Here is a 110,973-nt window from a genome sequence, read left to right on the forward strand (position 1 = left end):
GCCCGGTTACATTCCGAACCCGGAAGCTAAGCCTTACAGCGCCGATGGTACTGCAGGGGGGACCCTGTGGGAGAGTAGGACGCCGCCGAACAATTATTGAGAAAACCCCGCACCTTTCCGGTGCGGGGTTTTCTGCGTTTACAGTGACTCCATGCGCTACGACCTCGTCATCTTCGACAACGACGGCGTCCTCGTCGACAGTGAGCCCATCTCCAACCGGCTCCTGGCCGCCTATCTGACCGAGCTGGGGCATCCGACGTCGTACGAGGACTCCATCCGGGACTACATGGGGTCGGCGATGCACCGGGTGCATGACCTGGTGCTGGAGCGGACGGGACGACGGCTCCCGGACGACTTCGACGACGTCTTCCATGGGCGGGTGTTCGCCGCCTTCGAGCGGGAGTTGGAGGCGATGCCCGGGGCCGTCGACGTGCTGGGGAAGCTCGCGGCGGACGGGGTGCCGTACTGCGTGGCGTCCTCCGGGAGCCATGAGCGGATTCGGGTGGGGCATCGGAAGACCGGGCTGGACCGGTGGTTCGGGGAGGAGCAGATCTTCAGCTCCGAGGACGTGGGGCGGGGGAAGCCGGCGCCGGATCTGTTCCTGTACGCGGCCGAGCGGATGGGTGTCGCGCCGGAGCGGTGTGTGGTCGTCGAGGACAGTCCGCTGGGGGTGCGGGCGGCTGTCGCGGCCGGGATGGACGTCTACGGGTTCACCGCCATGACGCCGGCCGCCAAGCTCGCCAGGGCCACCCAACTGTTCAGCGACATGTGTGAGTTGGCAGGGCTGCTCGGCTGACAAATGTCATGCCGAGCCCTGGACGATCGTTTCTACTGCCGCGGGGGTGCCCTCCGCGAAGGTAGAGGGCATGACGACGAAGACGAGCAACACCGAGAAGGCGAACAAGCAGAGCACCTTCGGGCCGCTGATCGTGGACGTGGCGGTGCCCGTCGGGTCGTACTACCTCTTCAAGGACGCCTTCGGGGTCGGCACCTTCGCCGCACTGGCGCTGAGCAGTGTGGTGCCGGCCGTGCGGACCGTGTGGAGCGCAGTCAGGGAGCGGAGGGCGAACTCGCTCGCCGCGCTCATCCTGGTGGTGAACGTGGTGTCCTTGGCGCTGAGTTTCCTCTCGGGCGACCCGCGGCTGATGCTCGCCAAGGACAGCGGGGTCAGCAGCGTGATCGGGATCGCCGTCCTGGTGTCGGTGGCGATGGGTCGGCCGATGATGACCGAGGGGTTCAAGCCCTTCCTGACGCGCGGGGACGCGGCGAGGGAGGCCGCCTGGGAGCGGCTGGCGGTCGGGTCGGCGGCGTTCCGGCGGCTGGAGCGGGTGTTCTCGGTGGTGTGGGGCGTGGCCCTGCTCGCTGAGTGCGCCGTGCGGATCGTCGGGGCGTACACGGTGCCCGTCGACACCATGGTCTGGCTCGGGTCGGTCATCCTCGCGGGCACGATCACGCTGGCCCTCTTCGTCAGCCGTAAGGTCGCCGCCGAGCCGATGGCGCGGATGGTCACCGCCGAGGTGGCCGCCGCCGACACCGCCGAGGTTCCCGAGGTCGCTGTCGCCGCCTGAAGGCACCGAAGGTAAAGGTGAAGGAAATTCATCTTTGGCTTGATCTACCCACAGGTAGCCAGGGGCCCTACGCTCGCCGCCATGACAGATGTCTTGCGGCGCGGTAGGGCCTCTTTGGCGTTGAGCTTCTTCGCCCAGGGCGCCACCTTCGCCCTTCTGGTGACCCGCATCCCGGCCATCCAGGACCGGTACGGCGTCTCCGACGCGCTGCTGCCCGCCTTCCTGGCCGCCGTGCCCATCCTGGCCGGCGTCGGAAGCGTGACGACCGAGCAGCTGGTGAAGCGAATACGGCCCAGCGTGCTGCTGCGCTGTCTGCAGCCGGTGGTGATGCTGGCGCTGGTCGGTGTCGGGTCGGGGGACCAGCTGGCCGAGCTTGGGATCGCGCTGGCCGCCTTCGGGCTGGCCGTGGGCGGGCTGGACGCCTCGATGAACATGCTCGGGGTGAGCCTGCAGCGGTCGTACCGGCGCAGCATCATGCTCAGCTTCCATGCCGCGTTCAGTCTGGGCGGCATCGTGGGGGCCTCGCTGGCCTGGGTGGGGGCGCACTGGCATCTCGCGCTGTGGGTGTCGTATCTGCCGGTCGTCGCGGTGCTGCTGCCGGTCGTGCTGATCGGGAGCCGGTGGTATGTCGACGCCGATCCCGTGGCCGTGTTGGCGGAGGAGCGGAGCCAGGGGCAGTCGGTCGTCTTCAAGCTGCTGCTGCCGCTGTGTCTGGTGATGACCTTCGCGTACATCGGGGACTCGACCGTCTCCAACTGGAGCGCCAAGTACCTGAAGGACGTGCTCGGCAGTTCGGAGCAGCTCTCGACGGTGCCGTACAACGTGTACATGGTGACCACGCTGGTGGGGCGGTCGCTGGGGGACCTGGGGGTACGGCGGTTCGGGGCCGTGGCGGTCGTGCGGCTGGGGGCGGTGGTGGCCGCGGGCGGGTTCGCCGTGGTGGCTCTGGCGCCCGGGCCGTGGGTCGGGATGCTGGGGTTCACTCTGCTGGGGCTCGGGCTGTGTGTGCTGGTGCCGCAGACCTTCGCGGCCGCCGGGCGGTTGTTCCCCGGGGCGTCCGACGCGGCCGTGGCGCGGCTGAATGTGTTCAACTACGTCGGCTTTCTGATCGGGTCGCCGCTCGTGGGGGCGCTGGGGGACGCGTGGAGCTACCGCTGGGCGATGCTCGTGCCGATGGTGTTGGTGCTGGTGACCCTGGTCTACGCCCGCTCGTTCGCTCCCGCGTCGGACCGATACGGTGGCGGGCATGAGCGGCCGCGCACAGCTGATGTGGGACGAGGCAGTAACGGGCTATGACTTCGGTCCGGACCATCCGATGGACCCGGTCCGGCTCGCCCTGACCCGGCGGCTTGTCGACGCCTTCGGGCTCGACAAGGACGTCCATGTGGCGGCTGCCAAGCCCGCCGGGGAGTCGACCCTGCGGCTCGTCCACCGGGAGGACTACATCGCGGCCGTGAAGGCGGCCTCGGCGGATCCGGGGGCCGCGGACGGGGCGTACGGGCTCGGGACGATGGACGATCCCGCCTTCGCCGGGATGCACGAGGTGTCGGCGATGATCGCCGGACAGTCGGTGGGGGCGGCGGAGGCCGTGTGGCGGGGTGAGGCGCTGCACGCCGTGAACTTCGCGGGCGGGCTGCACCACGCGATGCCGGGCGGTGCGTCCGGGTTCTGCATCTACAACGACGCCTCGCTCGCGATCGCGCGGCTGCTGGAGCTGGGGGCCGAGCGGATCGCCTACGTCGACGTGGACGTGCATCACGGGGACGGCGTGCAGGCGGCCTTCTGGGAGGATCCGCGGGTTCTGACGATCTCCCTGCACGAGCATCCGCGGACGCTGTTCCCGCAGACCGGGTGGCCGGAGGAGACGGGCGCGGACTCGGCGGAGGGGTCGGCGGTCAACGTCGCGCTGCCGGCGGGGACCGGGGACGCGGGGTGGCTGCGGGCTTTTCACGCGGTGGTGCCGGAGCTGATCGCGGACTTCCGGCCGCAGGTGCTGGTGAGCCAGCACGGTGCCGACACGCACTTCGAGGATCCGCTCGCGCATCTCGCCGTCTCCCTGGACGCGCAGCGGGCCGTGCAGGTGGCCTGTCACGATCTGGCGCACGAGTACGCCGACGGGCGGTGGGTCGCGCTGGGCGGTGGCGGTTATGCCGTGGTCGAGGTCGTGCCGCGGTCGTGGACGCATCTCGTGGGGATCGCGGCGGGGCGGCCGGTGGAGCCGGAGGCGATGATCCCGGAGGGCTGGCGGCAGGAAGTCTTCGCGCGGACCCGGCAGTTGGCGCCGGCGCGGATGACGGACGGGCGGTGGCCGGTGTCCTTCGCGGGCTGGGACCAGGGGTACGACCCCGCCGACCGCCTGGACCAGGCGGTGCTGGCGACCCGGCGGGCGGTGTTCCCGCTGCGGGGGCTGCTGGCGTAGCCGGCCCGGGGAACGGCCGTGCCGCGTACGGCCCGTTACGCCAACTGTGGGGTGTTTGGCTGTTCGTGTGGTCCGGGCCGTGGCCGTCCGTCACCATCGCTGACGTGTTGAGCACCGAGGCCCTGCGAGCCCATCTGCTGGCCGCTCGTCTCGCCGGGGCCGTCGCCACCTCGCGGGAGGAGAGTCTGCGCAGTTATCGGCTCTTCGCCGCGCGGGATCCCCGGGTGCTGATCGGTCTCGATCCCGAAGGGAGGTGGCGGGAGCGGGATGTGATCGGTTTGATGGCGGACAAGTGTGGGGTTTCTGGCGATCCTGGCCATGTTTCCGGTCATGATGTGATCGATCCCGAACGGACACTGGTCGCTCTGGACGCGTTCGCCGGGCGTCTGGCCGTGGTGGCCCAGCGTGGCGCTCCCGTGCTGCTCGGCACCGGACACCCGCACCGGCTGCTCGGTTTCTACGCAGCCTTGGCGGACGCGCTGTCGGCGGCGGGATGTGACGTCCTCACACCGGCGCATGGTCGCCGTGTCGACATAACGACCCGGTTCGGTCTACGTACGTACAACCTTGAGTACGTACGAGGTGTCGCGCTCGTCCGGCAACCCGGTGCCGCTCGACCCGGTTGTGCGACCGGCGCACACACGCACTCACCGCTCCCGGTTCGACTGGCGCTGGCGGCGGCCGCGGAGGGCGGCGGGCCGCTGCCCGAGCTCGTCGTCGGAGACCACGGCTGGGTCTGCGGGGCAGGTCAGCTGGGGTTCGAGGCCATCGGTCTCGCCGATACGGACGACCCCGCGCTGTTCGTGGGGGAGGCCGAGGGGCGCGTGTCCGTCGTCGTTCCACTTGATGACGCCGTGCGGTCCGCTTACTACCGGCCGCTGACCCGCTACGTACTCAATCGAGCGTGTCTGTCACAGTAGGCCTGCGATGGGTGCACCTCTTCCCCACTCGCATCACCCGCCCCTACATTGGGGAGTGAGCACGCAGCGACGAAGAGTCACCGGAAGGGGAAGCCGGTGGCCGTCGAGTGCGGAAGGTTCAGGTGTGTCATGGCTGCTGAGCAGAGGCCTCTGAGCGAGGTTCAGTTCCTTACCGTGGCGGAGGTCGCCTCGGTGATGCGAGTGTCGAAGATGACCGTGTACCGGCTGGTGCACAGCGGTCATCTGCCCGCGATCAGGGTGGGGCGGTCCTTCCGCGTCCCCGAGAACGCGGTTCACGAGTACCTCCGCGAGAGTTACGTGGGGGTGGAAACCGCCTGACGACGTGGCTTCGGGGAGATCCTCAGGGCACTTCGGGATCTCCCCCGGCAACCTCGATTACGACCTCAGCGCTCGGACCGGTAGGCTAGCCCCTCGTAGGTCGTGTGGGCCCATGGCGCCCAAACACCGAGTGATGAGAAGTGAGCGAGGGTAGTCGTGGGCTCTGTTATCAAGAAGCGGCGCAAGCGGATGGCCAAGAAGAAGCACCGCAAGCTGCTCAAGCGCACGCGCGTTCAGCGTCGCAACAAGAAGTAAGCGGCGCCGTAGAGCGTGTTCTGTGGCCCCCCACCAGACTGGGTGGGGGGCCACACGCATATGCGCTCCCGGCGTGTCGGTGCCTACGCACGCGATTCACATGGCTTGCTCTGTTCGTACGTCTGTGGATGTCGTTACTTCGTGCATTGGGCGGTCATCACAGCGCAACATCGACCCGCTAAGTTGGCCGCACACGGGGAACGCGGCAGGCTACGACTACCGGACGGTCTGGAAGGAAGGCGCTGATCTTGGGCAAGGTCGTGCTCGTGACCGGAGTGGCCCGCAGGCTCGGGGGCCGGTTCGTACGACGGATTCAGCGTGACCCGCAGGTGGACCGGGTCATCGCCGTGGACGCGGTCCCTCCCGAGCACCATCTCGGGGGTGCCGACTTCATCCAGGCCGACATCCGGCAGCCCGGTATCGCGCGGGTCCTCGCGGAGACCGCCGCCGACACGGTCGTACACCTGGACGTGACGGCGATGGCGCTGGGCAGTGGCAGCCGGACCACGGTCAAGGAGACCAACGTCATCGGCACCATGCAGCTGCTGGGTGCCTGCCAGAAGTCGCCGACGGTGAAGCGGCTGGTGGTGAAGTCCAGTACGAACGTCTACGGCTCCGCGTCGCGCGACCCGGCCGTGTTCACCGAGACGACCCCGCCCAAGTCGCTGCCCTCCGGCGGGTTCGCGAAGGACGCGGTCGAGGTCGAGGGGTATGTGCGCGGATTCGCGCGGCGGCGGCCGGATGTGGCGGTGGCCGTGCTGCGGTTCGCCAACATCCTGGGGCCGGCCGCGGACACCCCGCTCGCCTCGTATTTCTCGCTGCCCGTGCTGCCGACCGTGTTCGGCTACGACCCGCGGCTGCAGTTCGTCCACGAGGACGACGTGATGGAGGTGCTGCGGATCGCCTCGCACGAGCCGGAGCGCGGCACGCTCAACAGCGGCACCTTCAACATCGCCGGTGACGGCGTGCTGCTGCTGTCGCAGTGCTCACGGCGGCTCGGCAAGCCCACCGTGCCCCTGCTGCTGCCCGCCGTCACCTGGGCCGGCTCGCTGGTGCGTACGCTGGGAATGACGGACTTCTCGCCCGAGCAGATCCGGCTGCTGACGCACGGCCGGGTCGTGGCGACGGACCAGATGCGAGAGACGCTCGGCTTCAGGCCGAAGTACACGACCGCGGAGACGTTCGCGGACTTCGCCCGCAGTCACGGACCCGGACTGCTGCCGCCGGAGGCCCTCGCTGGGGCCGTCGACCGGATCGCCGCACTGCCCGTCCTGGGCGGTGGCCACCCCCCGACGCAGAGCGCCAACTGAGGAGCGCATCAACGATGGCGGACGCCAAGGTCATTCCGTTCGACGACGACCGGTCCCGCGGGGGCGCCGTGCAGCGGCCGACGCGGCGCCGGGGCGCGGGGAGCAGGCGCAAGAACGCGGATTCCGCGCTGGTCGGTGAGGTCCAGCCCCTGCCGGGCAGGGGTCCGGCGCAGGATGATGTTCCCGTGACGCGTGAGGAACAGCCGGCCGAGAAGCCGCGGGACGACGGTGGCCTCGAGCGCCGGATCGCCGGGGGGCTGGACTTCCTGCGCCGGCGCCTCACCGGCGACTACGAGGTCGACGACTTCGGGTACGACGAGGAGCTGACCGACCAGGTCCTGATGTCCCTGCTGCGCCCGGTGTACGAGAAATACTTCCGGGTCGAGGTGAAGGGCGTCGAGAACATCCCGGCCGAGGGCGGTGCGCTGATCGTCGCCAACCATTCCGGGACGCTGCCGCTGGACGGTCTGATGATGCAGGTCGCCGTCCACGACCACCACCCCGCCGGCCGGCATCTGCGCCTGCTGGCCGCGGACCTCGTCTTCGTGCTGCCGGTGGTCAACGAACTGGCCCGCAAGCTCGGCCACACCCTGGCCTGCGCGGAGGACGCGGAACGGCTGCTCGGGCAGGGCGAGTTGGTCGGGGTCATGCCGGAGGGCTTCAAGGGCATCGGCAAGCCCTTCAGCGAGCGCTACAAGCTGCAGCGCTTCGGCCGCGGCGGCTTCGTCTCCACGGCCCTGCGCAGGGGCACACCGATCATCCCGTGCTCGATCGTCGGCGCGGAGGAGATCTACCCGATGATCGGCAACGCGAAGACCCTGGCGCGCCTGCTCGGCTTCCCGTACTTTCCGTTGACGCCGACCTTCCCGTGGCTGGGTCCCCTGGGTGCCATTCCGCTCCCGACCAAGTGGACGATCCAGTTCGGCGAGCCGATCCTGACGGACGGCTATCCGCCGGAGGCCGCCGAGGACCCGATGCTGATGTTCAACCTGACGGACCAGGTCAGGGAACAGATCCAGCACACCTTGTACAAGCTGTTGGTGCAGCGGCGGTCTGTCTTCTTCTGAGGCGAGTGGCGGTTGGGAGGGACGACGGACGGAGTCCGGCGCGGCCGTGCGAAGCCCGCGGAGCGGTGCGAGTGCGGCGGACAAGAGGGGCCAAGCTGTTGGTGCAGCGGCGGTCTGTTTTCTTCTAGGGGTACGACAGTGGGGGCGCCCCTCCTGGAAGGGGCGCCCCCACTGTCGTACCGGCTAGGAGTTTGTTTCCTCGCCGTTGATGCCCAGGCCGGGGAGGATGCCTGGGAGGAGGGGTGGGATGGTGACGTCCGGGTTGGTCGTGGGGGACTTGGTCTCGGACGGGGAGGCGCTGCCGCTGGACTTGGGCGGGTCGAGCAGGCCGCCCGTGTTGCCGCCTAGCAGGCCGTCGTTGCCGGTGGACGCCGACTTGCTGGGGCCGCTGGAGTGGCCGGTCTCGGAGGTGCCGTCGCCGCCCGTGCCGGGTGCCGTCGAGCCGTGGCCGGAGCCGGACGTGCCCGTCGACGCCGTACCCGAGCCGTGCCGGCCGCTGTCGCCGCCCTGGGCCGGGGGCTGGGGGAGCAGCGACTGCAGCGGGGCGACCTCTTCGTCTATGGCGGCGAACACCGACGACACCTGCTCACTGACGTCCCCGAGCTGGACCGGGAGCTTGTCGCGCAGGGCGCCCCAGGCCTCGCGGTGGGAGCGGGAGAAGACGGAGAGGGCCTGGATGGGCCCCAGCTGGTGCGGATCGCGCTCGTACGCCTCGTGCAGCAGGCGGTGGCCCTCGCTCGCGTCGTGCGTCATGCCCGACAGGGTGCGCCGGATCTCGCCCAGGGACTCGTGGTCGAGATGGCCGCCGCGGCCCCGGTCGAGCAGCCGACGGGCCTCGTTGAACCGGGTGGAGGCCAGGTCGAGATAGGCCTGGCCCTGCTCGTCGGCGCCGTCGGTGAGGTAGTTGAGCTTGAAGTCCTCGATGCCGCGCTTGAGGCCGTAGAGCGAGTCACCGGGCAGCGCGTCCGAGCTGGCGGCGGCGACCCCGCCGAAGGCTCCCGCGGCGACACCGACACTGAGCCCGCCCGCGGCGAGCCCCTTGGTCAGCCGGGATCGCGGACGCAGCTTGCCCAGCCCACTCGCCCGGTGCGAGCCTCCGGCTCGGTGGGAGCGCTGCTCGGGCACCGCAGCATCCGCCGCCTCGCCACCCGCGCCCTCCTGCAGCATGGCCTCGAACGCGGCCACCAGCCGGGCCCGCTGGACGACCTTGACCTCGGGGTCCAGCTCCGGCTTGGGCAGCTCGCCGAGGTCGACCACCAGGGCCAACAGCTCGGCCTGATCGGTCCGCTCCGCCACCAGTGGGGGCGATTCGGACTGCTCGGCCGCCGTGTCCCGGTCGGGCTGCTCGTCCAGGGCCTGGGCGAAGGCGTTCGCCCGCCGGTGCGCCGATACGTTCGCGATCACTGGCGGCACCTCCTCTCGTCATGACGGTCGACTCCCCAGGGGGTCCTGAGGGTTGCACGCCCCGACGACATCCACACGATCGGGCGATCGAAGTCGGCCGGGGAGTGACCACAGGGAGCCTGCATCCCGCACAACGAGCGGCGCGGCACTTGGGTTACGGACGGCGGATGAACGGATCGAGGAGTCAACGGACTTTCACTGTGGGCGAGTTGGGCGTCACTGAGGGTGCCGGTACCGGTGCCGGCTCAGCGGGCGTCGTCCGGCAGAAGACGGGCGAGGGTGCGGACGGCCCGGTACTGGAGCGTCTTGATCGCGCCCTCGTTCTTGCCCATCACGCGCGCGGTCTCGGCGACGGACAGGCCCTGCAGGAAGCGGAGTGTGACGCACTCCTGCTGCTGCGGGTTCAGCCGGCGCACGGCGTCCAGCAGCGCGGCGTTCGACAGGGACTCCAGGACGGAGTCCTCGGGCGAGCGCTCGACCTCGTTGGCGTCGAGCATCTCGCCGGTGGTGACCTCCAGCCGGAAGCGGCTGGACTTGAAGTGGTCGGCCACCAGGTTGCGGGCGATCGTGACCAGCCAGGCGCCGAAGTCGCGGCCCTGCCAGGTGAACGTGCCGATGCGACGCAGGGCGCGCAGGAACGTCTCGCTGGTGAGGTCCTCGGCGGTGGCCTTTCCGCCGACGCGGTAATAGATGTACCGGTAGACGGTGTCGCTGTACTGGTCGTAGAGGCGTCCGAAGGCGTCGGCCTCGCCGGCCTGGGCGCGCTCGACCAGGTCCATCATCCGCGCGCTGTCGCTGTCCGCGGCCGGACGGCGGACGGTGGTGGTACCGGCCGTACGACCGCGTCTGCCGACGGCGGCGCCGCCGTCGGCGAGCGCGTAGCACGGGCCGACGGGGGTGGTGGCTACGGCGAGAGCGGGGACGGCGTACGCGGTGGGGACGAAGTCGCGCAGCAGCCGTTGGACCGTTGCGCGCAGCGTAGCCAGGCCCGAGGCGTCAACCCCGACGTGTGAGGACACGGGACTCCCAGAGGCAGAGCTTCCATCACGTGCAGTGCGGGACCGTTCACCCGTCGTAGCGACGGAGGGGTACCGGTTTGCGTCTGAGGAGAATAACGCTTCGTGCAGGCGCTGCTACACCGAGTTGCTCAAATCATCGATTACGTCGCTTCTGTAACCGAATGACGCCCTGTCAAGTGCCGGAGAGTGACCGGTTGTTGATCGGAAGGGACCGGGTTGGGGGTGGGATCAGGGCGTGTTGTGGCTGTGCGCCGACAAGAGGACTGTCGGCACATGCAGCGGGGTACGCCTTGTGTTTTGGGTGCGCGTCCGTTGTGGTTGCTCGCGCCCACGCGGCGGAGCCGCACATCGATACAGACCCGCGCCCCTGAAGCGCCCCTGCGGGGCGCTCAGCGGCGGCGTCGGCTGATGGCGATCGCGGCTGCAGTGCCGCCTGCCACCGCGCCCACTCCGGCCGCCGCCGGGATGCCGACCTTCGCGGCCTTCCTGCCCGTCCTGTAGTCCCGCAGGCGCCAGTCGAGGTTTCGGGCGTGTTTGCGGAGCTTGGTGTCCGGGTTGATGGCGTAGGGGTGGCCCACCAGGGACAGCATGGGGATGTCGTTGTGGCTGTCGCTGTAGGCGGCGCAGCGGGAGAGGTCGAGGCCCTCCGCCGCGGCCAGGGCGCGGACCGCCTCCGCCTTCGCGGGGCCGTGCAGGGGCTCGCCGACCAGCTTGCCCGTGTAGACGCCGTCGACCGACTCGGCGACCGTGCCGAGGGCGCCGGTGAGGCCGAGACGGCGGGCGATCACCGTGGCGATCTCCACCGGGGCCGCTGTGACCAACCACACCTTCTGGCCGGCGTCCAGGTGGGCCTGGGCGAGGGCGCGGGTGCCCGGCCAGATGCGCTCGGCCATGTACTCGTCGTAGATCTCCTCGCCGATCGACTGCAGTTCGGCGACGCGGTGGCCCTTGACGATGGACAGCGCGGAGTCGCGGGCCTCCTGCATGTGCTCGGGGTCCTCGACGCCGGCGAGGCGGAACCAGGCCTGCTGCCAGGCGAACCGGGCGAGGTCGCGGGTCTCGAAGAACTTCCGCTTGTACAGGCCGCGGCCGAAGTGGAAGAGGGCAGCACCTTGCATCACGGTGTTGTCCAGGTCGAAGAACGCGGCAGCCTTGTCGTCGCCGAGGACCGGGAACTCCGGTTCCTCATGGGGGACGTCCTGCGAGGACTTGCGCGCGGCCTCCGCCGAGGCCTCGCCTGCCAACACGCTCCGCGCCGTGGCGGAGCGCCTACGGGGAGTGAGCCATCCGAGAGCGGCCATGCCCGTGAGCATAGCCATTCTGTTGGATGGTTCCGGAGTCGAGAGGTTTGGAGGCTGTGAACACTGCACGACCGTGTCGTTAAACAGGCGGGACAATGGCCGACATGGCTTCCATCTTCCGGCGTAAGCCCGCTCCGCATGAGCGGTTGGTCACTCTCATCGGCAAGCCCGACTGCCATCTGTGCGAGGACGCGCAGCTCGTCGTGGAGAAGGTGTGCGGCGAACTCGGCGTGCCCTGGGAGCAGAAGGACATCACCCGGGACCGGGCTCTGTACGACGAGTACTGGGAACAGATCCCGGTCGTGCTCGTCGACGGGAAGCAGCACACGTTCTGGCGTGTCGACGAGGGCCGGTTGCGCCGGGAACTGACTGATTAGTACAAGACGGCCCGGACGTCGCTTAGGATCGACGGAGATCTGGTCTCGGGGGCGGGATTCGCGAGGAGAGTGTCGGTTTTGCCCCCTGGGATGCGCCTGGGACGTATGTGCGTGACCCCGGTCACGTTGCCCGGGCAAATCGGACACCATCTTTGTGCACGCGTTCACAAAGACATAGCCTGCATTCGACGGGGCGGTCCAGGAACGTGTGACCGCCTGCAGCCCCGCTCTACCCGCAGGAGCACCGTGGCAACTGGCCGAACTCACCGACCGGCGACCCGTAGCCGAGGGATTCCCGAGGCCACCGTCGCCAGGCTTCCGCTGTACCTCCGAGCCCTGACCGCACTGTCGGAGCGCTCGGTACCCACGGTCTCCTCCGAGGAGCTCGCGGCCGCGGCGGGGGTCAACTCCGCCAAGCTCCGCAAGGACTTCTCATACCTGGGCTCGTACGGCACCCGCGGTGTCGGCTATGACGTCGAGTACCTCGTCTACCAGATCTCCCGCGAGCTGGGGCTCACCCAGGACTGGCCGGTCGTCATCGTCGGCATCGGTAACCTCGGCGCCGCCCTGGCCAACTACGGCGGGTTCGCCTCCCGTGGCTTCCGGGTCGCCGCGCTGATCGACGCCGATCCGGCGATGGCCGGCAAGCCGGTCGCCGGGATCCCCGTGCAGCACACCGATGACCTGGAGAAGATCATCGAGGACAACGGCGTGTCGATCGGTGTGATCGCCACTCCCGCCGGTGCCGCCCAGCAGGTCTGCGACCGGCTCGTGGCCGCCGGGGTCACCTCCATCCTGAACTTCGCGCCGACCGTGCTGTCCGTGCCGGACGGCGTCGACGTGCGCAAGGTCGACCTCTCGATCGAGCTGCAGATCCTCGCCTTCCACGAGCAGCGCAAGGCCGTGGAGGAGGGCGCGGCGGCCGACGGTTCGCACCCGGCCGCCGCTCCGCGCGAGGAGTCCGCCGAGCAGGGACCCGACGGGGACGTACCCGCCGTGATGCCGGCATGAGTCTCCTCGTCGTCGGGCTGAGCCATCGCAGCGCCCCGGTCAGCGTGCTGGAGCGGGCCACGCTGGGGATGGACGCCCAGGTCAAGCTGTTGCAGGACACGGTCGCCGCGGAGCCGGCGAGCGAGGCGGCGGTGCTTGCCACGTGCAACCGGATCGAGTTGTACGCGGACGTGGACAAGTTCCACGCGGGGGTCGCCGAGCTGTCGACGCTGCTGGCGCAGCACAGCGGGGTGGGGCTCGATGAGCTGACGCCCTATCTGTACGTGCACTACGAGGACCGTGCCGTCCACCATCTGTTCTCCGTGGCCTGCGGGCTGGACTCGATGGTCGTCGGTGAGGGGCAGATCCTCGGGCAGATAAAGGACTCGCTGGCCAAGGCGCAGGATCTGCACACCGCCGGGCGACTGCTCAACGATCTGTTCCAGCAGGCGTTGCGGGTCGGGAAGCGGGCGCACTCCGAGACGGGGATCGACCGGGCCGGGCAGTCGCTCGTGACCTTCGGTCTGGAGCAGCTGGCCGCCGGTGCGGATGTGCAGGCGTGGGCCCGGGGGAAGAAGGCGCTGGTCATCGGGGCCGGGTCGATGTCGTCGCTGGCGGCGGCGACGTTGGCGCGGGCCGGGGTCGGTGAGGTGGTGATCGCGAACCGTACGGCTGATCGGGCCGAGCGGCTTGCGGAGATCCTCTCCGACGGGGGTGACGCGGGGGTTGCGGCTCGGGCGGTGTCGATGGAATCGGTGCCGGGTGAGCTGACACGTGCCGATGTTGTGGTGTCTTGTACGGGGGCCACTGGTCTGGTGCTGTCGGCTGAGGCGGTTGCCGCGGCGGTTTCTGGACGCGGTGTTCTGGACGTGCCGGATGCGGTAGCTGGCCGGGAGGACGTCGCGCGACTCGGCGCTGGCGAGGTGCCGCCCCGCTTTGGGTCGGGAGCCGCCCTAGGCGGCACGAATGCCCGCAGCTTGAGCGGCGAGGGCGACGGCGCCGACGCGACTGCCCGCGGCCTGGGCGGTGGCGATGAGAGCTGTCCGCTTGATCTGGCCCCTATACCGGCCGTCGCCGACTTCTCCGTGATCGGGGAAGGGGCCGTGGCCGGGATGGCTGCTGCTGAGCTTGAGCAGCATGCTGCCTGGGTGGACAACGCGCCTCGGCCGCAGACGGGCGGGGCCGGTGCCTCGTTCGATCCCGCGCAGGACGCCGACGCCATCGTCGCGCTGGCCGCGCTCGCCGCCACCGTCGGACGGATCCCGGAGCGGCGTAAGCCCGAACCCGTGGTCGGGCCGCCGCGGCCCGCGCCCGTGCTGTTCCTGCTGGACCTGGCCATGCCCCGGGACATCGACGCGGCCGTGCACCGGCTGGGCGGGGTGCGGCTGGTGGACATCGAGTCGCTGGCCGAGGCGTCCGCGGACGCGCCCATGGCGGCCGACGTCGACCAGGTGCGGCGGATCGTCGCCGACGAGGTCGCCGCCTTCGGGGCGGCGCTCAGGGCGGCCCACATCACACCGACCGTGGTGGCGCTGCGGACCATGGCCGCCGATGTCGTCGCGAACGAGATCGCGCGGCTCGAGGGGCGGCTGCCGGAGCTGGACGACAAGCACCGCGCGGAGATCACGCAGACAGTGAAGCGTGTCGTCGACAAGCTGCTGCACGCGCCGACCGTACGGGTCAAGCAACTCGCGGCTGAGCCGGGCGGGGCTGGGTACGCGGACGCGTTGCGCACCCTCTTCGACCTGGACCAGGAGACGGTCGCGGCCGTCTCCCGCGCCGAGCGCGCCGACGACGAACCCGAGAACAGCAAGGACCGAGGGCCGGCATGAGTGACAGGACACTGAGACTGGGGACCAGGCGGAGCAGACTCGCCATGGCCCAGTCCGGGCAGGTGGCGGAGGCCGTGAGCCGGGTGACCGGCCGGCCCGTCGAGCTGGTCGAGATCACCACGTACGGCGACACCTCCCGCGAGCACCTCGCGCAGATCGGCGGCACCGGCGTGTTCGTCACGGCGCTGCGCGACGCGCTGCTGCGGGGGGAGGTCGACTTCGCGGTTCATTCGCTCAAAGACCTGCCGACCGCGCAGCCCGAGGACCTGGTCCTGGCCGCCGTACCGGAACGCGAGGACCCGAGGGACGTCATCGTCGCCCGGGACGCGCTGAAGTTCACCGACCTGCCCCGCGGGGCGCGGATCGGAACGGGTTCGCCGCGGCGGATGGCCCAGCTGAACGCGTACGCGCGCGGGCACGGGCTCGACATAGAGACCGTGCCGATCCGGGGGAACGTCGACACCCGGATCCGGTACGTGCACGACGGTGAGCTGGACGCCGTCGTCCTGGCCGCCGCCGGCCTGAGCCGGATAGGCCGGATCGACGAGGTCACCGACTTCCTGTCGATAGACACGGTTCTGCCCGCCCCCGGCCAGGGGGCCCTGGCGATCGAATGCGCCGCGGACCACGCGGACCTGATCGCCGCGCTCGGCGAACTCGACGACCCGTTCACCCGGGCCGCCGTGACCGCCGAACGGTCACTGCTCGCCGCCCTGGAGGCCGGCTGCAGCGCCCCTGTGGGCGCGCTGGCCGACCTTCTGGCCGACGGGCAGATTGTCAAGGAAATGCGCCTGCGAGGCGTCGTCGGCACGACCGACGGCGTCCGTACGGTGCAGCTGTCCACCACCGGTCCCGTGCCCGAGACATACGACCAGGCAACGGCGCTCGGCCGTGAGCTCGCGGCCGAGATGCTTGCCCAGGGCGCGGCCGGTCTGATGGGGGAGCGAGCACAGTGAGCCCCACCACCCTTCCCACCGGCCTCGATCACGGGCACGTCACCTTCCTGGGTGCCGGACCCGGGGATCCGGGACTGCTGACTCTGCGCGCCGTTGAGGCGCTGGCGAACGCGGACGTCCTCGTCGCCGAGCACGACGTGCTCGACGTGGTGCGCCAGCACGCCCGGCAGGGCGTCGCCGAGGTGCACACGGACGGGGGTCCTTCGTCGGACCCTGTTCCGGGCACGGGCACACCTCAGCTGGCGGTCGTTGACGGCACGTCAACAACCGTTGGGGCCCCCGCGGTACGGGATGCCGCATATCTTGTCATGGAGGCCGCGCGGGGCGGCAGGCGGGTCGTCCGTGCGGTGTCCGGGGACCCCGGTCTGGACGCCTACGCCGCCGGGGAGATGCTGGCGTGCGTCCGTGAGGGCGTTCCGTTCGAGGTCGTGCCGGGTGTCGCCGCGGCCGTCGGCGTGCCCGCGTACGCCGGTGTGCCGCTGCGGGACGCCGAGGGCGCCGACGTGCGGTTCGTGGACGCGCGTACGGCCTCCGACCGGTGCTGGACGGAGGTGGGCGCCTCGGACGGCACGGTCGTCGTCTCCACGACGCTCGACTCGGTCGGCGCGGCGGCGGGCGAGCTGGTGTCGGCCGGCCGTAAGCCGGACACCCCGATTACCGTCACGGTCGCCGGTACGACCACTCGGCAGCGGACCTGGACCGCGACGCTCGGCACGGTCGCGCAGACGCTGAAGCAGGCGAAGGTGCTGCCCTCGCCGGACGGCGGCCGGCCGGTGATAGCCGTGGTCGGTGAGCGTTCCGCCGCCGCCCAGCGCGACCAGCTGTCCTGGTTCGAGAACAAGCCGCTGTTCGGCTGGAAGGTTCTCGTGCCGCGGACGAAGGAGCAGGCGGCGTCGCTCTCCGACCAGCTGCGGTCCTACGGGGCCGTGCCGCACGAGGTCCCGACGATCGCCGTCGAGCCGCCGCGCACGCCCCAGCAGATGGAGCGGGCCGTGAAGGGGCTCGTGACCGGGCGCTACGAGTGGATCGCGTTCACCTCGGTGAACGCCGTCCGAGCCGTGCGGGAGAAGTTCGAGGAGTACGGGCTCGACGCCCGGGCCTTCGCGGGGATCAAGGTCGCCGCGGTGGGCGAGCAGACGGCGAAGGCGCTGGTCGCCTTCGGTGTGAAGCCGGACCTGGTGCCGAGCGGGGAGCAGTCCGCGGCCGGTCTGCTGGAGGACTGGCCGCCCTACGACCCGGTCTTCGACCCGATCGACCGGGTGTTCCTGCCGCGCGCCGACATCGCCACCGAGACCCTGGTCGCCGGGCTGATCGAGCTGGGCTGGGAGGTCGACGACGTCACCGCGTACCGGACCGTGCGGGCCTCGCCGCCGCCGGCGGAGACGCGGGAGGCGATCAAGGGCGGCGGTTTCGACGCCGTTCTGTTCACGTCGTCCTCGACCGTGCGGAACCTCGTGGGCATCGCGGGCAAGCCGCACAACGTGACGGTGATCGCCTGTATCGGCCCGGCCACCGCGAAGACCGCCGAGGAGCACGGGCTGCGGGTGGACGTCATGGCCCCGGAGCCGTCCGTGCACAAGCTGGCGGAGGCGCTCGCCGACTACGGCCTACGCCGCCGTACCGCCGCGCTGGAGGCCGGGGACCCGGTGACCCGGCCGAGCGAGCGACGGCCGGGGGCCCGGCGACGCCGGACGACCTGAGGAGTCGGTGGAGCGTCCCGTGCGTCGCGTGCGGGGCGCTCCGCCCGTTTCCGGTGCAGCGGGTGGGCGCTCGACACGGCGTCGGCAAAGGTGCTCCCGGGGCGGGCGTAGCGTAGAGGGCATGTCGAAGTACGGATCGTTTCCCGGTACCCGACCCCGTCGGCTGCGGACCACTCCCGTGATGCGGCGCATGGTCGCCGAGACGCGGCTGCACCCGGCCGACTTCATCCTCCCCGCCTTCGTGCGGGAGGGTGTGAGCGAGCCCGTGCCGATCGCCGCGATGCCCGGTGTCGTCCAGCACACGCGGGACAGCCTGAAGAAGGCGGCCGCGGAGGCGGTGGAGGCCGGGATCTCCGGGATCATGCTGTTCGGGGTGCCGGAGGAGTCGAAGAAGGACGCCATCGGGACGCCGGGCACCGACCCGGACGGGATCCTGCAGGTCGCGATCCGCGATGTGCGGGCCGAGGTCGGCGACGAGCTGTTGGTCATGTCCGACCTGTGCCTCGACGAGACGACCGACCACGGGCACTGCGGTGTGCTCGACGAGCAGGGACGCGTCGACAACGACGCGACGCTGGAGCGGTACGCCGAGATGGCCCAGGTGCAGGCCGACGCCGGCGCTCATGTCGTGGGCCCCAGCGGCATGATGGACGGGCAGATCGGGGTCATCCGGGACGCGCTCGACCAGATCGGCCGCGAGGACGTGGCCGTCCTCGCCTACACCGTCAAGTACGCCTCCGCCTTCTACGGCCCCTTCCGCGAGGCCGTCGGCTCCTCGCTCCAGGGTGACCGCAAGACGTACCAGCAGGACCCGGCCAACATCGGTGACGCGCTGCGGGAGCTGGCCCTGGACCTGGAGGAGGGGGCCGACATGGTGATGGTCAAGCCCGCGGGCCCCTACCTCGACATCGTCGCGCGGGTCGCCGACAGCGTGGACGTGCCGGTGGCCGCCTACCAGATCTCCGGCGAGTACTCGATGATCGAGGCCGCCGCCGAGAAGGGCTGGATCGACCGCGACCGGGCGATCCTGGAGGCCCTCACCGGCATCAAGCGGGCCGGTGCGCGGAACATCCTGACGTACTGGGCGACCGAGGTGGCGCAAAAGTTGCGCTGAATCGGCAACGGTACGGAACAGATCAGGCCTCGAATCGGCCACCGACCTGCATCGGAACGCCTTCGGTTCGGCAACGGAAGCAACTCGACCGCGTGAACTCGCGTTGCCCGGCGGGCGATTCACCGTGGCTGGTGATGGATCTTGGGTGGATCTGTCCGTATTTGCGGACACCTGTGCGGCAGCCATGGGGCAGCCACGGGAAATGGTGGGCTCGCCATGGGGAATTGACGAGTTCTCGTCAGCATCCCTACCTTCTGCGCTTGGCCTGATCCGTTCCGGATGGTCCGAACGTCGATCCCTGGGGGACGCACCATGAGCTGGTTTCTCGAAGTGCTGAAGAAGTACGCGGTGTTCAGCGGGCGCGCGCGCCGCAAGGAGTACTGGATGTACACCTTGTTCGTCGGCATCATCTACGTGGTGCTGAGCGTGCTGTCCGTCGCGACGAAGTCGTCCGCGTTCTCGATCCTCCTGGTCATCTTCTGGCTCGCCATCCTGCTCCCCAGCCTGGGTGTCGGTGTCCGCCGGCTGCACGACACCGGCCGCTCCGGCTGGTGGCTGCTGTTCGGGATCGTCCCGCTCGTCGGCGGCATCACGCTGCTGGTCTTCACCTGCCTGGACAGCGAGCCGGGTCCGAACAAGTACGGCCCGAACCCGAAGGAGGCGCCGGTCTACGCCGGCTGATCTCCTCAGCGACCTCCGAGGCCGCCCGGCTCTCCGCCGGGCGGCCTCGTCGTGTGCGGGGGGCCGGGGGCGCGCAGGGACCGGGCGTGACTGGTCGCCGGGCCCTCGTCCTTGAGACCCGTGCCGTCCTGGCATCCCGTCAGGCCGAGCGCGACGAGCGCGGCGAGGAGCAGGGCGGTGAGCGAGCGGCGGATGGCGGGCATGGTCGTGGGGGCCTTCTGTGGGATGGCTGGGGTGCGGGCCTCAGCCTGAGTGATGATCGCCCGCCGGCGCCACAGTCCGCCCGGGATTCGGGACGCCGAGGCGGCGGGATGGTCTCTGACCAGCAGGGATGTCATTTCCCGCAGGGGGTTCGTGGGACGGCTCGCGGGTGCCGGAACGGCCGGATCGCCGGTCGGGCACCATCAAGTCCGGCCGGGAGTTAGGTTGTTGGCGACTGGTCGCGGTCGCCCGTACGACCGCCTCGACTCCCCAGGAGACACCCGTGTCCGGTGACGCACTGAGCCAAGACCCCGCCCTGCTGCGCGGCAGGATCGACACCACCAAGGCGCACCCGGCCCGGGTCTACGACGTCTTCCTCGGCGGCAAGGACAACTACCCGGTCGACCGCGCCGCGGCCGCCGCCGGACTCGCCGCCAACCCGCGCGGCTACCTCGACGTACGGCACAACCGCGACTTCCTGCGCCGCGCGGTGAACACGCTCGCCCAGGACGACGGCATCCGTCAGTTCCTCGACATCGGCACCGGCCTGCCCACCGCGGAGAACGTCCACCAGATCGCCCAGCGGATCATCCCCGACTCCCGGGTGGTGTACGTCGACAACGACCCGGTGGTGCTCACCCACGCCCGTGCCCTGCTCACCAGCGGGCCCGAGGGCCGTACGGACTACGTCGACGCCGACTTCAACAACCCGGCGCACATCCTCGAACAGGCCGCGAAGACGCTTGACTTCGACCAGCCGATCGCGCTCTGCCTGGTGGCGATCCTGCACTTCGTCAAGGACGCGGATGCCTATCCGATCGTGCGCGAGCTCGTGGAGGCGCTGCCCGCCGGGAGCCGGCTGGTGCTCAGCCACCTCACCGAGGACCTCAACCCCGAGAACATCCGGGCGGTCCAGCGCACGTACACCGAGCGGGGGTTCACCTTCGTGCTGCGGTCGAAGGCCGAGGTCGAGCGGTTCTTCACGGAGAACTCCCTCGACATCGCCGAGCCCAGGGTCGTCCCCGTCCACCGCTGGCGGGCCGACCACGCGGCCCCGGTCCCGGAGCAGCCCGAGGCCTCCTACCTGGAGACCCTCGACGCGATCGAGAAGGTCCGGTACGCCGACATCAACGACGTGACGGACGCCGACATCAACGTGTACGCGGGGATCGGCCGCAAGGCCTGAGAGGCGGCTGTGTCCGCATCCCGGAAATCTCGTTGTAGGCGGCACGCACATCCCTAGGCTGCGGGCACGAACCGTCGTCCCGCAGCCGCCAGGAGCCGTGCCCATGACCGTCGTGCCCGCCCTCGCCCCCGTCCCGCCGCTCGCCGCGCGCGCCCGGTCCGTCGGCGGTTCGCCGGTCCGGGACATCCTCGCCGTCACCGCGCGCCCCGAGGTGATCAACTTCGCGGGCGGGCTGCCGGCGCCCGAGCTGTTCGACGTGGAGGGCATCGCGGAGGCCTTCCGCGCGGTCCTCGCCGAGTCGCCCGCGCGGGCCCTGCAGTACTCGACGACGGAGGGCGAACCGGCCCTGCGGGAGGCGCTGGCCGCCCGTACGTCCGCGCGGGGACTGGCGACGGCGGCCGACGACGTCCTCGTCACCACCGGCTCCCAGCAGGCACTCTCCCTGCTGGCGACCGCCCTGCTGGAACCCGGCGACACGGTCCTCGTCGAAAGCCCCTGCTATCTGGCCGCGCTCCAGGCCTTCGCCTTCGCGGGAGCCCGGATCGTGCCCGTCCCGTGCGACGCGGACGGAGTGGACCCCGGGGCTCTGGAGGACCTGGTGGTCCGGGAGCGGCCGAAGCTCCTCTACACCGTGCCCACCTTCGAGAACCCGACCGGCCGCACCATGCCGGCCGCCCGCCGGGCCGCCGTCGCCGGGGTCGCGGCCCGGTGCGGGCTGTGGATCGTCGAGGACGACCCGTACGGCGAGCTCCGCTTCGAGGGCGAGCGGGTCCCGTGGATCGCCGCCTGCGCGGGGGCCGGGGACCGGGCGGTCCTGCTCGGCTCCTTCTCCAAGGTCATGGCGCCGGGCCTGCGGCTGGGCTGGCTGCGGGCCCCCGCCGAACTGCGGCGGGCCTGCGCGGTCGCCAAGCAGGCGGCCGACCTGCACACCCCGACCGTCAACCAGCTCGCCGCGGCCCGCTACCTGGCGGACCGGGACCTCGACGCGCACGTCGCCCGGGTCGCGGACGCCTACCGCGAGCGGCGGGACGCGATGCCGGCGGGACTGCCGGACGCCCTGCCGGAGGGCTCGGCCTGGGAACGCCCCGAGGGCGGCATGTTCCTCTGGGCCCGCCTCCCGGAGTCGTACGACACCACGGCCCTGCTGCCGGAGGTGGTGCGCCACGACGTGGCCTACGTCCCCGGGGCACCCTTCTACGCCGGCGCCCCGGACCGCTCGACCCTGCGGCTGTGCTTCGTGACCCAGACGCCGACGGAGATCGCGGAGGGGCTTCGGCGGCTGGGGAGGGCGCTGAGGAACCAGGACCGGACCTGATCCAGGCCTAGGGCGAAAGGCAGGGTCGGGGTCCGACTCCCGGAGGACGGACGCGGTGGCTGGGGGTGTCTACGGTGAGGGCATGTCCGACACAGTGGAGTTCGTGGAGTCCGACCTTGACGTGTACCTCGGGCGGATCGGCTGGGAGGGGCCGCGGCGGGCCGACGCCGAAACCCTCCGGGGGGTGCATCTGGCGCACATGCGGGGCATCCCCTTCGAGAACCTGGACGCCCTGCGCCGTACGGCTCCCTCGCTGGCGCCCGCCGACCTGATGGCCAAGCTGGTGCGGGGGCGGCGCGGCGGCTACTGCTACGAGCACAACACGCTGCTGGCGGGGGTCCTGGAGGCCCTCGGGTTCGGAGTGACGCGGCTGACGGCACGGGTCGTGGTGGGTGCCGACCGCATCGAGAGCCGCCCGCGCACCCATATGGTCCTGCTGGTCGAGGTACCGGGCGAGCCGCTGCCGTATCTCGCCGACGTCGGCTTCGGGGCGCTCGGCGCGCTGCTGGAACCGGTGCCGCTGGTCGCCGGCACCGAGTTCCGGGACGCCGGGCGGCGGCACCGGCTGGTGACCGTGCCGCACCCGGGGCCGCTGGAGCTGTGGGTGCTGCAGGCCTACGGCGACGAGAAGGGCGGTGTCGCCTCGGACGGGCCCTGGCAGGCGCAGTACGCGTTCACGCTGGAGCCGTTCGAGCGGGCCGACTTCGAGGTCATCAACTGGCACGTCGCCACGAACCCGCGCTCGCCGTTCACCCAGCGGCTGTATGTGCAGAGCGTCGACGCCGAGCGCCATCTCCTGCTGCACGGACGGGTGTTGACGCAGACACGGTCCGACGGGTCGGTACAGGAGCGGGAGTTGGCGGACGAGGACGAGGTCAGGCGGCTGCTGGAAGGGGAGTTCGGGGTCGTGGCGCCAGAGGGGATGGCCTTGTTGCCGTGACGCCCGGTCAGTCCCACCAGAAGTGCCACACCTGCCGGTTGACGAGCTGGTTCTCGGCGTATGCCGTCAGCGTGGTGTCGCTGCCCTGCCAGATGTTGTCCGGGCAGAAGGCGAAGTGCTCGGCGGCCAGGGCTTCCGCCTCGGCGAGCGTGGTCGGCGGGGTGGCCACGGACGCCAGCAGGTGGTCGAAGCCGAGGGCGATGACGCGTATGCCGAAGCGGTCCTCCCAGGAGCGCAGGACGGAGCAGAGGCGGCCGGTGTCGTCCTCGTGGTTCGCCGGGCCCATCCAGCCGATCGCCGCGGGGATGTCGGCGCTGCGCCGAGCCGGCACGAGGGCGAGCCGGGGGTCCTTGAGCGGACCTCCGTCGAGCAGGGAATCCACGAGGTCCGAGGCGGTGGCGTCGGGGTCCTGAGCGGTCCCGGGTGGGGCGTCGGCGAGGCCCGGCCAGTCGGCGTCCTCCTCCGCGCACTCCTCCCAGAACTCGGTCAGCACCTCTTCGGCGTCGTGGTCCCCGGGGTAGGACATCTCGGCAGGCGCCAACTCCCACTCCGAGGGCCCGTCTTGGTCACCGCCCACGTCGACGAGGACCGGAAGCAGACCGACAGCCGGTGCCGTGAGGCGGAGAGCGGCCCAACTCTGTGCCGTCGCCTGTTCCTCCGCCAGCCACAACAGGGGTTCGTGCCAGGGGCCTTCGGTCGTCTCGTCGACCAGTCGGCCCGCGGGCAGCTCCAAGCCGAGGGACGTGAGCCTCGGAAGGGGATTCGGAAGTGTCGCCATGTCGGTGACTGTAGAGGGAGGCACTGACACCACACTCCCCGCCACTTTCAACCTATAGCTCATGGGGGGCCTTGCGGCAAGGCCCCCCTCGTGGCGCACAATCGCAGGCCGAAGCCGAGAAGCCGGGTAAATGGGGGATTCAGGAAGTGTCTGTGTCTTTGTCCGCGTTCGACCTTTCCGACAACCTCACCGCCAAAACCGACCCCGCGCTGATCGCCCGCGACGAGCAGCAGTTCGCGGACATCGCGGCGAGCCTGGAGCAGGCGATCGCCGAGGTGTCCGAACGCCTCGACGCCGAGCTCAAGGCGCCCGGCGGCATCGGCCAGGCCGCCATGGACCGCGACATCGAGGTGCACCGGCTGAACGGACGGCTGCGCACCCTGCGCCGCTTCGGTCTCGACCTGTGCCTCGGGCGCATGGTCGAGGCCGACAACCCCGAGCAGCCCGTCTACATCGGCCGTCTCGGGCTCACCGACAACGACGGCCGCCGCCTGCTGACCGACTGGCGCTCCCCGGCCGCCGAGCCCTTCTTCGCGGCCACCCACGCCAACCCGATGGGCCTGGTCAGCCGCCGCCGCTACCGCTGGACCGACGGGCGGATCAGCGACTACTGGGACGAGGTTTTCACCCCCGACCAGCTGGAGCACAACGTCGCGCTCGACGACCAGTCCGCCTTCATCGCCAGCCTCGGCACCAACCGCTCCGAGCGCATGCGGGACGTGCTGGCCACCATCCAGGCCGACCAGGACGCCATCATCCGCGCGGGCTCCCGGGGCGCGCTCGTCGTCGACGGGGGTCCCGGCACCGGCAAGACCGTCGTCGCCCTGCACCGCACCGCCCACCTCCTCTACTCCGACCCCCGCCTCGGTCAGCGGCGCGGCGGCGTGCTGTTCGTCGGCCCGCACCGGCCGTATCTGGCGTACGTGTCCGACGTGCTGCCCAGCCTCGGCGAGGAGGGCGTGCAGACCTGCGTCCTGCGGGACCTCGTCACCGAGGGGGAGGCGGCGGGCGTGGAGCGCGATCCGGAGGTGGCCCGGCTGAAGGCCACCGCGGACCTGGTGAAGGCGGTCGAGAAGGCCGTCCGGTTCTACGAGGAGCCGCCCACCGAGGGCATGACGGTCACCGTCGACCGGGTCGGCATCCCTCTCACCGCCGCCGACTGGTCCGAGGCCTTCGACGCCCCGGAGCCCGGCACCCCGCACAACGAGGGCCGCGACCAGGTCTGGGAGAGGCTGGTCGAGATCCTGATGGACAAGTACGACGGCGACGTGCCCCCTGACCTGTTCCGCAGGGCGCTGCGCCGGAACGAGGAGCTGAACGCGGCACTCGGCCGCGCCTGGCCGTTGATCGAGGCGGCCGACCTGGTCGGGGACCTGTGGTCGGTGCCCGCCTATCTACGCTTGTGCGCTCCCTGGCTCGACCGGGACGACGTACGACGGCTCCAGCGCGCCGAGCCGCAGGCCTGGACGGTGTCGGACCTGCCGGTCCTGGACGCGGCCCGGCAACGGCTCGGCGATCCCGAGGCATCCCGGCGCAGGCGCCGGCACGAGGCCGAGGTCGCCGCCGAACGCGCCTACCGGGCCCAGGTCACCGAGAACCTGCTGCGGACCGACGACGACTGGCAGCGCATGCTGATGACCATGCTGAAGGGGCAGGACCTGCAGAACTCCCTGGTCCCCCTGGACGCGCCGCCCGCCGCCGAACCGGACCTGCTCGCGGGCCCGTTCGCGCACATCGTCGTCGACGAGGCGCAGGAACTCACCGACGCGGAGTGGCAGATGCTGCTCTCACGCTGTCCGTCCCGCAGCTTCACCATCGTCGGCGACCGCGCCCAGGCCCGGCACGGCTTCACCGAGTCGTGGCGGGAGCGCCTCGAACGGGTCGGACTCGACCGCGTCGAACTGGCCTCCCTGACCGTCAACTACCGCACCCCGCAGGAGATCATGGCGGAGGCCGAGCCGGTCATCCGGGCCGCGCTCCCCGACGCCAACGTGCCGACCTCCATCCGCAGCGGCGGAGTCCCGGTCACGCACGGCCCGGCCACCGACCTGGACGCGGTCGTGGACCGCTGGCTCGCCGAGCACGCCGACGGCATCGCCTGCGTCATCGGGGCCCCCGCCTATCGCCCACCGAACCCCCGGGTCCGCTCACTCACCCCGGAACTGTCCAAGGGGCTCGAATTCGACCTGGTCGTCCTGGTCGACCCGGAGAGCTTCGGGGACGGCATCGAGGGCGCGGTCGACCACTATGTGGCGATGACCCGGGCGACCCAACGGCTCGTGGTGCTCAGCAGCACCCGCTCGCGGTGAAGGCGGCCCAGGCGGCGGGGGTGACCTGAAGGGTGGGGCCGGTGTCTGCGGGGTTCTTGGAGTCGCGGATGTGGACGGTGTGGGGGGCGAGGGCGACTTCGATGCATTCGCCGCCCTCGCTGCCGCTGTAGGTCGACTTGAACCACTGAAGTGCCTCGGTGCTCATTGCTCTCCTAGCAGACGGTCCAGCAGGCCCCTCGACTCCAGCGGGGACAGGGCCTGTGCTCGCAGCATCGCATACTTGCGCGCGAGGATGGACACCTCATCTGCGTCGGAAACCCACTGGCTGCCGCGTTGGCCCTCGATGTAGGCCAACTGCTGATGGTCGGGGGTCTCCAGCAGGACGAAGGGGCCGTCGAGCCCGGCGTGCGATGGACCGCTCATGGGCAGGAACTGGAGCGAAACGCAAGGGAGTTCGGCGCAATTGCGCAGTTGGCGGAGCTGCTCCCCGCGCACCTCCGCTCCTCCGATCGCCAGGTGCAGCACCGGCTCCCAGACGACGAAGCTGAGCGTTGGCGGGTTCTTGCGGTGCAGGATCTCCTGTCGTTCGATACGTGCCGCAGCCTTCGTCTCGATCTCCTGCTCGTCGTAGGCCGGAACACGCTCCCGCAGTACCGCCTCCGCGTAGGCCCGCGTCTGGAGAAGGCCGGGCAGCACCTGGTTGGCATGAAGGGACAACGCGATCGCCTCCCGCTCATGCTCCATGTACAGCTCCGCCCACATCGGAAACTGGTCGATGTCCGGGAGGTTGGCCACGCCGGCCGACAACGTGCCCTTGGTCTGGAGGGTCTCGTCGAGCACGGCGGCCAGGTCCGGCTTCAGCGCCCGCCTGCCCTGCTCGATCGAGGCGATGGTCTCCTCGTCCACCCGGACCGCTGCGGCGAGGGAGCTCTGGGTGAGGCCCGCGGCGCGACGCGCGGCGCCCAGTTGCTTGCCCAGCATCTTCATGGACGTGAGGTTCTTCGGCCGCGGTGGCCTCCTGGCGCTCATGCAGGACTCCCTCCCCCTCGGGACGCGTACGTCACCGGGTGCGAGCCCGTACAAAAAATCTGTACGGGTTTACGGAGTGATCAACAGTAGTCACTCTGCGCAACTCTCGTCCTGTGAATGACACGATCCAACTCCCCACCCTGCGCGAGCGGTTCTTCCGCCGGGAGCGCCGATCCGTGCAGGCCGCGCGGAGGTTCACGGCGGAGACACTCACCGGCTGGGGCCTCGCCGGGACGGACCGCGCCGACGACGTACTGCTCTGCGTGAGCGAACTGGTCACCAACGCCCTGCTGCACGGCGTACCGCCCGGCCGCCACTCACGGCTGCTCCTGCGCTACGACGGCCGGGTGCTGGGCGTCGAGGTGCACGACAGCGGCCCCGGCGAGCCCCGCGTCGTGGAGAGCGGGGACACCGGGGCCGAAGGCGGGCGCGGACTGCTGCTGGTCGCGGCCCTGAGCGACCAGTGGGGCGTCCGGGACCGCGAGTTGGGCAAGGCCGTGTGGTGCGAGTTCGAAATCAGAGACGCTCGGGCGTCCTGATGCCGAGCAGCGCCATGCCCTGGTGGAGGGTGCGGGCCGTCATGTCGCACAGGAACAGACGGTTCTCGACCTGCGCCGGGGTGTCGGCCTTGAGGACCGGGCACTTGTCGTAGAACGACGTGTACAGCGAAGCCAGCTGGTACAGGTACGCCGCCAGCTTGTGCGGGGCGTACTCCGCGGCCGCCTCGAAGACCGTGTCGCCGAACGCGTCCAGGTGCAGGCCCAACGCCCGCTCCGCCGGGGCGAGTTCGAGCTCCGGGTGGGCGGCCGGCTTCGTGTCGCCCGCCTTGCGCAGGATCGACTGGATACGGGCGTACGCGTACTGGAGGTAGACGCTCGTGTCGCCGTTCAGCGACACCATCTGGTCCAGGTCGAACTTGTAGTCCCGGTTGGGGGACGTCGACAGGTCGGCGTACTTCACCGCGCCGATGCCGACCTGCGCGGCACGCTCCTGGATCTCGTCCTCGGTGAGGTCCTGGGCCTTCTCCCGGACGACCTCCGCCGCCCGCTGGACCGCCTCGTCCAGCAGGTCCTCCAGCCGTACGGTCTCGCCCTCACGCGTCTTGAACGGCTTGCCGTCCGCGCCGAGCACCGTGCCGTAGCCCATGTTGTGCGCGGTCACGGAGTCGGTCAGCCAGCCCGCACGCCTCGCCGCCTCGAAGACCATCTTGAAGTGCAGCGACTGCCGTACGTCCACGACGTAGAGGAGCGAGGTGGCGTGCAGGTCGTTGACCCGGTTGCGGATCGCCGTCAGGTCGGAGGCGGCGTAACCGAAGCCGCCGTCCGCCTTCTGCACGATCAGCGGCACCGGCTGGTCGTCCTTGCCCCGGATGTCGTCGAAGAACACGACGAGCGCGCCCTCGGAGCGCACCGCGACACCCATCTCCTCCAGGAGCCGGGCGGTCTCGGGCATGCCCTCGTTGTACGCGGACTCGCCGACGATCTCCTCGTCCCGGATCCGCATGTCGAGCTTCTCGAAGACCGAGTAGAAGTAGACCTTCGACTCGTCCACGAACTGCTGCCACAGCTCGAGGGTCTCCTTGTCGCCGGACTGCAGGGCGACGACCCGCTTGCGCGCCCGCTCCTTGAACTCCTCGTCGGAGTCGAAGACCGCGCGCGAGGCCTTGTAGACACGGTTGAGGTTCGACATGGCCTGCTCGCCGTCGACGTCGGCCGCGGGGGCCAGCTCGCCGGGGTTCTCGAACAGGTACTGGATGAGCATGCCGAACTGGGTGCCCCAGTCGCCGATGTGGTGCCGGCCGATCGTCTTCTCGCCGGTGAAGTCGAGCATGCCCCGCAGGGCGTCGCCGATGACCGCGGAGCGGAGGTGACCGACGTGCATCTCCTTCGCCACGTTCGGCTGGGCGTAGTCGATGACCGTGATGCCCGCGTTCTCCTTGAGGGGCACCCCGAGGCGGTCGCCGTCCGCGTACCGGGCGGCGAGGTTCTCGGTGATCGCCCGGTCCGCGATGGTGAGGTTCAGGAAGCCGGGCCCGGAGACCTCGACGTCCTTGATCAGTTCGTCGCCGGTGACGATCCGTCCGACGACCTCGGTCGCCAGCTCCCGCGGGTTGGCCTTGGCCTTCTTGGCGAGGGCGAGGATGCCGTTCGCCTGGAAGTCCGCCCGGTCACTGCGTCGCAGCAGCGGCTCCGCGACGGCCTCCGGCAGGGTGGCCGAGAGGGCGTTCGTGAGCTGCTGGTTGACGAGATCGGTGAGCGACGTGACCGAGGCCATGGGGTGGGAGCCGTTCTCCTCGTGGATTGACAGACGGAGCCAGTATCCCATGGGGGGCAAAGGGATTTTCGCGGCCGCGGGCCGGTGGGGGCTGGTCGCGCAGTTCCCCGCGCCCCTTGCAGGCGGCTGCGCCGCCTAAACTAGGGGCGCAGCTGATTGACCGTACTGGCTGCCCCGGAGAAAGAAGGACGTGCCGATCGTGGCTCAGAGCACCGAGACCACCGACTGGGTCTCCCGTTTCGCGGATGAGGTCATCGAGGAGTCGGAGCGTCGGGCCCCCGGCAAACCCGTGGTCGTCGCCTCCGGGCTGTCGCCGTCCGGACCGATCCACCTCGGCAACCTGCGCGAGGTCATGACCCCGCACCTCGTCGCCGACGAGATCCGGCGGCGCGGACACCAGGTGCGCCACCTCATCTCCTGGGACGACTACGACCGCTACCGCAAGGTGCCGGAAGGGATCCCCGGGGTCGACAAGGAGGCCTGGGCCGAGCACATCGGCAAGCCGCTGACGTCCGTCCCCGCGCCGAAGGGTTCCCCGTTCCCGAACTGGGCCGAGCACTTCAAGGCCGCGATGATCGAGTCGCTGGCCCAGCTCGGCGTGGAGTTCGACGGGATCAGCCAGACCGCCCAGTACACCTCCGGCGTCTACCGGGACCAGATCCTGCACGCGGTGGCGCACCGGGCCGAGATCGACGCGATCCTCGACCAGTACCGCACCAAGAAGGCCCCGGCCAAGCAGTCCCAGAAGCCGGTCGACGAGGCCGAGCTGGAGGCCGCCGAGGGCTCCGGCGCGGCCGGCGAGGACGACGGCTCCGCCTCCGGCTCCGTCGGCTACTTCCCGTACAAGCCCTACTGCGGCAACTGCGAGAAGGACCTCACCACCGTCACCTCCTACGACGACGACACCACCGAGCTGACCTACTCCTGCACCTCCTGCGGCTTCTCCGAGACCGTCCGGCTGGAGGAGTTCAACCGCGGCAAGCTGGTCTGGAAGGTCGACTGGCCGATGCGCTGGGCCTACGAGGGCGTCGTCTTCGAGCCGTCCGGCGTGGACCACTCGTCCCCGGGGTCCTCCTTCCAGGTCGGCGGGCAGATCGTCGGGATCTTCGGCGGCAAGCAGCCCATCGGACCCATGTACGCCTTCGTCGGCATCAGCGGCATGGCGAAGATGTCCTCCTCGCGGGGCGGTGTGCCGACGCCCGCCGACGCCCTGAAGATCATGGAGCCGCAGATCCTGCGCTGGCTCTACGCCCGCCGCCGGCCCAACCAGTCCTTCAAGATCGCCTTCGACCAGGAGATCCAGCGGCTCTACGACGAGTGGGACAAGCTCGACGCCAAGGTCGCCGACGGCTCCGCCCTGCCGGGGGACGTCGCCGCGCACGCCCGCGCGGTGGGCACGGCCGCCGGTGAGCTGCCGTCGACGCCGCGACCGCTGCCGTACCGCACGCTCGCCTCGGTCGCCGACATCACCGCCGGGCACGAGGACCAGGCGCTCAGGATCCTCTCCGAGCTCGACCCGGAGAACCCGCTCGCGTCGCTGGACGAGGCGCGGCCGCGGTACGACCGGGCCGAGGCCTGGATCAACACCCAGGTCCCCGCCGACCAGCGCACCATCGTGCGGGACGAGCCGGACGCCGAGCTGCTGAAGTCCCTCGACGAGGCCTCCCAGCAGTCGCTGCGGCTGCTGCTCGACGGACTGGAGTCGCACTGGTCGCTGGACGGCCTGACGCACCTCGTCTACGGCGTCCCCAAGGTGCAGGCCGGGTTCGCGGCCGACGCCACGCCCAAGGAGCTGCCGGCCGAGATCAAGACGGCCCAGCGGACGTTCTTCGCGCTGCTGTACCACCTGCTGGTCGGGCGCGACACGGGACCGCGCCTGCCCACGCTGCTGCTGGCGGTGGGACAGGACCGGGTACGGCGCCTGCTCGGCGAGTAGGCGGCACGAGAACACGAGAAAGGGGCCCTCTGCCGAGGGCCCCTTTTCCTGTGCCTGTTCGTCCTGTGCCTGAGCCGGTCAGGCGATGTGGTCTTCCTGCAGTTCCGCGGTGTGCCGGTTGGTGAAGCGGTTGACCATGCGCTCGGCCTCGCGCTGCGGGAGCGTGGTGCCGTAGGTCGCCTCCACGTCGTCCCTGAACTGGCCCGAGGTGGGGTAGCTGCCGTCTATCGACTTCTTGAAGACCAGGTAGTAGTCCTCCTCGGTCGGCTCCGGCGGCCCGCCTCCCTCACCCAGCTCCCGGGTACGGCCGGGGCTCACCGGTATGGGAAAGCTCCCGGTCTCCTCCGGGGAGGGTTCCCCCTGGTACTGCTGCTCGTCCTGGTACTGCTGCTCCTGCTGGTACTGCTCGGCCAGTTGCTGTTCCTGGTACCACTGGGCGTACTGCTCCGGGTCGTACGTCGGGTCGTAGTCGCCGTGGTACTCGATCTGCTGGGGGTGCCGGGCGTGCAGCCAGGGACTCACCTCCGGCTCGGGTGCCTCGGGCACGTAGCCGTACTGCTCCGTCGGCCGTGGTGCGGGCGCCGCCTCCACCGCGCGGTTCACCGGTGGCGCGGTGACCTCCTGCGGGGGCGCCGGGGGCAGGAGGACCGGCTCTATGCCAGCCGCTGCCAGGCCCGCCGGGGCCGTCTCCGCCAGGGGGACGCCGTAGCGGGCCAGCCGCAGCGGCATCAGGGACTCCACCGGAGCCTTGCGGCGCCAGGCGCGGCCGAACCTCGAGTGCAGCCGGGCCCGGTAGACGAGACGTTCCTGTTCCAGCTTGATGACCTGCTCGTAGGAGCGCAGCTCCCACAGCTTCATCCGCCGCCACAGCAGGAAGGTCGGGACCGGGGACAGCAGCCAGCGGGTGAGCCGCACGCCCTCCATGTGCTTGTCGGCCGTGATGTCCGCTATGCGGCCGATCGCGTGCCGGGCCGCCTCCACCGCGACGATGAACAGGATCGGGATCACGCCGTGCATGCCCACGCCCAGCGGGTCCGGCCAGGCCGCCGCGCCGTTGAAGGCGATCGTGGCCGCCGTCAGCAGCCACGCCGTCTGCCGCAGCAGCGGGAAGGGGATGCGGATCCAGGTCAGGAGGAGGTCCAGGGCGAGCAGGACACAGATACCGGCGTCGATGCCGATCGGGAACACGTACGCGAAGTTCCCGAAGCCCTTCTTGATGGCCAACTCGCGGACGGCCGCGTACGAACCGGCGAAGCCGATGCCGGCGATGATCACGGCGCCGGTCACGACCACGCCGATGAGAACGCGGTGCATCCGAGTCAGCTGCAGTGGCGCGGCCACCCGTACTCCCCTCCCCTTGCGTGTTGTTGCGCGCAACAGGGTGGCACATGTGTGCGGCGGTCGTATTGCCGGACGGGAGGAGCCCGGCCGTCACAGGGGGCCGGGCTCCGTCAAAATGCGGTACTGAGCTGCGATTTGCCGTCCAGATGTGACGGTCAGCTCTTCTTCGACGCTGAGGAGGAAGGGGAGCTCGACGGGGACGCTGAGGACTTCCCCGCCTTCGACGCCGACGCCGACGGCGCCGCGGACTTCGAAGGCGACGGCTTCGCCGTGCCCGAACCCGAGTCGCCGCCGGAACCGCCGCCCTGGCCGCCGTCGCCGTTGGCCGCCGCCACCGAGGCCACCGCCTCCTTGGCCGCCTGCTGCGCCAGCTTGCTCAGATCGTCGGCGTTCGGCGTCTTGTCACCGGCCAGACCCGCGCCGTTGTAGTCGAGGGTGACGACCACGTTCTCCACCCGCGCCACGACCGTCTGCTGCTTGAAGGCGCCCTCCTTCTTCTTCAGGTCGTAGCGCACCGCCGTCGCCTCGTCGCCCGTCCCGGCGACCGCCTGCGACTTGACGTTCTTCGCGCCCGCCACCGACTGGGCGTCCCTGAGCTGCTTCTCGTAGTACACGTGCGCCAGCTGGTTGCCCTCACCGCGCGCCGCGTCCGAGTCGAAACGCAGCAGCGACACGTTCAGCCAGCGGAACTGCGAGCCCTTCACACCGTTGTTGGCCAGACTGCTCCACGAGCAACTCGCCCGCGTGCCCGCCTCGTCCGAAGCGCCCTTCTTGCCGGACTTGGCCCCCTTCGGCACCAGCGAGGTCAGCGTCTTCTTCGACAACGTCCCGCACGAGTCGGGAATCGTCCGGTACGCCGCCGCCTGCACCGTCGGCGACGCGCTCCCGCCCGCCGGCGCGGACGTCTTCCCGCCGCTCTCCGACCCCTTGCTCCCACTGTCACCGGAGCCGGAGTCCGAGGAACAGCCGGCGACGATCAGCATCACGGGGACCGCCGCCGCGCAGACAAGGACACGGCCCAGGCGCCCCGCCCGCTTCTCTCGCTGGTCGAGCTCATCTCGCTGTGCTGGTCGCTGCATGGTTCCTTCACTCATGACGCTCGTGGTTCCTGCCGTCGGATCGGGTCCGAGGGGCCACGGTACGCGGTGAGGACTCTGTGCGGTTTTGCTTTGAAAGCTTTGCGAAGGGACGCGGGGGAGCGGTGAACACCCCTTATCCGCCCAGCGTGTCCGCCAGCTGAGAGGCCAGTTTCCTTGCCCTGTCCTGCATTTCCTTGCTGTCCGGGACCGTGCCGACGGTGGCCGGCTGCTCCTCGTACTCGATGGTCACGATGACGTTCGACGTGCGGAACGCCACAGTCACCGTGCGCTGCTGCGCCGTCGAACCGGAGCCGCCGACCACGTCGTCGAGGAACGCCTCGTCGCCGAGACCGGACAGGACGCGTGGCTGGAGGTCGGAGGGGGTTCCGGACGAGGAGGAGGACGGCGAGGAGGACGGCGGGGAGGAGGTGGAGGACGATGCCGAGGACGAGGCGGTGGGCGAGGAACCGGCGTCGGCGGTCACGCCCGCGTCCGAGCTCGAGGCGGTCGGCTCGGGCAGGTCCGCCGCCTCCACCTTCATCGCGAACAGCTGCTGGGCCTCGGCGTCGTCGCTCACGGCGTTGTCGTACGACACCACCCGCTCGAAGTCGACGAGGAGATGGTCCGTCGCGTCCGTGGACTCCACCTTCCAACGGCAGCCGGACTTGCGGTCGGTGTCGTAGGTGAGGTCGGCCTCTCCCTGGTACGCCTTCGCGCGCTGGTCCTGGTCGGCGATCTGCTTGATGCCGGGCAGCAGGGAGTCGAGGGTGTTGTGGCTGACCGCGCTGCACGGTTCCGGGAGCGTGTCGTACTTGCCCGGCTGGGCGACGGCGGTGGCCGAGCCGGCGTTGCCCGGGTTCGCGTCGTCCGTCGTGCCGCCGCCGCTGGAGCCGCCGGTGCAGCCGGCCAGCAGGGCCGCGAGGAGCGCGGCGACGCCGGATACGTACGCCTTCCGCTGCACGGTCAGGCTCCTCTCGCTGGTTAATCGCTTGCCGCGCAGGGGGCACCCCTGCAGACAATGTCTATCGCACGCAACGCCGTGACCGCCGGTCCGCTGTCCTTTTCGTAGACCTTGGCACCTTTTTTTCGATTACCCACTTCTGTATAGCTCTGTTTGTTTTTCCGGGGGAATGAGGAAGACATGTACTACGTCGAGATACCGGGCGCGAAGGTCCCGATCCGTATGTGGACCGATCCCGCGTCGGTCGAGGAGGGCGCCCTCCAGCAGCTCCGCAATGTCGCCACGCTGCCCTGGATCAAGGGCCTCGCGGTCATGCCGGACGTTCACTACGGCAAGGGTGCGACGGTCGGCTCGGTGATCGCGATGCGGGGTGCGGTGTGTCCGGCGGCGGTCGGGGTGGACATCGGCTGCGGAATGTCGGCGGTGAAGACGTCCCTGACGGTGAACGACCTGCCGGGGGATCTCTCACGGCTGCGGTCGAAGATCGAGCAGGCGATTCCGGTGGGCCGCGGAATGCACGACGACCCGGTCGACCCGGGGCGGCTGCACGGTTTCGCGACGGCCGGGTGGGAGGACTTCTGGGGGCGGTTCGACGGGGTGGCCGATTCGGTTAAATTCCGCCACGAGCGTGCCGGAAAGCAGATGGGTACGCTCGGATCCGGAAACCATTTCGTCGAAGTCTGCACGGACACGACCGGTTCCGTATGGCTGATGCTGCACTCCGGTTCCCGCAACATCGGCAAGGAACTCGCCGAGCACCACATCGGCGTGGCCCAGAAGCTCCCGCACAACCAGGGTCTGGTCGACCGCGACCTCGCCGTCTTCATCGCGGACACCCCGCAGATGGCGGCCTACCGCAACGACCTGTTCTGGGCGCAGGAGTACGCGAAGTACAACCGCTCGATCATGATGGCGCTCCTGAAGGACGTGGTCCGCAGGGAGTTCAAGAAGGCGAAGCCGACCTTCGAGCCGGAGATCAGCGCCCACCACAACTACGTGGCGGAGGAGCGCTACGACGGGATGGACCTGCTCGTCACCCGCAAGGGCGCGATCCGCGCGGGCTCCGGCGACTACGGCATCATCCCGGGCTCCATGGGCACGGGTTCGTACATCGTGAAGGGGCTCGGCAACGAGAAGGCCTTCAACTCGGCGTCCCACGGCGCGGGTCGGCGCATGAGCCGCAACGCCGCCAAGCGCCGCTTCTCCACCAAGGACCTGGAGGAGCAGACGCGGGGCGTGGAGTGCCGCAAGGACTCCGGCGTGGTCGACGAGATCCCGGGCGCCTACAAGCCGATCGAGCAGGTCATCGATCAGCAGCGGGACCTCGTCGAGGTCGTGGCGAAGCTGAAGCAGGTCGTCTGCGTGAAGGGCTGACTCAGCCCGACAACCGCTTCTCCAGCAGCGTCACCGCATAGGGGCTGCCCGCGCCGCCCTCCTTGGCTCGCTGTTCGCCGACCACTTCATAGCCCGCCGCCTCGTAGTAGGCGCGCAGGGCGGGGTTGGTGGCGAGGCAGTCGAGGCGGGCGTGCGGGCGGCCCTTCGCGGTGATGCGGGATTCGGCGTGGGCGAGGAGGTGGCGGCCCGTGCCGGGCGGGGAGGTGTGGGGGACCGTCATGAGGCGGTGGATGTAGCCCGCGTCGGCGGGGCGGGGGCCCCAGGCGGCCGGGTCGTCCCACCAGAGTTCGTAGGCGCCGGTGAGGTGGTCGTCCGCGTACGCCAGCCAGACCTCGCCCTCCCGCATGCGGGTGTGGAAGTGGGTCTCGTCCTTCTCGCCCGGCTTCCACTGGTCGATGCCCCGGGCCAGTTGCCGGAGGGCGGCCGTGTCGCGGAGGCGGACCAGGGCGGGGGCGTCGGCGGGGGTCGCCCTGCGGTAGGTCAGCGGCGGCCAGGTGGTGGGGCGGGGTTCCAGGAGGGACGCGCGCAGGCGGGATGCCAACTCCGTGGCGTCGAGGGACAGTTCCTCGGTCACGTACCTCTCGATCGAGCCGTGACGCGCCTTCATGGCGGCGAGGTATGTGCGCATGACCGTCGCCGGGGCGCGGCCGAAGCCCAGCCAGGTCGGTGCGCGGCCCTCCCGTGCCGTCCAGGCCGCGAGAATCGCCGGTGCCGCGAGTTCGGTGAGGCTGTAGTCCTCGATGATCGTCTCGTCCGGGACGCCCAGCAACGACAGGACGAACGCCGCCAGTTGGCCCGTGCGGTCCTTGCCGGACGCGCAGTGGAAGACCAGGGGGTAGCAGGACTCCGCCGCGGCCACGATGAGTTCCAGCGCCCGGCGGATCTCCTTCGTGCCGTCCTCCGCCACCTCCATGTACCGCTCCGCCAGGTACGGACCCGGGTCGAGCCCGGGCGGCAACGCCGGCTGGTTGTACGGGCGGTGCTCGATGCTGAGGTTGTGGTAGCTGAAGGACGGGTCGTCCGGCACACGGCCGCGCTTCTCGATCTCCCAGGGGTGGCGGAGGTCGACGACCGTGCGGACGCCCAGCGAGAGGAAGCGGGACCAGTCCTCCGTGCCCTGCCGCAACTTGCCCAGCGAGTCGGCCCGGTACAGGCGCCCGGGACGGATCCGGCGCCCGTCGGGGGTCGAATAGCCGCCCAGGTCACGGAAGTTGTGCAGCACGTCGAAGCGCAGATGTCTGTCCACAGGCTGTGACTCTATGCCTACTTGGCGTGCAGCACGGCGTAGATCATCACGAACGCGACGACATGGATGCCGAACAGGAAGTACGCGAGGTAGTACCAGACGTACCGTTCGCGTTTCTTCTCCAGGTCGAGGCGCCGCCGTTCGTTCTCGTCGGCGGCCATCACAGGTCCCGGTGGACTTTTGTGTTCGACGCCTGGGCGCGCGGGCGCAGGACCAGGAGGTCGACGTTGACGTGGTGGGGGCGGGTGACCGCCCAGCCGATGGTGTCGGCCACGTCGTCGGCGGTCAGCGGCTCGGCCACGCCCTCGTACACCTTGGACGCCTTCTCCGCGTCCCCGCCGAAGCGGGTCAGCGCGAACTCGTCGGTCTTGACCATGCCGGGCGCGATCTCGATGACCCGCACCGGCTGTCCGACGATCTCCAGGCGGAGGGTCTCGGCGAGGACGTGGGCGCCGTGCTTGGCGGCGACATAGCCCGCGCCGCCCTCGTACGTGCCGTGGCCGGCGGTGGAGGAGACCACGACGACCGTGCCGTCGCCGCTCGCGACCAGCTTGGGCAGCAGGGCCTGGGTGACGTTCAGCGTGCCGAGGACGTTCGTCTCGTACATCGTGCGCCAGTCGGCGGGGTCGCCGGTCGCGACCGGGTCGGCGCCGAGGGCTCCGCCGGCGTTGTTGACGAGGACGGCGACCGTCTTGAAGGCCGTCGCGAACTCGTCGACGGCGGCGCGGTCGGTGACGTCGAGCCGGTACGCGGTCGCCTGGTGGCCCGCCTCGTTGAGCTCCTTGGCCAGCGCCTCGATGCGGTCCTCGCGGCGGGCGGTGAGGACCACGCGGTAGCCGGCCTCGGCGAGCCTGCGGGCGGTCGCGGCGCCGATTCCGCTGCTCGCGCCGGTGACGATCGCTATGCGGGACGGGGCCATGAAGGTGCTCCTCGCGGGTTCGGTGTACGGGTTCGACGCGCGGGTTCGGTGCGCGGGTTCGTCCCGGACAGGATAGGCGGGAGACGCCGAGCGGTCGTCGGTGTGGGGTGGGGCCCGTGGGTTCGGGTGGGGGCCGTCGGTGTGGGGTGGGCTCGTTGGTGTGGGTGGCGGTCGTCGGTGTGGGTGGCGGTCGTCGGTGTGGGGTGGTCCCGTCGGTGTGGGTAGCGGCCGTCGGTATGGGGCAGCGCCTGTGGGTGCGGGGTGGGGCCCGCCGGTGTGGGGAAGCGGCCGTCGGTATGGGGCAGCGCCCGTGGGTGTGGGGCAGTGCCCGGCGGTGTGGGCCAGGGCCCCTCGGTGTGGGGCAGCGCCCCTCCGCGGGTGGGGGTCAGCCCCCGTTTCTCGGGGCCCACATGATCACTGCCATGCCGGCCAGGCAGATCGCGGCCCCGGTGATGTCCCAGCGGTCCGGCCGGTACCCGTCCGCGACCACCCCCCACAGGATCGAGCCCGCGACGAAGATGCCGCCGTACGCCGCCAGGATGCGGCCGAAGTGCGCGTCGGGCTGGAACGTGGCCACGAAACCGTACGCGCCGAGGGCGAGGACGCCTCCGGCCATCCACAGCCAGCCGCGGTGTTCGCGGACGCCCTGCCAGATCAGCCAGGCGCCGCCGATCTCGAACAGGGCGGCGAGGACGAACAGGGCGGCGGAGCGGGCGATGAGCATGGCAGCAGCCTGTCACGCGCGCCGTCACCTGATGGAGGGCGCCTGCGGGGCGCCCCCGCGCGGGATACATCCGTACGTCCACGGCGCCGGAGTGAGGAGTGGGGCATGCGGAGGGTTCTTGCGGGGGCGGCGGCGGTGCTGGCCGCGGTCTGCGGGGCGGTGGGTCCCGCGCGGGCCGTCGGGGGCGGTCCGGAGGCCGACCTCGCCTACCACGGTGCCGCCTCGCTGGCGGACGGGCGGGTGGAGGTGCGGTTCACGCCCGGCAACTTCGGGCCGTCCGCCGTACCGGACGCGACGGTACGGCTGCGCTGGTCGCGGGCGCTGACGGACGCGCAGACGCTGCCGGCGGGCTGCGCGCGGTCGGAGTCGCGGGCGGTGCTGTGCCGGGTGGGGGCGCTGGCGGCGGACGAGGTGGGCGAGCGGATCGGGCTTCGGGTACGGCTGCGGGGCGCGCCGTCGGAGGTGCTGCTGCAGATCGACACGGTGTGGAGCGGCGGCACGGTGGACCGGAACCGGCAGAACGACCGGCAGCGGGTGCTCGTCCTGGCCACGGGCGACGACTACTACTTCTGAGCACCTACTACGTCTGAGCACCTACTACTCTGCGCCGCGACGCCCCGGCGGCTGCGTGGCTTCCGGGGAGGTGGACGTCTGCGTCGTACGATCTCTGCACGGTGCAGAAGTGAGGGAGCGGGGCATGGCGGGTGGCGCACGGGAGCGGCTGCTGGAGGAGCTGTCCACGGTCTCGCGCCGGTACATGGCCTCGTACGCCCTGTTCAACCAGGCCGTGGCGGACCGCATCGGGCTGCATCCGACGGATCTGCAGTGCCTGAACCTGCTCACGCTGGAGGGCGGGCCGGTCACCACGGGCCGGATCGCCGAGCTGACGGGGCTGACGACCGGGTCGGCGACGCGGCTGGTGGACCGGCTGGAGAAGACCGGGTACGTCGTACGGCGGCGGGACGCGACCGACCGGCGCAAGGTGCTCGTGCTGACGGTGCCGGAGAAGATCGCCGAGTTCGGCCGGATGTGGGAGCGGCTGAGCGGCGGCTGGTCCACCCTCTTCGACGAACTGGACGACGCCCAACTCGCCGTGATCGTCGGACACATGAGGCGGACGGTCGATTTCAGCGCCCGGCAGATCACCCGGCTGCGCACCGGGGACGTCTAGGCCTGGCCTAGGCGAGGCCTATGCGTTCTGCGTGTCGTGGCGGGCCGGGGCCTCGCGGGGCAGCAGGCGTACGAGGGGGAGGCACACCGCGACGGTCGCGGTGACCACCGCCAGGCTCGTGTGCAGGGCGTGTGTCTCGCCTCCGTCGGCCGTGCCGAAGTACACGGTGGTCACGGCCGCCGCCCCGACCGCGTTGGCCAGTTGCTGCACCGCGTTCAGGGAGCCGCTCGCGCTGCCGGCCTCCTCGGGGGCGATGTCGCCGATGGTGACGTCGTAGACCGTGCCGAAGCAGGTGCCCATGCCGAGGCCGGTGAGGAGCAGGGGAGGGACGAGGGCCCAGGTGCCGCGGCCGGCGAGCAGGGCGAGGCAGCCGCAGCCTGCCAGGATCAGCAGCAGTCCGGCGACGACCAGTCGGCGGCCGTGACGGTGGATGAGCCGGTGGCAGGCGATGGCCGCGACGACGATCCCGGCGGACAGGGGGATCAGGCCGAGCGCGGTGCCCGCGGGGGAGCGGCCGAGGCCGCGCTGGAAGTAGAGGGAGACGACGTAGAGCAGGCCCGCGACGGCTGCGAAGGCGAGCACACCGAGGATCAGGCCCGAGGTGAAGCCGCGGTTGCGCAGGAGGGTGGGCCGGATCAGCGGTTCGGGCGCCGTGCGCTGGCGGTGGCAGAAGGCGGCGAACAGGGCGAGGCCGGCCAGGAGGAGGGCGAGCGGTCGGGCTCCCCAGTCGCCGCCCGAGCCGTCGATGAGGCCGCCGAGCAGGCCGAGCAGGGCGCCCGCGAGAAGGGCTGAGCCGGGGCCGTCCACGGAGACGGACGGGTCACCGGTGTCGCGGGGGAGCAGACGGGCGGCGGCGAGCAGGGCGGCGCCGCCGAGGAGCAGGTTGATCAGGAACATGGGGCGCCAGCCCAGGCCCGCGAGGTCGGCGTCGACGAGGAGTCCGGCGAGGATCGGCCCGCCGACGGCGGACAGCCCCATGACGGGTCCGAACAGGCTGAACGCCTTGCCGATCTGCTCTCGCGGCCAGGTCGCGCCGAGGATGCCGAAGCCCTGCGGGATGACGAGCGCCCCGAAGGCGCCCTGCACGAGCCGGGCGACGACCAGCGCGGCCGGGTCGGGGGCCAGTCCGCAGGCCAGCGAGGCCGCGACGAACCCGGCGAGGCCGAGCAGGAACAGCCGCCGGCGCCCGTACTTGTCGCCGAGCCGCCCGCCGGGCACGAGCAGCACGCCGAGCGCGAGGGCGTAGGAGGCGCCGAGCCACTGCACGAGGCCCGGGCCGCCGCCGAGGTCTCTCGTGATCGTCGGGGCGGCGATGTTGGTGATGGTCGCGTCGAGCAGGTCGAGGACGTCGGCGGCGAGGACGACGGCGAGGACGGCCCAGCGCGTACGGACGGGAAGACGGGGTTCATCTCTTGCGTTACGAAGAATCTGCGTCACGCAGATAAATATCGGCGAGGGAGGCGGGAGGGGCAAGCGCATTTCCTCGGCGCCGGATCGGTTCCGGCTCAGCCCCGGATCGGCCCCGGCTCAGCCGACCGCGCCGCCCTGTGCCGCGTACGCCGTCGGCGGCACCCCCACCGTCGCCGTGAAGTCCCGTACCAGATGGGCCTGGTCGGCATAGCCGAGGTCGGCGGCGAGCGTGGCCCAGTCGAGCTTGTCGGAGGACTCGGCGCGCTCCAGTGCCTCGTGGATGCGGTAGCGCAGGATGACCCACTTCGGGCCCACGCCGACGTGGGTGGCGAACAGGCGCTGCAGCAGTCGTACGGACATGCCCTCCGTGCGGGCCAGTTCGGTGACCCGGCGGATGGAGCGGTCGGTGCGGGCGCGTTCGACCAGGGCCGCGGCGAGCTCGGCCTGGGGGTCGGGCCGTGGATCCCGGGCGAGGAGGAAGGCGTCGAGGGCGGCGATGCGGGCCGTCTCGTCGTCGGGGGCGAGGACGGCGGCGAGATCGGCGTCCGGGAGGACCTCGGGGGAGCGGACCCGGCGGCCCGTCCACGCGCTCACCGGTCGGTCCGGCGCGAAGGCGCGGAAGCGGCCCGGCCGGAACTTGATGCCGCACACCCGGCCCCGCCCCTCCAGCTTCTGGGTGAAGAGGCCGTGCTGGACGCCGGCGATCTCCACGAAGGGCTCCTGGCCCTCGAAGTGCTGGAAGACGATGTGCACGGCCGGATGCGGGACCACGTGCGAGACATACGGCTCGGGCAGGTCCCAGTCGATCAGCCAGTAGTGCTCGACGTGCGCGCGCAGCGGCTCGGCGGCGTCGGGGCGGCGGAAGTCCACGCGGGCGAGGAAGTCCGCGGCGCCGACGATGCCTCGGGTGTCACGGCGTGCGGCGGCCATGTCGGGATCGTAGGACGGGCCACTGACAGTGGGCGGAACCGGGCACTGGCGGTCCGCGGAATACGGGGGACCCGGGCTTCGTTGGAGGGGTATAGTTGAACCGTCAACAACTTGGAGGTCGAGCGACCATGCAGTTCGGGATCTTCAGCGTCGGCGATGTGACGCCGGACCCCACCACGGGGCGTACGCCGACCGAGCGTGAGCGCATCAAGGCCATGGTCGCCATCGCCCTGAAGGCCGAGGAGGTCGGCCTGGACGTCTTCGCGACCGGCGAGCACCACAACCCGCCGTTCGTGCCCTCGTCCCCGACGACGATGCTCGGATACGTCGCCGCGCGCACGGAGAGGCTGATCCTCTCCACCTCCACGACCCTCATCACCACCAACGACCCGGTGAAGATCGCCGAGGACTTCGCGATGCTCCAGCACCTGGCCGACGGCCGGGTGGACCTGATGATGGGCCGCGGCAACACCGGGCCGGTCTACCCCTGGTTCGGACAGGACATCCGCCAGGGCATCAACCTCGCGATAGAGAACTACGCGCTGCTGCGCCGCCTGTGGCGCGAGGACGTCGTGGACTGGGAGGGGAAGTTCCGGACGCCGTTGCAGGGCTTCACCTCGACGCCCCGCCCGCTGGACGGTGTCCCGCCGTTCGTCTGGCACGGCTCGATCCGCTCGCCGGAGATCGCCGAGCAGGCCGCGTACTACGGCGACGGGTTCTTCCACAACAACATCTTCTGGCCGGCCGACCACACCAAGCGCATGGTCGAGCTGTACCGGACCCGGTACGCGCACTACGGGCACGGGACGCCGGAGCAGGCGATCGTGGGCCTCGGCGGCCAGGTCTTCATGCGGAAGAACTCGCAGGACGCGGTGCGCGAGTTCCGTCCCTACTTCGACAACGCGCCGGTGTACGGCCACGGGCCCTCGCTGGAGGACTTCACCGACCAGACCCCGCTGACCGTCGGCTCCCCGCAGGAGGTCATCGAGAAGACGCTCTCCTTCCGGGAGTACGCCGGTGACTACCAGCGCCAGCTGTTCCTGGTGGACCACGCCGGGCTGCCGCTGAAGACCGTGCTGGAGCAGCTCGACATGCTGGGCGAGGAGGTCGTGCCGGTGCTGCGCAAGGAGTTCGCGGCGGGCCGTCCGGCGGACGTGCCGGAGGCACCGACCCACGCGTCGCTGCTCGCCGAGGCCCAGAAGCACGCACAGAACGACGCCGAGAACACCGCACTCAAGGCTGCCGATGAGGAGGTCGTCGCATGAAGCTCGTCGTCGTCTCGGCGGGGCTGAGCGTCCCGTCGTCCACGCGGTTGCTGGCCGACCGGCTGGCCGCGGCGGTGGGCCGGCAGGCGCCGGTCGAGGTCGAGGTGGTCGAGCTGCGCGACCTCGCCGTGGAGATCGCGCACAACTTCACCAACGGCTTCCCGGGCCGTGCCCTGGCCGCCGCGCAGGACGCCGTGACCTCGGCGGACGGGCTGGTCGTCGTCACACCGGTGTTCTCGGCCTCCTACAGCGGCCTGTTCAAGTCGTTCTTCGACGTCCTCGACAGGGACGCGCTGGACGGCAAGCCGGTCCTGATCGCGGCGACGGGCGGCTCGGCCCGCCACTCGCTGGTCCTGGAACACGCGCTGCGTCCGCTGTTCGCGTATCTGCGGGCGGTGGTCGTGCCCACCGGGGTCTACGCGGCCTCGGAGGACTGGGGCGCGGAGGGCCTGGAGGGCCGGATCGAACGGGCGGCGGGGGAGCTGGCCGGGCTGATGACGGGGCTGTCGGGGCGCTCGGAGCTCTCGGGGCTCTCGGGTCCGAGGCGGGCCAAGGACGACCTGGAGGTCGTGCCGTTCGCGCAGCAGCTGGCGGCGCTGTCCCCCAACGGTTCGTCCGGAGTGTGAGCGGTACCTCCGGCCGTCGGTGAGAAGACGGTAGGCGTAGGTCTCCGGTTGCCCGTGTGACGGTGAGAGGCCGGTAAAAAGGCTGATCGTCGGTCCGCTCACTTCGGCGGAAGGGCCACCGGCCTTGGCAGACTGGGTACGTGCCCCAAACTGTGCTGCTCGCCGAAGACGACCGCGCCATCCGCCATGCGCTGGAGCGCGCCCTGAGCCTGGAGGGCTACGCGGTCACCGCGGTCGCCGACGGCGTCGAGGCACTGGCGCAGGCCCACAAGACCCCGCCCGACGTGCTCGTCCTCGACGTGATGATGCCCGGCATCGACGGCCTCCAGGTCTGCCGGGTCCTGCGCGCCGAGGGCGACCGCACCCCCATCCTCATGCTCACCGCGCTCGTCGAGACCGCGGACCGCATCGCCGGCCTGGACGCCGGCGCCGACGACTACGTGGTCAAGCCCTTCGACGTCGAGGAGGTCTTCGCCCGGTTGCGGGCCCTGCTGCGCCGCAGCAGCCAGGAGAACGGCGCCGCGGCCGACGTACCGCCGAAGGAGGCCAAGGGGACGAAGGACGCCGTTCCGTCCTCCCACCGGCAGATCGAGGCCGCCGGGCTGCGGATGGACATCCAGGCCAGGCGCGCCTGGCGCGGGGAGCGCGAGCTGGAGCTGACCCGTACCGAGTTCGAGCTGCTGGAACTGCTGGTGCGCAACGCCGGCATCGTGCTCGACCACTCCACGATCTACGACCGGATCTGGGGCTACGATTTCGGCCCCGGCTCGAAGAACCTCGCCGTGTACGTCGGCTACCTGCGCCGCAAGCTCGACGAGCCCGGCGCGCCCGCGCTGATCCACACGGTCCGTGGCGTGGGTTACGTGCTCCGGGAGGACTGAGTGGGCCGGCTCAGGCGGCTGCTGGCCAGACGGCGGCCCGGGCTGGTCTCCCTGCGCACCACGTTCGCGGTGTCGTTCGCGACGGTCACCGCCTGCGTGACCGTGCTGGTCGGCGTGCTGTCGTACAGCGCGGCGGCGCGGCTGGTGCGGGTGGACCAGGAGTCGGTGTTCGACCAGGTCGTGCAGGATCTGCGGGACGAGGTGCGCCAGCACCGGATGACCCCGGACGACTTCTCCTCGTCGGCTCCGGGCCACGACATCGTGCGGCCGGCCCGTACGGACGTCCAGGTGCTGGGACCGGACGGCAAGGTCGTCGACTCCGGGAGCCCCGGGCTGCCGGTGACGGCGGCCGACCGGGCGATCGCCGCGACGCGCACGGCCGCGAGGATGGTCGAGCACAAGGACGTCGGCGTCGACGCGGACGTCTACCGCATCGCGACCGTGGCGCTCGGCGACGGGCGGGGTGCCGTGCAGGTGGCGCAGGAGTTCAGCGACACCGAGGATCTGCTGCGGGCGCTGCAGCAGCGCACGCTGATCCTGATGGCCGCCGTCGTCACCGCCGCCGGTCTGTTCGGCTGGTGGCTGGCCCGGCGCATCACCCGCCGGCTGATCATCCTGACCTCGGCCGCCGAGGACGTGGCCCGCACCCGCCGGCTCGGCATCGAGGTGCCGGTCACCGGGTACGACGAGGTGGGCCGCCTCGGCCGCGCCTTCGACCGGATGCTGGGCCGGCTCGCCCAGTCGGAGGAGGACCAGCGGCGCCTGGTCCAGGACGCGGGCCATGAACTGCGCACCCCGCTCACCTCCCTGCGCACGAACATCTCCCTGCTGCGCCGCATCGACGAACTGCCGCCCTCGACGAGGGAGGAACTGGTCGCCGACCTCGGCCAGGAGGCACGCGAACTCACCGATCTCGTCAACGAGTTGGTGGATCTCGCCGCCGGGCAGTCCGACACGGAGCCGCCGCAGCGGGTGGACCTCGTCGACATCGCCGAGGACGTCGCGGGGGTCGCCCGGCGCCGTACCGGACGGGAGGTCACGGTCCGCTCGAGCGGCGACACGACGACGGACGGGCGGCTCGGGATGCTGACCCGGGCGCTGTCCAACCTCGTGGAGAACGCGGCGAAGTTCGACCGCGACGGCACCGGTCCCATCGAGATCGCCGTCTCCGGGCCCGCCCGGCCCGGCACGGTCCGCGTCGAGGTCCTCGACCGGGGTCCCGGCATCGCCGACTGCGACCTCGTCCGCGTCTTCGACCGCTTCTACCGCGCCGCCGACGCCCGCTCCCTGCCCGGCTCCGGCCTCGGCCTCTCCATCGTGCGCGAGGTGGCCATGGCCCACGGCGGCGCCCCCTTCGCCTTCCAGCGCGAGGGGGGCGGGGCGGTCATCGGTTTCACGGTGGGGGGAGCACCGGGGAGCACGGTCCGCGAGACGGGCTGACGGAGGGCCCGGCCCGGGTGAATTCGAAAGGGCACCGCCCCCACCAGGTGTCGCGGAGCCGGGCGGGGGCGGTCCGGGACGTCAGGGCCTGGTCCCCCGGTCGGGCACAGACGCGGGAGGGCCAGCAGCCCGAAGGCCGCCAGCGTCACGGCGATGGAGACGGCGACGACCACCCGCGCCCAGTGCGGGGCCTCGTCGTCGAAGAAGGCGACGAACCCCATCACGGCCGACACGAACCGGGAACCCAGGACCGTGTTCAGGCCCGGTTCGCTGCCGCGCAGGGCGGGTGACGGGAGGGGGCCCGAGGGGGATGTGCGGGCGGTGGAAGACTGGGGCGGTCGGTTGGCGGGGAGGGGCTGGGCGTGGCGGCTGGCAGGGTGTGGGGCGGGGTGGCGGTCGGGGTCGTGGGGCTGGTTCTGGGGGGTGTGCTCGTCGTGCACGAGGTGCGGGCGAGTGGTCATGGGCTGCACGCTGCGGCCCGGGGCGACAGCGCCGCCTGTCGGCGGGTGGTGGACGGGTATCCCTCCGGGCTCGCGGGACTCGAGCGTGCCGATGTCGGGGTGCCCGGCGCCGCCGTGTGGGGCGACGGGGCGGTGACCGCGCGGTGCGGACTGGAGCCGCCTGCCGCCACGACCGACGCCTGTGTGAACGTGGATGACGTCGACTGGGTCTGGCGGCCGAAAGCGCACGACGGCCGCAAGGTGCTGGTCACCTACGGCCGCGACCCCGCCGTGGAGATCGAGATCTCCGACCGGGTCACCGCCGTCGACGACGTCCTCGTCGAACTCAGCGGCGCGGTACGGCCGCTCGCCCCGCACGCCCGATGCATCGGCGAGGACGACGTACCGGCGACCGGCTGAGCGGAGCGGCCGGCCACCGCTGTCATGCGGCGCGCGCGCTGACCCCGAGCAGCACCAGCGCCAGCACCTGCACGCCCGCCACCACCGCGATCAGCGCCGGGATCGACGTGCCGTACAGCGCGCCGGTCAGCGCCCCGCCCGCCAGGCTCGCCGCCCCCACCACTCCGGCGAAGACGCCGTAGGCCGTCGCGCGCCGGCCCGGCGGCACCAGATCGGCGACCGTCGCGCGGAGGGTGGACTCCTGAATGCCCATGGCCGCGCCCCACACCAGGGAACCCGCCACCGCGAGCCCCACGGTCCGGGTGAACGCCAGCGCCGGGACCACGGCCGCCAGCACCGGCAGGACCACCAGCACGCGGGCTCCATGACGGTCGTACAGCCAGCCGGTCGCCAGTGCGGCGAGCGCGTCGACGGCCATGGCGGCGGCGTACAGGACCGGCACCCAGGCGGCGGCCAGCAGATGCCGTTCGACCAGGTGGTACGAGAGCACCCCGAAGGTGGTGAAGCCGGCGGTGGTGGTGGCGGTGAACGCCGCGTACCTCCAGAAGGCGCGGGGGAGTCGGCTGAGCGCCGCGGGTGCGGACCCCGGGGTGGCGGGCTCGTGCTCGTGGGGGTCGTGCTCATGAGGCGCGTGTTCCTCTTCGTACGACCGTGGGTTCGGGACCCTCGACCGCAGCCACACCAGCAGCACCAGCACCGCGACGCCGGGGAGGGCGAGGACGCCGAGGGCGGGGGCGTAGTCACCGCCGGTGAGGGCGAGCACGCCGGCCACGACGAGCGGGCCGACCAGGGCACCGACCTGGTCCATCGCCTCGTGCACGGCGAACCCGCGGCCACGGCCGGTCGCGGCGGTGGCATGGGAGAGGAGCGTGTCCTTCGCCGGGGACCGCACGGCCTTGCCGACCCGCTCGGCGATCACCAGCACGCAGGCCGCCCACAGCGTGCCGACCACGCCCAGCAGCGGTACGGAGACGACCGTCAGCGCGTATCCGGCGATCGCCAGCCCCCAGAAACGGCGGGTTCGGTCCGCGAGCGGGCCGGAGACCAGCCGAAGCCCCAGCGCCGCCGCCTCCCCGGCCCCCGTCACCACGCCCACCACCAGTGCCGACGCGCCCAGCGACGCCAGCAGCGGGCCGGTGACCGAGCGGGCGCCCTCGTACACGAAGTCGGCGAGCAGACTGACGGTCCCGAACCACACCACGAACCGCCACGGGCGCATCGAGGTCATCCGGCGTGCCTACCCCTGCGTCGGGTACGGCACCACGCTCATCCGCAGGGTGAAGCCGGGCCGGGCCGCGCCCGCCACGTCCGGGGCCTTCGCCAGCGCGGTGATCCTCGCTGTGCCGCCCCGGGCGCCGGCGCTGCGCAGCGAGGCATGCGCGGTGCCGTCCGCGTCCTGCCGCCAGCCGGAGACCACGACGAAGGCGGGGGCGGAGGTGCTCACGGCCGTCCAGCGGCGGTCGTCGACGCGGGGCCGGAGCACCAGCGTCACGACGGTGCCGGGCCGCACGCACAGCTGCCGCTCGACGGGGTCGCCCGGCGCGACGGTGACCTCCGCGTGCCCGGCGACGCAGCCCGCCGCGGAGGCGGACGCGCTCGGGGACGCGGACCGGCTCCCGGAGGGGCTGGAAGGAGGAGTGGGCGAGGGGCTCGCGGGAGCGGTGGACGACGAACCGGCCGACGGACTGGCGGGTGGTCCCGACGAACGGCCGGGGGACGGCGAACCCGACCCCCCACCACCTCCCGTGGACCCGCCGCACGCCACCAGCGCGACCACCCCGGCCGCCACCCACACCCCGGCCCACCACCGCATCCCGCACCTCCCGGTCCGCGTGTACGGACACCAGGATGCCCCCGATTCCGTGGTTGGGATCACAGCCTGTGGATTGAGTGCGGTCCCCTGTGGATTTCCGTACCCCCACCCGACGAGGGACGCCCGGATGCGAGGATGAGGCGCCATGACGGCAGGGTGGTGTTCTCGCACGGTACGGGCCGCGGTGTTCGCGGCCGTGTGCGTGGTGCTCGCCGCCCTGGGCCACGTCATGATGTCCGGCAGCCATGTGCCCGCCTGGGCGCTGAGCGCCGGAACGGCGGCCACGGGCCTCGCCGGCTGGTGTCTGGCCGGGCGTGAACGCGGGCTGCCGCTCATCGTGACGGTCGTGGTCGCCGCCCAGACGGCACTGCACGAGGCGTTCTCCCTCGCCCAGTCGGCCACCGGGACACCCGGGTCCACCACCGCCATGGACATGAGCGGCATGGGCTCGATGGACATGAGCGCGATGGACGGGGCGCCGACGCACGCCACGTCCCGCACCGCGGCCGTCGGCTCGCCCTCGCTGGGCATGCTCGCCGCCCACTTGGTGGCCGCGCTGCTGTGCGGTCTGTGGCTGGCGTACGGCGAGAGGGCCGCCTTCCGCATCCTGCGCGCCGTCGCCGGACGGCTGGCCGCGCCCCTGCGGCTGCTGCTGGCCCTGCCCGTCACCCCGGAACGCCCGCTTCCGCACCCGCGGCGCGGCCGCTCGGACCGGGCGCCGCGACTGCTCCTTCTCGTCCACGCGATCACCTCTCGGGGTCCTCCCGCCGTGACGGCTGTCGTCTGAGGACAGCAGGCTCCCCGGGGCAGCCCCTGCGCGCCCCGGGCCACGGCCGTACGACCGCACAGGCGCCCGTAACGCCGCAGCGCCCGGCGCCGACCGCGCCGTAGCGCTCCTGTGCCCGCGCGCCATCGCGTCGTAGGCCGTCTCCCCCCTTCACCGGACCGCCCGCGCCCTCGCGTGCCCCGGTCCGGATCACGGATCCGAGAAGGACACCAGGTGATGACCCCTGCCCTGCCCACCTCGCGCGCCTCGAACGACAGGACGGCGGCGCTCGACGAGTCGATCACGGCCTGGGCGCTCGCCGCCCGGGGCGGCGATCCCGACGCCGTCGAGCGGTTCGTGCGCGCCCTGCAGCGAGACGTCCGGCGCTATGTCGCCCATCTGTGCGCCGATCCGCAGGCCGTGGACGACCTCGCCCAGGACACGTTCCTGCGCGCCCTCGCCGGCCTCCACCGTTTCGAGGGCCGCTCCTCGGCGCGCACCTGGCTGCTGTCCATCGCCCGCCGGGCCGTCATGGACAGCTACCGGTACGCCGCCGCACGGCCCCGGCTGTCCGACGTACCGGACTGGCAGCTTGCCGTCGAGCTCGCCCAGCCGTGCGACCTGCCCGGCTTCGACGACGGCGTCGCGCTGCTGGATCTGCTGGCCGCGCTGCCGGACGAGCGTCGCGAGGCGTTCGTCCTCACCCAGCTGGCCGGACTGCCGTACGCGGAGGCCGCCGAGGTCAGCGACTGCCCGGTCGGAACGGTCCGCTCCCGCGTGGCGCGCGCCCGGGCGACGCTGGTCGACCTGCTGGAGGAGCCGGCCGCGCCGGCGGCCGTCTGACCGGCGCCGGGTCCGAACGGGGTCGGCCGGGCCGGCGGTCGCCGGGTGAGAAGACGATCGGGCCGACCCCGTCAGGGATCATGCTGATGCTTTGAGGCAGTTGTTGCAAGTAGGTCGCAATAAGATGCGGTGAGAGGGCTCCGCGGGGACGATCACTGGTCGCCGCGGTCGCCGCCTCGGTCGCCGCGGACGCGGTGGGCGACGTCGCGCAGCTTGATGTTGTGGTGCTGGGAGATGCGGCGCAGCACGTCGAAGGCGTCGTCCTCGCTCAGCTTGTGGCGTTCCATGAGGATGCCCATGGCCTCGCCGATGGCGTGCCGCGTCTTCATGGCGTCCTCGAGCTGGTCGATGGTGCGGGCGTCGGCCAGGGCAACGGCGGCGTGCGAGGCCAGCAGCCAGCCGGCGGTCTCGATGTCCTTGCCGAAGGCGCCGGGGCGGTGGGAGTACAGGTTCAGCGCGCCGAAGTCCTCGTCATGGGTGTAGAGCAGCACCCCGGTCATGCTGCCGATGCCGAGATCACGGGCCGCGTCGGCGAACCGCTGCCAGGTCGGCTGCGGCCTTGTGAGGTCCGCGATACGGAACACCCGCTCCCGGTCCACGCCGTTCGCGCGTCGGGCCAGGTCGAAGCACGGCCCCTCGGCCAGCTCGCCCTGCAGCCGGTCGGACGCCTCGACCATCTCCCCGCAGGAGGCCAGCGTGACCGCCCGGCCCTTGCGGATCGCCAGAATCCCGGCCGCGTCGCAGCCCTCCACCAGCCGCACCGCCGAGGCCGCGATCTCGTCCAGCGTCCCCTGCAGCGACTCCTGCGCGAGCAGGTTCCGCGCGAGCTGGGCCATCGCCTCGGCGAATTCCCGCCACTCCACCGCCATCACCCACCTCGACACGAGTGCGGCCACCCTACCCTCGGGCACCCGGCGCGTCTTTGTCACAGCTTGATCAGGCGCGGCTCCTCCCTTGGGTCTGCCATGTCCGCGCCATGGCTACGATGGGCCGACTTCGGGGGCTGGAGGGGGAGTTGATGATGGTGCGACGTGTGATGGTGCGACGAAGAACGCTCGCTGTCGTGGGCGTGGCCGCGCTGGCGCCGCTGTTCGTGTCCGCCGCTTCCGCGCAGGCGGCATCGGCCTCACTGACCGTGACCACGCTGGGGCGGCACGGTGCCAAGGTCGCCACGACGGTCACGGTCGTCGCCGTGCCGTCCGGCCGGACGTACAGCGTCAGTTCCGGGAAGCGGCTCAGCCTGCCGTCGGGGCGCTACCTGGCGATGACCGACATCTACGAGAGCGCACCGGACGGTCTGGGCACCGACACCATCGGCGCACAGGTCGTCCAGGTGTCGGGGAACAAGGCGGTGACCCTGGACGCGCGCAAGGGCAAGGCCGTCAAGGTGTCGCTGGACACGCCCGCCGACGTGACGGGTCCGCCGCGGATCAGCGCGCAGGTCTGCGCCGCCAGCATGGACATGCCGGACGCCTTCAGCGCGGGCGGCTGGAACGACGAGGGCTCCCTCTACGCCATCCCCAACTCCTCCCCGCTGCTGCAGTTCGGGTACCTGGCGCAGTGGTCGGGCGACGACAGCTACGTCGCCGTGAAGAACAGCAAGGGCATCCCGGCCGCGCCCGGCGGGTCGTTCAAGCGGTCCCAGCTGGCGAGCGTCCACTTCGCGGTGCGCAGCGGAACCGAGATGGGCACCCAGGTCTACACCGCGCTCCAGGCCGAGCCGAAGGTCGACGACTGCACGACCGACCTGATGGCCGGGGTGCGCGACGACGACGCCCCGTACGGCGCCACCGTCCACGTGACCCCCGGGACCTGGCAGCCGCGCGACGACATCAGCGGGAGCAACGGCGAGAACGTCGGCGGCGGTTTCCCGAAGCTGCGGACACTGAGGACGGGGCAGAGCGTCACGCAGTCCTTCGGCCGGGCGGTGTGGGGTCCGACGCACAACCTGCCGCTGCTCGGCGGCAGGTCCGTCACCTTCTGGCCGGACGGCCTGGTCAATGACCCCGACGTGGGCGGTGGTTCGGGGGACATCACGAAGGAGACGGTGGTCCTGTCCAAGGGGGCCACCACCGTCAAGAAGCAGACCCTGACGGACTGGCGCAACAGCGACGACGAGTTCTCCGCCCCCGTCCGCTCGGCCGGCTGGTACCGCCTGACCGTCGACGGCGGGCGCTACCGTCCGGGCATCACCTTCCCCGCGGGCATGCTGAGCTCGCGCGTCACCCTCGACTGGCACTTCAAGGTGGCCGACCCGGCCAGGGCATGGGTCGCGCCGGTCTTCCTGACCCGCTTCCTGCCGACCGGGCTGAACAGCCACAACCAGGCCGCGCCGAACTCCACCACGACGGTTGGCGTGACCCCGGGGCGTGAGTCCCAGGGGCCCGACACGAGGCTCACCGGCGTGAGCGTCAAGTCCGTCCGGGTCTGGTCGTCCGCCGACGGCGGCAGGACCTGGAAGCCGGCGACCGTGACCCACTCCGGCACGGCCTGGCAGGCGTCCGTCCACAACCCGGCCTCCGGCGCCGTCGCCCTGCGCTCCGAGGTGACGGACGCCGCCGGGGACAGCTCGGTGCAGACGGTGTACCGGGCGTACGCCATCGGCTGAGACGGCCCGGGGCACGGGCCGCTCTCGTCAGGCACCGGCGCCGCCGTCGACGGGGACGATGGCGCCGCTCACGTAGGAGGCGCGGTCGCTGAGCAGCCACGCGGCGGCCTCGGCCACCTCGCGGGGCTCGGCCATGCGGCCGAGCGGGGTGGCCGCGTTGTTGGCCTCGACCACGCCCGGGGTCGCCGCCTCCCACGCGTCGATCATCTCGGTGGCGGTGCCGCCGGGGGTGATGCCGTTGACGCGGATGCCCTCCGGGCCCCAGGTCCTGGCCGCGGTCTCGGTGATGCTGTTGAGCGCGCGCTTCATGGCGCCGTAGGCGGGCAGGACGGGGTTGGCGCGGCGGCTGCCGATGCTGGAGGTGTTGACGATCGCCCCGCCGCCGGAGCGGCGCATGAGCGCGGCCTCTGCGTTCATGGCGGTCCAGTGGGAGCGGAAGTTCACGGCGAACTGCGCGTCGATGTCCTCGTCGCTGGTGGTGTCGAGCGGGCCCGGCTGCTGGATCACCGCGCCGTTGTTGAAGGCGCCGTCGAGCCGTCCGTGCAGTTCCGCGCCGCGGTCGACCGCGGCGCGGATGCTCGCGGGATCGGCGAGGTCCAGGGTGACGGCGTCGGCGGTACCGCCTTCGGCGCGGATCTCCTTGACGATCCGCTCCAGGGCGTCGGTGCCGCGGGCGGCGAGCACGACGGCGGCGCCCTCGGCGGCGAAGAGCCGGGCGGCGGCCGCCCCGATGCCGCGGCTGGCGCCGGTGATGAACACGACCTTGCCGGTGAGCAGGCCGACGGGTGCGGTGTTTGCGGTGTTTGCGGTGTTTGCGGCGTTCGGGATGTTCGGGGTGTTCGTAGTGTTCGTCATGACACCCAAGCGTCCGGTCGCCCGCCGGCCGGATACAGGCACAGGCTGTACCAGGATCCGCCGCCGCGCCGCGCGCACACTGGGCGTATGGACAAACAGGAACTCGGGGCGTTCCTGCGCAGCCGCCGCGAGCGGCTGTGCCCCCAGGACGTCGGCCTGCCCACCGGACCCCGGCGCCGCACCCCCGGTCTGCGCCGCGAGGAGGTCGCGGTCCTCGCGCACATCTCCACCGAGTACTACGTCCGGCTCGAGCAGGGCAGGGCCCCGCGACCGTCGGCCGAGGTCCTCGCCGGGATCGCGGGCGCGCTCCATCTCACCGACGCCGAGTCCGGCCACCTCCACACCCTCGCGGGCACCGCGCCCAGCCGCACCGGACTGCACCGGCGCGACGTCCGCCCGAGCATCCTCGCGCTTCTCGGACGGCTCCCGCAGACGGCCGCCTTCGTGATCTCCACCGCGTTCGAGGTCCTCGCGTGGAACGACCTCGCGGCCGCGCTCATGGAGGACTTCGCACCGCTCGCGCCCAGGGACCGCAATCTCGCGCGCCGTGTGTTCCTCGCGCCGACACGGGACGGTGCCGCGCCGTACGGGATCTCCGACGCCGCCGAGTTCCGGCATCACGTGGTCACGCAGCTCCGCGCCACCGTCGCCCGCTACCCGACGGATCCGGACGTGACCGGCCTGGTGGACGAACTGCGCACCGGCAGCCCCGACTTCGCCCGGCTCTGGGAACGGCACGACGTACAGGCCGCGCCGATGCTCACCAAGACCTTCCGCCATCCGACGGTCGGCGAGGTCACCGTCGACTGCGACACGCTCAGCCTCACCGACCGCGACCAGTACCTCGTGCTCTACACGGCACCACCGGGATCCCGCAGCGCCGAGGCTCTGGACCTGCTGAACGTCCTGGGAGCCGAGGCCGCCGACTACTCGGCCTGACGGCCACTTCCCGAGCCCCTTCCCGCGGCCCGAGAACCGCGGCTCAGGGCCACACCAGGCAGTACGGCTGGTGCCCCGCCTCATGCAGGCGGTGGCTGAAGTCCTGCCATTCGTGGAGCAGTTGGTACACGTTGAACGCGTCCCGCGGGCCGCCCCGGTCCGGGACCGTCGACCAGATGAAGGCCGCCGCGCCCACCGCTTCCTCGCCGATGCCGCGGAGGGGGTCGACGACCGTCATGGGGAGTTTGACCACGGCGTAGTCGGGGTGCAGGACGACCAGTTCCAGGGGCGGGACCTTGTGCAGGGGCACGCCTTCTATGCCCGTGAGGACCATCGCCGCCATCGTCTCCGGCTTGATCTTCGTGAACATGCCGTTCATGCCGAGCTCGTCGCCGCCGAGTTCCTCGGGGCGCATCGAGATCGGGACGCGGGCCGCGGTCGCGCCGTCCGGCGCGCCGAAGTACTTGTACGTCACCCCCACCCGACCACCATTCCTGCTCCCCGCCCGCAGCTGGTCGAGCCGGCGGTCGGTCCGCCGGTCGAACAGTTCGGGCTCACTCGGTACACCCTGTCCCTGACGTCTCTCGGTAGCTTCCTCCGCCTCGCGTCGGTGCCTTCCCCGCTGGGCCCGTCGAGGACCCAGGTCGTCAGTCCCCTCGCCCAGTCCGCCACCGCGATGCATATCTCCACCCGACTGCTTTTTTAGGACGCGTGGCCCCCGCCGCGCAACCCGATCATCGTGTCAGTGACCTCCCCCACGGCCGCCCGCCGAAACGTGCGTTGAAACACCTGTCCGCAGGATCTTCGCAGCCCCTGAACAAGCCTCCGTACACCCGGTCGTACATCAGCCGTACATCCGTACGCACTCCTATACGTACGACAGGGCCGTTCGAGGTGTGTGTATCAGGTCCCAGTTTCGCAGATCACATCGGGTCGCGACTGTTCCTCGGGTCAGCAGCGGCTCAGCGGCGGGACGGCGGTGGTGCCCCGCTGCCGCCGCGCCCCGCTGACCTACCCTGGGGAGGTCACCGGGCAACCGGAGCCCGCCCAGCCCGAGAGGTCGGAGAAGCCGCAGGTCATGAGCGAACTGCCATATCCATACGAAGCCCCCGAGTCGCAGGCGCTGTTCGACCGCGCGGCCGCCGTCACGCCCGGCGGCGTGAACTCCCCGGTGCGCGCCTTCCGGGCCGTGGGCGGTACGCCCCGGTTCATGGTGTCGGGCCGGGGCGCGTATCTGACGGACGCGGACGGCCGGGACTACGTGGACCTCGTGTGCTCCTGGGGGCCCATGATCCTCGGCCACTCCCACCCCGAGGTCATCGCCGCCGTCCAGGACGCCGTTTCGCGCGGTACGTCCTTCGGTACTCCCGGTGAGGGCGAGGTCGCGCTCGCCGAGGAGATCGTCGCCCGGGTGGAGCCCGTTCAGCAGGTACGGCTGGTCAGCAGCGGGACCGAGGCGACCATGAGCGCCATCCGGCTCGCCCGCGGGTTCACCCGGCGCTCCAAGGTGATCAAGTTCGCCGGGTGTTACCACGGTCACGTCGACTCGCTGCTCGCCGCCGCCGGCAGCGGGGTGGCCACGTTCGCCCTGCCCGACACCCCCGGCGTCACCGGTGCCCAGGCCGGCGACACGATCGTGCTGCCGTACAACGACCTGGAGGCCGTGAACGAGGCCTTCCACCGGCACCCGGGCGAGATCGCCTGTGTGATCACCGAGGCCTCGCCCGGCAACATGGGCGTGGTGCCGCCGCGGCCCGGGTTCAACCAGGGGCTGAAGGACGCCTGCGCGAAGAACGGCGCGCTGTTCATCTCCGACGAGGTCATGACCGGCTTCCGTACCAGCCGCGCCGGGTGGTACGGGATCGATGGCGTCCGGCCCGACCTGATGACCTTCGGCAAGGTCATGGGCGGCGGCTTCCCGGCCGCGGCCTTCGGCGGCCGGCAGGACGTCATGGAGCACCTCGCCCCCGCCGGGCCCGTCTACCAGGCCGGCACCCTCTCCGGGAACCCGGTCGCCACCGCGGCCGGCCTCGCCCAGCTGCGCCTGCTCGACGAGGCCGCCTACGACAAGGTCAACGCCGTGTCGGAGCAGATCCAGGCGCTGGTCACCGAGGCGCTCACCAAGGAGGGCGTCGCGCACCGGCTGCAGAGCGCCTCCAACATGTTCTCCGTCTTCTTCACGGACCGCTCGGTGCGTGACTACGAGGACGCGAAGGCGCAGGAGTCCTTCCGCTTCACCGCCTTCTTCCACTCGATGCTGGCGCAGGGCGTCTACCTCCCGCCCTCGTCCTTCGAGTCCTGGTTCGTGTCCACGGCCCACGACGAGCAGGCCGTGCAGCGCATCGCCGACGCCCTCCCGGCGGCGGCCCGAGCGGCGGCGGAGGCCACAGCAGCATGAGCGAGCAGCAGGACATCACGGTCGTACACCTCATGCGGCACGGCGAGGTCGACAACCCGGACGGGGTCCTCTACGGCCGTCTCGCCGGGTACCACCTCTCGGAGCTCGGGCGGCAGATGGCCGACCGCGTCGCCGAGCACCTCGCCTCCCGGGACGTGACGTACGTCTGCGCCTCGCCGCTGGAGCGGGCGCAGGAGACGGCCACGCCGATCGCCAAGGCGCACGGGCTCCCTCTCGCCTCCGACGAGCGGCTCATCGAGGCCGACAACATCTTCCAGGGCAAGACCTTCGGCGTCGGCGACGGTGCGCTCAGGAAGCCGGAGAACTGGAAGTACCTCGTCAACCCGTTCAAGCCGTCCTGGGGCGAGCCGTACGTCGACATCGTCGTACGGATGATGCAGGCCCTGGACGCCGCCAAGGAGCAGGCGCGTGGGCACGAGGCGGTGCTGGTCAGTCATCAGCTGCCGATCTGGACCGTGCGCTCCTACGTCGAGAAGCGGCGGCTGTGGCACGACCCGCGCAAGCGGCAGTGCACCCTCGCCTCGCTGACGAGCTTCACCTACCGGGGTGACAAGATCGTGTCCGTCGGCTACACCGAGCCGGCCCGCGATCTGGTGCCCGCTCATCTCCTCGCGGGCGCCAAGCCGGCGAAGGGGAAGAGCAAGGCCTTCGGCGCCTGAGCCGGCGCAGAACGTTCATCTTGTGTCTTATGACACGTTCGTGACATTTATTGCGGGATTAGTGTGATCGCGAGGAACCTCCCCGTTCGTCATGTCCTCTGAATGGGTGACCACCAGAGCACATGACGAATCGGGGTTGGAATGCGCGCACTCTCTCGCAGGGGAATGCTCGGGCTGGGCGCGGGAGCCGCGGCGGCCGCCGGACTCGCCGGCTGCGGCACCCTCAAGCCGTCAGACGGGCCGCACCCCGCATCGGGTTCCAAGGGCGGCAAGAAGTCCGGGAGTACGGCGCATCCGGCCAAGCCCATCGGCGACGGCTCGACCTCCTTCAGCGGCAAGCAGCCCCATCAGCCGGCCAAGCCCGAGCCCCTGGAGCCCGGCCAGACCCCGCCCCAGTTCGTCATCTTCTCCTGGGACGGCGCCGGCGAGGTCGGCAACGGCCTCTTCCCGCGCTTCCTCGACCTCGCCAAGCAGCACGGCGCGTCCATGACCTTCTTCCTGTCCGGGCTCTACCTGCTGCCCGAGTCGAAGAAGCGGCTCTACGACCCGCCGAACAACCCGCGCGGCGCCTCCGACATCGGCTACCTCACCGACGAGCACGTCAAGGCGACGCTCACCAACATCCGCCGCGCCTGGCTCGAGGGCCACGAGATCGGCACCCACTTCAACGGCCACTTCTGCTCCGGCCACGGCACCGTCGGCAACTGGACGCCCGCGCAGTGGCGCAGCGAGATCCAGCAGGCCAAGGGGTTCGTGAAGCAGTGGCGCACCAACACCGGCTGGACCGACCTGCCCTCGCTCCCCTTCGACTACGACAAGGAACTGGTCGGCGGCCGCACGCCCTGTCTGCTCGGCCAGAACAACCTGCTGCCCACCGCCAAGTCGCTGGGCTGGCGCTACGACGCCTCCTCGCCCGGCGGCCGGCAGGTGTGGCCGGACAAGAAGCTGGGTGTGTGGGACCTGCCGCTGCAGCAGATTCCCTTCCCCGGCCGGTCCTTCGAGGTCCTGTCGATGGACTACAACATGCTCGCCAACCAGTCGCTGAACACGACCAAGGCGCCCGCCTACAACTACCCGGGCTGGCGCACCCAGTCCGCGCAGGCGTACATATCCGGCTTCCAGCGGGCATACGAGTCGAACCGGGCGCCCTTCTTCATCGGCAACCACTTCGAACACTGGAACGGCGGCATCTACATGGACGCCGTCGAGGAGGCGTTCAAGCACATCGCCCGGGAGAAGGAGAAGGGCGCGGACGTACGGCTGGTCTCCTTCCGGCAGTTCGTCGACTGGATGGACGTGCAGAAGCCGGAGATGCTCGCCAAGCTCCGTACGCTCGACGTCGGGCAGCGCCCCGCCGGCGGCTGGAAGGCGTTCCTTCAGCCGACCCCGTCCTCCTCGTCCTCACCCTCCGGTCAAGCCGCCTGACGTGCGGCTTCCTGGCCCTGTGGGGCCCGGGAGGGGGGTGGACAAGATCCCCGGAACGGGCATGCGAAACTTTTCACATGAGTGCCGCCAGTCACGCCCCCCTGCGCTCGAACCGCAGCCGCGCCGTCCTGCTCACCGCAGCCGCCGCGGCCGCGGCGCTGACCCTGTCCGCGTGCAGCTCCGGGGGCACCTCGGGCGGAGGCGGTGACACCAACTTCGTCATGGGCAAGGACGGCATCTCCACCGCCAAGAAGGGGCAGCGCGCCGCCGCGCCCGACCTGTCCGGCAAGACGGTCAACGGGCAACAGCTCGACGTCGCCTCCTACAAGGGCAAGGTCGTCGTCCTGAACGTGTGGGGTTCCTGGTGCGCCCCCTGCCGCGCCGAGGCGCCGGGCCTGGAGAAGGTCTACGAGAGCCTCAAGGCCAAGGGCGTGCAGTTCGTCGGCATCAACACCCGCGACACCAGCGTCCAGAACGCGGTCGCCTTCGAGAAGCAGATGGGCGTCACCTTCCCCAGCCTCTACGACCCCACCGGCAAGCTGATGCTGCGCTTCAAGAAGGGCACGCTCAACCCGCAGGCGGTGCCCTCCACGCTCGTCCTGGACCGCGAGGGCGGGATCGCCGCCCGCTCGCTGGCCGCGCTCAGCGAGGACAAGCTGCGCAGCATGATCGCCCCGGTCCTCGCGGAGAAGTGACGTGACATCCGTCACCACGCTCGCCGCGACGGGCTACAACGGCACGGTGCTCAACGGCGCCCTGCTGGTCGCCCTGCCCATCGCGCTGCTCGGCGGACTCGTCTCCTTCTTCTCCCCGTGCGTCCTCCCGCTCGTGCCCGGCTACCTCTCCTATGTCACCGGCGTCACCGGCACCGACCTCGCCGAGGCCCGGCGCGGACGCATGGTCGCCGGCGCCTCCCTGTTCGTGCTCGGTTTCACCGCCGTGTTCGTCTCCAGCGGCGCCCTGTTCGGCTTCTTCGGCGACACCCTCCAGGACAACAAGGGCATCCTGTCCAAGGTGCTGGGCGCGCTCATGATCCTCATGGGCGTCTTCTTCATGGGCCTGATGCCCTGGATGACCCAGCGTGAGTTCCGCTTCCACAAGCGGCCCGTGGCCGGGCTCGCCGGCGCCCCCGTGCTGGGCGCCCTGTTCGGCATCGGCTGGACCCCCTGCATCGGACCCACGCTCGCCTCCGTACTGGCCCTGTCCTCCCAGCAGTCCAGCGCCGGCCGGGGCGCCATACTGACCGTCGCCTACTGCCTCGGCCTCGGCGTGCCCTTCGTGCTCGCCGCGGTCGCCTTCCGCAAGGCGCTCGGCGCCTTCGGCTGGGTCAAGCGCCACTATGTCTGGGTGATGCGGATCGGCGGCACGATGATGATCGTGACCGGTCTGCTCCTCGTCACCGGCGCCTGGGACCGAATCGTGCAGGACATGCAGTCCTGGTCCGCCGGCTTCACCGTGGGGATCTGATCGATGAGCAAGACCACAACCGGTACGACCCCCGAGCGGGCCGAGGACCCGGACCTCGGTGCCGCCGGCTCCCAGCTGTCCACCGCGCCCAAGGAGGAACTGCCGAACCTGCCCTCCCTGGGCGTGATCGGCTGGGCCCGCTGGTTCTGGCGGCAGCTGACCTCCATGCGGGTCGCGCTGCTGCTGCTCCTGCTCCTCTCCCTCGGCGCCATCCCCGGCTCGCTGATCCCGCAGTCCGGCATCGACGCCACCAAGGTCGCCGACTTCCGCAAGGCGCACACCTTCCTCGCGCCGATCTACGACAGGCTCGGCCTCTTCCACGTCTACAGCTCGGTGTGGTTCTCCGCGATCTACATCCTGCTGTTCGTCTCCCTCATCGGCTGCATCATCCCGCGCACCTGGCAGTTCGTCGGCCAGCTCCGCGGCCGCCCGCCGGGCGCCCCCCGGCGGCTGACCCGGCTGCCCGCGTACACGACCTGGCGCACCGAGACCGAACCCGAGCAGGTCCGCGAGGCCGCGCTCGCCCTCCTCAAGAAGCGCCGCTTCCGCGCCCACCTCGCCGGTGACGCCGTCGCCGCCGAGAAGGGCTATCTGCGCGAGATCGGCAACCTCGCCTTCCACATCGCCCTGATCGTGCTGCTGACCGCCTTCGCCTGGGGCCAGCTCTACAAGTCCGAGGGCAACAAGCTGATCGTCGAGGGCGACGGTTTCTCCAACACCACCACCCAGTACGACGACTTCAAGTCCGGCAACCTCTTCACCACCGACGACCTGGTGCCGTTCAGCTTCCGCTTGAACAAGTTCACCGGCACGTACGAGACCAACGGCCCCAACCGGGGCACCCCGCGCACCTACCAGGCCGCCGTCACCTACAGCCAGGGCGCCTACGGCAAGGGCAAGAAGAGGCTCGTCAAGGTCAACGAACCGCTGTCCATCGGCGACGCCAAGGTCTACCTCACCGCCCACGGCTACGCCCCCCTCATCACCGTCCGCGACGGCAAGGGCAACGTCGTCTACCGCGACGCCGTCCCCCTCCTTCCGCTCGACTCCAACGTCACCTCCACCGGCGTGGTCAAGGTCCTCGACGGCTACCGGAACGCCCAGGGCGTCAGCGAGCAGTTGGGCATCTCGGCGTTCCTCCTGCCCACCTACACCAAGGGCAGCGAGACCGCCTCCACTTTCCCCGCCCTGCTCAACCCGGTGCTCAACCTGACGCCGTACCACGGTGACCTCGGGGTCAACTCCGGCATCCCGCAGAGCGTGTACCAGCTCGACAAGGCACACGTGAAGGAGTTCAAGGACGCCAAGGGCCAGCAGCTCAGGGCGAACCTGAAGCCCGGCCAGACCATGCGGCTGCCGAACGGCGCCGGGTCGATCACCTACGACACCACCAAGGAGTGGGCGAACTTCCAGATCGTCCAGCAGCCCGGCACCGACTGGGCACTCGCCGGCGCCCTCGTCGCGATCTTCGGCCTCGCCGCCTCCCTGTTCATCCAGCGCCGCCGCGTCTGGGTGCGCGCGGTGACCGGGCCCGACGGCATCACGGTCGTCGAGATGGCCGGTCTCGGCCGCAGCGAGTCCGCGAAGGTCCCGGAGGAACTCGGCGACCTCGCCGGAATCCTCTACGACCAGGCACCCGGTGCACCCGAGCCCGAAGAGGACTCCCAGGACCACTCCGACGCCGAACCCGACGCCGGCTCCCCAGACCAAGACGACTCAACCACCCCCGACCCCCAAGTCGTACCTGCCGAAGGGGCTGAGAAGTGACTCTCTCCGCCGGAACCGAGTTGGCCACCGCGACCAACGAACACCTCGCGAACATCAGCAACACGCTGATCTACTCCGCGATGGCCGTCTACACCCTGGCCTTCTTCGCCTACATCGCCGAATGGCTCTTCGGCAGCCGCAGCAGGGTCGGCCGCACGGCCGCCGCGCTCACCGGCAAGGCGGAGGGCGCCAAGGGCAAGGCCCCGGCCGTCACCGTGCAGAAGGCCGGCGGCACCGCCGTACTGGAGCGGCCCAAGGTCGTCGTACGCTCCGCGGCCGGCGCCCGGGACGTGCCGGACGGGCCAGGGGCGCACGGCGGGGACGAACAGGGCGACCTCTACGGGCGTATCGCCATCTCGCTGAGCGTGCTCGCGTACCTCATCCATCTCGCCGGCGTGATCGCCCGCGCGGCCTCGGTGGAGCGGGCGCCGTGGGGCAACATGTACGAATTCAACATCACGTTCTCCGCGGTGGCCGTCACCGTGTACCTCACGCTGCTCGCGCTGAAGAAGAACGTCCGCTGGCTCGGCCTGTTCCTGATCACGACGGTCCTCCTCGATCTCGGCATCGCCGTCACTGTCTTGTACACCGCCAGCGACCAGTTGGTTCCCGCCCTTCACTCGTACTGGCTGTACATCCACGTCTCCACCGCCATCCTGTGCGGCGCGGTCTTCTACGTGGGCGCGGTCGGCACGCTGCTGTACCTCTTCAAGGACTCCTACGAGACCAAGCTGGAGAACGGCGGCACGCCCGGCCGCTTCGCCACCTCGTTCCTGGAGCGCCTGCCCGCCTCCTCCTCGCTGGACAAGTTCTCCTACCGCGTCAACGCGGCCGTCTTCCCGCTGTGGACGTTCACGATCATCGCGGGCGCGATCTGGGCCGAGTCCGCCTGGGGCCGCTACTGGGGCTGGGACCCCAAGGAGACCTGGGCGTTCATCACCTGGGTCGCCTACGCCTGCTACCTGCACGCCCGCGCCACCGCCGGCTGGAAGGGCCGCAAGGCCGCCTACCTGGCCCTGATCGCCTTCGGCTGCTGGCTCTTCAACTACTACGGCGTCAACATCTTCGTCTCGGGCAAGCACTCGTACGCGGGCGTGTAGCGGCGGCGGGCGGCAGCCGTGGCCGTGGCCGCAGCAGTGGGAGAAGCCGGTCAGCCGACCGTGATCGAGTCCAGCTTCTCCCGCAGGTACACATGCGAGTCGACCGGTGGGTACGCCACCCGTCCCACCGGCGCCGGCACGGACTCCACGACCGTCCCCGGGGTGCACTCGCCGAAGTAGACGAGGGACATCAGCTCCTCGGAGGGGGCGTCGGCCGGCGGCGGGAGGACCCGGTGCCGGCCCGAGCGCCAGCGGTCGCCGGTCCAGCGGGCCATCAGGTCACCGATGTTGATGGTGAAGGCGTCGGGATCGTACGGCGCGTCCTCCCAGCCGCCCTCGTCGGTCCAGACCTGCAGCCCGCCCTTGCCCGCCTGCCGGTCCAGGATCGTCACCGTCCCGAAGTCGGTGTGCGGGCCGATGCGGAACTGGCCCGGCTGCGGCTGGCCGACGACGTCCGTCCCCGGGTACCAGTTGATGTTGAAGCCGTACGTCGGATGGTCCATGTGCCGGGAGAAGAAGTCGCCCTCCAGGCCGAGCGCCTCGCCGAGCAGGGACAGCAGTCCCTTCTCCAGCTCCGCCATCCGCTCCAGGTACTCGGCGCACAGCGTGCGCAGCTCCGGCACCTCCGCCGGCCACACGTTGGGCGCGTACCACTCCGCGTTGATCACCGGGTCGTCGAAGGGCTCGTGCGTAGCGAAGGTCAGTGACTCCTTCAGGTCGGGCGGGGTCTCGGTACCCTCCGAGTAGCCGTTCGCCTCCGCGCCGGGTCCGAGCCAGCCGCGGCCGCCGACCTTCGCCTCGTAGGGCTGCTTGACTCCTGCGGGCAGGGTGAAGAAGGCCCGCGCCGCCTCCCGGATCCCCGAGCGCAGGGCCGGGTCGACCCCGTGCCCCGTCACCAGCAGGAACCCGGCGCTCTGCAGAGCCTCGTCGACGGTACGGGCGATGGCCGCGCGGGCGTCCGCATCGCCCTCCATCCAGGGCCGCAGATCGATGGTCGGGATGCGCGGGGCAGGGGCGTCACTCACCGATGTCCTCATTCCACAGGGCCGGATGGTTCTTGATGAAGTCGCGCATCATGCCGATGCACTCGGGGTCGTCGAGCAGCACGATCTCCACGCCGTGCTCGGCCAGCCAGTCGTGCCCGCCGTGGAAGCTCGCCGCCTCGCCGACGACGACCCGGGAGATGCCGAACTGCCGGACCAGTCCGGAGCAGTACCAGCAGGGCGAGAGGGTGGTGACCATGGTCGTACCGCGATACGACCGCTGCCGTCCCGCGTTCCGGAACGCGGCCGTCTCCGCGTGCATCGAGGGGTCGTCGTCCTGGACGCGCCGGTTGTGGCCCCGTCCGAGCAGCGTGCCGTCGGCGCCGTAGAGCGCGGCCCCGATCGGGATGCCGCCCTCCCCGAGCCCGGCGCGGGCCTCCGCGACGGCGGTGGCGAGCCAGGTGTGTGCCTGTGCCTGATCCATACGTTCCACTCTCCTGTGGCCGAAACACGAGGGCAACGTGCGGAAAGTACTCTCCGGGCAACCCGCCGCCGGACGAACTGTCCACGCCCAGGAGGTGCCCGTGGCCGCCCTCACGCTCCGCGAAGTCCTGGACCTCGACCCCGTACGCGCCTCCGATCCCCGCCTGCTGACCGGACGGACCGCCCTCGACCGCCCTGTGCGCTGGGTGCACTCCAGCGAGGTCTACGAGGGCGCCAACTTCCTCGACGGCGGCGAACTGCTGCTCACCAACGGCTTCGGACTCACCGACGCGGACGAGGAGGTACGGCGGCGGTACGTCCGTGAGCTGGCCGCGCGCGGCGCGGCGGGGCTGGCGGTGGAGATCGGCCGCTCCCTGCCCCACATGCCCGCCGAGGTCGTCGACGAGGCCGACCGCCTCGGCCTGCCCCTGGTGGCCCTGCACCGCGTCGTGCCCTTCGTGCGGATCACCGAGGCGGCCAACCGGGCGATCGTCGCGCGCGGGCTGTCCGGGCGGTCGGTGGTACGGCCCTGGGGCGACGACCACACGGCCGCCCTCCTCGCCGACCTCGCCGACCGGGCGGCCCTCAACCAGCCCGAGGTGGAGGCCCGTTCGGCCCTCGCCGGGTTCCACCCGGGGCCGGGCGCACGGCTGATCGGGGTGTCCGTGCACGGGACCCGGGAGACGGGCGCGGTGGACCGGGCCGTACGGCTGCTGTGCGGGGCCGCGGTGCTGCGGGCGGCCTTCCCGGGCGACGTGCTGGCCCTGCTCGCGCTGCCCGCCGCCGCAACCGGCGACCCGATCCGCACCGTCCAGGACGCCTTCCGCACCGCCGCTGACCCCGGGCTCACCGTCGCCGTCGGACATGCCGTGGACGCGGGCGGTGGCTGGCTGCGCTGGAGCGACACCTTGCGCGCGGCCCGTACGACGCTGGAACTGGCGCTGACCGTGCCGGCCGCCGAACCCTCCGTCCCCGACGGCCCGTTGGTGACCTCAGCCCGCGCGCTCGCCCTGGAGCGGGAGCTGACCCGTGGCGGTGTGGACACCAACCGGGACCGGCTTGCCCGGTTGGTGCAGCACACGTTGGGGCCGCTGTTGGCGTGGGAGGCGGCGCATCCCAGCGACCTGGTACGGACGTTGGAGGTGCATCTGCGGCACGGGTGCTCGCCGACGCGCACGGCGTCGTTGCTGCACATCGGTCGCCAGTCCCTCTACCAACGCCTGGAGCGCATCGAGTCGTTGCTCGGCCTGGAGATCGACGACCCCGACCTCCTGGGCGAGTTGCTCCAGGCGGCCTGCGCACACCGGGTGGTCCGGGGGATGGGGGCGACTCAGGCCAGGGGACTGCGGACGGTGGCCTGACGGAGGGTGGGTCTCATCGGATGTCCGGCTGCAGGCGGATCATCGGGATGCCCGGTCGCACCTTGGCGATGGCGCCGAAGTCGTCGTCGACGTGGAGGACGGTCAGTCGGTGGTGTTCCGCGGTCAGAGCGATCAGGATGTCGATGGGTGACGGGCCCCGGTGATGGCCGATCTTCAGCAGTTCTCGCTGGACGGCGATGATCCTCGGCCAGACGTCGTCGGGCGCGGGTACCCAGCCGAAGGTCTGTCCGAGCATGGTGAAGAAGGGCTCGTGGTCACGGTCCGCGCGTACTCCGCGCATCAATTCGGCCTCGACGGGCGGGCAGACGGCCACGAGTCCCCGAGCGACGTGTTCGGGCCACGGGGATGTGATGTGCCCGCGCAGAAGCCGCCAGACCGCCGAGGTGTCGGCCAGATACGTCACTGCCCTGAGCCCTCCAGCGCCTCGAGGGCCTCGAAGTCGAGGTAGTCCTCCGAGTTGTCCTGCAGCCAGCGCAGTGCCCGTGCCCGGTCGTCCGCGCTGATCGCGGCCGCTATGGTCAGGGCGCGGTTGATGGTGTCCCGCTTCGTCTTGGTGCCGAGCTGCTGCTGGGCGAACGCCAGCATGTCGTCGTCGATGTCGACCAGGGTCCTGGACACACGGCCTCCCGAGCACACGTTGATATACAGGGTGATGCCAGTATATCAACGTGTGGAGGCCCTGCCCCGTCGGCCCGCTCAGGCCGCCGCGCTCGTGCGTCCTCCCCGGCTCCGCAGCACCGCGTACAGCGCCGCGCTCACCGCGAAGCCGACGACCGGGGTGATGTCGCCGAAGGACGGCCAGTGGTCGGGGACGTAGCCGACGTAGTCCTCCTGGTTGGAGAAGAGGGGGACCGAGACCGCGACGCCGATCAAGAGGGCCGCCAGGCCGGGCCAGTTGGTGAAGGAGCGGTCCCTCAGGCGGGCCGTCAGGGCCTCGTCCGTCGCCGTGCGGGACTGCAGCCAGCGCTCGGTCAGGACGACCCCGAGCCACGGCGCCACCCAGTACGCGATCACCAGCAGGAACGCCTCGTACGCCGCCCCCGCGTCGTCCAGTGACGCCCACGCCGCCGCCGTACCGGCCACGCCCGACACCACGACCAGCACCCCGCGGCTGAGCCAGGTGGGGAGGTTCAGGCCGAAGGACGCGATGGAGATCGCCCCGGAGTACACATTGAGGGCGTTCGCCGAGATGCCGCCGAGGATGATCGCGATGAGCACCAGGTCGCCCAGCCAGCCCGGAAGATGGCCGGTGAAGGCGGCCGTCGGGGTGGCGTCCTTCGGGGACACGATTGTCGCCGACGCCGCGCCGATGACCGCGACCACGGCGACGGACACGAACAGACCGACGGCCGGGTAGAGGACCGTCTTCAGCTTGTTCGCGGTACGGGGCAGATAGCGGGAGTAGTCCGTGGCGTACGGGTTCCAGCCCGCCGCGTAGCCCCAGGCCGCGCTGAACGCGAGCAGGAAACCGCCGATCCCGCCGCCGGTGCCGCCCCCGCCCAGGTGGGCGTCCTTGAAGGTCCACACGCCGGCCAGCAGGAAGATCACCGCGAGCGCGGGGAAGGCGTACTTCTCGAAGCTGTGGACGAAGTTGTGGCCGATGAAGCCGATGAGGATCTCGGCCACGACCACGAGGAACAGGGACGGCAGCGGGCGCAGACCCGTCAGCGTGTTCAGTGCGAAGGCCGCGCTCACGCTGTTCACCGCGAACCAGCCGACACCGGCGACCAGGCCGTTGGCCGCCGAGGGCAGGATGTTGCCGAAGTAGCCGAAGGAGAGGCGGCCGATCACCATCTGCGGCACCCCGAACCGGGGCCCGTCCAGCGACAGCACGCCCTGGGTGATCGCGCCGACCGCGGTGCCGAGCACGATGGCGGCCGTGGCCTGCCAGAAGCTCAGCCCGAAGAAGAGGACCGCGATCACACCGATGTAGACGGTCGCGAACTCGATGTTCGGTGAGGCCCACGTCCACAGCAGCTGGAGCGGGCTGCCGTGCCGCTCGGCGTCGGGGATGGGCTCGGAGCCCGCCGTTTCGACGGCGATGACCTTGTCACCGTAGGCGGGGGCGAGGGTGCCGGCGGAGTCGGCGGGAGCAGTCGTCATACGAGCCAAGTGTCCGGTTGCGACCGGTCCGGGCCCAGGGGCGCACTGTCCGCTTCGGGGGCTGCGGCGACGTACACCTTGTACGGCCCGCCACCGTGAGTGCGGTCCCCGCCGTGAGGGCGGTCCCGGCGCCGCGGCGGCTCACTCCGTGTTCTTGTCCGTGTCCTTGTCGCCCTTGGTGTCGTCCAGGGACTTCAGGAAGTCGGGGTTGTCGTCCGGCGCGATCCAGCGCCCCGGCGCGGCGGGCCTCGCGGACCCGGTCGCGGCCGACCGGGACTTTCCGGCGATCAGCCAGGCCACCGGCCCGACCAGCACCTCCCCGAACAGCAGGATGACGATCACCCAGGCCACCTTGGGCAGTCCGCGCACCTCCTCCTCGGGAGTGTTCAGACAGTCCACGAAGGCGTAGATCCACAGGGCCAGCACCAGAAGGAACGGCAGATACCTCAGCATGCTCGCGTGCTCTCCCAGCGGTGGTGAGTCGGCCCCGGTGACGGGGTCAGGGTAGCGGGTGGCCGATACTGGGACCCATGGCTTACGACGATCTTCGCTCCCTGCTCAGGGCCCTGGAACGCGAGGGCGACCTCAAGCGCGTCAAGGTCGAGGTCGACCCCTATCTGGAGGTCGGGGAGATCGTCGACCGGGTGCAGAAGGCAGGCGGCCCCGCGCTGCTCTTCGAGAACGTGAAGGGCTCCGCCATGCCCCTCGCGATGAACGTCTTCGGCACCGACCGGCGGCTGTTGAAGGCCCTGGGTCTGAAGTCGTACGGCGAGATCAGCGAGAAGATCGGCGGTCTGCTGCGGCCCGAACTGCCGCACGGGTTCGTCGGGGTGCGCGAGGCCTTCGGCAAGCTCGGCGCGATGACGCACGTACCGCCGAAGAAGGTGAAGTCCGACAACGCGCCGGTGCAGGAAGTCGTCCTCACCGGGGACGACGTCGATCTCGACCGGCTGCCCGCGCTGTTCACCTGGCCCAAGGACGGCGGTTCCTTCTTCAACCTGGGCCTCACCCACACCAAGGACCCGGAGACCGGGATCCGCAACCTCGGCCTGTACCGGCTCCAGCGGCACGACAAGCGCACCATCGGCATGCACTGGCAGATCCACAAGGACAGCCGCAACCACTACCAGGTCGCGGCGCGGCGCGGTGAGCGGCTGCCGGTCGCGATCGCCTTCGGCTGCCCGCCCGCGGTGACGTACGCCTCCACCGCGCCCCTGCCCGGTGACATCGACGAGTACCTGTTCGCCGGGTTCATCGCCGGCAAGCGGATCGAGATGGTGGACTGCAAGACGGTGCCGCTGCAGGTGCCGGCGCAGGCGGAGGTCGTGATCGAGGGCTGGCTGGAGCCCGGCGAGATGCTCCCCGAGGGCCCCTTCGGCGACCACACCGGCTTCTACACCCCGCAGGAGCCCTTCCCCGCGCTGAAGATCGACTGCGTGACGATGCGGAAGCGGCCGCTGCTGCAGTCGATCGTCGTAGGCCGACCCCCGACGGAGGACGGACCCCTCGGCCGTGCGACCGAACGGTTCTTCCTCCCCCTGCTGAAGATCATCGTCCCGGACATCGTGGACTACCACCTGCCCGAGGCGGGCGGCTTCCACAACTGCGCGATCGTCTCGATCGACAAGAAGTACCCGAAGCACGCCCAGAAGGTCATGCACGCGATCTGGGGGGCACACATGATGTCCCTGACGAAGCTGATCGTGGTCGTGGACTCCGACTGCGACGTCCACGACCTGCACGAGGTCGCGTGGCGGGCGCTCGGCAACACCGACTACGCCCGCGACCTCAGCGTCGTCGAAGGCCCCGTCGACCATCTCGACCACGCCTCCTACCAGCAGTTCTGGGGTGGCAAGGCGGGGATCGACGCGACGAAGAAGTGGCCCGAGGAGGGCTACACCCGCGACGGCGGCTGGCCCGACATGGTCCTGTCCGACCCGGATACGGCGGCGAAGGTCGACCGCCGCTGGAAGGAGTACGGCCTTTCATGAGCAGTGCCTCCGCCGCGATCCCGCAGCCAGGACGCACCAAGGCGTTTCTGCGTCTGGTGATGATCGAGCACTCGGTGTTCGCCCTGCCCTTCGCGTACATCGCCGCGCTCACCGCGATGTACGAGTGGGACAAGAACATCCACTGGGGGCGGCTGCTCCTGGTCACCGTCTGCATGGTGGGTCTGCGGACGTTCGCCATGGCCGTGAACCGGATCATCGACCGGGAGATCGACGCGCGGAACCCGCGCACGGCCCACCGCGAGCTGGTCACCGGCGCGATGTCGGTGAAGCACGCCTGGACCGGTGCCCTCATCGCGGTCGTCGTCTTCCTGGGCTCGGCGGCGCTGCTCAATCCGCTCTGCCTGGCCCTGGCGCCGGTGGCGGTCATCCCGATGGTCGTCTACCCCTACGGCAAGCGGTTCACGAACTTCCCGCAGGCCATCCTGGGGCTCGCCCAGGCGATGGGCCCGATCGGCGGCTGGCTCGCCGTCAGCGGTGAGTGGAACTGGCACGCGGTGATCCTCGGCCTCGCCGTGGGCATCTGGATCGGCGGGTTCGACTTGATCTACGCCTGCCAGGACGTCGAGACCGACCGCGAGATCGGCGTCATGTCGGTCCCGGCCCGCTTCGGCATCCCGGCGGCCATCTGGGGCGCGCGGGTCTGTCACTTGCTGACCATGTCCCTCCTCGTCTGGTACGCCGTCGCCACCGACGCGGGAGGGTTCTTCTGGGTCGGTCTGATGATCGTCGCGGGCGCCTTCGTCTACGAGCACTCGATCGTGCGACCCCACGACCTGTCCCGCCTCAACCGCGCGTTCTTCAGCGTCAACGGCTTCATCGGCATCGCCCTGTTCGTGTGCGCGCTGCTGGATCTGCTGGTGCGGGGTCTCACCGTGTGAGTGCGGGAGGCGAGGCGGGGCGGCGCCGGAACCAGAACGCCGTTCCGACTCCCGTCGCCAGGCCTATCAGGTGGGCCTGCCAGCTGACGCCCGTCTGCAGGGGGGACAGGCCCAGGAGGATCGACGTGCCCCAGACGGCGCCGATCAGCAGGCCCACCAGGACGCCCAGCGGGCGGCGCTCGACGAAGCCGTTGACCAGCAGGAAGCCGAACAGGCCGAAGATCAGGCCGGACGCGCCCGCGGTGTTGGTGTGGTCCGGGGCTGTCAGCCACACGCCCAGTCCGTCGGCGACGATGATGACGAGGCAGAGGGCGGCGAACCGGCGCAGTCCGCCCAGCGCCGCGAGGAAGCCCATGACCAGCAGCGGCACGCTGTTGGCGGCCACATGGGCGAAGCCGAAGTGGATGAACGCGGCCGGGACGATGTCCACCAGCTCGGAGACCCGGCGCGGCATGATGCCGAAACCGTCGAGCGCGTGGCCGCTGACCACGTCGACCACTTCCAGCAGCCACAGCAGGGCGACCCAGCCCACCATCAGCTTGGCCGCGGCCTTCGCCCGCTCACTCCGCGACCACTCGAGCTCCGTACCCGACATGCCGTCCCCCAACGATCCGCCCGACCCCTGGAGGGTCCTTAAGAACAACGGCCGAGCCCCCTCGACCGGTTCCCACCCCGCGGCGCCGGATAGGCTCGGTGTCGTGCACCCAGTCAAGCCAGGAGAGACGCCGCGTACACCTTGGATCGTAGGGGTGTCCGGCGCTTCCGGCACGCCATATGCCGCGTCGGTGCTGCGTGCGCTGCTCGACGCCGGCGAGAGCGTGGACCTGGTCGTCAGCCGGGCCTCCCGGCTCACCCTCCTGGACGAGACGGGGATCTCGTTCCGGGACGCACACTGGCGTGACGACCTGCGGGAATGGCTGACGCGGGGTGCCGACGGAAAGCCCGGGACCTACACCGTGGACGTCGACGCCGTGCGGTACTGGCCCGCCGGGGACCTCGCCGCGGGCCCGTCCTCGGGGTCGTACCCGGTCAAGGGCATGCTCATCGTGCCGGCCTCCACGGCGTGCGTGGCCGGTGTCGCGCTCGGGCTGTCCAAGGATCTGCTCCAGCGCGCCGCGAGCGTCACACTGAAGGAACGCCGGCCGCTCGTCGTGGCCGTACGGGAGACCCCCTTGAACGGCCAGACGCTGCGCCACCTCGTCGCCCTCGACGACGCGGGCGCCACCGTGGTCCCCGCCTCGCCCGCCTTCTACGCGGGCGCCACGCACATCCAGGACCTGGTGGACTTCGTCGCCGGGCGGGTGCTGGACGCGGCGGGCGTCGGGCACGGCCTGTACCGGCGCTGGAAGGGCGAACTGGGTGGCGGCCACAGCGCGGACTAGGGCGCCGGCACCTGTGGGCACCTCGCACTACCTCTCATCACTCGGCAACTCTTCAGCGGAAGGCATCGATCGCATGGACGCGGTGGACAGGCAGCTCATCCAGGCCCTGAGGGAGAACGGCCGGGCCTCGTACGCGGAGCTGGGGCGCCTCGTCGGTCTGTCGGGGCCCAGCGTCACCGACCGCATCAACCGGCTGGAGGCGGCCGGTGTCATCACCGGCTACCGCGCCACCGTCGACGCCGCCTCGCTCGGCCTCGGCGTCACCGCGCTGATCGGGATCTCCCTCTCCGACGCGGCCGACCACGAGGACGTGGCCCAGCGGATGAAGGAGCTCGGCGAGATCGAGGACTGCTGGTTCATCGCCGGCGACGACTCGTTCATGCTCAAGGTGCGGGCGAGCGACGTGGACGGCCTGGAGAAGATCATCCGGCGGCTCAGCGGGACGAAGGGCGTGTCCCGGACCCGTACCACGATCGTGCTCTCCACGAAGTGGGAGAACCGGGTGGGTGAGCTGCCCGAACAGGTGTGAGCCCGTGGGCGTACGGTTGGGTCGAGTTGTCGTAGAGGAAAGGTCGTGGCATGGACGTCGGGCTCAAGCGCGAGCTGGAGGAGAAGGTCCGCTCCGGTGAGCGGCTGTCCCGCGAGGACGGCATCGCGCTGTACGAGTCGGACGACCTGGCCTGGCTCGGCGGCCTCGCCCACGAGGTGCGCACCCGCAAGAACGGTGACGTGGTCCACTTCAACGTCAACCGGCACCTCAACATGACCAACGTGTGCACGGCGTCCTGCGCCTACTGCTCCTTCCAGCGCAAGCCGGGTGAGAAGGACGCGTACACGATGCGCATCGAGGAGGCGGTGAAGCTCGCGAAGGCGATGGAGAGCGACAACCTCACCGAGCTCCACATCGTCAACGGGCTGCACCCGAACCTGCCGTGGCGCTACTACCCGCGTTCGCTCAGGGAGCTGAAGCAGGCCCTGCCGAACGTCTCCCTGAAGGCGTTCACGGCGACGGAGATCCACCACTTCGAGACGATCAGTGGGCTGTCGGCTTCGGAGATCCTCGACGAGCTGATCGACGCGGGCCTGGAGTCCCTCACCGGTGGTGGCGCCGAGATCTTCGACTGGGAGGTCCGGCAGCACATCGTGGACCACCGCACCCACTGGGAGGACTGGTCCCGCATCCACCGGCTGGCGCACGAGAAGGGTCTGAAGACCCCGTGCACCATGCTGTACGGCCACATCGAGGAGCCGCGTCACCGCGTCGACCACGTCCTGCGCCTGCGTGAGCTGCAGGACGAGACCGGCGGCTTCCAGGTCTTCATCCCGCTGCGCTACCAGCACGACTTCGTGGACATGAAGGACGGCAAGGTCCGCAACCGGCTCCAGGCGCGCACCCAGATGGCGACGGGCGCGGAGGCACTGAAGACCTTCGCGGTCTCCCGCCTGCTCTTCGACAACGTCCCGCACGTCAAGGTCTTCTGGGTCATGCACGGCGTCCAGACCGCGCAACTGGCGCTCCAGCACGGCGCCGACGACATGGACGGCTCGGTCGTCGAGTACAAGATCACCCACGACGCGGACAACTTCGGCACCCCGAACAAGCTGACCCGCGAGGACCTCCTGGACCTGATCCGCGACGCCGGCTTCCGCCCGGTGGAGCGCAACACCCGCTACGAGATCATCCGAGAGTACGAGGGCCCGGACCCGGCACGAAGGGAAGAGCCGCAGCCGATGCGGGTCTGAGCCCCGTCGGGGGGCGGGTGCGAGTGAGCGGGGGCTGGTCGCGCCCCGCGGCGCAGCCGCACATCGATGCGGTCACGCGCCCCTGGGGTGGGTACTCGCAGCGCATGTCGTCCGAAGACGCCTACACAGCGGAGCCCTTTCTCCCGGAGCGGCGCGACCTGGGGGCACTGCGCAAAGCCGCCGCCGACTGCCGGGGCTGTCCGTTGCATCGGGACGCCACTCAGACGGTGTTCGGTGAAGGTGACGCTCACGCGCGCGTGATGCTGGTCGGGGAGCAGCCCGGGGATCAGGAGGACCGGCAGGGGAAGCCGTTTGTCGGGCCCGCCGGGAAGCTTCTGGACCGGGCCCTCGTGGACGCCGGTATCGACCCGGGGGACGCCTACGTCACCAACGCGGTCAAGCACTTCAAGTTCACCCGGGCCGAGCCCCGTAAGCGGCGCATTCACAAGGCGCCCACGCTGCGCGAGATGACCGCGTGCGGGCCCTGGCTGGCCGCCGAGCTGGCCGTCGTGGAGCCGGAGCTGATCGTGGTGCTCGGGGCCACCGCGGGCAAGGCGCTGCTGGGGTCGTCGTTCCGGGTCACGCAGGTGCGCGGGACGGTGCTGGAGGAGGAGATTCACGGGCGGCGGGAGCGCTTGGTGCCCACCGTTCATCCGTCGTCCGTGCTGCGCGCGGACGATCGGGAGTCGGCGTACCAAGGTCTCGTAGCGGATCTGAAAGTCGCGGCGCGCGTCCTGACGTAAGGGCTAGGATACCCGCGTGTCCCTTACCTTCACTCTCGACCCTGCCGTCACCCCCGCCCTCCGCGACGGCATCCTCGACCTGTGGACGGACGTGTCCAACGCCGGCGGCTCCGTCGGTTTCGTGCCGCCGGTGACGGCGGAGACGATCCGGCCGGAGCTGGTCCGGCACATGGTCGCGATGGCGGAGGGCCGCACCCGGCTCCTGGTCGGGCACGACGAGGACGGACGGGTCGCCGCCACCGCCTTCCTCGCCCTCAACACGCACCGGCTCATGACCCACTGGCTGTGGCTCTACACGGTGATGGTCCGCCCCCGCCACCAGGGCAAGGGGTACGGCCGCGACCTGCTGGCCGCCGCCCAGGACGCGGCGTGCGGATTCGACGGCATCGAGGCGATCCGGCTCACCTGCCGGGGCGGTCTCGGGCTGGAGCGGTTCTACGGCTCCTGCGGCTACAAGGAGGTCGGCCGCGTCCCCGGCGCGATCCGGGTGGCACCGGGCGACGACCGCGACGACGTGATCATGCTGCTGCCGCTGCGCTGAGCCCCCGCCTGCAAGATCGGGTACCTGACGTGCTTCACTGGACGGTGCCCTTTGGCAATGTTCGTACCGTTGACGGAAGAGTGGATTGAGATGCTCCGCTACACGCTGATGCGCCTCGGGATCTTCGCGGGCTGCTTCGTGGTCGTCTGGGGTCTCGTCTACACCGGCGTCGTCCCGCGCGGCTTCGGCGCCTCCAACGGCATCTGGATGGTCCTGCTCGCCCTGCTGATCTCGGCCCCCATCAGCTTCGTCGTCCTGCGCAAGGAGCGGGACCGGGCCTCGATCAAGGTCGTCGAGCGGGTCGACCGGATGAAGGCGAACTTCGAGGCGAACGCGGCCCAGGAGGACGACGCGGACGACGCGGCCCGCACCCAGGGCCAGGCACCCCAGACGTCGTAAGCCCGTCACGCGGGGTTTGCACACGCTTGGTCCCAACTACTCTGTGCGGCATGGGTGCCGTGAAGACCAAGCGGATGCCGCGGGCGGTGCGGGAGCAGCAGATGCTGGACGCCGCCGTGCGCACCTTCGGGCAGCGTGGGTACATGGCCGCGTCGATGGACGAGATCGCCGAACTGGCGGGCGTGTCCAAGCCGTTGGTCTACCTGTACCTCAACTCGAAGGAAGACCTGTTCACCGCATGCATCCGGCGTGAGGCGAAGGCGCTGACGGAGGCGGTGCGGTCCGGAGTGCGGCGGGAGCTGCCCGCCGACCGGCAACTGTGGGAAGGGCTGCGGGCGTTCTTCACGCACACCGCGCAGAACCCGGACGGCTGGGCCGTGCTGCATCTGCAGGCCCGTACCCACGGCGAGCCGTTCGCGGCCGAGGTGGCGGCGATGCGCGAGGAACTCGTCGCCTTCGTGACGCAGTTGATCGTGGTGGCCGCGCGGGAGGCGCACCGGGATCCCGATCTGGCCGAGAGCGAGGTCGCGGGGCTCGCCGAGGCGCTGGTCGGTGCCGCCGAGTCCCTCGCGGCCTGGGCCAACGCGACCCCCGGCGTCACCGCGCGGCAGGCCGCGGCCACCCTGATGAACTTCGCCTGGGCCGGGCTCGGCAACCTGATGGAGGGACGGCCCTGGTCACCCCCGCAGGAGGCGGAGCAGCCCGTCCTGTGACGCGGCCGCGTCCCCGACGTCCACGCCCGTTCCCGCGAGCAGCGACGCCAGGGCGGGCTCGGCGCGCAGGGTGACGAGACGGGACGCGACCGGGCCGAGCAACAGCTCGGTCTCCAGGGCCGCTTCGGGCCGTACGACGTCCATCCCGGCCCGTGCTGCCAGCCGGCGCAGCCGCCGGCCGCTCTCGCGCGGGTGGGCGAAGTAGCGCTCGGCGTTGAGCCGGTGGGCGAGCGCGGCGACCTCGTCGACGGGAACCCCCGGCGCGCCGACCAGATCGGTCCCGGACAGCACCTCGGGCGGCCCGAACCGGCGCCGCACCCAGCCGTGCCCGGGCCCGCGCGCCTCGACGACGTCCCGCGCCCCGACCGTCGCCACCAGCAGCCGCAGCGCCCGCGAACAGGACGCCCCCACGACGACCCGCCCAGCACCGGCCAGCCGAGGAGCGAGCGCGAGCGTCGACCCGTACAACCCGACCGGCACCCCCTCGCGCCGGGCCAGCCGTGCCGTGCACCACACCTGCTCCCGAGTCCGGGCATGGCGCGGAAGCACCACGGCGACCTCGCACCCCGACCCGTCCCGCTCACCCCACTCCAAGACCTCCAGCAGCCCGCGGACGGAGTCGGCCACCGCGATCCCGGTCCCACCCGCCACACCGACGGCCACCTGTGTGACGGCACCCGCCGAAGCGCCACGCCCCCTCACGCCGACCCCCAGCGGCGCAGTGCCGGTGCCACCCTCTGGTGGCCCACCCGGTACAGCCTCTTCGCGCCGCGGCGGGCCGCTGTGCGGACCGCGCCCCGTACCCCGCCGGAGGAGGCCCGAGCGGCTGTCGGCAGGGGGTGGCCCTCTTCGTCGAGTCCGTGGCGGGCCAGGATCGGCAGGAGGTAGGGGCCGGCGGAGCTCGGGGTGTAGTACGGGCGCAGGGGCGGCAGGTGACGCAGGGCGCGCAGGTCGGCGAGGCGGGCGCGGGCCGCCGCGTACGGGTCGGTCCGGCCGATGCCCTGCGCCGCCGCCCACTCGGCACGTGGCATCGGCAGCGCGCCCGCGTCGAGGTCGTCCCAGGAGGCCAGGCAGCCGGAGTGCAGGAAGTAGTGGTTGCCGTGCGCCTCGCGGACGCCGAGGTCGGTCAGGATGGCCGTCGGGATGCCGCGGTGCATGGACTCCAGGGCGGCCGTGGAGCTGACGGTGACCAGCAGGTCGGTGCGGTCGAGGACCTCGGCCATGTTGCCGTAGACCAGCCGGAGGTTGGCCGGGGCGGGCTCGGACAGCCGCTCGACGAGGAGCTGGTACGGGTCCGCCTCGACGTGCGTGGTCTGCTCGCCCGGCAGACTGCGCAGCTTGACCAGCACCTCGCGGTCGGGATGGCGGCGGGCGTGTCCGGCGGCCCGCTCCAGGAGGTGCAGCCGGGCGCTCCGTTCCTTCGGCACCGAGGGCTGCACGGCGAAGGTGAGGGTGAACGGCCGCTCGGGGGACGGACGGTGGGGCTGCCCGGTCAGGAAGGGCAGGGCGCACTCCACCACCGAGTCCGGGTCCACGCCGACCGAGGCGAAGGCGCGGGCGAAACGGGCCGCGTCGTGGGCCGAGTTGGCGAGGACGAGGTCCGTGCCGGCGCGGGTCAGCAGCCCGTCGACCATCTTCTCGTAGACGACGCCGACGTATCCGCTCACCGTGACCGGTCGCCGCTCGCGCCCCTCCCAGGCCCGCCCGAGGGTGTGCGTGAGGGCGAGGACCGTGCCGCCGGAGACGGCCAGGACGACCACGTCGGCGGCGGCCAGTTCCCCGTCGCCGGCGAGCTCGGCGACCGTCACCTCGCGGCGCGTGTCGGGCTCGATGCCGACCTCGGCGAGCTGACGCTCGGTGGGTGTGGAGCGGCCCCGCAGGAACACGGCGTCCAGCGCGTGCTCCGGGGCGAGTTGCCGGGCCACCGAGGCGCCCCATTTCCAGCGGGTGTCGGAGTCCGCGACTACGGCGATACGTCTGTGGGACATGCCCGGAGGCTAGGAACGGCTCCTGAGCGCCGGGTGAGTCTTCCCTGTGTGGTTTCCTGCGTATGTGGGTGCCGACTGTGAGAATTTGGTCAACTCGCCTTACCGGAAGCGGATGTTCGAAACCGCTCCAAGTGAATGGACGGCAGGTGTTCGCCTGTTGTTCATGGAGGGTGACAACTGTCATCCCGATCGGCGGACGACGGACACTGGGGGAACGAATCCGTCCGCCCGTACTTTCATGCCCATGACGAAGACCAGTGGCGAGGACCCGCAGAAGACCGACATCAAGGTGAGCCTCATCGGCGGCCACCGCCTCAAGGGCGAGACCCTGCACGAGCGCACCCTCACCGCCTCCCTCATCGGCGGCGCGGACATCGACCTCACCGACATCGACATCCCCGACGGCGCCGAGCTCCGCGTCACCAAGCTGAGCCTGATCGGCGGCGTCAGCCTCAAGGTCCGCCCCGACGTCCGCGTCGAGGTCCACGGCATCCGCCTCGGCGGGGTGAAGGACGACGGCCCCACCGAGCCGGGCGGCCCGACGGTCCGCATCGACGCGTGGGGCCTGATCGGCGGGGTCAGCGTCAGCCGCGGCTGAACCGGCCCGTCACGGGAGGGGCAGGGGCGCCGCGGAGGCCGTGTCGTCGGCCGCGAGGAGCGGGGAGCGGGGAGACGCTACGGCAGCGGGTCCACCCGTCCGCTCACATGCAGACGATCACCGCTTCCGCGCAGCTCGAACCGGCCCCCCTCCGCCCCGTACGTCACGGTCCCCGGCAGCAGCACCGGGGCGCGGAACTCCGCCCGCACCCGCACCGGGTCCGGCGCCCCGTGGGCGGCGAGGCAGCGGGCCACGGTCCACATGCCGTGCGCGATGGCGCGCGGGAAGCCGAAGAGGCGGGCGGTGAGGGGATGGAGGTGGATGGGGTTGCGGTCGCCGGACGCGGCCCCGTACCGCCGCCCGACGTCCCCGGCCAGCCGCCACTCGGCGAGCACGGGAAGCGGTGCCCGCTCGGCCCGTTCGGCGGACGGCTCGGCGTGCGTGCGGTGGCGTGCGAGATACGTGCTGCGCGACTCCCACACGACGTCCCCGCCCTCCCCGCCGTCCCGCACCTCGGTGATCACCGAGGCCTCGGTGCCGCGCCGGTGCGGCTCCAGACCGCCGACGTAGACGGCGAGTTCGTACGTGCCGGTGGCCGGGAGCGACCGGCGCCGGGTGATGTCGACGGAGGTGTGGACGAGGCCGAGCAGCGGCAGCGGGAAGCAGCGGTCGCTCATCAGGCGCATGGCCAGCGGGAAGCCCAGAACGTGCGGATAGGTCAGGGGCAGGGCGTCGTCGCCGGTGGCGAAGCCACAGACCCGCTCGTACGCGGCCAGCCGCGCGAGGTCCACGCGCAGGCCGGGCAGGACGAGGCGGGTACGGGGGAACTCCGCGTCGGGGCTCGGCCGTTTGAAGGGGGACAGGAGGGCGCCCCGGGCGAGCAGGGGCGGGAGGGAGGGGGAGCCGGTGAGGACGAGGGACATCACGCCCCCAGCAGGCTCTGCCCGCATACGCGGACGATCTGGCCGTTGACGGCGCCGGACGCCGGATGCGCGAGCCAGGCGGTGGTCTCGGCGACGTCGGCCGGAAGTCCGCCCTGTGCGAGGGAGTTCATCCGCCGCCCCGCCTCCCGGATGAACAGGGGGATCGCGGCCGTCATCGTCGTCTCGATGAACCCGGGCGCCACCGCGTTCACGGTCACCCCGTGCTCGGCGAGGGCGCGGGGCGCGAGCGAGCGGACCAGTCCGACGACGCCCGCCTTGCTCGCGCCGTAGTTCGTCTGCCCCGCGTTGCCCGCGAGCCCGGCGATCGAGGCGGTGGCGACGATCCGCCCGCCGCGCCGGAGCGTCCCGGCGTCGAGCAGGGCGTCCGTCGTGCGCAGCACGCTCGCGAGGTTCACGTCGAGCACCGAACTCCACCGCTCGGCAGGCATGTTGACCAGCCGCCGGTCCCGGGTGATCCCGGCATTGTGCACGAGCACGTCCAGCCCGTCGGGCAGGGCGTCGGCGATCCGCGCCCCCGCGTCGGGCGCGGTGATGTCGAGCGCGAGCGCCCGCCCACCGAGCCGCTCGGCCACCCGCCGCGCATCCTCTTCGGCCTGCGGCACATCGAGTACGACGACATGGGCCCCGTCCCTGGCCAACACCTCAGCAACCGCCTCCCCGATCCCCCGCGCGGCACCGGTGACAAGCGCGATACGCCCGGCGAGGGGCTGGTCCCGGTCCACGACGACTTCCCCCACCGACACCCCGCCCGAGACCACGGCCCGCGCCCGACCGTGCGGGTCTGTGGCGGCTGCTGGGCGAGACGGGCTGCCGCCCGTTGCCTGGTCGGTGGCGCTCCCGTGTGTCGTCTGCTCGGCCGGGTCTCCGACGGCTGCCTGGCTGGCCGGGCTTCCGCCCGTTGTCCGGTCGGTCACGCCTCCGTCTGGTGCCTGGCCGGTCGGGCTTTCGCCCGTTGCCTGGCTGGTCGGGCTTCCGCCCGGTTCCTGGCCGGTGGTGTTGGCGTGGGTCGTCTGGCCGGTCGCGCTTCCGCCTCCTGCCTGGCCGGCCCCGCTTCCGCTCGCTGCCTGGCCCGCCGGGTTTCCGCCCGCCGGGGCCACCGGGTTCTCGACCGTTGCCCGATCACTCCGGCTCCCTGCCACCGCTTGGTCGCCCTGCGCGGCGGTCGCCGTCTGCTCGCCCCCCGGACCGACCGCGCCCCCCGCCCCCACCACGATCACCTGCCCGCTCACGTACGCCGACCTGGGTGAGAGCAGGAAGTGGAGGGTTGATTCCGCTGCGGGGGCGGCTGTCAGGCGGATCAGGTTCACCGTCCGTCCGTGGCCGATCTCCTTGCCGAGGGAGCGGACGAAGCCCTCCAAGGCCTGCTGGGCGGCGGCCTGGTGGTGGTCCGTGGGGTCGAGCGGCGCGCCCAGGACGACGATCCGGCCGCTGCTCGCGACCGACCGCACGACCGGGTGCAGCGCCGCGTGCACCTCGGCGAGCGTTTCGACGTCCCGCACCCCGGTGGCGTCCAGGACGACCGCGGCCGGTGCGTCGGCACTCTCGGTCAGGCCCGTGCGGGCGAGGACGGGGGAGAGGTCGAGGTCCGACTTGCCGGCGGTGAGGGCCAGGAGCCCGCCGGTGAGCGCGGGGCGTCCGGGCGACCAGCGGTGCAGGGGCGCCGGTTGCGGCAGCCCGAGCCGGCGGGTCAGGAAGCGGCCGGGCGCGGTGCCGGCGAAGCGCAGATAGCGGTCGGCCATGTCCAGTCTCCCCAGGCGGCGGCTTGCTTACTCCAGAGTCAGGTTACCCGAGGTAATAGCAGGTGGGGAGGTGAAAAATGTTCAACATACCGCCCGGTAACGTCTTTTCGGCACGAAAAGCGACGACCTTGCACATCCCTGACGCACGCCCACCGCCGGACCACCTCCGTACCCTCACCGGACCATCACGCCGGCACCGTACGATCTCCTCCCCTTGACCTGCGACAACCTGCGACAACTCCCCCGCAGGGCAGCTGGGTTGAACATCTGGAGTCGCCCGTGTCCACCTCGCACCCGCCCGCCGACCTGGTGGTCCACTCCACGGCGTACGACGGCACACCGGTCCTCGTGGAGCCCGCCGTCCGCCGGCTGGACGGAGAGGTGCGCGAGGTCTCGGTACCGCCCTTCGTCCCACCTGTGCGCCACGGCTCGCTCGCCGACCTGCCCTTCGACAACGCCCGGACCGCCCCCGACGACCGGGTCCTCAGCCGCCGTACCGAGGCGGGCCGTTGGACGGACGTGACGGCCGCCGAGTTCGCCGCCGAGGTACTGGCCACGGCGAAGGGGCTGATCGCGACCGGGCTCACACCGGGCGACCGCGTCGCCGTCATGGCCCGCACGGTCTACGAGTGGACGCTCCTGGACTTCGCCGCCTGGGCCTGCGGCCTGGTCACCGTGCCGATCTACCCCACCTCCTCCCTCTTCCAGACCCGCTGGATCCTCCAGGACTCCGGCGCGGTGGCCCTGGTGACGGAGACCGGCGCCCAGGCCGCGGCCCTCGGCCCCGAACTGGACCGCGTGCCCGATCTGCGGCACCTGTGGGTCATCGAGAAGGGCCATGTGGAGCGCCTGGGGGAGTGCGGCGCACACGTGCCGGACCAGGAAGTGGCCGTACGGCGCGGGATGCTGGGCCCCGACACGCTGGCCACGATCGTCTACACCTCGGGCACCACCGGCCGCCCCAAGGGCTGCGCGATCACGCACGGCAACTTCTTCGCCGAGGTCGACAACGCCATCGAGCTCCTCTACCCGGTCTTCCGCGCCCGGACCAGCGAGGAGGCGTCGGTCCTGCACTTCCTGCCGATGTCGCACATCTTCGGCCGGATGGTGGCCGTCGCCTGCGTCAGGGCGCGGGTGCGCCTCGGACACGCGCCGAGCCTGAAGTCGGAGGAACTGCTGCCCGACCTGGCGAGCTTCCGGCCGACCTGTCTCGTCGCCATCCCGTACATGCTGGAGAAGGTGTTCAACGTGGCCCGCGCGCGGGCCGAGACCGGCGGCCGGGTCAGCGCCTTCGACCGCGCGGTGGGCGTCGCCTGCCGTTACGGCGAGGCGCGCGAGGCCCGCCAGTCCGGCACGGGCCCCGGCCCGGGCACCGCGCTGAAGGCCGCCCGCGCCTTCTACGACCCGTTGGTCTACCGCCGTATCCGCAACGCCATGGGCGGCCGGGTCCGCTACATGATCTGCGGCGGCTCCCCGCTGGGCCGCCGGCTCGCCTCCTTCTACGCGGGCGCGGGCATCGAGGTCTACGAGGGCTACGGGCTCACCGAGACCACGGGCGCGGCCACCGTCTCCCCGCCCCTCAAGCCCCGCCTGGGCACGGTCGGCTGGCCGCTGCCCGGCACGAAGGTGCGCATCGCGGCCGACGGCGAGATCCTGCTGGCCGGCGGGCACGTCCTGCGCGGCTACTGGGACCCGAACGCCGGCGGGGTCGTCCCGGCGACCGCCGACGGCTGGCTCCCCACCGGCGACATCGGGCGGCTGGACGAGGACGGCTACCTCCACATCACCGGCCGCAAGAAGGAGATGCTGATCACGGCGGGCGGCAAGAGCGTCGCCCCGGCCCCGCTGGAGAACTGGCTCCGCCAGCACCCGCTGATCTCCCAGGTCATGGTGGTCGGCGACGCCCGCCCCTACGTCGGCGCCCTGATCACCCTCGACATGGAGGGCGTCGACCACTGGCGCCGGATGAGGGGCAGGCACCCGGTCCCCGCCGAACTGCTGCTGGACGACGAGGAGTTGCACCAGGTCCTGCAACGGGCCGTCGACGAGGCCAACAAGCTGGTCTCCCGCCCCGAGTCCATCCGCCGCTTCACCGTCCTGCCGGGCGACTTCACGGAGGAGGCGGGCCACCTGACGCCATCGATGAAACTCCGCCGCGAGGCGATAGCCGAGGAGTTCGCCGAGCAGATAGAGCTCCTGTACGCCCCATACGGCGCGTAAGCGCCGTAGTCAGGGGCGCGGGGCTGTGACATGTGCGGCTCCGCTGCGCGGGCGCGACCAGCCACGACGGTGCCGCAGCCTGACGACGGCCCCCAATCGGCCCACCCAGCGGAGCGTTCTGCACAGGCCCGGCCCCGGAACATTTCCGGATCATCACGAACTCGCCATGGCCGAGACGTATCCTTCCTGCTGTAACTCGCGGTAACATCCCGGCCGCACACCGCCGGTGAACAACTCGGTACGCACCGCACGTACCACTGCAGAGCGGTACCGAGCTGCACGCCCCAGGAGAGCTGCCATGTCCGTGTCCGTGCCATACCCCGCCGCGTCCGACTACGACGGCGTGCCCCAGCTCGTCGAGCCGGAGATCCGCCGGCTGGACGGCGAGGTGCGCGAGACGTCGGTGCCCCCGCTCGTGCCGCCGCCCACCCACGGCTCGCTCGCCGACCTGCCCTTCGACAACGCGGACGCGGCGCCCGACGCCCGTGTCCTCAGCCGCCGCGCGGAGGACGGCGGTTGGGCGGACGTCACCGCGGCGGAGTTCGCGCGCCAGGTGCTGGGCCTGGCCAAGGGGCTGATCTCGGAGGGGCTGGTCCCGGGTGACCGGATCGCCGTGATGGCGCGGACGATCTACGAGTGGACGCTCCTGGACTTCGCGGCCTGGGCGGCGGGCCTGGTGACCGTCCCCGTCTATCCGACCTCCTCGGTCTTCCAGACCCGCTGGATCCTCCAGGACTCCGGCGCGGTGGCCCTCGTCACGGAGAACGCGGGGCAGGCGGCGGCCCTCGGCCCGGAGTTGAACCAGCTGCCGGACCTGCGGCACATGTGGATCGTCGAGAAGGGCCACCTCGACCGGCTCGCCGAACTCGGGCAGCCCGTCCCCGACCAGGAGGTCGGCGTGCGGCGCGGCATGCTCGTCCCCGACACGCTCGCCACGGTCGTCTACACCTCGGGCACCACCGGCCGTCCCAAGGGCTGCGTCCTCACCCACGGCAACTTCCTCTCCGAGGTCGACAACGCGATCGAGCTGCTCTACCCGATCTTCAAGTCGAAGGCGGACGATCCCTCCACCCTGCTCTTCCTGCCCATGTCGCACGTCTTCGGCCGCATGGTGGCGATCGCCTGCGTCCGCGCCCGGGTCCGCCTCGGCCACGCCCCGAGTCTGCAGGCCGAGGATCTGCTGGCCGACCTGGCCGCCTTCCGCCCGACCTTCCTGCTGGTCATCCCCTACATGCTGGAGAAGGTCTTCAACAACGCCCGCGCCAAGGCGGAGAGCGGCGGCCGGGTCTCCGTCTTCGACCGCGCCGTCAACGTCGCCGTCCGCCACGCCGAGGCGACCGAGGCCCGGCACGCCGGCACGGGCTCGGGCCCGAGCACGGCCCTGAAAGCGGCCCGCACCTTCTACGACCCGCTGGTCTACCGCCGTATACGCAACGCCATGGGCGGCAGGATCCGGCACATCATCTCCGGCGGTTCCCCGCTCGGCCGTCGTCTGGCCGCCTTCTACGCGGGCGCGGGCATGGAGATCTACGAGGGCTACGGCCTCACCGAGTCGACCGGGGCCGCGACCGTCACCCCACCGCTCAAACCCCGTCTGGACACGGTGGGTTGGCCGCTGCCGGGGACCAGGGTGCGGATCGCGGCCGACGGCGAGATCCTGCTCAGCGGCGGTCAGATCTTCCGCGGCTACTGGGACCCGCACGGCGGTGGCGTGATCCCCTCGCAGACCGACGGCTGGTTCCCCACGGGGGACATCGGCCGCCTGGACGAGGAGGGCTATCTGACCATCACCGGCCGCAAGAAGGAGATCCTGATCACCGCGGGCGGCAAGAACATGGCCCCGGCCCCGCTGGAGAACTGGCTCCGCCAGCACCCGCTGATCTCCCAGGTGATGGTCGTCGGCGACCGCCGTCCCTACATCGCGGCGCTCATCACCCTCGACATGGACGGCCTCAGCCACTGGCGCCGGATGAACGGCAAGCACCCGGTCCCGCCGGAACTCCTTGTCGACGACGAGGAGTTGAGAGAGATCCTGCAGCGGGCGGTGGACGAGGCTAACAAGCTGGTGTCGAGGCCCGAGTCGATCCGGCGGTTCGCCGTGCTGCCCCGCGACTTCACCGAGGCGGAGGGGCATCTGACCCCGTCGATGAAGCTCCGCCGGGAGGTCGTGCTGCGGGACTTCGAGGCGGAGGTCGAGGGCCTGTACGCGCGGTGAACGGCCGCGTACGACCCGTCCCGCGGTCCGTGTGAAGCTAACGAAACGTTTGCGTTTCGCTGCCCGGGTGGCATACGTTGGCATGGTTTGCTGTACGAAACAGTTTCGGACCGATGTGCTGAGCAACTAGCCCCCTGAGGGGAGTACCACCTTGGAAGCCATCCCGGTCGCCATCGCCCAGGCCGGGCCCTCCGGCCAGACCCAAGCTCCGTCAAAACACCGCTGGTGGGCGCTGGCCGTGATCGGCCTCGCCCAGCTCATGGTCGTGCTCGACGCCACGATCGTGAACATCGCACTGCCCTCCGCCCAGCAGGACCTGGGCTTCGACAACAACGGCCGGCAGTGGATCGTCACCGCCTACTCGCTGGCCTTCGGCAGCCTGCTGCTCCTCGGCGGCCGCCTCGCCGACCTCTTCGGCCGCAAGACCACCTTCATCGTCGGCGTCGTCGGATTCGCCGCCGCCTCCGCGCTCGGCGGCGCGGCGAACGGCTTCACGATGCTGGTGATCGCCCGCGCGGTGCAGGGCCTGTTCGGCGCCCTGCTCGCCCCGGCGGCGCTCTCCCTGCTGACCACCACCTTCACCGAGGCGAAGGAACGCGCCAAGGCGTTCGGCATATTCGGCGCCATCGCCGGTTCCGGCGCGGCCGTCGGCCTGGTCCTCGGCGGTCTGCTCACCGAGTACCTCGACTGGCGCTGGACGCTGTACGTCAACGACGTCATCGCCGTTCCCGCGCTGATCGGCGCGATCGTCTTCATCAGCCGTTCCGTCCCGGCCGAGCGGCCCAAGCTGGACCTCCTCGGCGCCCTCCTGGTCTCCGGCGGCCTGTTCGGCGTCGTCTACGGCTTCGCCAACGCGGAGACGCACGACTGGGGCAACTGGATGACCTGGGGCTTCCTCGCCGGGGGCGGGGTCCTGCTGGTCGCGTTCTTCCTCTGGCAGACCCGGGCCGCACACCCCGTACTGCCGCTGCGCGTCCTGGCCGACCGCGACCGCGCGGCCGCCCTGTCGACCGTGCTCATCTCCTCGGCCGGCATGTTCGGCGTCTTCCTCTTCCTCACGTACTACCTCCAGTCGACGCTGGGCTATTCACCGGTCAAGAACGGTGTGGCCTTCCTGCCGATGGTGGCCGCGCTGATGGTGATGGCGCAGTTGTCCACCAACGTGCTGGTGCCGAAAATCGGCCCCAAGATCGTCGTACCGGTCGGCATGCTCCTCGCCGTGGGCGGCATGATCTGGCTGACCCGCCTCGGCCTGCACAGCGGGTACGCCTCGGACGTGCTGGGGCCGCTGCTGCTTCTCGGCGCCGGACTCGGCATGTCGATGCCCGTCGCGATGAGCTACGCCACCCTCGGCGTGCAGGCGAGCGACCAGGGCGTGGCCTCGGCGGCCGTCAACACCACCCAGCAGGTGGGCGGTTCGATCAGCACCGCGCTGCTGAACACGCTCGCCGCCACCGCCGCCACCGACTACGCCAAGGACCACCTGACCGACCCGCTGGTCAAGGCGAACGCGGCGCTGCACAGCTACGAGGTCGCCTACTGGTGGTCGGCCGGCTTCTTCGCCTTCGCCGTGATCGTCACGGCGCTGCTGTTCCGCGCGAAGAAGAGGGCGAGCGAGCCGGCGGAGGAGGCCGGGGCGCCCGTCGAGGCCACGGTCCCGGAGGCACCGGCCGCCGCGAGGGCCACCACGGCCGTGCTCCCCGCCGCGACCGCGGCCGCCGTCCGGGGACAGGTGCGCGACGGTACGGGCGCACCCGTGCCCAGCACCGCCATCACCCTGCTCGACAACTCCGGCCGTCAGCTGGCCCGAGCCGTCTCCGGCCCGGACGGCACGTACGCCGTGGACACCGCCGAGCACGGCAGCCTCGTCCTGATCGGCTCGGCGCCCGGCTACCAGCCGCAGGTCGTCACGCTGACCCTGAACGGCGCGCCCGTCTCCCACGACCTGGTGATCCTGCCGAGCCCCGGCGGCCTGACCGGCACCGTGCGCGCCGGGGACGGAGAGGTCCTGCCCGGCGCGCTGGTGGTCGCGACCGACCAGCACGGTGACGTGACCGGGTCCACGACGACGGGCACGGACGGTGGCTACCGCATCGGCGACCTGCCGCCCGGCGACTACACGGTGAGCGTCAGCGCCCCCGGCCACCGCCCGGCCGCCGTACCCGGCACCGTCACCGCCGAGACCGCCCGCTGCGACGTCCAGCTGACCGTCGCGGCGACCCTGCGGGGCACGGTGCACACGCCCGACGGACGGGCGCTCGACGACGCCCGGGTCACCCTGATCGACGCCGCGGGCAACGTCGTCGGAACCCGCACCACGAGCGTCGACGGCAGCTACGCCTTCACGGACCTCTCCAGCGAGCAGTACACGGTGATCGCCAGCGGCTACCCGCCGGTGGCGACCCAGGTCACGCTGGACGGCGGCCGGGAAGGCGTCGACATCCTGCTGGGCCACAAGGAGTCCTAGGACAGTCCCAGGACCCATCGACCCCCATGCGGCAGCGTCCGCCACCCGGAGTCCCGGGCGGCGGACGCTGTCGTACACGGTCCTGATGCTCAGCCCAGAGAGGGCAGTCGCTCACCCTGGACGGCCTGGATGTCGAGTTCCACGCGCAGGGTGGCGCCGATCGCGGCGATGCCCGCCTGGACGACCTGGTTGTAGTTCATGGCGAAGTCCTCGCGCCGCAGCTCGGTGGTGGCGCGAAAGGACGCCCGCACCCCGCCCCAGGGGTCCGGGCCGGTGCCCAGGTAGGACAGGTCCAGATCGACGGACCGGGCCACGCCCCGCAGGGAGAGTTCGCCGTGCACGGTCCAACGCGCCTCACCGGCCGGGGTGATGCCCGTACTGCGGTAGGTGATCTTCGGGTGGACGTCCACGTCGAGGAAGTCGGCGGAGCGCAGATGGCCGTCGCGCATCCCGTTGCCGGTGTCGATCGAGGCACCCTCGACGACCGCCTCCACGCTCGACGCCAGCGGGTTCTCCGCGACCTCGATCCGCCCCCCGAACTCCTTGAACCGCCCGTGCACACTGGTCAGCCCGAGATGCTGGGCCACCGCGCTCACGCTGGAGTGCGCCGGGTCGATGGTCCACGGCCCGGGCGGCGGAAGCTCCACGCCGCCGGCCCGCGCCAGCACGAGCGAGCCGAGGTCGGCGCCGCCGGAAGCGGTCACGATGGCGGTCGAGGCGACGGGGGCGTGGCCGACGGCGGTGACGATCACGGTGTACGTGCCGGGCGCGAGGGCGTCGGTGGCGACGAGCCCCTCCGCGGTGGCCTCCTGACGGACCGCCTGCTGCCCGGCCATGTCGGTGACGGTCAGCACGGCGTGCGGGACGGCCCAGCCGTCCTTGGTACGGATCCGGGCCCGCAGGCCGCCTGCGTGGGTGCTGGTCATGAACGCTGCCTCTCGAAGTGCTCAGGCGGTGACGCTGTTCCGGGACGGGGGAGGCGCGAGGAGGACGGGGAGGACCACGGCGTCGACGTACGCCCGCAGGAAGGCGCGGGTCGGGGGCAGATCTTCCAGCAGTCCGCGGGCGACCAGGGCGCCGAGGAGCATGTGGGCCGCGTGGTCCAGGGCGCGGTTGTCGGCGTGGATCTCACCCCGGTCGACGGCGTGCCGCAGCACTCGCTGGAAGGCGTCCAGCTCCACGTCGAGGATCCGTTCCCGGAAGACCCGCCCCAGGTCCGTATGCCGGTGCATCGCCACGGCGAGGCCGCGCATGAGCGACGACGTCTCCTCCATGGTGTCCTCGGCCGCGCGGTCCAGGAGGACGTCGAAGTCCTCTCGCAGTGATCCCGTGTCCACGTCGGCGACGACGCCGGGCCTCTTGTGCCGCATCGCCTCGACGACCAGCTCGACCTTGCCGCCCCACTGGCGGTAGAGCGTGGCCTTGCTGGTCCGGGTGCGGGTGGCGACGGCGTCCATGGTCAGTCCGTCGTACCCGACCTCGCCGAGCAGCTCCAGCACGGTCTCGTACAACTCGCTCTCGCGCTCGGCCGTGAACCGACTGCGCCGCGACGCCGCGACCTCGGTCACTTCCCTCACCTTCCCCAGGTGAACGATACGGTTTCGTACGTATCCTTACCTCTTCGAGGCTACCCTGTGCGACTGCAAAACGAAACAGTTTCGTACGCGCCGGTTACTTCGTGGACGTGAGGAAGGCGGCCCAGGCGGTGGGGGAGACGGTGAGGTGGGCGCCGGCTTCCGGGCGGAGCTTGGAGTCGCGGATGTGGACGGTGGCGGGGGTGAGGGCGACTTCGAGGCACTGGCCGCCCTCACCGCTGCTGTAGCTGGACTTGCGCCAGCTGTACGCGACTTCGAGGCATTCGCCGCCCCCACCGCTGCTGTAGCTGCTCTTGAACCAGGTGAGTTCGTCAGCGTTCATAGCCGTCCCCGCAGTCTCTCGATCAGGTCCAGTGACTCGTTGGGCCTGAGGGCGTGTGCCCTGAGGAGTCCGTAGCGCTCGTTCAGGACGCGAACTTCTTCCGCGTCGGTGATCAGTCGTGGATACGTGTGGATCTCCACGTACGCTACCTGCTCCCCCTTCTTGACCGTCAGGAGGTTGAACGGCCCATCCATGCTGGGCTGTTCCTCGCGGTCCATCGGCATCACCTGGAGCGCGACGGTCCGCAGGGTCCCGATGCGCAGCAGGTTCTCCAACTGGGCCGCGTGCACCTCCCGACCGCCGACGGGCCGCAACAGAACGCTCTCGTCGAGGACGAAGCTGAACGTCGGCGATGGCCACAGCTCGAGGATCCGCTGTCGGGCCATACGGTCGGCCAACCTCTTCCCGATGGCCTCCTCGCTCAGAAGGGGACGCCACTGCGAGAACACTGCCTGGGCGTACTCCTCGGTCTGGAGCAGTCCCGGTACCAGTTGGTTGCTGTAGACATGCAGCGCCGTGGCCTCGGCCTCCAGCGCCGCGTACCCCCGATACCACTCCGGATGCCTGGTCCGTGCCCGAGCCATCGCCTCCTTGACGTCCGGGATCACCTCCTTCAGCAACCCACCCGCGTCCAACAACTCGTCCGCCTTCTCCAGGAAGTCCGGCTGGGGCGTCCGTACGCCCCTTTCCATCGCCGAGATCTGGTCCGGCCCGTACGCCACCAGCTCGCCGAACTCCTTCTGCGTCAACCCCCTCCGCTCCCGCAGCAGCCTGAGCATCTTGCCCAGGGCCGTGAACAAGCCCGTCGTCCCCTCGGCCTCCGCCGGTGTCTCCGGCCTCCGCTCCTCCACAGCTCCACCCTCCCGCCCGACGACCCGTACTCCGCACCGAGCGCAGCCGTACAGCTACCCACAGTCGCCACGTTGCTCCTGGTCAGGGTAGAGACAACCCAGCACTCTCAGTCACGTGAACGCCGAAATCTCCACCCCCACAAGCACCCCCACCGCCGAACTGACCCAGCGCCTCAGCTCGACACCCCGAGGCGCACGCCTCGCCCGCCACCTCACGGCGCAACAACTGCACACCTGGGGATTCCCGCACGGCAGCGACCTGAACGACACCGCACAGCACGCCGTCGCGGAACTCGCCGCCAACGCCGTCACCCACGGCCGCGTGCCCGGGCGGGACTTCGAGCTGAGGTTGTCGCTGCTGCCGGCCGAGGACACGCTGCGTATCGAAGTGAGTGACGCTCGCGGGGATCGAGAGCTGCGGTTCGCCGCCGCCGACCCGGACGGCGACGGAGGCCGAGGGCTCGTCCTCGTGACGCTTCTCGCCGCCGCCTGGGGTGTTACCCAGCGTGCCGTGGGCAAGACGGTCTGGGCCGAACTGCCCCTCAAGGAGCCGGAGTAGACCCCCGCCGTCGACTCTCGACGACCGTGTCCGCGAACGCCCGTGCCGGAGGACTGAGCGCGTCCCAGCGTCGTACGGCCCACCCGACGACAAGGGGACGCAGGGCCGGGACCGGGATCAGCCGCAAGGTTCCGTCGCCGGGCACCGCGAGCCCCGGCAGCGCGGGGACCAGCGCGCGGCCCACCCCCAACTCGGCCAGCAACAGTGCCGTGTCCCAGTCCGCGACACTCGTGTCGTAACCGAAGCCGATCCCCAACTCCGCGCAGGCCGACTCCAGATGCGCGGCCGACGCCGAGTTCGGGGGGAGGCGGATCAGACGGATGTCGTTCAGCTCGGCCGCGTCCAGGGACGGACGTCCGGCCCACACGTCGTCGTCCCTCACCGCCAGCACCCACGGCAGTTCGACCACCGCCCGCTGCTCGATCCCGCGCACCGGCGGACCGAGGGTGATCCACGCCAGGTCCAGCGTGCCGTCGGCCAGCGCGTCGAAACTGCCGCGGCCCGAACTCACCGTACGGAACTCGACGTTGACCCTCGGATAACGGCGCCGGAAGCGAACCACCGCGTCCGACATGAAGTGCCGTACGGTCGTCGCACCCGTAGCGACACGGACATACCCGCTCTCGCCCTCGACCAGGTCCCGCAACTGCCGTACGGCGAGGTCGAGTCCGGAGATCCCCTCGGCCGCCGCCGCCTCCAGCACCCGGCCGGCCTGCGTCGGGACGACCCCGCGCGGCTGCCGTTCCAGAAGCGCCACCCCGGTCTCCCGCTCCAGCCGCTTGACGTGCTGGCTGACCGCCGACTGGGTGCAGCCCAGATCGCGCGCGACCGAACTGAGGCTTCCGGCCCGGCACACCGCCACGAACACACGCAGGTCGTCGAGGGTCACAACCCCCAAGCTAGCACTTGGAGTTGGGCAGAAATCCCAAGGATTGACTGTGCGGAGGGCGCGGTACGACGATCCTCTGAGGGCCCCCAAGGGCGGCAACCCGCTCCAGGCGCCGGAGCGGGTGCCGACCCATACGCCGAAGGGACTTCACCGTGCCCCCGACCGTCCTCACCCCCCAGCACCGAGCCACCGCCCTGATGCGGGACCTCGGCGCCGACCGTCAGCCGCACCCCGGCGGCACGCTCCTCGCCCATCTCGACCGGGTGCGCGAGCGGCTCGCCGGCTGGGGTGCCCGGCCCGCGCTCCAGCTCGCCGGCCTCTGTCACGCCGCCTACGGCACCGACGGATTCCCGACAGCCCTGCTGTCGCTGGACCGGCGGGGCGAGTTGGCCTCCGTGATCGGACCGGAGGCCGAGGAGATCGTCCATCTCTACGCGAGCTGCGACCGCAGGGCCACCTACCCCGATCTCGCGACCCCGGGCGGCCTCTTCCACGACCGGTTCACCGGCCGGACCCATGCCCCCGCGAACCACCTCCGCCGGGACTTCGCGGAACTCACCGCCGCCAACGAACTCGACCTCGCCCACCGCAACCGCGACTTCCGCACCCAGTGGGGTCCCGAACTCCTCGCCCTCTTCAGTCGCTTCCAGCCCCTGCTGACCCAACGTGCCTGGCAGGACTGCCTCACCGTGCTCGGCCCCGGCCGGCACGGCTCTTGACTTCCCAAGACCCCCGCGCCACATTCCGGTCCCCTTGTCCTCATCCGGTAGAAGGGACCGACATGTCCACAAGCGCGGACCGTGCGAGACGAACAGCCCGACCCACCCGCAGACAGGTGCTCGGTACGACGGCCGGCGCGGGGCTCGCCCTCGCGGCGGGCGCCCGCGGTGCCGGTGCCGCCGATCTGCCCCTGCTCGGCACGTACGACGTCGTCGTCATCGGCTCCGGTGCCGCCGGGATGACCGCCGCCCTCACCGCGGCCAAGCAGGGGCTCGGTGTCGTGGTCGTGGAGAAGGCGGCCACCTTCGGCGGGTCGGCGGCCCGTTCCGGAGCCGGGGTGTGGATCCCCAACAACTCCGTGATCCTCGCCGCAGGAGTCCCGGACACCCCCGCCAAGGCCGCGGCCTATCTCGCCGCGGTGGTCGGGACGGACGTGCCCGCGGCCCGCCAGCAGGCCTTCCTCTCCCACGGCCCCGACATGATCTCCTTCGTCATGGCCAACAGCCCGCTGCGGTTCCGGTGGATGGAGGGCTACAGCGACTACTATCCCGAGCTGCCCGGCGGCCTCCCGAACGGCCGTTCCATCGAACCCGACCAGTTCGACGGCAACCTCCTCGGCGCCGAACTCGCCCATCTCAACCCGCCGTACATGCAGGTCCCCGCGGGCATGGTCGTCTTCAGCGCGGACTACAAGTGGCTCGCCCTCGCCGCCGTGAGCGTCAAGGGCGCCGCGGTCGCCACCGAATGCCTGGCACGCGGCACCAAGGCGGCGCTGCTCGGACAGAAGCCGCTGACCATGGGGCAGTCGCTCGCCGCCGCGTTGCGCAAGGGACTCATGGACGCCGGGGTTCCGGTATGGCTCAGCACCCCGCTGACCAGCCTGTACGTCGAGGGTGGTGCCGTCACCGGCGCGGTCGTGACGAAGAACGGCACCTCCGGGCTCGTACGCGCCCGCCGTGCCGTCGTCGTCGGCTCCGGCGGGTTCGAGCACAACGCCTCCATGCGGGCCCAGTACCAGCAGCAGCCCATCGGGACCGACTGGACGGTCGGCGCGAAGGAGAACACCGGGGACGGGATCCGGGCCGGGCAACAGGTGGGCGGCGCGCTCGGGCTGATGGAGGACGCCTGGTGGGGACCGGCCATCCCGCTGCCCGACCAGCCGTACTTCTGCCTCGCCGAACGCACCCTCCCCGGCGGCCTGCTCATCAACGCGGCCGGCGCGCGGTTCGTCAACGAAGCCGCCCCCTACAGCGACGTCGTCCACACCATGTACCGGCGCAATCCCACCGACCCGGACATCCCGGCCTGGCTGATCGTCGACCAGAACTACCGCAACCGGTACCTGTTCAAGGACGTCCTCCCGACCTTCACCTTCCCGGACAACTGGTACAGCTCCGGCGCCGCCCACAAGGCATGGACCCTCGACGCCCTCGCATCCTCCGTCGGCGTCCCGGGCGCAGCGCTGCGCGCCACCGTCGACCGCTTCAACTCCCTCGCCCTGAAAGGGACCGACCCGGACTTCGGGCGCGGGGACAGCGCGTACGACCACTACTACACCGACCCCTCCGTCCTCCCGAACTCCTGCCTCGCCCCGCTCTGGCTGCCGCCGTACTACGCCTTCCGCATCGTCCCGGGCGACCTGGGCACCAAGGGCGGTCTGGTGACGGACGCGCGGGCACGGGTCCTGCGGGCCGACGGGTCCGTCATCCCCGGTCTGTACGCCGCCGGGAACGCCAGCGCCGCCGTGATGGGGCACAGCTACGCGGGCGCCGGGTCGACCATCGGTCCCGCGATGACGTTCGGCTACGTCGCGGCGCTGGACATCGCCGGGGCGCTCTAGGGGGTGGTGGTCGTGGTCGCGGCCGGTTTGCGGGCTATGAGGAAGGCCTGCGGGGACGTCTCGCCGAGGCCCTCGTCGGCCTCGCGAACCGTCCGGGAATGGAGTGCGAAGCCGGCGTCCGTCAACAGCCCGGCCATGACGTCCGGTTGGCGGCGCTGGAAGGTCAGTGATACGTCGTGGCCGAAGGGGCGGTCGTGGTGGCGGTGCTTGTCGCCCGCCTGAAAGGCGACCAGCAGCGGCCCGCCGGGTGCCAGCACCCTGTGGAACTCGGCGAAGAGGGCGGGCAGTCGGTCCACAGGGGTGTGGATGGACGAGTACCAGGACAACGCGCCCGCCAGCGACCCGTCGGGAAGGTCCAGGTCCAGCATCGAGCCCTGCTCGAACCGCAGACCCGGATTCTCCCGGCGGGCGATCGCCAGCATCGACTCCGACAGGTCGAGGCCGTAGACGTCCAGCCCCAGGGCGGCGAGACGCCCCGTCGTGCGGCCGGGACCGCACCCCAGGTCGGCCACCGGCCCCTCGCCGTCCACCAGGTCGGCGAAAGCGCCGAGGATCGCCCGCTCCATCGGCCGGCCCTTCAGCTCCTCCTGGAACAGGGCGGCGTAGTCCTCGGCGATGGCGTCGTAGAACACCCGCGTCTCGGTCAGGAACCCGGTCTCGGTCTCGGAATAGGTCATGGTCGAAACCGTAGCGACCCCCACTGACAACCGACCGGCCTCCGCCCACCGCCCCGGCGGCCCCCAGCACCACCACCGCGAACGGCGCCACGCCAGTAGGCCCCCGGCCGCCACCCCGGCCGAACGCGCCCACCCCGCAAAGCCCCGCCCTCGGTCACCGCTCCCGTCGCCGGCAGGGCGACCGCGCCGGCGCGTGTCCGTGCAGCGAGGGGCCGAACGGCCGGAAGGTTCCTCCCGGGCTGAGCCACGGCCGTACAGCCACAGACCCGCGAGGGCCGGCAGCACCGGCACCCCCGCCGGGGTGTCCGAGACGCGGAACGCGGCTCCGGCGGCGTACCGGATCGGACGGCGAGAGGGCGAAGGCGACGGTCTGATCATTGACCAGATGGGCGCCGACCAGTCGGGTGACCCGCCCCCGGCCGGGGGTGTCGGAGATCGTGCGGCTGCATGCGGCCGTTCGGGTGTTGCGGAGCAGACCGGCGGCCGCCGCGGGCCAGTCCGCCGGCGACGGCCATCGCCCCGAAGGAGAGCACAGGCTTGGCTCCCGCCGTGGGGAACGTGTGTTCGACAGAAGCCCCCGGGGTTCGACGTGACGTCCACCACATGTGCGCCGGGCCGGGAGCCCCCGTACAAGGCAGGAGCCCCGCTGCCTTGCGGCGCGGGGCTCCTTGGGTACTGCTATCTGTTCCGGATCAAAGCACCAGGCTCCGAGACCGAATGATCAGACGGGGGTGACGTTCTCCGCCTGCGGGCCCTTCGGGCCCTGGGTCACGTCGAAGGAGACCTGCTGGTTCTCCTCCAGCGAACGGAAGCCGCTCGCGTTGATCGCGGAGTAGTGAACGAAGACGTCGGGGCCGCCGCCTTCCTGGGCGATGAAGCCAAAGCCCTTTTCGGCGTTGAACCACTTCACGGTTCCGGTAGCCATAAGCCCTCCTTGGGCCCAAAGGGTTGCCCTGCTCCAGAACCCTGCAAGTGTGAAAACAAGTGCCGCACAACTGCATACGTCTGAAAACGACGAGAGCCCGCGGTTACATGCTCCGCAGGCTCTGTACTGCAAGGAAACCAAACTGCAACTTGCGGCGAGCCTAGCACGCGGGCAGCCGAAAGCAATAGAGGGCAAGATCACGTCACCCGGATGTTTGAAAGATCCGAGAGTGGTTGACACCGGGGCCGAAGTCTGGAGCGTACCCCATAGGGTCTAGCCTCGCGATGTGGACAATTCTCGCACCCGGCCGCGCGTCGGCCACATCCAGTTCCTGAACTGCCTGCCCCTGTACTGGGGGCTCGCGAGAACGGGCACGCTCCTCGACTTCGAGCTCACCAAGGACACCCCGGAGAAGCTCAGCGAGCAGCTGGTGCAGGGAGACCTCGACATCGGACCCATCACCCTCGTCGAGTTCCTCAAGAACGCGGACGACCTGGTCGCCTTCCCCGACATCGCCGTCGGCTGCGACGGCCCGGTCATGTCCTGCGTCATCGTCTCGCAGGTCCCGCTGGACCAGCTCGACGGCCGTCGGGTCGCCCTCGGGTCGACCTCGCGCACCTCGGTCCGCCTGGCCCAGCTCCTCCTCGCCGACCGCTACGGCGTAAGGCCCGACTACTACACCTGCCCGCCCGACCTGAGCCTGATGATGCAGGAGGCCGAGGCGGCCGTACTGATCGGGGACGCGGCGCTGCGCGCCAACCTCCTCGACGGCCCGAAGTTCGGCCTGGCCGTGCACGACCTCGGGAGCCTGTGGAAGGAGTGGACCGGACTGCCGTTCGTCTTCGCGGTGTGGGCGGCCCGGCGCGACTACCTGGAGCGCGAACCGGTCATCACCCGCCGCGTCCACGAGGCCTTCCTCGACTCCCGCAACCTCTCCCTGGAGGAGGTCGGCAAGGTCGCCGAACAGGCGGCCCGCTGGGAGGCCTTCGACCAGAAAATCCTGGAGCGCTACTTCACCACCCTCGACTTCCGCTTCGGCGGCCCCCAGCTGGCGGCCGTCGCCGAGTTCGCCCGGCGTGTCGGGCCGACGACGGGTTTTCCGGCGGACGTGAAGGTGGAGCTGCTCCAGCCGTAATCACTACGCTGCTGCACACCAGGCGTACCAGGGGAGCGTGACGCCGGCGTACAGGGGGAGAGTGACGCCATGCAGCCGCTCGGAGTCGACGAGCCGACCGTCGTCGGGCCCTACCGGCTGCTGGGCCGGCTCGGCTCCGGCGGCATGGGCCGGGTCTACCTGGGCCGCAGCGCCGGGGGCCGCACGGTCGCGGTCAAGATCGTGCACCCCCACTTCGCGCTCGACGAGGAGTTCCGCGCCCGCTTCCGCCGCGAGGTGGAGGCGGCACGGCGGGTCGGCGGCGCGTGGACGGCCCCCGTCCTCGACGCCGACCCCGAGGCCCCCGTCCCCTGGGTCGCCACCGGCTACGCGGCGGGCCCCTCGCTCGCGACGGCGGTCGCGGACGCCGGTCCGCTGCCCGCCCATTCGGTACGAGCGCTGGGCGCGGGGCTCGCGGAGGCGCTCGCGGCGGTGCACGAACTGGGCCTGGTGCACCGGGACGTGAAGCCGTCCAACGTCCTGCTGACCCTGGACGGACCCCTGTTGATCGACTTCGGCATCGCCCGCGCCACGGACGGCACCGCGTCCCTCACCTCCACCGGCGTCTCGATCGGCTCGCCCGGCTACATGTCCCCGGAGCAGATCCTCGGCAAGGGCGCTACCGGCGCGGCCGACGTCTTCTCCCTCGGCGCGGTGCTGGCGTTCGCGGCGACGGGTGAGCCGCCGTTCCCCGGCGACTCGTCGGCCGCGCTCCTCTACAAGGTCGTCCACGAGCAGCCCGAACTGGGCCCGATGAGCGGTGAGTTGCGGGAGGTCACGGAGGCGTGCCTGGCCAAGGACCCGGCCGCGCGTCCCACTCCCGCCGACCTCGCCCGGCGGCTGGCCCCCGAGGGAGCGGCGCGGCTGGTGGCGGGCGGGTGGCTGCCGGGGGCGTTGGTGGAGCAGGTGAGCCGGAGCGCCGTACGGCTGCTGAATCTTGAGGCAGTGGACACGGGGGAGGCCGCTTCGGGGCCGGTGGGGTTCAGCAGGCCTTCGGTGGGGGGTGGTGAGCTGGGGGCGATCGCGGGGGAGTTCGGGCCGGCGCCGGTGATGGCGGGGGAGGGGACGGCCGGTGCCTCCACCTTTGAGGCCCCCACCTTTGACACCTCGGCTTCCGACGCCTCCGCCTCCGGTGCCATGGCCTCCGACGCCTCGGCCTCCGGCCCTTTGACCGCCGTACCCGAACCGCGGGACGCGCCTCCCGTGGAGCAACGGCCCGGGAAGGTCTCCGTGTCGGTGGCGGCGACGTCCGTGCCGGGCGAGGGCGGACGCGGGCGGAAGCTGAGCTGCACGGTGGCGCTCGCGGTGGCGGGGGCGTTGGCGGCGGTGACGGTGGGGTCGGTGGTCCTGTTCGACCAGTGGCGGAGCGGCGACGACCAGAACTCCGGGGCCAGCGCGGGCAGCAGGCCCCCGGAGCACTCGGTGACGCCGAGCGCGGGGGCGAGTGCGGGGGCGAGTGCGACGCCGACTTCCGCGACGAGCGAAGTGCCCCGCCCGAGTGCCGCCGCCATTCCCGTCTCCTACCTCGGTACCTGGGAGGGGCAGGCCACGGCGCTGAACGGCACCCTTCCGGTCGGCACCTTCCGGCTGACGGTCCACCAGGCGTCCGTGGGGCAGGAGTTGGGACGGCTCCGGCAGACCGACCAGCTCGGCGGCGTCTGCACCGACGTACTGTCCGTGAAGTCGGTGACGAAGAAGGAGCTCGTCGCCACGTCGGTGGGAGCCGCGTCCAACCACGAGGGCTGCAACCCGACCCCGCACACGGTGCGGCTGTCGCGGGTGGGCGACGACTTGAGGTACGTGTCGGACAGCGAGGCGGAGGGTCGGCCTACGGCTCGGATGTCGAAGGTGGGGTAGCACGGGTCGCCCTCACGTACAGGACGAGCGCGGCGATGATCAGGGCGGTCGTCGCGAGGGTGGCGAGGAGGCCGACCGCCCAGAGGTACGGGTACTCGACATGCACCCAGCAGGGTCCGCCGCGGCTGTAGCAGCCGTAGTACCAGTCCCGTCGGTGCTTGGGGCGCCACGTCGCGCTGATCACGCCCGCGATCAGATATCCGGCGCCGAGCCCGGGGAGGGACCCGAGAGCCCAGGCCAGCGAACGGAGCCTGGCCGCTTTCCAGTCCATGCGCGTCAGCGGGGCGACGAACGCCGCGAACGCCAGCGGCACACAGGCACCGACGGTGGCCGCGAAGGCATAGGCGCCACCCGGCCACGACGGGGCGAAGTCGCCCCAGATGTCCTCACCCCAGGACTCCTGGATGAGGATCAACGGGGCGATGAGGAGCAGGAAGACGGGGATCACCAGGCAGGCGAAGAGGCAGTTGCCGCGTTCCTTGTGCTGCTCCTCCCTCGGTCTGCCCGGCCGGTGCTCGTACCGCAGTGCCGCCCCGGCCGCCTTCCTGCGCCCCGGCTTCCTCGAACCCGTACCCATGCCCCCTACAGCGGTGTCGTGACCGTGACGTGTTCGCCGCTGCCCAGGTGCAGCATGCCCTTGCCCGGGGTGATCGGGCCGCCGACCATGCTGCGGTTGGTGCGGATGCCGATGAGCTCGCCGGAGCCGGACTCCTGCGGGGAGAGCAGGATGCCGCGGCGGGCCTTCTTCGCGTCGACCTGCCAGCCGGAGAAGCCGTCGCAGATCTCGTCCTCGTCACCGGCGATGACGACGGCCAGCCCCTCCTCGGCGCCACGCTCCACGATCCGCTTGAAGACGTCCTCGGCGTCGCAGTCGTCCAGCACCTCGGCGTCGTCGACCAGGACGACGACCGGGTCCTCCGGCTTGGCCGTGTCGACGAGTTCCGTCAGCTCGTCCTCGTCGACGTCCCGGCCGGTGAAGACCTTCAACACGCCTTCCTGACCGTCCAGTTCGCGCAGGGGCGAGGGGCGCGGCGCCGCGACGACCAGGCGCACGCCCTTGCTCAGATAGGACCGGGCGAAGCTCAACAGCATCGTGGAACGTCCGGATTTGGCCGGTCCGCCGATGACGAACGCCGGCACGCCCTGCGCCAGGTCCGGCCCGAACGCGGTGAGTTCGTCGCCGCCGACACCCGCGAGGGCCCACAGCGGGGCGGAGGCCGTCGCCGGGTCGCGCATGGCCCACGCGTCGTCGAAGGAGATACGGCTCGGCAGCACGTCCACCCGGAACGGCCGCAGGGAGCGAGGCACTTGGGCGTCCCGGGCGGCCGCCGCCTCGCCGATGGCGACCAGCGCGGCGTTCTGGCCCTGGCCCGTGGTGTCCTCGGAGAGCAGCGCGAACTGCGTCTCGGCCGCCGTCTCGCTCCGGAAGGCGCGGCCCGGCGGGATCTCCTCGGGCACCTTGCGGGAGTTGATGTCCAGCATGGAGAAGTCGGCCCGGTCGGCGAGCCGCAGACCGTACTTGTCCTCGGTGAGGGAGGAGATACGGCCCGCCAGCAGCTGCCGGTCACCGGTGATCACGACATGCAGACCGACGCTCGCGCCCTCGCGCATCATCGCCATGATCTGGTCGGTCAGATCACCGTGGTTGTGCTCGCCGAGCGTCGGCAGCCAGCCCTCCCAGCGGTCCAGCAGCACCACGATGTGCGGCAGCCGCTCCTCCAGGGAGACGGCCGCCCGCTGCTCGCCGATGTCCGCGAAACCCCGGTCTGCCAGCAGCTCCTGACGGCGGCTCAGCTCGCCGGACAGCCGGCTGATCAGCCGCTCGACCCGCTCCAGCTGGTTGCGGCTGACGACCGCGCCGCAGTGCGGCAGGCGGGTGAGCGCGTTCAGGGCGCCGTTGCCGCAGTCGATCCCGTAAAGGTGTACGTCCGCACAGGAGTTGGTGCGGGCCAGCGAACCGGCGATGGTGCGCAGCACCTGCGAACGGCCGGTGCGCGGGGCACCGGCGACGATGAGGTGCCCGAAGGTCGCGAAGTCGACGGCGACCGGGCGCCGCGCCTGGTCGGCGGGCAGGTCCTCGATGCCGTACGGGGCGGCGGGCAGCGAACCCTGGCTCTGCGGGGCCGGCACGTCGTCCAGGAGCAGCGTCTCGTCCAGCGCCGGCAGCCACGGCGAGTGCTGCGCCGGGATGCCGAGCGCCTGGTTAGCCTCCCGTACCGCGTCCACCAGCACCTTCAGGTCGGTGATCTCGTCGTCCTCGCGTGCCTCGGACTTGGGCTTGGCCAGCGCAGCCCGGCCCAGGTCCTGCCAGGTCAGCGAACCGGCCCAGGGGGCGAGCGCGGCGGGATCGGCGGCACCGGGGCGGCGGCCACCGACGCGGCCCGACTGGAACGGGATCAGCGAGGCGTGCCCGAGCCGGACGTACGCCCTACCCGGTGTGCTCTTCGCGATGTGCCCGGCGTCGGGCGCGTCGATGACGTCCGTCGACTCACCGGCGTCGGTCACGCGCAGCGCGATACGGAGGTTGGTGTTGGCGCGGATCTCGGGGGAGACGACACCGGAGGGCCGCTGGGTGGCGAGGAGGAGGTGGATGCCGAGGGACCGTCCACGCTGGGCGATGTTGACCAACCCCGTGACGAAGTCCGGCAGATCGCGCACCATCGAGGCGAACTCGTCGATGACGATGAGGAGTCGGGGCACGGGCGGGTGCGACGGATCCCGCCGCACCAGGTCCTGGTAGTCCTCGATGTCCTTGGCGTCGGCGGCGGCGAGGATGTGCTCGCGGCGCTTCAGCTCGGCGCCCAGCGACTCCAGGGCGCGCTCGACGAGATGGGCGTCGAGGTCGGTCACCATGCCGACGGTGTGCGGGAGTTTGACGCAGTCCTTGAACGCCGAGCCGCCCTTGTAGTCGACGAGTACGAAGGTCATGTTCTCGGGCGTGTTCGCCACCGCCAGCGCGGCGACGATGGTCTGCAGCAGCTCCGACTTACCCGAACCGGTCGTACCGGCGATAAGTCCGTGCGGGCCGTCGCGCCGCAGGTCGATGCCGAAGGGGCCGTCGTACGACTCACCGATGACCGCCATCGTCGACTGACCGCCCATCCGCCACCGCGCGGCGATCGCGTCCCGCGTGGGCGGCTCCAGTTGGAGCACGTCGAGCAGCCGGCTGGAGCCGGGCAGCGCGGAGTCCTCGGTCTCGCCGCTGATGTCGCGCAGCGGGGACAGGGAGCGGGCGAGCCGGGCGCACCAGGCGGCGGAGACGAAGTCGGGCCGTACGTTCTTCTTCCGCAGCGCGCCGGTCTGCTCGACGCGCAGCCGCAACTCGGGCGCCTGGGTGGTCTGTTCGTCGGCCTGCGCGGCGCTGGGATGCCAGGCCTGGAACGAGGGAAAGCCACCGACGGCCTGCTGCGCCACGGGAGTCGGCTGCCCCTCGCTCTCGGTCTGCCGGGGCTCGGCGACCACGAAGGCCTGGCACTCACCGGGCAGGAACCGCTCCTCCTCGTCCAGGCAGATCGCGTAGATCGCGACGGACGGACCTTCCCGCAGCAGTCGTACGACACCGGGCATGGACCGCAGCCGCCGCGAACCGTCCCATACGACGACGATGTCCGGGTCGGAGAAGGCGGGCCCGTCCGTCTTGCCGCGTCCGCCCTGCTGCAGTGCCTTCTGCCGGGCGTCGAGCAACTGCGTGAGCTCGCCCACGCGCGCACCCACGGTCTCCGAGTCCGTTCCGATCAGGACGTTCACGTCCTGTCCGCTCGCCGGGCGGGAGTGCGGCAGCCAGCGCACCCAGTCCCAGCGCTCACGGGCGTCGTTGTCGGTCAGGACGTAGAACTGCACGTCCATCGGGCTGTGCAGCACGGCGGTCTGGGCGACGGCCCAACGCCCCATCGCAGGCGCGGAGTCACCGGGACCGGCGACACCGATCACGCCGAGTTCCCTCAGGGGGAGGGCGACCGGCGCGTCCTCGATGAACCAGCGGACCTTGCGCTTGTGCTCGTCCTGCTCGGGGTCGTCGAGCTCGACCTCGGAGGGGACGCGTCCGGTGCCGAAGCGGATGAGGAGATGATCCGCGTCAGTACGTCTGCGCTCCCAGAGCCGGGTTCGCGGCCCCGTCCCGGTGGCGAGCACGGCGGCGGGGTCGGGCACGGCCTGCCGCCGGTCCGTCCGTTCGGCGACCAGCGCCTCCTGGGCGTCCTTCTCGATCCGCGCCTTGTGCTCCTGGTACTCCTTGCGCTGCTTGGCGTGCGACTTGCGGCCGTGCTTCTTGTCCATGAAGTAGTTGCCGAACAGCATGACCGGGCTCATCAGAGCCATGATCAGGTAGTACCAGCGCCCGAACATCATCACGGACACCACGGCACCGACCAGCGGCAGCAAGGCCATCAGCCAGGGCAGCGGCCGGGCCTCGTAGTCACCGGGCGGGTTCGGCAGCGAGAACGACGTCTGCCGCTCGGCGGGGCGCAGCCGCGGGGGCCGGTTGTAGTCGAGCCCGGCACCGTCGTCGGACCACTTGAGGGCGGCGTTGGGCGGGGAGTAAGGGACCAGCTCGAGAAGGGAGTTGCCGAGGGCGAGCTGAGATCCGAGTGGCCAGTCCCCACCGCCGAAGTCCTCACCGTCGAGACGAACGACGCCGTCCTCGTCCTTCTTCTGGACGCTGACCTGACAGGTGCCGTCGATGGCGATGGACAAGGTGGCGGCGCGGGCGGGGAGTTCGGGGTCGTCGACGCGGATGTGATCGGCGGGACCGCTGCCGATGTCGTACCGCCCGACGCCGAGCCGGTGCACGGCACCGGCGGCGGGACCGCCGGCGACCCGGAACTCGACGACGCCGGTGGGCTCACCGAGGATGCACCCCGCGGGGTCGTGCAGGCTGACGACGACGCCGTCGCGGAGGGGGGAGTTGACGACGGTGGCACTCGGGTCGACGGCGTATCCGTCGACGTAGGCGAGCGGGGCGGAGCCGGTACCGGTGGCTCGGTGGGCGCCTATCGGGATGACCTGCGCGTCATCGCCGCCCCAGCCGACGTGCCTCGCCAACTCCTGCGCGATGGCGCCCACCGTGGACTCCGGATCGGCGTCGAGCACCACGTCGGCACTGGCACCGCCGAGCGGGTCGACGACGGTCAGACTCAGACGCACGCTTCGGTCCCCCAACACACCGGAACCACCGAGCATGGTGGCCCCACTCAACACAGTGACAGTGACTGTGACCTTAACCGTCCCGCCTTTGCCGGGCGCAACGGATGTGCACCGGTTCACGATTCCCTTGCATGAGGCCCCTGCGGCCCCATGGGTCCCACCCGTAAGATCTTTGCTCATGCGGACGGCCGGGGCCCAGCCACGGCCGGCCGTGGATCCGCACAGAGCCACGGGGGAAGGCCCTGCGGCCACACCAACGGGAGGAGCCGTCATGGCCGGCAAAGACACCGATCTCACATATGCGGAGATGGAGAAGGTCGCGGGCGACCTGATCAAGGACATGCACGAGCTGGAAGACCGGATCAAGAACATCGAGAAGCGCGTCTCCGCCCTCGTGGAAAACGGCTTCACCACCCAGAAGGCCTCGGGAGCGTACGACGACTCCATGAAGGACTTCACCAAGGGCGCGACGAAGACGATCCAGGGCCTGCACGGCCTGTCGGACTTCCTGAAGAAGGCCAAGGAAGCCTACGAACAGCTGGACGAGCAGCTGGCGAAGCAGGCCAAGGGCTAGTAAAGTCCGCGGCTGGTCTGTTACTTGGGGTGCGATGGGGCACGTGTTGGTTGCCTCATCGCACCCGCCTTTCAGGCCTCGGCGCTCTTGGTCTCGTCCGGGTGCGGGTGGCGCATCAGGTACTTGTGCAGGTCGCTACGCCACTCCTCGGTGGTCAAGGCCAACCAGGAACCGTCGCTGAAGCGGATACGCAGCTTGTTGCTCTCGTACACGGGCAGTGGATCCTCCAGGACGGCTTCTCCGGCGGGAATCTCGGCGACGACGCGCATGCGCTCCTCCCTGCGGACGGAAACGCGCTTGGGCGGTGCCGCCATGAGGATGCGGCCCTCGGCCAGGAACACGAACCGTTGGTGGTGGGAGGAATGGCTGTACCAGCGCAGGAGGAACTGGGCGGCCGCCCCGTTCCAGTCGCCGTCGCAGGTCTTGTCGAGCTCCAGTTCGGTGATGGCTTCGTCACGTCGCCGGATGGCGTCGTCTGCGGCGCGCGCACGGTCGCGTTCCTCTTTTGTCGACAGCGAGCGCTTGAGGGCCTCCTCACCCGAGGCGAGAAGGCTGAACAGCATGGCTATCGGCATGAACGGCGCCACGAGTACGGCGCCGAGCATGCCCAGTGGTCTCAGGAAGGCAGGCCGCAGCGGCCCGGCTCCGGCGGCTCGGTGTACGTCCGCGGGCGGCTCGGGAATCTTGCCGATCGTGCACCACGCTCCCGCGTCCGGCGTCACGCCGAGGCGATTGCGTATGGTGCGGTCGGTGCTCCTGGACAAACCCGTCTCACCTTCCTTGCGACCTGCAGGGGCGGGTTGCAGTGTCTCATGTACACGATGGGGGAATTCATCAATGGCGGACAGAATCGCCTACGACCTCGACATGATCAAGAGTTGTTCGCGAACCCTGGGCAAGCTTCACCGTGAGTTCGAGCACCACGGAAATCCTGCGGACGGCTACGAGGATGATCTGGGCCACTCTGGATTGAAGGACGCCTTCGACGACTTCAGCAGCACGTGGAAGAAGACGCGCAAGAAACTTACGAAAGAACTCAAGAAGCTGGCCGACTATACAGGAGCCGCAGCCCAGAAGTACGAGGAGATCGACCACGAGTTGGCCAAGGCCATTGCTGATGCCACGGGGAAGGGGAAGAAGTGAGCAGGCGATCCGGTGACTGGCCACCACTGTGGGACGAGGACCCCACCCCGGGCGATCCTGACGAAGTCGCGGCGCTCGGCCTCAAGTTGCGCAAAATGGCCGATACGATCGATGAACAGGCGCGGGTCATCAAGGCGTTGTCTTCCGTTGAAGGCTGGGACAGTGATGCCGGACGTGCCTTCAACGAGATAGCGGATGGTGCAGGCGACCGGCTTAAGAAGTCCTTCGAGAGGTACGACGAGGCGGCCAAAGCGCTTGGCACCAAGGTGACCGAAGGGGAATCGAAGGAATTCGCCGGCGAGCTTTACCGTGCCCAGATGAAGGCTGACAAAGCGTTGGCCAACTACCGTGAGGCAGAGTCGGACCACGATCTGGCTGACCGAGAAGTGAAGAAGTACACGGACAAGTATCCGGCTGGTGACATACCCGAGGCGGAAAAGCCTGAGTATGAGCGGTGGAAGAGGAAGCGTGACGACGCGCTGCATCGGATCGGGCAGGCGCGTAAAGATGTGAAGGACGCCAAGGACATCTTCGACGACGCGGGGAATCGTGCCGCACGGCAGATCAAGAACGTGGCGTACCACGACGCGGTCCGCGACCCAGGTGGGTTCATGAACTGGCTCGCCGACTGGGCGGACACGTTCTCCAACATATCCGCGATCCTGTCAGTCCTGGCGGTCATCTGTGCGTTCGTGCCGCCGCTGCAGTTCCTCGTGCCCATCTTCGCCACACTTGCCGTCCTCTCCAGTGCAGCAGCACTGGCCGGGCATGCCTACGACATGTCGGTGCGTGGCGGAAAGGTCAACTGGCTCAAGCTGGGTACCGACTTCCTCGGCGTCTTGCCTGGGCTGGGGGCGCTCAAGGGGTTCAGGGCGCTGACCGGGCTCAAGGGCGTCGCCAAGCTCAGGGCCTTCGGAAAGCTCGGCACTTGGGCTTCGTTCCGCGGAGTCGCAGCGATCGACGGTGTCGGTCACAACTTTCTCAACGGCCTCAGCGTGGGGCTGACGAACAAGGTCCTCGCCGGCGGACTAAAGCTCGGACAGAAGCTCAACGTCGGCGGCCTTCCGGAGAAGTTCGTGCCCATCGGCGGCAAACAGATTACGGGAATCATCAAGGGCAACGGCCTCGCCAGCGCACTCCACCGGATGTTCGAGGGGGAGAACGGCGGGACCACCGGTTACCAGGAACCCGAGCCATCTCAACCCACGCCCACTCCTCATCCTTCGCCCGGACCCTCGCCTCAGCCGTTCCATGCGGCATTGGCTGCGTAGGCGCGAGATTGACGACACGTGATAAGCAGATCGCATGGAAGGGGCGACCCAGGTGAGCGATTCGACCGACCTCGGTGAGTGGGAATTCGTCGGCCGCAGGGGCGGAGAACCTGCGAGGCTGGTCCCCGGTGACGTGATCGCCGCAAGTTCCTTGGTCAAGTCCCTTGCGGAGCGGGCCGGCAAGGACCTCCGATTCGATTTCCTGGACGATCGCGCCGTCCTTCGCATGTTGCGACTCCGGCATCAGGACGAGGTCGCCATGTTCAATGCGGGTTTCAAGACCGGAGTACCGCTGGCGATCATAGGCTTTGGGGCGGCGGTGTACTGGGGCGGAGTCGTCCAGTACTGGGAGTCGAACACCGCGCGAACCGCTTACGCGGCTGGCGTGATCGTCGTTGTAGTGACTCTCGCGGCCGTATACGTCAGAACCGCAGTGGCGCACTGGGGGGACCCCGTTCGTCAGAACCTCCGGGCTCGCGCTCGGAAGTATCGAGAACTGGCACATCTGGCGCGTAGAGAAGGGGCGGATGTGCCTGCGCACTACCCGCACTATGGGCCGTATCCTTTTGCCGCCAATTTCCACCCCGAAGCAGACGAAGCGCAGTTCGACAACAGAAATGACCAGTCATGAGTGCGGTAACGGCTGAAGGGAATCTCCAGAGTACGCTCGGCGGCGGGGGCGTCGATGTCCGCTGGATCATGCCGGAGGGCTTCTTTGAGATCCCGATGGACTCGGGCGACCTGGATGAGACTGCCGACCAGCTGATCGAGCTGGCGCGCACGGTGATGCCGGAGGCCACCTTCCAGGTGCAGTTGCAATGGGCGATGATGGTCGCCGCCCATTACGACTCCTTCGTCGAGGCAGGCGTACAGTACTCGGGCTTTGTTCTGACCGATGTTGACGGGACGCGCTGCACTGCGACCGTTACCGTCAGCATGATTGACCTCGATGAACAAGCCGGACCTCGTCCAGTGGGGTTCCTGAGTTCGACTATGCGCCACCTTGGTATCGGACAGGTCAGTGAGATCCGGCTTCCCTGTGGACCTGCCGTCTCCTGCATCGGGAACCGAAAGGGAAGTCTTCCCGGAAGCCTGACGGCCTCCGGCGCCGACGAGCCCGTCGAGACGTCCTTCATCCAAGTGCAGATACCTCTGAACAACGGAACAGCCCTGGCCCTGGAGATGGGCACCCCCACTCCTCAGGGCTGGGATGTCTTCTCAACCATGTTCGCCGGTGTTGTAAAGAGCGTGCGCCTGTTCAACGAGTCGGGAAAGCCGATGGTGATGCCCGGATGACGGGCGAGCCCGACCTCACACCGCCCCCGAGGGACTACCGACTCCTTGTCCCTCGGGACTGGTTCCGTATCGATCTGACTCAGGACCGGTGGCGCGCCCAGCTGAAGACCTTTGTGGACTACCAAGCTGACGGGAAAAACGTTCCGGCCGTGACCAAGCGGGAGACCTGGGCGACGCTGCGCAACACTGCTGAGACCGGTGTCAGAGGTGGTGCGCTGGAATTCTTCCTGCGACCCGAGTTGGAGGGCGGCGGGCTCCTGCCGGCTTCGCTCATCGTCTCCCTGATTCCTCGTCCCGGATCCCTTACTAATCAAGACCTTCAGGAGACATTGGAGGCGAGGGAACGCCAGAGCGCACGCGCCGCTGAGGTATCAACGCTCGCCCTCCCAGCGGGGGAGGCGGTCCGAGTCTTCACGCCGACCACCATGGACTTGTACGTTCAGATGCCCGGCACTGTCGGCTATCTCGTCCTCGCGTTCGAGGTGCCGCTGAGCGGGGTGACGGGGCCGATGTATCGGCTCTGTATGTCCATCTCG

The 110,973-nt window shown here is 70.7% G+C and carries 109 protein-coding genes and 1 rRNA gene (1 of these 110 only partly in view); 67 read left to right on the forward strand and 43 right to left on the reverse strand.

From position 1 onward, the window contains the following. The 10 genes from rrf to ACWCQ1_RS22915 form a co-directional block, all read left to right on the forward strand. Positions 1–91: ribosomal RNA gene (rrf, locus tag ACWCQ1_RS22870) — 5S ribosomal RNA — on the forward strand; the annotation flags it as partial. A 60-nt stretch (positions 92–151) separates the two neighbouring features. Next, the gene (locus tag ACWCQ1_RS22875; RefSeq protein ID WP_451027240.1) at positions 152–796 is read left to right on the forward strand and encodes an HAD family hydrolase; all 645 of its coding nucleotides are present in this window, start codon (positions 152–154) and stop codon (positions 794–796) included. A gap of 70 nt (positions 797–866) precedes the next feature. Beyond that, the gene (locus tag ACWCQ1_RS22880; protein ID WP_358592939.1) at positions 867–1,568 is read left to right on the forward strand and encodes a VC0807 family protein; all 702 of its coding nucleotides are present in this window, start codon (positions 867–869) and stop codon (positions 1,566–1,568) included. A gap of 81 nt (positions 1,569–1,649) precedes the next feature. Continuing rightward, positions 1,650–2,864, forward strand: a complete 1,215-nt coding sequence (locus tag ACWCQ1_RS22885) for an MFS transporter (protein WP_451027241.1) — start codon at positions 1,650–1,652, stop codon at positions 2,862–2,864. Then, positions 2,815–3,987, forward strand: coding sequence for an acetoin utilization protein AcuC (locus ACWCQ1_RS22890; protein WP_133043506.1), 1,173 nt, complete (start codon positions 2,815–2,817; stop codon positions 3,985–3,987). Before ACWCQ1_RS22885 ends, ACWCQ1_RS22890 begins: the two co-directional genes overlap by 50 nt. Before the next feature lie 104 nt (positions 3,988–4,091). Further along, positions 4,092–4,907: a phosphatase gene (locus tag ACWCQ1_RS22895; protein ID WP_358592942.1), complete on the forward strand. Its 816-nt coding sequence runs from the start codon at positions 4,092–4,094 to the stop codon at positions 4,905–4,907. A gap of 129 nt (positions 4,908–5,036) precedes the next feature. Continuing rightward, positions 5,037–5,246 (forward strand): helix-turn-helix domain-containing protein, encoded by a 210-nt coding sequence (locus ACWCQ1_RS22900; protein ID WP_016437488.1) that lies wholly within the window; start codon positions 5,037–5,039, stop codon positions 5,244–5,246. Between the two features lie 156 nt (positions 5,247–5,402). Beyond that, complete coding sequence (locus tag ACWCQ1_RS22905) at positions 5,403–5,501, forward strand: 30S ribosomal protein bS22 (RefSeq protein ID WP_003948845.1); 99 nt, start codon at positions 5,403–5,405, stop codon at positions 5,499–5,501. A gap of 248 nt (positions 5,502–5,749) precedes the next feature. Next, positions 5,750–6,811 carry an NAD-dependent epimerase/dehydratase family protein gene (locus ACWCQ1_RS22910; RefSeq protein ID WP_133043505.1) on the forward strand — a complete coding sequence of 354 codons (1,062 nt, stop codon included), beginning with the start codon at positions 5,750–5,752 and terminating at the stop codon, positions 6,809–6,811. A 14-nt stretch (positions 6,812–6,825) separates the two neighbouring features. Beyond that, positions 6,826–7,878: a lysophospholipid acyltransferase family protein gene (locus tag ACWCQ1_RS22915; RefSeq protein ID WP_133043504.1), complete on the forward strand. Its 1,053-nt coding sequence runs from the start codon at positions 6,826–6,828 to the stop codon at positions 7,876–7,878. A gap of 183 nt (positions 7,879–8,061) precedes the next feature. Here ACWCQ1_RS22915 and ACWCQ1_RS22920 read toward each other — a convergent pair whose 3' ends face one another. From ACWCQ1_RS22920 to ACWCQ1_RS22930, 3 genes are all read right to left on the reverse strand, one after another. Beyond that, positions 8,062–9,282, reverse strand: coding sequence for a DUF5667 domain-containing protein (locus ACWCQ1_RS22920; RefSeq protein WP_451027242.1), 1,221 nt, complete (start codon positions 9,280–9,282; stop codon positions 8,062–8,064). 245 nt (positions 9,283–9,527) lie between these two features. Then, positions 9,528–10,301 (reverse strand): ECF subfamily RNA polymerase sigma factor, BldN family, encoded by a 774-nt coding sequence (locus ACWCQ1_RS22925; RefSeq protein WP_358592949.1) that lies wholly within the window; start codon positions 10,299–10,301, stop codon positions 9,528–9,530. A gap of 389 nt (positions 10,302–10,690) precedes the next feature. Next, the gene (locus ACWCQ1_RS22930; protein WP_133043501.1) at positions 10,691–11,602 is read right to left on the reverse strand and encodes an HAD family hydrolase; all 912 of its coding nucleotides are present in this window, start codon (positions 11,600–11,602) and stop codon (positions 10,691–10,693) included. 95 nt (positions 11,603–11,697) lie between these two features. Here ACWCQ1_RS22930 and ACWCQ1_RS22935 point away from each other — a divergent pair, with 95 nt between their 5' ends. The 7 genes from ACWCQ1_RS22935 to ACWCQ1_RS22965 all read left to right on the forward strand — a co-directional run bounded on the left by ACWCQ1_RS22935 (position 11,698) and on the right by ACWCQ1_RS22965 (position 19,252). Beyond that, positions 11,698–11,979: a glutaredoxin family protein gene (locus ACWCQ1_RS22935; RefSeq protein WP_358592952.1), complete on the forward strand. Its 282-nt coding sequence runs from the start codon at positions 11,698–11,700 to the stop codon at positions 11,977–11,979. A gap of 246 nt (positions 11,980–12,225) precedes the next feature. Then, complete coding sequence (locus ACWCQ1_RS22940) at positions 12,226–12,990, forward strand: redox-sensing transcriptional repressor Rex (protein WP_133043499.1); 765 nt, start codon at positions 12,226–12,228, stop codon at positions 12,988–12,990. Continuing rightward, positions 12,987–14,801 carry a glutamyl-tRNA reductase gene (locus ACWCQ1_RS22945; RefSeq protein WP_451027243.1) on the forward strand — a complete coding sequence of 605 codons (1,815 nt, stop codon included), beginning with the start codon at positions 12,987–12,989 and terminating at the stop codon, positions 14,799–14,801. Before ACWCQ1_RS22940 ends, ACWCQ1_RS22945 begins: the two co-directional genes overlap by 4 nt. Next, on the forward strand, positions 14,798–15,757 hold the full coding sequence (hemC, locus tag ACWCQ1_RS22950) for a hydroxymethylbilane synthase (RefSeq protein WP_133043497.1): 960 nt from the start codon (positions 14,798–14,800) through the stop codon (positions 15,755–15,757). Before ACWCQ1_RS22945 ends, hemC begins: the two co-directional genes overlap by 4 nt. After that, positions 15,754–17,457 carry a uroporphyrinogen-III synthase gene (locus ACWCQ1_RS22955; RefSeq protein WP_451027244.1) on the forward strand — a complete coding sequence of 568 codons (1,704 nt, stop codon included), beginning with the start codon at positions 15,754–15,756 and terminating at the stop codon, positions 17,455–17,457. Before hemC ends, ACWCQ1_RS22955 begins: the two co-directional genes overlap by 4 nt. Positions 17,458–17,578: 121 nt before the next feature. Then, positions 17,579–18,571: a porphobilinogen synthase gene (gene hemB, locus ACWCQ1_RS22960; RefSeq protein WP_451027245.1), complete on the forward strand. Its 993-nt coding sequence runs from the start codon at positions 17,579–17,581 to the stop codon at positions 18,569–18,571. A gap of 312 nt (positions 18,572–18,883) precedes the next feature. Continuing rightward, complete coding sequence (locus tag ACWCQ1_RS22965) at positions 18,884–19,252, forward strand: DUF805 domain-containing protein (RefSeq protein ID WP_358592960.1); 369 nt, start codon at positions 18,884–18,886, stop codon at positions 19,250–19,252. A gap of 5 nt (positions 19,253–19,257) precedes the next feature. On the opposite strand, the gene ACWCQ1_RS22970 is transcribed toward ACWCQ1_RS22965, so the two are convergent. Beyond that, on the reverse strand, positions 19,258–19,590 hold the full coding sequence (locus ACWCQ1_RS22970) for a hypothetical protein (RefSeq protein ID WP_358592962.1): 333 nt from the start codon (positions 19,588–19,590) through the stop codon (positions 19,258–19,260). Positions 19,591–19,736: 146 nt separating this feature from the next. On the opposite strand from ACWCQ1_RS22970, the gene ACWCQ1_RS22975 reads away from it, so the two are divergent. The 3 genes from ACWCQ1_RS22975 to ACWCQ1_RS22985 all read left to right on the forward strand — a co-directional run bounded on the left by ACWCQ1_RS22975 (position 19,737) and on the right by ACWCQ1_RS22985 (position 22,894). Further along, a complete protein-coding gene (locus ACWCQ1_RS22975) occupies positions 19,737–20,639 on the forward strand; it encodes an SAM-dependent methyltransferase (protein ID WP_451027246.1) in 903 nt (300 codons plus the stop codon). Positions 20,640–20,742: 103 nt separating this feature from the next. Beyond that, entirely contained in the window at positions 20,743–21,954 is a 1,212-nt protein-coding gene (locus ACWCQ1_RS22980; protein WP_451027247.1) for an aminotransferase-like domain-containing protein, read from the forward strand. Positions 21,955–22,036: 82 nt separating this feature from the next. Beyond that, complete coding sequence (locus ACWCQ1_RS22985) at positions 22,037–22,894, forward strand: arylamine N-acetyltransferase family protein (RefSeq protein ID WP_451027248.1); 858 nt, start codon at positions 22,037–22,039, stop codon at positions 22,892–22,894. Between the two features lie 7 nt (positions 22,895–22,901). On the opposite strand, the gene ACWCQ1_RS22990 is transcribed toward ACWCQ1_RS22985, so the two are convergent. Further along, the gene (locus tag ACWCQ1_RS22990) at positions 22,902–23,672 is read right to left on the reverse strand and encodes a DUF4253 domain-containing protein (RefSeq protein WP_451027249.1); all 771 of its coding nucleotides are present in this window, start codon (positions 23,670–23,672) and stop codon (positions 22,902–22,904) included. Positions 23,673–23,818: 146 nt separating this feature from the next. On the opposite strand from ACWCQ1_RS22990, the gene helR reads away from it, so the two are divergent. Beyond that, positions 23,819–25,981 (forward strand): RNA polymerase recycling motor ATPase HelR, encoded by a 2,163-nt coding sequence (gene helR, locus ACWCQ1_RS22995; protein ID WP_451027250.1) that lies wholly within the window; start codon positions 23,819–23,821, stop codon positions 25,979–25,981. Here helR and ACWCQ1_RS23000 read toward each other — a convergent pair. Beyond that, positions 25,959–26,147, reverse strand: a complete 189-nt coding sequence (locus ACWCQ1_RS23000) for a DUF397 domain-containing protein (RefSeq protein ID WP_358592973.1) — start codon at positions 26,145–26,147, stop codon at positions 25,959–25,961. The two genes, helR and ACWCQ1_RS23000, sit on opposite strands and share 23 nt — an antisense overlap. Further along, positions 26,144–26,971: a helix-turn-helix domain-containing protein gene (locus tag ACWCQ1_RS23005; protein WP_451027251.1), complete on the reverse strand. Its 828-nt coding sequence runs from the start codon at positions 26,969–26,971 to the stop codon at positions 26,144–26,146. Before ACWCQ1_RS23005 ends, ACWCQ1_RS23000 begins: the two co-directional genes overlap by 4 nt. 113 nt (positions 26,972–27,084) lie before the next feature. Here ACWCQ1_RS23005 and ACWCQ1_RS23010 point away from each other — a divergent pair, with 113 nt between their 5' ends. Then, entirely contained in the window at positions 27,085–27,510 is a 426-nt protein-coding gene (locus tag ACWCQ1_RS23010; protein ID WP_451027252.1) for an ATP-binding protein, read from the forward strand. On the opposite strand, the gene argS is transcribed toward ACWCQ1_RS23010, so the two are convergent. Beyond that, positions 27,488–29,245 (reverse strand): arginine--tRNA ligase, encoded by a 1,758-nt coding sequence (gene argS, locus ACWCQ1_RS23015; RefSeq protein ID WP_133043544.1) that lies wholly within the window; start codon positions 29,243–29,245, stop codon positions 27,488–27,490. The two genes, ACWCQ1_RS23010 and argS, sit on opposite strands and share 23 nt — an antisense overlap. A 190-nt stretch (positions 29,246–29,435) precedes the next feature. On the opposite strand from argS, the gene lysS reads away from it, so the two are divergent. Further along, positions 29,436–31,181 (forward strand): lysine--tRNA ligase, encoded by a 1,746-nt coding sequence (gene lysS / locus ACWCQ1_RS23020; RefSeq protein ID WP_358592980.1) that lies wholly within the window; start codon positions 29,436–29,438, stop codon positions 31,179–31,181. A 78-nt stretch (positions 31,182–31,259) separates the two neighbouring features. Here lysS and ACWCQ1_RS23025 read toward each other — a convergent pair whose 3' ends face one another. The 3 genes from ACWCQ1_RS23025 to ACWCQ1_RS23035 form a co-directional block, all read right to left on the reverse strand. Then, on the reverse strand, positions 31,260–32,522 hold the full coding sequence (locus tag ACWCQ1_RS23025; RefSeq protein WP_358592983.1) for a DUF2637 domain-containing protein: 1,263 nt from the start codon (positions 32,520–32,522) through the stop codon (positions 31,260–31,262). Between the two features lie 155 nt (positions 32,523–32,677). Further along, entirely contained in the window at positions 32,678–33,601 is a 924-nt protein-coding gene (locus ACWCQ1_RS23030) for a DUF3558 domain-containing protein (protein WP_451027253.1), read from the reverse strand. Positions 33,602–33,734: 133 nt separating this feature from the next. Then, positions 33,735–34,562 carry a DUF3558 domain-containing protein gene (locus ACWCQ1_RS23035; protein ID WP_451027254.1) on the reverse strand — a complete coding sequence of 276 codons (828 nt, stop codon included), beginning with the start codon at positions 34,560–34,562 and terminating at the stop codon, positions 33,735–33,737. A gap of 180 nt (positions 34,563–34,742) precedes the next feature. Between ACWCQ1_RS23035 and ACWCQ1_RS23040 the strand changes: the two genes are divergently transcribed. Then, positions 34,743–35,936 (forward strand): RtcB family protein, encoded by a 1,194-nt coding sequence (locus ACWCQ1_RS23040; protein ID WP_451027255.1) that lies wholly within the window; start codon positions 34,743–34,745, stop codon positions 35,934–35,936. A 1-nt stretch (position 35,937) separates the two neighbouring features. On the opposite strand, the gene ACWCQ1_RS23045 is transcribed toward ACWCQ1_RS23040, so the two are convergent. From ACWCQ1_RS23045 to ACWCQ1_RS23060, 4 genes are all read right to left on the reverse strand, one after another. After that, positions 35,938–37,203, reverse strand: a complete 1,266-nt coding sequence (locus tag ACWCQ1_RS23045; RefSeq protein WP_451027256.1) for a GNAT family N-acetyltransferase — start codon at positions 37,201–37,203, stop codon at positions 35,938–35,940. A 17-nt stretch (positions 37,204–37,220) separates the two neighbouring features. Then, entirely contained in the window at positions 37,221–37,364 is a 144-nt protein-coding gene (locus ACWCQ1_RS23050) for a hypothetical protein (protein WP_165954824.1), read from the reverse strand. Beyond that, positions 37,364–38,122, reverse strand: coding sequence for an SDR family NAD(P)-dependent oxidoreductase (locus ACWCQ1_RS23055; RefSeq protein ID WP_133043478.1), 759 nt, complete (start codon positions 38,120–38,122; stop codon positions 37,364–37,366). Before ACWCQ1_RS23055 ends, ACWCQ1_RS23050 begins: the two co-directional genes overlap by 1 nt. 385 nt (positions 38,123–38,507) lie before the next feature. After that, complete coding sequence (locus tag ACWCQ1_RS23060; RefSeq protein WP_133043477.1) at positions 38,508–38,846, reverse strand: YnfA family protein; 339 nt, start codon at positions 38,844–38,846, stop codon at positions 38,508–38,510. Positions 38,847–38,951: 105 nt separating this feature from the next. Here ACWCQ1_RS23060 and ACWCQ1_RS23065 point away from each other — a divergent pair, with 105 nt between their 5' ends. Then, positions 38,952–39,419, forward strand: a complete 468-nt coding sequence (locus ACWCQ1_RS23065; protein ID WP_451027257.1) for a hypothetical protein — start codon at positions 38,952–38,954, stop codon at positions 39,417–39,419. Between the two features lie 124 nt (positions 39,420–39,543). Next, positions 39,544–40,017, forward strand: coding sequence for a MarR family winged helix-turn-helix transcriptional regulator (locus ACWCQ1_RS23070; protein ID WP_133043475.1), 474 nt, complete (start codon positions 39,544–39,546; stop codon positions 40,015–40,017). Positions 40,018–40,035: 18 nt separating this feature from the next. On the opposite strand, the gene ACWCQ1_RS23075 is transcribed toward ACWCQ1_RS23070, so the two are convergent. Beyond that, positions 40,036–41,454, reverse strand: coding sequence for an MFS transporter (locus ACWCQ1_RS23075; protein WP_451027258.1), 1,419 nt, complete (start codon positions 41,452–41,454; stop codon positions 40,036–40,038). 90 nt (positions 41,455–41,544) lie between these two features. Next, complete coding sequence (locus ACWCQ1_RS23080) at positions 41,545–42,357, reverse strand: helix-turn-helix domain-containing protein (protein WP_358592994.1); 813 nt, start codon at positions 42,355–42,357, stop codon at positions 41,545–41,547. A gap of 128 nt (positions 42,358–42,485) precedes the next feature. On the opposite strand from ACWCQ1_RS23080, the gene ACWCQ1_RS23085 reads away from it, so the two are divergent. The 5 genes from ACWCQ1_RS23085 (at position 42,486) to ACWCQ1_RS23105 (ending at position 47,429) form a co-directional block, all read left to right on the forward strand. Beyond that, the gene (locus ACWCQ1_RS23085; protein ID WP_358592996.1) at positions 42,486–43,622 is read left to right on the forward strand and encodes an LLM class flavin-dependent oxidoreductase; all 1,137 of its coding nucleotides are present in this window, start codon (positions 42,486–42,488) and stop codon (positions 43,620–43,622) included. Continuing rightward, the gene (locus tag ACWCQ1_RS23090; protein WP_358592997.1) at positions 43,619–44,248 is read left to right on the forward strand and encodes an FMN reductase; all 630 of its coding nucleotides are present in this window, start codon (positions 43,619–43,621) and stop codon (positions 44,246–44,248) included. Before ACWCQ1_RS23085 ends, ACWCQ1_RS23090 begins: the two co-directional genes overlap by 4 nt. Positions 44,249–44,388: 140 nt before the next feature. Then, complete coding sequence (locus tag ACWCQ1_RS23095; RefSeq protein ID WP_133043470.1) at positions 44,389–45,129, forward strand: response regulator transcription factor; 741 nt, start codon at positions 44,389–44,391, stop codon at positions 45,127–45,129. Continuing rightward, a complete protein-coding gene (locus ACWCQ1_RS23100; RefSeq protein WP_451027259.1) occupies positions 45,130–46,569 on the forward strand; it encodes a HAMP domain-containing sensor histidine kinase in 1,440 nt (479 codons plus the stop codon). Between the two features lie 362 nt (positions 46,570–46,931). Continuing rightward, positions 46,932–47,429 (forward strand): DUF3515 family protein, encoded by a 498-nt coding sequence (locus ACWCQ1_RS23105; protein WP_165954821.1) that lies wholly within the window; start codon positions 46,932–46,934, stop codon positions 47,427–47,429. 22 nt (positions 47,430–47,451) lie between these two features. On the opposite strand, the gene ACWCQ1_RS23110 is transcribed toward ACWCQ1_RS23105, so the two are convergent. Both ACWCQ1_RS23110 and ACWCQ1_RS23115 read right to left on the reverse strand, forming a co-directional pair. Beyond that, positions 47,452–48,657, reverse strand: coding sequence for an MFS transporter (locus tag ACWCQ1_RS23110; protein ID WP_451027260.1), 1,206 nt, complete (start codon positions 48,655–48,657; stop codon positions 47,452–47,454). A gap of 9 nt (positions 48,658–48,666) precedes the next feature. Beyond that, positions 48,667–49,242: a hypothetical protein gene (locus ACWCQ1_RS23115; RefSeq protein WP_451027261.1), complete on the reverse strand. Its 576-nt coding sequence runs from the start codon at positions 49,240–49,242 to the stop codon at positions 48,667–48,669. Positions 49,243–49,387: 145 nt separating this feature from the next. Here ACWCQ1_RS23115 and ACWCQ1_RS23120 point away from each other — a divergent pair, with 145 nt between their 5' ends. Both ACWCQ1_RS23120 and ACWCQ1_RS23125 read left to right on the forward strand, forming a co-directional pair. Next, on the forward strand, positions 49,388–50,029 hold the full coding sequence (locus tag ACWCQ1_RS23120; protein ID WP_451027262.1) for a hypothetical protein: 642 nt from the start codon (positions 49,388–49,390) through the stop codon (positions 50,027–50,029). A 213-nt stretch (positions 50,030–50,242) separates the two neighbouring features. After that, a complete protein-coding gene (locus ACWCQ1_RS23125; protein ID WP_358593008.1) occupies positions 50,243–50,851 on the forward strand; it encodes a sigma-70 family RNA polymerase sigma factor in 609 nt (202 codons plus the stop codon). Between the two features lie 152 nt (positions 50,852–51,003). Here ACWCQ1_RS23125 and ACWCQ1_RS23130 read toward each other — a convergent pair whose 3' ends face one another. Further along, positions 51,004–51,720 carry a GAF and ANTAR domain-containing protein gene (locus ACWCQ1_RS23130; protein ID WP_451027336.1) on the reverse strand — a complete coding sequence of 239 codons (717 nt, stop codon included), beginning with the start codon at positions 51,718–51,720 and terminating at the stop codon, positions 51,004–51,006. Positions 51,721–51,887: 167 nt separating this feature from the next. Here ACWCQ1_RS23130 and ACWCQ1_RS23135 point away from each other — a divergent pair, with 167 nt between their 5' ends. Beyond that, positions 51,888–53,459, forward strand: a complete 1,572-nt coding sequence (locus ACWCQ1_RS23135; RefSeq protein ID WP_451027263.1) for a hypothetical protein — start codon at positions 51,888–51,890, stop codon at positions 53,457–53,459. Between the two features lie 27 nt (positions 53,460–53,486). Here the strand turns inward: ACWCQ1_RS23135 and ACWCQ1_RS23140 are convergent, their stop codons facing one another. After that, positions 53,487–54,314, reverse strand: a complete 828-nt coding sequence (locus tag ACWCQ1_RS23140; protein WP_451027264.1) for an SDR family NAD(P)-dependent oxidoreductase — start codon at positions 54,312–54,314, stop codon at positions 53,487–53,489. 87 nt (positions 54,315–54,401) lie between these two features. Between ACWCQ1_RS23140 and ACWCQ1_RS23145 the strand changes: the two genes are divergently transcribed. Then, the gene (locus ACWCQ1_RS23145; protein WP_358593015.1) at positions 54,402–55,253 is read left to right on the forward strand and encodes a helix-turn-helix transcriptional regulator; all 852 of its coding nucleotides are present in this window, start codon (positions 54,402–54,404) and stop codon (positions 55,251–55,253) included. Between the two features lie 43 nt (positions 55,254–55,296). Here the strand turns inward: ACWCQ1_RS23145 and ACWCQ1_RS23150 are convergent, their stop codons facing one another. Next, a complete protein-coding gene (locus tag ACWCQ1_RS23150) occupies positions 55,297–55,935 on the reverse strand; it encodes a hypothetical protein (protein ID WP_358593018.1) in 639 nt (212 codons plus the stop codon). Positions 55,936–56,331: 396 nt separating this feature from the next. Between ACWCQ1_RS23150 and hemL the strand changes: the two genes are divergently transcribed. The 7 genes from hemL to ccsB all read left to right on the forward strand — a co-directional run bounded on the left by hemL (position 56,332) and on the right by ccsB (position 64,090). Then, positions 56,332–57,651, forward strand: coding sequence for a glutamate-1-semialdehyde 2,1-aminomutase (hemL, locus tag ACWCQ1_RS23155; protein WP_133043461.1), 1,320 nt, complete (start codon positions 56,332–56,334; stop codon positions 57,649–57,651). Continuing rightward, positions 57,648–58,331, forward strand: a complete 684-nt coding sequence (locus ACWCQ1_RS23160; protein ID WP_133043460.1) for a histidine phosphatase family protein — start codon at positions 57,648–57,650, stop codon at positions 58,329–58,331. The genes hemL and ACWCQ1_RS23160 overlap by 4 nt, the downstream gene beginning before the upstream one ends. 141 nt (positions 58,332–58,472) lie before the next feature. Further along, complete coding sequence (locus ACWCQ1_RS23165) at positions 58,473–59,756, forward strand: polysaccharide deacetylase family protein (RefSeq protein ID WP_133043459.1); 1,284 nt, start codon at positions 58,473–58,475, stop codon at positions 59,754–59,756. A 77-nt stretch (positions 59,757–59,833) separates the two neighbouring features. Next, entirely contained in the window at positions 59,834–60,451 is a 618-nt protein-coding gene (locus ACWCQ1_RS23170) for a TlpA family protein disulfide reductase (protein WP_358593022.1), read from the forward strand. A 1-nt stretch (position 60,452) separates the two neighbouring features. Beyond that, positions 60,453–61,223, forward strand: coding sequence for a cytochrome c biogenesis CcdA family protein (locus ACWCQ1_RS23175; protein ID WP_133043457.1), 771 nt, complete (start codon positions 60,453–60,455; stop codon positions 61,221–61,223). Positions 61,224–61,226: 3 nt separating this feature from the next. Beyond that, entirely contained in the window at positions 61,227–62,990 is a 1,764-nt protein-coding gene (resB, locus tag ACWCQ1_RS23180) for a cytochrome c biogenesis protein ResB (RefSeq protein ID WP_133043456.1), read from the forward strand. Continuing rightward, a complete protein-coding gene (gene ccsB / locus ACWCQ1_RS23185; protein ID WP_133043455.1) occupies positions 62,987–64,090 on the forward strand; it encodes a c-type cytochrome biogenesis protein CcsB in 1,104 nt (367 codons plus the stop codon). The genes resB and ccsB overlap by 4 nt, the downstream gene beginning before the upstream one ends. Before the next feature lie 50 nt (positions 64,091–64,140). Here ccsB and ACWCQ1_RS23190 read toward each other — a convergent pair whose 3' ends face one another. Then, positions 64,141–65,115, reverse strand: coding sequence for an isopenicillin N synthase family dioxygenase (locus tag ACWCQ1_RS23190; protein ID WP_451027265.1), 975 nt, complete (start codon positions 65,113–65,115; stop codon positions 64,141–64,143). Then, positions 65,108–65,557 (reverse strand): nucleoside deaminase, encoded by a 450-nt coding sequence (locus tag ACWCQ1_RS23195; RefSeq protein ID WP_358593029.1) that lies wholly within the window; start codon positions 65,555–65,557, stop codon positions 65,108–65,110. The genes ACWCQ1_RS23190 and ACWCQ1_RS23195 overlap by 8 nt, the downstream gene beginning before the upstream one ends. A 100-nt stretch (positions 65,558–65,657) precedes the next feature. On the opposite strand from ACWCQ1_RS23195, the gene ACWCQ1_RS23200 reads away from it, so the two are divergent. Beyond that, a complete protein-coding gene (locus ACWCQ1_RS23200; RefSeq protein ID WP_358593031.1) occupies positions 65,658–66,917 on the forward strand; it encodes a PucR family transcriptional regulator in 1,260 nt (419 codons plus the stop codon). Positions 66,918–66,930: 13 nt separating this feature from the next. On the opposite strand, the gene ACWCQ1_RS23205 is transcribed toward ACWCQ1_RS23200, so the two are convergent. The 4 genes from ACWCQ1_RS23205 to ACWCQ1_RS23220 all read right to left on the reverse strand — a co-directional run bounded on the left by ACWCQ1_RS23205 (position 66,931) and on the right by ACWCQ1_RS23220 (position 69,494). Then, the gene (locus tag ACWCQ1_RS23205) at positions 66,931–67,341 is read right to left on the reverse strand and encodes a PIN domain nuclease (RefSeq protein ID WP_133043451.1); all 411 of its coding nucleotides are present in this window, start codon (positions 67,339–67,341) and stop codon (positions 66,931–66,933) included. Beyond that, complete coding sequence (locus ACWCQ1_RS23210) at positions 67,338–67,556, reverse strand: type II toxin-antitoxin system VapB family antitoxin (RefSeq protein WP_133043450.1); 219 nt, start codon at positions 67,554–67,556, stop codon at positions 67,338–67,340. Before ACWCQ1_RS23210 ends, ACWCQ1_RS23205 begins: the two co-directional genes overlap by 4 nt. Positions 67,557–67,634: 78 nt before the next feature. Next, the gene (locus ACWCQ1_RS23215; protein WP_133043449.1) at positions 67,635–69,041 is read right to left on the reverse strand and encodes a purine-cytosine permease family protein; all 1,407 of its coding nucleotides are present in this window, start codon (positions 69,039–69,041) and stop codon (positions 67,635–67,637) included. Positions 69,042–69,182: 141 nt separating this feature from the next. Beyond that, positions 69,183–69,494, reverse strand: coding sequence for a PLD nuclease N-terminal domain-containing protein (locus tag ACWCQ1_RS23220; protein ID WP_133043448.1), 312 nt, complete (start codon positions 69,492–69,494; stop codon positions 69,183–69,185). A gap of 77 nt (positions 69,495–69,571) precedes the next feature. Here ACWCQ1_RS23220 and ACWCQ1_RS23225 point away from each other — a divergent pair, with 77 nt between their 5' ends. Together ACWCQ1_RS23225 and mqnP are read left to right on the forward strand one after the other, a co-directional pair. Then, a complete protein-coding gene (locus tag ACWCQ1_RS23225) occupies positions 69,572–71,032 on the forward strand; it encodes a menaquinone biosynthesis decarboxylase (RefSeq protein WP_133043447.1) in 1,461 nt (486 codons plus the stop codon). Continuing rightward, positions 71,029–71,931: a menaquinone biosynthesis prenyltransferase MqnP gene (gene mqnP / locus ACWCQ1_RS23230; RefSeq protein WP_358593035.1), complete on the forward strand. Its 903-nt coding sequence runs from the start codon at positions 71,029–71,031 to the stop codon at positions 71,929–71,931. Before ACWCQ1_RS23225 ends, mqnP begins: the two co-directional genes overlap by 4 nt. On the opposite strand, the gene ACWCQ1_RS23235 is transcribed toward mqnP, so the two are convergent. Next, on the reverse strand, positions 71,921–72,526 hold the full coding sequence (locus ACWCQ1_RS23235) for a rhomboid family intramembrane serine protease (protein ID WP_451027266.1): 606 nt from the start codon (positions 72,524–72,526) through the stop codon (positions 71,921–71,923). The two genes, mqnP and ACWCQ1_RS23235, sit on opposite strands and share 11 nt — an antisense overlap. Before the next feature lie 103 nt (positions 72,527–72,629). Here ACWCQ1_RS23235 and ACWCQ1_RS23240 point away from each other — a divergent pair, with 103 nt between their 5' ends. From ACWCQ1_RS23240 to ACWCQ1_RS23270, 7 genes are all read left to right on the forward strand, one after another. Further along, a complete protein-coding gene (locus ACWCQ1_RS23240) occupies positions 72,630–73,313 on the forward strand; it encodes a UbiX family flavin prenyltransferase (RefSeq protein WP_133043444.1) in 684 nt (227 codons plus the stop codon). Positions 73,314–73,386: 73 nt separating this feature from the next. Continuing rightward, positions 73,387–73,842, forward strand: coding sequence for an Lrp/AsnC family transcriptional regulator (locus tag ACWCQ1_RS23245; protein ID WP_133043443.1), 456 nt, complete (start codon positions 73,387–73,389; stop codon positions 73,840–73,842). 50 nt (positions 73,843–73,892) lie between these two features. Then, positions 73,893–75,056 (forward strand): aminofutalosine synthase MqnE, encoded by a 1,164-nt coding sequence (gene mqnE, locus ACWCQ1_RS23250; RefSeq protein WP_133043442.1) that lies wholly within the window; start codon positions 73,893–73,895, stop codon positions 75,054–75,056. A 104-nt stretch (positions 75,057–75,160) separates the two neighbouring features. Continuing rightward, positions 75,161–75,799, forward strand: a complete 639-nt coding sequence (locus tag ACWCQ1_RS23255; protein ID WP_133043441.1) for a UdgX family uracil-DNA binding protein — start codon at positions 75,161–75,163, stop codon at positions 75,797–75,799. Positions 75,800–75,815: 16 nt separating this feature from the next. Continuing rightward, complete coding sequence (locus ACWCQ1_RS23260) at positions 75,816–76,340, forward strand: N-acetyltransferase family protein (RefSeq protein WP_451027267.1); 525 nt, start codon at positions 75,816–75,818, stop codon at positions 76,338–76,340. 90 nt (positions 76,341–76,430) lie between these two features. Next, a complete protein-coding gene (locus ACWCQ1_RS23265; RefSeq protein ID WP_133043439.1) occupies positions 76,431–76,739 on the forward strand; it encodes a DUF4229 domain-containing protein in 309 nt (102 codons plus the stop codon). Between the two features lie 50 nt (positions 76,740–76,789). Continuing rightward, positions 76,790–77,452 (forward strand): TetR/AcrR family transcriptional regulator, encoded by a 663-nt coding sequence (locus ACWCQ1_RS23270; RefSeq protein ID WP_451027268.1) that lies wholly within the window; start codon positions 76,790–76,792, stop codon positions 77,450–77,452. On the opposite strand, the gene ACWCQ1_RS23275 is transcribed toward ACWCQ1_RS23270, so the two are convergent. Beyond that, positions 77,417–78,103, reverse strand: a complete 687-nt coding sequence (locus tag ACWCQ1_RS23275; protein WP_451027269.1) for a hypothetical protein — start codon at positions 78,101–78,103, stop codon at positions 77,417–77,419. The genes ACWCQ1_RS23270 and ACWCQ1_RS23275 overlap by 36 nt on opposite strands. Positions 78,104–78,150: 47 nt before the next feature. Beyond that, positions 78,151–79,440, reverse strand: a complete 1,290-nt coding sequence (locus ACWCQ1_RS23280; RefSeq protein WP_451027270.1) for a DUF6716 putative glycosyltransferase — start codon at positions 79,438–79,440, stop codon at positions 78,151–78,153. 244 nt (positions 79,441–79,684) lie between these two features. Between ACWCQ1_RS23280 and ACWCQ1_RS23285 the strand changes: the two genes are divergently transcribed. Further along, positions 79,685–80,038, forward strand: coding sequence for a hypothetical protein (locus ACWCQ1_RS23285; protein WP_451027271.1), 354 nt, complete (start codon positions 79,685–79,687; stop codon positions 80,036–80,038). Between the two features lie 77 nt (positions 80,039–80,115). Here ACWCQ1_RS23285 and ACWCQ1_RS23290 read toward each other — a convergent pair whose 3' ends face one another. Together ACWCQ1_RS23290 and ACWCQ1_RS23295 are read right to left on the reverse strand one after the other, a co-directional pair. Beyond that, positions 80,116–80,988, reverse strand: coding sequence for a MaoC family dehydratase (locus ACWCQ1_RS23290; RefSeq protein ID WP_451027272.1), 873 nt, complete (start codon positions 80,986–80,988; stop codon positions 80,116–80,118). Next, entirely contained in the window at positions 80,961–82,721 is a 1,761-nt protein-coding gene (locus ACWCQ1_RS23295; RefSeq protein WP_358593049.1) for a 3-oxoacyl-ACP reductase, read from the reverse strand. Before ACWCQ1_RS23295 ends, ACWCQ1_RS23290 begins: the two co-directional genes overlap by 28 nt. A 279-nt stretch (positions 82,722–83,000) precedes the next feature. Here ACWCQ1_RS23295 and ACWCQ1_RS23300 point away from each other — a divergent pair, with 279 nt between their 5' ends. The 3 genes from ACWCQ1_RS23300 to ACWCQ1_RS23310 all read left to right on the forward strand — a co-directional run bounded on the left by ACWCQ1_RS23300 (position 83,001) and on the right by ACWCQ1_RS23310 (position 89,623). Then, positions 83,001–84,941 carry an AMP-dependent synthetase/ligase gene (locus ACWCQ1_RS23300; protein ID WP_358593051.1) on the forward strand — a complete coding sequence of 647 codons (1,941 nt, stop codon included), beginning with the start codon at positions 83,001–83,003 and terminating at the stop codon, positions 84,939–84,941. A gap of 298 nt (positions 84,942–85,239) precedes the next feature. Then, on the forward strand, positions 85,240–87,156 hold the full coding sequence (locus tag ACWCQ1_RS23305; protein WP_358593053.1) for an AMP-dependent synthetase/ligase: 1,917 nt from the start codon (positions 85,240–85,242) through the stop codon (positions 87,154–87,156). Between the two features lie 151 nt (positions 87,157–87,307). Then, a complete protein-coding gene (locus tag ACWCQ1_RS23310; protein ID WP_451027273.1) occupies positions 87,308–89,623 on the forward strand; it encodes an MFS transporter in 2,316 nt (771 codons plus the stop codon). Positions 89,624–89,712: 89 nt separating this feature from the next. Here ACWCQ1_RS23310 and ACWCQ1_RS23315 read toward each other — a convergent pair whose 3' ends face one another. The 4 genes from ACWCQ1_RS23315 to ACWCQ1_RS23330 all read right to left on the reverse strand — a co-directional run bounded on the left by ACWCQ1_RS23315 (position 89,713) and on the right by ACWCQ1_RS23330 (position 92,391). Further along, complete coding sequence (locus tag ACWCQ1_RS23315) at positions 89,713–90,549, reverse strand: YceI family protein (protein WP_358593057.1); 837 nt, start codon at positions 90,547–90,549, stop codon at positions 89,713–89,715. 21 nt (positions 90,550–90,570) lie between these two features. Further along, a complete protein-coding gene (locus ACWCQ1_RS23320; protein WP_358593059.1) occupies positions 90,571–91,191 on the reverse strand; it encodes a TetR/AcrR family transcriptional regulator in 621 nt (206 codons plus the stop codon). A gap of 103 nt (positions 91,192–91,294) precedes the next feature. Further along, entirely contained in the window at positions 91,295–91,540 is a 246-nt protein-coding gene (locus ACWCQ1_RS23325) for a DUF397 domain-containing protein (protein WP_451027274.1), read from the reverse strand. Next, positions 91,537–92,391 (reverse strand): helix-turn-helix domain-containing protein, encoded by an 855-nt coding sequence (locus ACWCQ1_RS23330; protein ID WP_451027275.1) that lies wholly within the window; start codon positions 92,389–92,391, stop codon positions 91,537–91,539. The genes ACWCQ1_RS23325 and ACWCQ1_RS23330 overlap by 4 nt, the downstream gene beginning before the upstream one ends. A 115-nt stretch (positions 92,392–92,506) precedes the next feature. Between ACWCQ1_RS23330 and ACWCQ1_RS23335 the strand changes: the two genes are divergently transcribed. Further along, positions 92,507–92,950, forward strand: coding sequence for an ATP-binding protein (locus tag ACWCQ1_RS23335; RefSeq protein ID WP_451027276.1), 444 nt, complete (start codon positions 92,507–92,509; stop codon positions 92,948–92,950). Here the strand turns inward: ACWCQ1_RS23335 and ACWCQ1_RS23340 are convergent. Beyond that, positions 92,934–93,839 carry a LysR family transcriptional regulator gene (locus ACWCQ1_RS23340; protein WP_358593065.1) on the reverse strand — a complete coding sequence of 302 codons (906 nt, stop codon included), beginning with the start codon at positions 93,837–93,839 and terminating at the stop codon, positions 92,934–92,936. The genes ACWCQ1_RS23335 and ACWCQ1_RS23340 overlap by 17 nt on opposite strands. A gap of 197 nt (positions 93,840–94,036) precedes the next feature. Between ACWCQ1_RS23340 and ACWCQ1_RS23345 the strand changes: the two genes are divergently transcribed. Next, complete coding sequence (locus tag ACWCQ1_RS23345) at positions 94,037–94,558, forward strand: DUF6817 domain-containing protein (RefSeq protein WP_133043538.1); 522 nt, start codon at positions 94,037–94,039, stop codon at positions 94,556–94,558. Between the two features lie 62 nt (positions 94,559–94,620). Continuing rightward, positions 94,621–96,399 (forward strand): 3-oxosteroid 1-dehydrogenase, encoded by a 1,779-nt coding sequence (gene kstD / locus ACWCQ1_RS23350; RefSeq protein ID WP_358593067.1) that lies wholly within the window; start codon positions 94,621–94,623, stop codon positions 96,397–96,399. Here the strand turns inward: kstD and ACWCQ1_RS23355 are convergent. Together ACWCQ1_RS23355 and ACWCQ1_RS23360 are read right to left on the reverse strand one after the other, a co-directional pair. Beyond that, positions 96,396–97,076, reverse strand: coding sequence for a class I SAM-dependent methyltransferase (locus tag ACWCQ1_RS23355; protein ID WP_451027277.1), 681 nt, complete (start codon positions 97,074–97,076; stop codon positions 96,396–96,398). The genes kstD and ACWCQ1_RS23355 overlap by 4 nt on opposite strands. Before the next feature lie 721 nt (positions 97,077–97,797). Further along, a complete protein-coding gene (locus ACWCQ1_RS23360) occupies positions 97,798–98,001 on the reverse strand; it encodes a cold-shock protein (RefSeq protein ID WP_003992177.1) in 204 nt (67 codons plus the stop codon). A gap of 286 nt (positions 98,002–98,287) precedes the next feature. On the opposite strand from ACWCQ1_RS23360, the gene ACWCQ1_RS23365 reads away from it, so the two are divergent. Together ACWCQ1_RS23365 and ACWCQ1_RS23370 are read left to right on the forward strand one after the other, a co-directional pair. Further along, positions 98,288–99,136, forward strand: a complete 849-nt coding sequence (locus ACWCQ1_RS23365; protein ID WP_133043424.1) for a menaquinone biosynthetic enzyme MqnA/MqnD family protein — start codon at positions 98,288–98,290, stop codon at positions 99,134–99,136. A gap of 69 nt (positions 99,137–99,205) precedes the next feature. After that, positions 99,206–101,011 (forward strand): serine/threonine-protein kinase, encoded by a 1,806-nt coding sequence (locus tag ACWCQ1_RS23370; RefSeq protein WP_358593077.1) that lies wholly within the window; start codon positions 99,206–99,208, stop codon positions 101,009–101,011. Here ACWCQ1_RS23370 and ACWCQ1_RS23375 read toward each other — a convergent pair. Both ACWCQ1_RS23375 and ACWCQ1_RS23380 read right to left on the reverse strand, forming a co-directional pair. Beyond that, complete coding sequence (locus ACWCQ1_RS23375; protein ID WP_133043422.1) at positions 100,983–101,588, reverse strand: hypothetical protein; 606 nt, start codon at positions 101,586–101,588, stop codon at positions 100,983–100,985. The genes ACWCQ1_RS23370 and ACWCQ1_RS23375 overlap by 29 nt on opposite strands. 5 nt (positions 101,589–101,593) lie before the next feature. Further along, on the reverse strand, positions 101,594–106,153 hold the full coding sequence (locus ACWCQ1_RS23380; protein ID WP_451027278.1) for an FtsK/SpoIIIE domain-containing protein: 4,560 nt from the start codon (positions 106,151–106,153) through the stop codon (positions 101,594–101,596). 271 nt (positions 106,154–106,424) lie between these two features. Here ACWCQ1_RS23380 and ACWCQ1_RS23385 point away from each other — a divergent pair, with 271 nt between their 5' ends. Next, positions 106,425–106,727, forward strand: a complete 303-nt coding sequence (locus ACWCQ1_RS23385) for a WXG100 family type VII secretion target (protein ID WP_133043420.1) — start codon at positions 106,425–106,427, stop codon at positions 106,725–106,727. A 71-nt stretch (positions 106,728–106,798) separates the two neighbouring features. Here ACWCQ1_RS23385 and ACWCQ1_RS23390 read toward each other — a convergent pair whose 3' ends face one another. After that, positions 106,799–107,491: a hypothetical protein gene (locus tag ACWCQ1_RS23390; protein WP_451027279.1), complete on the reverse strand. Its 693-nt coding sequence runs from the start codon at positions 107,489–107,491 to the stop codon at positions 106,799–106,801. Between the two features lie 73 nt (positions 107,492–107,564). Here ACWCQ1_RS23390 and ACWCQ1_RS23395 point away from each other — a divergent pair, with 73 nt between their 5' ends. The 5 genes in view from ACWCQ1_RS23395 to ACWCQ1_RS23415 are tightly spaced (at most 52 nt apart) and all read left to right on the forward strand, a layout consistent with a single transcriptional unit that may run on beyond the window. Beyond that, positions 107,565–107,870, forward strand: a complete 306-nt coding sequence (locus ACWCQ1_RS23395; protein WP_451027280.1) for a hypothetical protein — start codon at positions 107,565–107,567, stop codon at positions 107,868–107,870. Further along, complete coding sequence (locus ACWCQ1_RS23400; RefSeq protein WP_451027281.1) at positions 107,867–109,141, forward strand: putative T7SS-secreted protein; 1,275 nt, start codon at positions 107,867–107,869, stop codon at positions 109,139–109,141. Before ACWCQ1_RS23395 ends, ACWCQ1_RS23400 begins: the two co-directional genes overlap by 4 nt. Before the next feature lie 52 nt (positions 109,142–109,193). Then, complete coding sequence (locus ACWCQ1_RS23405; protein ID WP_451027282.1) at positions 109,194–109,772, forward strand: hypothetical protein; 579 nt, start codon at positions 109,194–109,196, stop codon at positions 109,770–109,772. Next, positions 109,769–110,437, forward strand: a complete 669-nt coding sequence (locus ACWCQ1_RS23410) for a hypothetical protein (RefSeq protein WP_451027283.1) — start codon at positions 109,769–109,771, stop codon at positions 110,435–110,437. The genes ACWCQ1_RS23405 and ACWCQ1_RS23410 overlap by 4 nt, the downstream gene beginning before the upstream one ends. Continuing rightward, a protein-coding gene (locus tag ACWCQ1_RS23415; protein WP_451027284.1) for a hypothetical protein crosses the window boundary here: on the forward strand, positions 110,434–110,973 show its 5' portion. The gene runs 24 nt beyond the window's last position; 540 of the gene's 564 nt are visible here — the first part of the coding sequence; the start codon lies at positions 110,434–110,436; its stop codon lies beyond the right edge, outside the window. Before ACWCQ1_RS23410 ends, ACWCQ1_RS23415 begins: the two co-directional genes overlap by 4 nt.

This window comes from Streptomyces sp. NPDC002144 (assembly GCF_053593695.1).

Excerpts from the sequence above, each read along its gene's own strand:
- ACWCQ1_RS22875 (WP_451027240.1), top strand. The coding sequence starts at position 152 with ATGCGCTACGACCTCGTCATCTTCGACAACGACGGCGTCCTCGTCGAC.
- ACWCQ1_RS22880 (WP_358592939.1), top strand. The coding sequence starts at position 867 with ATGACGACGAAGACGAGCAACACCGAGAAGGCGAACAAGCAGAGCACC.
- ACWCQ1_RS22885 (WP_451027241.1), top strand. The coding sequence starts at position 1,650 with ATGACAGATGTCTTGCGGCGCGGTAGGGCCTCTTTGGCGTTGAGCTTC.
- ACWCQ1_RS22890 (WP_133043506.1), top strand. The coding sequence starts at position 2,815 with ATGAGCGGCCGCGCACAGCTGATGTGGGACGAGGCAGTAACGGGCTAT.
- ACWCQ1_RS22900 (WP_016437488.1), top strand. The coding sequence starts at position 5,037 with ATGGCTGCTGAGCAGAGGCCTCTGAGCGAGGTTCAGTTCCTTACCGTG.
- ACWCQ1_RS22915 (WP_133043504.1), top strand. The coding sequence starts at position 6,826 with ATGGCGGACGCCAAGGTCATTCCGTTCGACGACGACCGGTCCCGCGGG.
- ACWCQ1_RS22930 (WP_133043501.1), bottom strand. The coding sequence starts at position 11,602 with ATGGCCGCTCTCGGATGGCTCACTCCCCGTAGGCGCTCCGCCACGGCG.
- ACWCQ1_RS22935 (WP_358592952.1), top strand. The coding sequence starts at position 11,698 with ATGGCCGACATGGCTTCCATCTTCCGGCGTAAGCCCGCTCCGCATGAG.
- ACWCQ1_RS22945 (WP_451027243.1), top strand. The coding sequence starts at position 12,987 with ATGAGTCTCCTCGTCGTCGGGCTGAGCCATCGCAGCGCCCCGGTCAGC.
- hemC (WP_133043497.1), top strand. The coding sequence starts at position 14,798 with ATGAGTGACAGGACACTGAGACTGGGGACCAGGCGGAGCAGACTCGCC.
- hemB (WP_451027245.1), top strand. The coding sequence starts at position 17,579 with ATGTCGAAGTACGGATCGTTTCCCGGTACCCGACCCCGTCGGCTGCGG.
- ACWCQ1_RS22965 (WP_358592960.1), top strand. The coding sequence starts at position 18,884 with ATGAGCTGGTTTCTCGAAGTGCTGAAGAAGTACGCGGTGTTCAGCGGG.
- ACWCQ1_RS22970 (WP_358592962.1), bottom strand. The coding sequence starts at position 19,590 with ATGACATCCCTGCTGGTCAGAGACCATCCCGCCGCCTCGGCGTCCCGA.
- ACWCQ1_RS22980 (WP_451027247.1), top strand. The coding sequence starts at position 20,743 with ATGACCGTCGTGCCCGCCCTCGCCCCCGTCCCGCCGCTCGCCGCGCGC.
- ACWCQ1_RS22985 (WP_451027248.1), top strand. The coding sequence starts at position 22,037 with ATGTCCGACACAGTGGAGTTCGTGGAGTCCGACCTTGACGTGTACCTC.
- ACWCQ1_RS22990 (WP_451027249.1), bottom strand. The coding sequence starts at position 23,672 with ATGGCGACACTTCCGAATCCCCTTCCGAGGCTCACGTCCCTCGGCTTG.
- ACWCQ1_RS23000 (WP_358592973.1), bottom strand. The coding sequence starts at position 26,147 with ATGAGCACCGAGGCACTTCAGTGGTTCAAGTCGACCTACAGCGGCAGC.
- ACWCQ1_RS23005 (WP_451027251.1), bottom strand. The coding sequence starts at position 26,971 with ATGAGCGCCAGGAGGCCACCGCGGCCGAAGAACCTCACGTCCATGAAG.
- argS (WP_133043544.1), bottom strand. The coding sequence starts at position 29,245 with ATGGCCTCGGTCACGTCGCTCACCGATCTCGTCAACCAGCAGCTCACG.
- ACWCQ1_RS23030 (WP_451027253.1), bottom strand. The coding sequence starts at position 33,601 with ATGCAGCGACCAGCACAGCGAGATGAGCTCGACCAGCGAGAGAAGCGG.
- ACWCQ1_RS23040 (WP_451027255.1), top strand. The coding sequence starts at position 34,743 with ATGTACTACGTCGAGATACCGGGCGCGAAGGTCCCGATCCGTATGTGG.
- ACWCQ1_RS23050 (WP_165954824.1), bottom strand. The coding sequence starts at position 37,364 with ATGGCCGCCGACGAGAACGAACGGCGGCGCCTCGACCTGGAGAAGAAA.
- ACWCQ1_RS23055 (WP_133043478.1), bottom strand. The coding sequence starts at position 38,122 with ATGGCCCCGTCCCGCATAGCGATCGTCACCGGCGCGAGCAGCGGAATC.
- ACWCQ1_RS23060 (WP_133043477.1), bottom strand. The coding sequence starts at position 38,846 with ATGCTCATCGCCCGCTCCGCCGCCCTGTTCGTCCTCGCCGCCCTGTTC.
- ACWCQ1_RS23065 (WP_451027257.1), top strand. The coding sequence starts at position 38,952 with ATGCGGAGGGTTCTTGCGGGGGCGGCGGCGGTGCTGGCCGCGGTCTGC.
- ACWCQ1_RS23070 (WP_133043475.1), top strand. The coding sequence starts at position 39,544 with ATGGCGGGTGGCGCACGGGAGCGGCTGCTGGAGGAGCTGTCCACGGTC.
- ACWCQ1_RS23080 (WP_358592994.1), bottom strand. The coding sequence starts at position 42,357 with ATGGCCGCCGCACGCCGTGACACCCGAGGCATCGTCGGCGCCGCGGAC.
- ACWCQ1_RS23085 (WP_358592996.1), top strand. The coding sequence starts at position 42,486 with ATGCAGTTCGGGATCTTCAGCGTCGGCGATGTGACGCCGGACCCCACC.
- ACWCQ1_RS23090 (WP_358592997.1), top strand. The coding sequence starts at position 43,619 with ATGAAGCTCGTCGTCGTCTCGGCGGGGCTGAGCGTCCCGTCGTCCACG.
- ACWCQ1_RS23110 (WP_451027260.1), bottom strand. The coding sequence starts at position 48,657 with ATGACCTCGATGCGCCCGTGGCGGTTCGTGGTGTGGTTCGGGACCGTC.
- ACWCQ1_RS23115 (WP_451027261.1), bottom strand. The coding sequence starts at position 49,242 with ATGCGGTGGTGGGCCGGGGTGTGGGTGGCGGCCGGGGTGGTCGCGCTG.
- ACWCQ1_RS23120 (WP_451027262.1), top strand. The coding sequence starts at position 49,388 with ATGACGGCAGGGTGGTGTTCTCGCACGGTACGGGCCGCGGTGTTCGCG.
- ACWCQ1_RS23130 (WP_451027336.1), bottom strand. The coding sequence starts at position 51,720 with ATGGCGGTGGAGTGGCGGGAATTCGCCGAGGCGATGGCCCAGCTCGCG.
- ACWCQ1_RS23135 (WP_451027263.1), top strand. The coding sequence starts at position 51,888 with ATGGTGCGACGAAGAACGCTCGCTGTCGTGGGCGTGGCCGCGCTGGCG.
- ACWCQ1_RS23140 (WP_451027264.1), bottom strand. The coding sequence starts at position 54,314 with ATGACGAACACTACGAACACCCCGAACATCCCGAACGCCGCAAACACC.
- ACWCQ1_RS23145 (WP_358593015.1), top strand. The coding sequence starts at position 54,402 with ATGGACAAACAGGAACTCGGGGCGTTCCTGCGCAGCCGCCGCGAGCGG.
- ACWCQ1_RS23150 (WP_358593018.1), bottom strand. The coding sequence starts at position 55,935 with ATGCATCGCGGTGGCGGACTGGGCGAGGGGACTGACGACCTGGGTCCT.
- hemL (WP_133043461.1), top strand. The coding sequence starts at position 56,332 with ATGAGCGAACTGCCATATCCATACGAAGCCCCCGAGTCGCAGGCGCTG.
- ACWCQ1_RS23160 (WP_133043460.1), top strand. The coding sequence starts at position 57,648 with ATGAGCGAGCAGCAGGACATCACGGTCGTACACCTCATGCGGCACGGC.
- ACWCQ1_RS23165 (WP_133043459.1), top strand. The coding sequence starts at position 58,473 with ATGCGCGCACTCTCTCGCAGGGGAATGCTCGGGCTGGGCGCGGGAGCC.
- ACWCQ1_RS23170 (WP_358593022.1), top strand. The coding sequence starts at position 59,834 with ATGAGTGCCGCCAGTCACGCCCCCCTGCGCTCGAACCGCAGCCGCGCC.
- resB (WP_133043456.1), top strand. The coding sequence starts at position 61,227 with ATGAGCAAGACCACAACCGGTACGACCCCCGAGCGGGCCGAGGACCCG.
- ACWCQ1_RS23195 (WP_358593029.1), bottom strand. The coding sequence starts at position 65,557 with ATGGATCAGGCACAGGCACACACCTGGCTCGCCACCGCCGTCGCGGAG.
- ACWCQ1_RS23215 (WP_133043449.1), bottom strand. The coding sequence starts at position 69,041 with ATGACGACTGCTCCCGCCGACTCCGCCGGCACCCTCGCCCCCGCCTAC.
- ACWCQ1_RS23220 (WP_133043448.1), bottom strand. The coding sequence starts at position 69,494 with ATGCTGAGGTATCTGCCGTTCCTTCTGGTGCTGGCCCTGTGGATCTAC.
- ACWCQ1_RS23225 (WP_133043447.1), top strand. The coding sequence starts at position 69,572 with ATGGCTTACGACGATCTTCGCTCCCTGCTCAGGGCCCTGGAACGCGAG.
- mqnP (WP_358593035.1), top strand. The coding sequence starts at position 71,029 with ATGAGCAGTGCCTCCGCCGCGATCCCGCAGCCAGGACGCACCAAGGCG.
- ACWCQ1_RS23235 (WP_451027266.1), bottom strand. The coding sequence starts at position 72,526 with ATGTCGGGTACGGAGCTCGAGTGGTCGCGGAGTGAGCGGGCGAAGGCC.
- ACWCQ1_RS23245 (WP_133043443.1), top strand. The coding sequence starts at position 73,387 with ATGGACGCGGTGGACAGGCAGCTCATCCAGGCCCTGAGGGAGAACGGC.
- mqnE (WP_133043442.1), top strand. The coding sequence starts at position 73,893 with ATGGACGTCGGGCTCAAGCGCGAGCTGGAGGAGAAGGTCCGCTCCGGT.
- ACWCQ1_RS23255 (WP_133043441.1), top strand. The coding sequence starts at position 75,161 with ATGTCGTCCGAAGACGCCTACACAGCGGAGCCCTTTCTCCCGGAGCGG.
- ACWCQ1_RS23265 (WP_133043439.1), top strand. The coding sequence starts at position 76,431 with ATGCTCCGCTACACGCTGATGCGCCTCGGGATCTTCGCGGGCTGCTTC.
- ACWCQ1_RS23270 (WP_451027268.1), top strand. The coding sequence starts at position 76,790 with ATGGGTGCCGTGAAGACCAAGCGGATGCCGCGGGCGGTGCGGGAGCAG.
- ACWCQ1_RS23280 (WP_451027270.1), bottom strand. The coding sequence starts at position 79,440 with ATGTCCCACAGACGTATCGCCGTAGTCGCGGACTCCGACACCCGCTGG.
- ACWCQ1_RS23285 (WP_451027271.1), top strand. The coding sequence starts at position 79,685 with ATGACGAAGACCAGTGGCGAGGACCCGCAGAAGACCGACATCAAGGTG.
- ACWCQ1_RS23290 (WP_451027272.1), bottom strand. The coding sequence starts at position 80,988 with ATGCGGGCAGAGCCTGCTGGGGGCGTGATGTCCCTCGTCCTCACCGGC.
- ACWCQ1_RS23295 (WP_358593049.1), bottom strand. The coding sequence starts at position 82,721 with ATGGCCGACCGCTATCTGCGCTTCGCCGGCACCGCGCCCGGCCGCTTC.
- ACWCQ1_RS23305 (WP_358593053.1), top strand. The coding sequence starts at position 85,240 with ATGTCCGTGTCCGTGCCATACCCCGCCGCGTCCGACTACGACGGCGTG.
- ACWCQ1_RS23315 (WP_358593057.1), bottom strand. The coding sequence starts at position 90,549 with ATGACCAGCACCCACGCAGGCGGCCTGCGGGCCCGGATCCGTACCAAG.
- ACWCQ1_RS23325 (WP_451027274.1), bottom strand. The coding sequence starts at position 91,540 with ATGAACGCTGACGAACTCACCTGGTTCAAGAGCAGCTACAGCAGCGGT.
- ACWCQ1_RS23345 (WP_133043538.1), top strand. The coding sequence starts at position 94,037 with ATGCGGGACCTCGGCGCCGACCGTCAGCCGCACCCCGGCGGCACGCTC.
- kstD (WP_358593067.1), top strand. The coding sequence starts at position 94,621 with ATGTCCACAAGCGCGGACCGTGCGAGACGAACAGCCCGACCCACCCGC.
- ACWCQ1_RS23355 (WP_451027277.1), bottom strand. The coding sequence starts at position 97,076 with ATGACCTATTCCGAGACCGAGACCGGGTTCCTGACCGAGACGCGGGTG.
- ACWCQ1_RS23360 (WP_003992177.1), bottom strand. The coding sequence starts at position 98,001 with ATGGCTACCGGAACCGTGAAGTGGTTCAACGCCGAAAAGGGCTTTGGC.
- ACWCQ1_RS23370 (WP_358593077.1), top strand. The coding sequence starts at position 99,206 with ATGCAGCCGCTCGGAGTCGACGAGCCGACCGTCGTCGGGCCCTACCGG.
- ACWCQ1_RS23375 (WP_133043422.1), bottom strand. The coding sequence starts at position 101,588 with ATGGGTACGGGTTCGAGGAAGCCGGGGCGCAGGAAGGCGGCCGGGGCG.
- ACWCQ1_RS23385 (WP_133043420.1), top strand. The coding sequence starts at position 106,425 with ATGGCCGGCAAAGACACCGATCTCACATATGCGGAGATGGAGAAGGTC.
- ACWCQ1_RS23395 (WP_451027280.1), top strand. The coding sequence starts at position 107,565 with ATGGCGGACAGAATCGCCTACGACCTCGACATGATCAAGAGTTGTTCG.
- ACWCQ1_RS23410 (WP_451027283.1), top strand. The coding sequence starts at position 109,769 with ATGAGTGCGGTAACGGCTGAAGGGAATCTCCAGAGTACGCTCGGCGGC.